The 82,062-nt window shown below is 70.4% G+C and carries 88 protein-coding genes, 1 pseudogene and 1 riboswitch; of the genes and pseudogenes, 44 read left to right on the forward strand and 45 right to left on the reverse strand.

Features of this window, described 5'->3' with window-relative positions:
* The coding region (locus AB0L40_RS00730) for a hypothetical protein (protein ID WP_364347707.1) at window positions 1-368 on the forward strand (368 nt) is incomplete at its 5' end.
* Window positions 365-733, forward strand: a complete 369-nt coding sequence (gene crcB / locus AB0L40_RS00735) for a fluoride efflux transporter CrcB (protein WP_026912033.1) — start codon at window positions 365-367, stop codon at window positions 731-733. The genes AB0L40_RS00730 and crcB, both read left to right, overlap by 4 nt.
* 455 nt (window positions 734-1,188) lie before the next feature.
* Here the strand turns inward: crcB and AB0L40_RS00740 are convergent, their stop codons facing one another.
* The 3 genes from AB0L40_RS00740 to AB0L40_RS00750 form a co-directional block, all read right to left on the reverse strand.
* Window positions 1,189-1,605, reverse strand: coding sequence for a hypothetical protein (locus tag AB0L40_RS00740; RefSeq protein ID WP_026912034.1), 417 nt, complete (start codon window positions 1,603-1,605; stop codon window positions 1,189-1,191).
* A 58-nt stretch (window positions 1,606-1,663) separates the two neighbouring features.
* Window positions 1,664-3,247, reverse strand: a complete 1,584-nt coding sequence (locus AB0L40_RS00745) for a GMC family oxidoreductase N-terminal domain-containing protein (protein WP_026912035.1) — start codon at window positions 3,245-3,247, stop codon at window positions 1,664-1,666.
* Window positions 3,248-3,357: 110 nt separating this feature from the next.
* Entirely contained in the window at window positions 3,358-4,587 is a 1,230-nt protein-coding gene (locus tag AB0L40_RS00750) for a cytochrome P450 (protein ID WP_026912036.1), read from the reverse strand.
* A gap of 98 nt (window positions 4,588-4,685) precedes the next feature.
* Here AB0L40_RS00750 and AB0L40_RS00755 point away from each other — a divergent pair, with 98 nt between their 5' ends.
* Window positions 4,686-5,285, forward strand: a complete 600-nt coding sequence (locus tag AB0L40_RS00755; protein ID WP_026912037.1) for a TetR/AcrR family transcriptional regulator — start codon at window positions 4,686-4,688, stop codon at window positions 5,283-5,285.
* Between the two features lie 239 nt (window positions 5,286-5,524).
* Here the strand turns inward: AB0L40_RS00755 and AB0L40_RS00760 are convergent, their stop codons facing one another.
* The 3 genes from AB0L40_RS00760 to AB0L40_RS00770 all read right to left on the reverse strand — a co-directional run bounded on the left by AB0L40_RS00760 (window position 5,525) and on the right by AB0L40_RS00770 (window position 8,706).
* A complete protein-coding gene (locus AB0L40_RS00760; RefSeq protein WP_026912038.1) occupies window positions 5,525-6,973 on the reverse strand; it encodes an MlaD family protein in 1,449 nt (482 codons plus the stop codon).
* Window positions 6,974-7,165: 192 nt separating this feature from the next.
* Window positions 7,166-7,660 carry a PaaI family thioesterase gene (locus AB0L40_RS00765; protein ID WP_245604207.1) on the reverse strand — a complete coding sequence of 165 codons (495 nt, stop codon included), beginning with the start codon at window positions 7,658-7,660 and terminating at the stop codon, window positions 7,166-7,168.
* Entirely contained in the window at window positions 7,657-8,706 is a 1,050-nt protein-coding gene (locus AB0L40_RS00770; RefSeq protein ID WP_281171329.1) for a BtrH N-terminal domain-containing protein, read from the reverse strand. Before AB0L40_RS00770 ends, AB0L40_RS00765 begins: the two co-directional genes overlap by 4 nt.
* A 298-nt stretch (window positions 8,707-9,004) precedes the next feature.
* Here AB0L40_RS00770 and AB0L40_RS00775 point away from each other — a divergent pair, with 298 nt between their 5' ends.
* Both AB0L40_RS00775 and AB0L40_RS00780 read left to right on the forward strand, forming a co-directional pair.
* Window positions 9,005-10,003: an LLM class flavin-dependent oxidoreductase gene (locus tag AB0L40_RS00775; protein WP_084270080.1), complete on the forward strand. Its 999-nt coding sequence runs from the start codon at window positions 9,005-9,007 to the stop codon at window positions 10,001-10,003.
* 62 nt (window positions 10,004-10,065) lie between these two features.
* Entirely contained in the window at window positions 10,066-10,662 is a 597-nt protein-coding gene (locus AB0L40_RS00780; RefSeq protein WP_026912040.1) for a TetR/AcrR family transcriptional regulator, read from the forward strand.
* A gap of 73 nt (window positions 10,663-10,735) precedes the next feature.
* Here the strand turns inward: AB0L40_RS00780 and AB0L40_RS00785 are convergent, their stop codons facing one another.
* From AB0L40_RS00785 to AB0L40_RS00795, 3 genes are all read right to left on the reverse strand, one after another.
* Window positions 10,736-11,347, reverse strand: a complete 612-nt coding sequence (locus AB0L40_RS00785; RefSeq protein WP_026912041.1) for a class I SAM-dependent methyltransferase — start codon at window positions 11,345-11,347, stop codon at window positions 10,736-10,738.
* 83 nt (window positions 11,348-11,430) lie between these two features.
* Window positions 11,431-11,820 carry a LysR family transcriptional regulator gene (locus tag AB0L40_RS00790; protein ID WP_084270082.1) on the reverse strand — a complete coding sequence of 130 codons (390 nt, stop codon included), beginning with the start codon at window positions 11,818-11,820 and terminating at the stop codon, window positions 11,431-11,433.
* The gene (locus AB0L40_RS00795; protein ID WP_084270083.1) at window positions 11,817-12,440 is read right to left on the reverse strand and encodes a TlpA disulfide reductase family protein; all 624 of its coding nucleotides are present in this window, start codon (window positions 12,438-12,440) and stop codon (window positions 11,817-11,819) included. The genes AB0L40_RS00790 and AB0L40_RS00795 overlap by 4 nt, the downstream gene beginning before the upstream one ends.
* A 75-nt stretch (window positions 12,441-12,515) precedes the next feature.
* On the opposite strand from AB0L40_RS00795, the gene AB0L40_RS00800 reads away from it, so the two are divergent.
* The 6 genes from AB0L40_RS00800 to AB0L40_RS00825 all read left to right on the forward strand — a co-directional run bounded on the left by AB0L40_RS00800 (window position 12,516) and on the right by AB0L40_RS00825 (window position 17,882).
* Complete coding sequence (locus AB0L40_RS00800) at window positions 12,516-12,866, forward strand: metalloregulator ArsR/SmtB family transcription factor (RefSeq protein ID WP_364347718.1); 351 nt, start codon at window positions 12,516-12,518, stop codon at window positions 12,864-12,866.
* Entirely contained in the window at window positions 12,863-13,126 is a 264-nt protein-coding gene (locus tag AB0L40_RS00805) for a hypothetical protein (protein WP_084270084.1), read from the forward strand. The genes AB0L40_RS00800 and AB0L40_RS00805 overlap by 4 nt, the downstream gene beginning before the upstream one ends.
* Window positions 13,123-15,228 carry an MMPL family transporter gene (locus AB0L40_RS00810; RefSeq protein ID WP_026912046.1) on the forward strand — a complete coding sequence of 702 codons (2,106 nt, stop codon included), beginning with the start codon at window positions 13,123-13,125 and terminating at the stop codon, window positions 15,226-15,228. The genes AB0L40_RS00805 and AB0L40_RS00810 overlap by 4 nt, the downstream gene beginning before the upstream one ends.
* A gap of 89 nt (window positions 15,229-15,317) precedes the next feature.
* Complete coding sequence (locus AB0L40_RS00815) at window positions 15,318-15,659, forward strand: rhodanese-like domain-containing protein (RefSeq protein ID WP_036726137.1); 342 nt, start codon at window positions 15,318-15,320, stop codon at window positions 15,657-15,659.
* Complete coding sequence (locus AB0L40_RS00820; protein ID WP_364347723.1) at window positions 15,656-17,059, forward strand: MBL fold metallo-hydrolase; 1,404 nt, start codon at window positions 15,656-15,658, stop codon at window positions 17,057-17,059. Before AB0L40_RS00815 ends, AB0L40_RS00820 begins: the two co-directional genes overlap by 4 nt.
* A gap of 46 nt (window positions 17,060-17,105) precedes the next feature.
* Entirely contained in the window at window positions 17,106-17,882 is a 777-nt protein-coding gene (locus AB0L40_RS00825) for a sulfite exporter TauE/SafE family protein (protein WP_364347726.1), read from the forward strand.
* Between the two features lie 91 nt (window positions 17,883-17,973).
* On the opposite strand, the gene AB0L40_RS00830 is transcribed toward AB0L40_RS00825, so the two are convergent.
* Genes AB0L40_RS00830 through AB0L40_RS00840 form a run of 3 tightly spaced genes read right to left on the reverse strand, consistent with a single transcriptional unit; the run spans window position 17,974 to window position 21,052 of the window.
* The gene (locus tag AB0L40_RS00830; RefSeq protein WP_026912049.1) at window positions 17,974-19,215 is read right to left on the reverse strand and encodes an FAD/NAD(P)-binding oxidoreductase; all 1,242 of its coding nucleotides are present in this window, start codon (window positions 19,213-19,215) and stop codon (window positions 17,974-17,976) included.
* Between the two features lie 32 nt (window positions 19,216-19,247).
* A complete protein-coding gene (locus tag AB0L40_RS00835) occupies window positions 19,248-20,690 on the reverse strand; it encodes a cytochrome P450 (RefSeq protein ID WP_364347729.1) in 1,443 nt (480 codons plus the stop codon).
* Window positions 20,691-20,731: 41 nt separating this feature from the next.
* Complete coding sequence (locus AB0L40_RS00840) at window positions 20,732-21,052, reverse strand: 2Fe-2S iron-sulfur cluster-binding protein (RefSeq protein ID WP_007578589.1); 321 nt, start codon at window positions 21,050-21,052, stop codon at window positions 20,732-20,734.
* A gap of 142 nt (window positions 21,053-21,194) precedes the next feature.
* On the opposite strand from AB0L40_RS00840, the gene AB0L40_RS00845 reads away from it, so the two are divergent.
* The gene (locus AB0L40_RS00845) at window positions 21,195-21,821 is read left to right on the forward strand and encodes a TetR/AcrR family transcriptional regulator (protein ID WP_026912051.1); all 627 of its coding nucleotides are present in this window, start codon (window positions 21,195-21,197) and stop codon (window positions 21,819-21,821) included.
* 456 nt (window positions 21,822-22,277) lie between these two features.
* On the opposite strand, the gene AB0L40_RS00850 is transcribed toward AB0L40_RS00845, so the two are convergent.
* The 7 genes from AB0L40_RS00850 to arsB all read right to left on the reverse strand — a co-directional run bounded on the left by AB0L40_RS00850 (window position 22,278) and on the right by arsB (window position 29,238).
* Window positions 22,278-24,239 (reverse strand): cation-translocating P-type ATPase, encoded by a 1,962-nt coding sequence (locus tag AB0L40_RS00850; RefSeq protein ID WP_364347910.1) that lies wholly within the window; start codon window positions 24,237-24,239, stop codon window positions 22,278-22,280.
* Window positions 24,240-24,379: 140 nt separating this feature from the next.
* Window positions 24,380-24,733 carry a metalloregulator ArsR/SmtB family transcription factor gene (locus tag AB0L40_RS00855; protein ID WP_364347734.1) on the reverse strand — a complete coding sequence of 118 codons (354 nt, stop codon included), beginning with the start codon at window positions 24,731-24,733 and terminating at the stop codon, window positions 24,380-24,382.
* 57 nt (window positions 24,734-24,790) lie between these two features.
* Window positions 24,791-25,183, reverse strand: a complete 393-nt coding sequence (locus tag AB0L40_RS00860) for an arsenate reductase ArsC (protein ID WP_364347737.1) — start codon at window positions 25,181-25,183, stop codon at window positions 24,791-24,793.
* Window positions 25,183-26,454 carry an organoarsenical effux MFS transporter ArsJ gene (arsJ, locus tag AB0L40_RS00865; RefSeq protein WP_364347740.1) on the reverse strand — a complete coding sequence of 424 codons (1,272 nt, stop codon included), beginning with the start codon at window positions 26,452-26,454 and terminating at the stop codon, window positions 25,183-25,185. Before arsJ (AB0L40_RS00865) ends, AB0L40_RS00860 begins: the two co-directional genes overlap by 1 nt.
* On the reverse strand, window positions 26,451-27,473 hold the full coding sequence (locus tag AB0L40_RS00870; protein ID WP_364347743.1) for an ArsJ-associated glyceraldehyde-3-phosphate dehydrogenase: 1,023 nt from the start codon (window positions 27,471-27,473) through the stop codon (window positions 26,451-26,453). Before AB0L40_RS00870 ends, arsJ (AB0L40_RS00865) begins: the two co-directional genes overlap by 4 nt.
* Complete coding sequence (locus AB0L40_RS00875; RefSeq protein ID WP_364347746.1) at window positions 27,470-28,072, reverse strand: arsenate reductase ArsC; 603 nt, start codon at window positions 28,070-28,072, stop codon at window positions 27,470-27,472. Before AB0L40_RS00875 ends, AB0L40_RS00870 begins: the two co-directional genes overlap by 4 nt.
* 23 nt (window positions 28,073-28,095) lie before the next feature.
* A complete protein-coding gene (gene arsB, locus AB0L40_RS00880) occupies window positions 28,096-29,238 on the reverse strand; it encodes an ACR3 family arsenite efflux transporter (RefSeq protein ID WP_364347749.1) in 1,143 nt (380 codons plus the stop codon).
* A gap of 74 nt (window positions 29,239-29,312) precedes the next feature.
* Between arsB and AB0L40_RS00885 the strand changes: the two genes are divergently transcribed.
* The 4 genes from AB0L40_RS00885 to AB0L40_RS00900 are packed head-to-tail and all read left to right on the forward strand — an operon-like array spanning window position 29,313 to window position 31,908.
* Window positions 29,313-29,666, forward strand: a complete 354-nt coding sequence (locus AB0L40_RS00885) for a metalloregulator ArsR/SmtB family transcription factor (RefSeq protein WP_364347752.1) — start codon at window positions 29,313-29,315, stop codon at window positions 29,664-29,666.
* 26 nt (window positions 29,667-29,692) lie between these two features.
* Window positions 29,693-30,457, forward strand: a complete 765-nt coding sequence (arsM, locus tag AB0L40_RS00890) for an arsenite methyltransferase (RefSeq protein WP_364347755.1) — start codon at window positions 29,693-29,695, stop codon at window positions 30,455-30,457.
* A 60-nt stretch (window positions 30,458-30,517) separates the two neighbouring features.
* Window positions 30,518-30,925 carry a MerR family transcriptional regulator gene (locus tag AB0L40_RS00895; protein ID WP_364347758.1) on the forward strand — a complete coding sequence of 136 codons (408 nt, stop codon included), beginning with the start codon at window positions 30,518-30,520 and terminating at the stop codon, window positions 30,923-30,925.
* Window positions 30,922-31,908, forward strand: coding sequence for a bile acid:sodium symporter (locus AB0L40_RS00900; RefSeq protein ID WP_364347761.1), 987 nt, complete (start codon window positions 30,922-30,924; stop codon window positions 31,906-31,908). The genes AB0L40_RS00895 and AB0L40_RS00900 overlap by 4 nt, the downstream gene beginning before the upstream one ends.
* Before the next feature lie 127 nt (window positions 31,909-32,035).
* Here AB0L40_RS00900 and AB0L40_RS00905 read toward each other — a convergent pair whose 3' ends face one another.
* Complete coding sequence (locus AB0L40_RS00905) at window positions 32,036-33,073, reverse strand: L,D-transpeptidase/peptidoglycan binding protein (protein WP_364347764.1); 1,038 nt, start codon at window positions 33,071-33,073, stop codon at window positions 32,036-32,038.
* A gap of 330 nt (window positions 33,074-33,403) precedes the next feature.
* Here AB0L40_RS00905 and AB0L40_RS00910 point away from each other — a divergent pair, with 330 nt between their 5' ends.
* Entirely contained in the window at window positions 33,404-34,444 is a 1,041-nt protein-coding gene (locus AB0L40_RS00910; protein ID WP_364347767.1) for a multicopper oxidase domain-containing protein, read from the forward strand.
* Complete coding sequence (locus tag AB0L40_RS00915; RefSeq protein WP_364347770.1) at window positions 34,444-35,646, forward strand: ZIP family metal transporter; 1,203 nt, start codon at window positions 34,444-34,446, stop codon at window positions 35,644-35,646. The genes AB0L40_RS00910 and AB0L40_RS00915 overlap by 1 nt, the downstream gene beginning before the upstream one ends.
* A gap of 286 nt (window positions 35,647-35,932) precedes the next feature.
* Here AB0L40_RS00915 and AB0L40_RS00920 read toward each other — a convergent pair whose 3' ends face one another.
* Together AB0L40_RS00920 and AB0L40_RS00925 are read right to left on the reverse strand one after the other, a co-directional pair.
* Window positions 35,933-38,128, reverse strand: coding sequence for a cytochrome c-type biogenesis CcmF C-terminal domain-containing protein (locus AB0L40_RS00920; protein WP_364347773.1), 2,196 nt, complete (start codon window positions 38,126-38,128; stop codon window positions 35,933-35,935).
* 3 nt (window positions 38,129-38,131) lie between these two features.
* Entirely contained in the window at window positions 38,132-38,953 is an 822-nt protein-coding gene (locus tag AB0L40_RS00925; RefSeq protein WP_364347776.1) for a cytochrome c oxidase assembly protein, read from the reverse strand.
* 58 nt (window positions 38,954-39,011) lie between these two features.
* On the opposite strand from AB0L40_RS00925, the gene AB0L40_RS00930 reads away from it, so the two are divergent.
* The 3 genes from AB0L40_RS00930 to AB0L40_RS00940 all read left to right on the forward strand — a co-directional run bounded on the left by AB0L40_RS00930 (window position 39,012) and on the right by AB0L40_RS00940 (window position 42,607).
* Window positions 39,012-40,832: a glycosyltransferase family 39 protein gene (locus AB0L40_RS00930; RefSeq protein WP_364347779.1), complete on the forward strand. Its 1,821-nt coding sequence runs from the start codon at window positions 39,012-39,014 to the stop codon at window positions 40,830-40,832.
* A 222-nt stretch (window positions 40,833-41,054) separates the two neighbouring features.
* Window positions 41,055-41,483 (forward strand): flagellar basal body-associated FliL family protein, encoded by a 429-nt coding sequence (locus tag AB0L40_RS00935; protein WP_364347782.1) that lies wholly within the window; start codon window positions 41,055-41,057, stop codon window positions 41,481-41,483.
* A 108-nt stretch (window positions 41,484-41,591) separates the two neighbouring features.
* A riboswitch (cyclic di-AMP (ydaO/yuaA leader) is annotated at window positions 41,592-41,736 on the forward strand.
* 199 nt (window positions 41,737-41,935) lie between these two features.
* Window positions 41,936-42,607 carry a peptidoglycan DD-metalloendopeptidase family protein gene (locus AB0L40_RS00940; protein WP_364347785.1) on the forward strand — a complete coding sequence of 224 codons (672 nt, stop codon included), beginning with the start codon at window positions 41,936-41,938 and terminating at the stop codon, window positions 42,605-42,607.
* Between the two features lie 374 nt (window positions 42,608-42,981).
* Here the strand turns inward: AB0L40_RS00940 and AB0L40_RS00945 are convergent, their stop codons facing one another.
* Window positions 42,982-43,353 (reverse strand): metalloregulator ArsR/SmtB family transcription factor, encoded by a 372-nt coding sequence (locus AB0L40_RS00945; RefSeq protein ID WP_364347788.1) that lies wholly within the window; start codon window positions 43,351-43,353, stop codon window positions 42,982-42,984.
* A gap of 126 nt (window positions 43,354-43,479) precedes the next feature.
* On the opposite strand from AB0L40_RS00945, the gene AB0L40_RS00950 reads away from it, so the two are divergent.
* Genes AB0L40_RS00950 through AB0L40_RS00960 form a run of 3 tightly spaced genes read left to right on the forward strand, consistent with a single transcriptional unit; the run spans window position 43,480 to window position 47,868 of the window.
* Window positions 43,480-44,382 carry a cation diffusion facilitator family transporter gene (locus tag AB0L40_RS00950; protein WP_364347790.1) on the forward strand — a complete coding sequence of 301 codons (903 nt, stop codon included), beginning with the start codon at window positions 43,480-43,482 and terminating at the stop codon, window positions 44,380-44,382.
* Between the two features lies 1 nt (window position 44,383).
* The gene (locus tag AB0L40_RS00955; protein WP_364347792.1) at window positions 44,384-46,999 is read left to right on the forward strand and encodes a cation-translocating P-type ATPase; all 2,616 of its coding nucleotides are present in this window, start codon (window positions 44,384-44,386) and stop codon (window positions 46,997-46,999) included.
* Window positions 46,996-47,868: a CPBP family intramembrane glutamic endopeptidase gene (locus AB0L40_RS00960; protein ID WP_364347795.1), complete on the forward strand. Its 873-nt coding sequence runs from the start codon at window positions 46,996-46,998 to the stop codon at window positions 47,866-47,868. The genes AB0L40_RS00955 and AB0L40_RS00960 overlap by 4 nt, the downstream gene beginning before the upstream one ends.
* Here AB0L40_RS00960 and AB0L40_RS00965 read toward each other — a convergent pair whose 3' ends face one another.
* The gene (locus AB0L40_RS00965; RefSeq protein WP_364347798.1) at window positions 47,869-48,174 is read right to left on the reverse strand and encodes a hypothetical protein; all 306 of its coding nucleotides are present in this window, start codon (window positions 48,172-48,174) and stop codon (window positions 47,869-47,871) included.
* A gap of 299 nt (window positions 48,175-48,473) precedes the next feature.
* On the opposite strand from AB0L40_RS00965, the gene AB0L40_RS00970 reads away from it, so the two are divergent.
* Together AB0L40_RS00970 and AB0L40_RS00975 are read left to right on the forward strand one after the other, a co-directional pair.
* A complete protein-coding gene (locus AB0L40_RS00970) occupies window positions 48,474-48,656 on the forward strand; it encodes a hypothetical protein (protein WP_364347801.1) in 183 nt (60 codons plus the stop codon).
* Between the two features lie 305 nt (window positions 48,657-48,961).
* Window positions 48,962-50,038, forward strand: coding sequence for a M23 family metallopeptidase (locus AB0L40_RS00975; protein ID WP_364347804.1), 1,077 nt, complete (start codon window positions 48,962-48,964; stop codon window positions 50,036-50,038).
* An 84-nt stretch (window positions 50,039-50,122) separates the two neighbouring features.
* On the opposite strand, the gene AB0L40_RS00980 is transcribed toward AB0L40_RS00975, so the two are convergent.
* The 8 genes from AB0L40_RS00980 to AB0L40_RS01015 form a co-directional block, all read right to left on the reverse strand.
* Window positions 50,123-50,797 (reverse strand): hypothetical protein, encoded by a 675-nt coding sequence (locus AB0L40_RS00980; protein ID WP_364347807.1) that lies wholly within the window; start codon window positions 50,795-50,797, stop codon window positions 50,123-50,125.
* Window positions 50,794-52,215 carry a fenitrothion hydrolase gene (locus tag AB0L40_RS00985; RefSeq protein ID WP_364347810.1) on the reverse strand — a complete coding sequence of 474 codons (1,422 nt, stop codon included), beginning with the start codon at window positions 52,213-52,215 and terminating at the stop codon, window positions 50,794-50,796. The genes AB0L40_RS00980 and AB0L40_RS00985 overlap by 4 nt, the downstream gene beginning before the upstream one ends.
* 14 nt (window positions 52,216-52,229) lie before the next feature.
* Window positions 52,230-52,862, reverse strand: a complete 633-nt coding sequence (locus AB0L40_RS00990) for a vitamin K epoxide reductase family protein (protein ID WP_364347813.1) — start codon at window positions 52,860-52,862, stop codon at window positions 52,230-52,232.
* The gene (locus tag AB0L40_RS00995; protein WP_364347816.1) at window positions 52,859-53,554 is read right to left on the reverse strand and encodes a thioredoxin domain-containing protein; all 696 of its coding nucleotides are present in this window, start codon (window positions 53,552-53,554) and stop codon (window positions 52,859-52,861) included. The genes AB0L40_RS00990 and AB0L40_RS00995 overlap by 4 nt, the downstream gene beginning before the upstream one ends.
* 121 nt (window positions 53,555-53,675) lie before the next feature.
* The gene (locus AB0L40_RS01000; RefSeq protein WP_364347819.1) at window positions 53,676-53,822 is read right to left on the reverse strand and encodes a hypothetical protein; all 147 of its coding nucleotides are present in this window, start codon (window positions 53,820-53,822) and stop codon (window positions 53,676-53,678) included.
* Between the two features lie 7 nt (window positions 53,823-53,829).
* On the reverse strand, window positions 53,830-54,474 hold the full coding sequence (locus AB0L40_RS01005; protein WP_364347822.1) for an SCO family protein: 645 nt from the start codon (window positions 54,472-54,474) through the stop codon (window positions 53,830-53,832).
* A gap of 3 nt (window positions 54,475-54,477) precedes the next feature.
* Entirely contained in the window at window positions 54,478-55,224 is a 747-nt protein-coding gene (locus tag AB0L40_RS01010; protein ID WP_364347825.1) for a cytochrome c biogenesis protein CcdA, read from the reverse strand.
* Window positions 55,221-55,799 (reverse strand): TlpA disulfide reductase family protein, encoded by a 579-nt coding sequence (locus AB0L40_RS01015; protein WP_364347828.1) that lies wholly within the window; start codon window positions 55,797-55,799, stop codon window positions 55,221-55,223. Before AB0L40_RS01015 ends, AB0L40_RS01010 begins: the two co-directional genes overlap by 4 nt.
* A 168-nt stretch (window positions 55,800-55,967) precedes the next feature.
* Between AB0L40_RS01015 and AB0L40_RS01020 the strand changes: the two genes are divergently transcribed.
* Genes AB0L40_RS01020 through AB0L40_RS01030 form a run of 3 tightly spaced genes read left to right on the forward strand, consistent with a single transcriptional unit; the run spans window position 55,968 to window position 58,165 of the window.
* A complete protein-coding gene (locus AB0L40_RS01020; protein ID WP_364347831.1) occupies window positions 55,968-56,351 on the forward strand; it encodes a BlaI/MecI/CopY family transcriptional regulator in 384 nt (127 codons plus the stop codon).
* 8 nt (window positions 56,352-56,359) lie between these two features.
* Window positions 56,360-57,319, forward strand: a complete 960-nt coding sequence (locus AB0L40_RS01025; RefSeq protein WP_364347834.1) for a M56 family metallopeptidase — start codon at window positions 56,360-56,362, stop codon at window positions 57,317-57,319.
* 42 nt (window positions 57,320-57,361) lie between these two features.
* Complete coding sequence (locus AB0L40_RS01030; protein ID WP_364347837.1) at window positions 57,362-58,165, forward strand: hypothetical protein; 804 nt, start codon at window positions 57,362-57,364, stop codon at window positions 58,163-58,165.
* Window positions 58,166-58,471: 306 nt separating this feature from the next.
* Here AB0L40_RS01030 and AB0L40_RS01035 read toward each other — a convergent pair whose 3' ends face one another.
* The 5 genes from AB0L40_RS01035 to AB0L40_RS01055 form a co-directional block, all read right to left on the reverse strand.
* A complete protein-coding gene (locus AB0L40_RS01035) occupies window positions 58,472-59,341 on the reverse strand; it encodes an undecaprenyl-diphosphate phosphatase (RefSeq protein WP_364347840.1) in 870 nt (289 codons plus the stop codon).
* Window positions 59,338-60,087 (reverse strand): cytochrome c biogenesis CcdA family protein, encoded by a 750-nt coding sequence (locus AB0L40_RS01040; RefSeq protein WP_364347843.1) that lies wholly within the window; start codon window positions 60,085-60,087, stop codon window positions 59,338-59,340. The genes AB0L40_RS01035 and AB0L40_RS01040 overlap by 4 nt, the downstream gene beginning before the upstream one ends.
* Window positions 60,084-60,626 (reverse strand): TlpA disulfide reductase family protein, encoded by a 543-nt coding sequence (locus tag AB0L40_RS01045; RefSeq protein ID WP_364347846.1) that lies wholly within the window; start codon window positions 60,624-60,626, stop codon window positions 60,084-60,086. The genes AB0L40_RS01040 and AB0L40_RS01045 overlap by 4 nt, the downstream gene beginning before the upstream one ends.
* A gap of 35 nt (window positions 60,627-60,661) precedes the next feature.
* A complete protein-coding gene (locus AB0L40_RS01050) occupies window positions 60,662-61,234 on the reverse strand; it encodes a class I SAM-dependent methyltransferase (protein ID WP_364347849.1) in 573 nt (190 codons plus the stop codon).
* 62 nt (window positions 61,235-61,296) lie between these two features.
* Window positions 61,297-61,938, reverse strand: coding sequence for a cation transporter (locus AB0L40_RS01055; RefSeq protein WP_364347913.1), 642 nt, complete (start codon window positions 61,936-61,938; stop codon window positions 61,297-61,299).
* A gap of 69 nt (window positions 61,939-62,007) precedes the next feature.
* Between AB0L40_RS01055 and AB0L40_RS01060 the strand changes: the two genes are divergently transcribed.
* A complete protein-coding gene (locus tag AB0L40_RS01060; protein WP_364347852.1) occupies window positions 62,008-62,553 on the forward strand; it encodes a signal peptidase II in 546 nt (181 codons plus the stop codon).
* On the opposite strand, the gene AB0L40_RS01065 is transcribed toward AB0L40_RS01060, so the two are convergent.
* Genes AB0L40_RS01065 through lspA form a run of 3 tightly spaced genes read right to left on the reverse strand, consistent with a single transcriptional unit; the run spans window position 62,447 to window position 65,515 of the window.
* On the reverse strand, window positions 62,447-64,573 hold the full coding sequence (locus tag AB0L40_RS01065; RefSeq protein WP_364347855.1) for a cation-translocating P-type ATPase: 2,127 nt from the start codon (window positions 64,571-64,573) through the stop codon (window positions 62,447-62,449). The two genes, AB0L40_RS01060 and AB0L40_RS01065, sit on opposite strands and share 107 nt — an antisense overlap.
* A complete protein-coding gene (locus tag AB0L40_RS01070; protein ID WP_364347858.1) occupies window positions 64,570-64,923 on the reverse strand; it encodes a metalloregulator ArsR/SmtB family transcription factor in 354 nt (117 codons plus the stop codon). Before AB0L40_RS01070 ends, AB0L40_RS01065 begins: the two co-directional genes overlap by 4 nt.
* A gap of 58 nt (window positions 64,924-64,981) precedes the next feature.
* Window positions 64,982-65,515 (reverse strand): signal peptidase II, encoded by a 534-nt coding sequence (gene lspA / locus AB0L40_RS01075; protein ID WP_364347861.1) that lies wholly within the window; start codon window positions 65,513-65,515, stop codon window positions 64,982-64,984.
* A 109-nt stretch (window positions 65,516-65,624) separates the two neighbouring features.
* On the opposite strand from lspA, the gene AB0L40_RS01080 reads away from it, so the two are divergent.
* The 14 genes from AB0L40_RS01080 (at window position 65,625) to AB0L40_RS01145 (ending at window position 78,231) form a co-directional block, all read left to right on the forward strand.
* Window positions 65,625-66,647, forward strand: coding sequence for an FTR1 family protein (locus AB0L40_RS01080; protein ID WP_364347864.1), 1,023 nt, complete (start codon window positions 65,625-65,627; stop codon window positions 66,645-66,647).
* Between the two features lie 142 nt (window positions 66,648-66,789).
* Window positions 66,790-67,353: a TlpA disulfide reductase family protein gene (locus AB0L40_RS01085; RefSeq protein WP_364347867.1), complete on the forward strand. Its 564-nt coding sequence runs from the start codon at window positions 66,790-66,792 to the stop codon at window positions 67,351-67,353.
* 112 nt (window positions 67,354-67,465) lie between these two features.
* Complete coding sequence (locus AB0L40_RS01090) at window positions 67,466-67,894, forward strand: cytochrome c maturation protein CcmE (RefSeq protein ID WP_364347870.1); 429 nt, start codon at window positions 67,466-67,468, stop codon at window positions 67,892-67,894.
* A 6-nt stretch (window positions 67,895-67,900) separates the two neighbouring features.
* Window positions 67,901-70,126, forward strand: coding sequence for a cytochrome c-type biogenesis CcmF C-terminal domain-containing protein (locus tag AB0L40_RS01095; RefSeq protein ID WP_364347873.1), 2,226 nt, complete (start codon window positions 67,901-67,903; stop codon window positions 70,124-70,126).
* A 14-nt stretch (window positions 70,127-70,140) separates the two neighbouring features.
* Complete coding sequence (locus AB0L40_RS01100; RefSeq protein WP_364347876.1) at window positions 70,141-70,479, forward strand: hypothetical protein; 339 nt, start codon at window positions 70,141-70,143, stop codon at window positions 70,477-70,479.
* 243 nt (window positions 70,480-70,722) lie between these two features.
* Window positions 70,723-71,991 (forward strand): YbhN family protein, encoded by a 1,269-nt coding sequence (locus tag AB0L40_RS01105; protein WP_364347879.1) that lies wholly within the window; start codon window positions 70,723-70,725, stop codon window positions 71,989-71,991.
* 256 nt (window positions 71,992-72,247) lie between these two features.
* A complete protein-coding gene (locus AB0L40_RS01110) occupies window positions 72,248-72,520 on the forward strand; it encodes a hypothetical protein (protein ID WP_364347881.1) in 273 nt (90 codons plus the stop codon).
* 23 nt (window positions 72,521-72,543) lie between these two features.
* Entirely contained in the window at window positions 72,544-73,881 is a 1,338-nt protein-coding gene (locus AB0L40_RS01115) for a ferredoxin reductase family protein (RefSeq protein ID WP_364347884.1), read from the forward strand.
* Window positions 73,882-73,978: 97 nt separating this feature from the next.
* Window positions 73,979-74,362 carry a BlaI/MecI/CopY family transcriptional regulator gene (locus AB0L40_RS01120; protein ID WP_364347887.1) on the forward strand — a complete coding sequence of 128 codons (384 nt, stop codon included), beginning with the start codon at window positions 73,979-73,981 and terminating at the stop codon, window positions 74,360-74,362.
* Window positions 74,362-75,327 carry a M56 family metallopeptidase gene (locus tag AB0L40_RS01125; RefSeq protein ID WP_364347889.1) on the forward strand — a complete coding sequence of 322 codons (966 nt, stop codon included), beginning with the start codon at window positions 74,362-74,364 and terminating at the stop codon, window positions 75,325-75,327. The genes AB0L40_RS01120 and AB0L40_RS01125 overlap by 1 nt, the downstream gene beginning before the upstream one ends.
* A gap of 81 nt (window positions 75,328-75,408) precedes the next feature.
* On the forward strand, window positions 75,409-76,065 hold the full coding sequence (locus AB0L40_RS01130; protein WP_364347892.1) for a hypothetical protein: 657 nt from the start codon (window positions 75,409-75,411) through the stop codon (window positions 76,063-76,065).
* Window positions 76,065-76,841, forward strand: coding sequence for a prolipoprotein diacylglyceryl transferase (locus AB0L40_RS01135; RefSeq protein ID WP_364347895.1), 777 nt, complete (start codon window positions 76,065-76,067; stop codon window positions 76,839-76,841). Before AB0L40_RS01130 ends, AB0L40_RS01135 begins: the two co-directional genes overlap by 1 nt.
* A 190-nt stretch (window positions 76,842-77,031) precedes the next feature.
* On the forward strand, window positions 77,032-77,433 hold the full coding sequence (locus AB0L40_RS01140; protein ID WP_364347916.1) for a TlpA disulfide reductase family protein: 402 nt from the start codon (window positions 77,032-77,034) through the stop codon (window positions 77,431-77,433).
* Between the two features lie 105 nt (window positions 77,434-77,538).
* On the forward strand, window positions 77,539-78,231 hold the full coding sequence (locus AB0L40_RS01145; RefSeq protein WP_364347898.1) for a DUF4396 domain-containing protein: 693 nt from the start codon (window positions 77,539-77,541) through the stop codon (window positions 78,229-78,231).
* A 73-nt stretch (window positions 78,232-78,304) separates the two neighbouring features.
* On the opposite strand, the gene AB0L40_RS01150 is transcribed toward AB0L40_RS01145, so the two are convergent.
* From AB0L40_RS01150 to AB0L40_RS01170, 5 genes and pseudogenes are all read right to left on the reverse strand, one after another.
* The gene (locus tag AB0L40_RS01150; RefSeq protein WP_364347918.1) at window positions 78,305-78,649 is read right to left on the reverse strand and encodes a heat-shock protein HtpX; all 345 of its coding nucleotides are present in this window, start codon (window positions 78,647-78,649) and stop codon (window positions 78,305-78,307) included.
* 48 nt (window positions 78,650-78,697) lie between these two features.
* Window positions 78,698-79,969 (reverse strand): organoarsenical effux MFS transporter ArsJ, encoded by a 1,272-nt coding sequence (gene arsJ, locus AB0L40_RS01155; RefSeq protein ID WP_364347901.1) that lies wholly within the window; start codon window positions 79,967-79,969, stop codon window positions 78,698-78,700.
* Window positions 79,966-80,988: an ArsJ-associated glyceraldehyde-3-phosphate dehydrogenase gene (locus AB0L40_RS01160; RefSeq protein ID WP_364347904.1), complete on the reverse strand. Its 1,023-nt coding sequence runs from the start codon at window positions 80,986-80,988 to the stop codon at window positions 79,966-79,968. Before AB0L40_RS01160 ends, arsJ (AB0L40_RS01155) begins: the two co-directional genes overlap by 4 nt.
* A complete protein-coding gene (locus AB0L40_RS01165; protein ID WP_364347907.1) occupies window positions 80,985-81,587 on the reverse strand; it encodes an arsenate reductase ArsC in 603 nt (200 codons plus the stop codon). The genes AB0L40_RS01160 and AB0L40_RS01165 overlap by 4 nt, the downstream gene beginning before the upstream one ends.
* Before the next feature lie 23 nt (window positions 81,588-81,610).
* Window positions 81,611-82,062, reverse strand: a pseudogene (locus tag AB0L40_RS01170) (arsenical-resistance protein); the annotation flags it as partial.

Here is an 82,062-nt window from a genome sequence, read left to right on the forward strand (position 1 = left end):
CCAGGTTCTTGCCGAAGATCGGGCCGTTCGCGCTCTACGGGCTGCTCTTCACGATCGTGATGCTCTTCGCGATCCAGGGCGACGCGATCACCTCCCCGGCCCGCTCGCCCTACGGGCTTCGCGGGCCGGGCACCACGCGACCCACGACCTCCGACCACGAACCACTCTCGATCACGAAACCGAGCTACACCACAAAACGCGACTTGACTCTGCAGATCGAGCTCGTGCTGATGCTCGACGCACACGCCTACGCACTGGCTACCGGCTACGCCGCCACCACGATCGTCCTGGGCCTGGTCGCCATCGTCGCCGGCCAACAGGCCGCCCACGCCCACCACCGCCGGCAACGCCGATCGGGTCGCCGATGAACGGCGCGACGCTCTGGGCGGCGGTCACCGTGGCCGGTGGATGCGGAGCCGTCATGCGGCTGCACGTCGACGAGACGATCCGAAACCGCACGCACGGCGACGCACCGGTGGGGATCTTCGTCGTCAACCTGACGGGCGCCCTGCTCCTCGGCATCCTCACCGGCGCCGCACTGCCCCACCACACGTCACTGATCACGGCCACCGCCTTCGTCGGCGCGTACACCACGTTCTCGACCTGGATGCTCGACACCATCGGCGCCGCGAGTCGACACCAGGCCACCGTTGCCGCCGGCAACCTCGTCGGGAGTGTCGCCTGCGGGCTTGCCGCCGCCGCGATCGGGCGACAGATCGGCGTACACCTCTGAGACCGAAGACCGCGAGATACCGACGATCCCACGAAGGGGCGTCCTACGGGGCACCGCCAGTGCCTATCTGGATGCCGACGACAGTGGCCGGTTCGGGGCGGTGTCCGAGGTCCGCGAAGTAGACGTCTCAGGCCTCGTCGCGCGTCTCCCCCACGCGGGTCTCGTTCCGGCGCCGTCACACGTCTCGATCTGGTGACGTTCGACAGGTCCTCTCTGGCTGTTGTCGAACGTCGCCTTGCTGAGCGCGTTCTGCCATCTAACTGAGCGAGAGCGCGACACCTAACTGAGCGCTAAAGCACGGCGAGTCGCCACGCGCGGTCCGCTGCGCCGTATTGAGCGCTCGCTCGGACCCTCTCGTTTCGGTGCCATCGGGGTTCTCGATTTGGCGACGTTCGACAGATCGAGAACGCGACACCTTCCCGAGCGGCACGGTTCGGGCGTCCACAGCGGCGTGACTACGTCGCCGTGTGCTGGTGGTTCGTGGCCGTTGAGTCGCCGACGAGGTCGGACGATTGGATGGTGAGGATGCAGCCGATCGCGCGCAGCACTCGGACGTAGCGTGCGTCGGTATCGGGGGCGATCGCGATCTGGGTGGCACGGTCCACGCCGAGCTGCCGTCGGAGGTCGTGCAGCACGGCGGCGTGGTCGGCGGGCACGCCGGGGTGAAACTGCGGCGGGCAGCCCGCCGCGAGGGCTGCCGCGACGGCGTCCCCCTCCCCGACGGCAGGGGGAATGCGCGGGTCGCGCTCTCCCGCCGCTTCGATCCGCTCGTAGAGGACCTCGAGGAGCGGCCCGGCGATCGCGATCGTCCCGGAGGGCCGGACGGCCGCGAGGCGGTCGGCGGCTGCCGTCACGGCGCTGGTGCCTGTCATGGGCATCGTTCTCTCAGACGTTGGAGGGGCGACGGCGGGTCGCGGCGTTCTGGGTCGGTCAGGCCGTCGCGGCGACGTCGGTCACGGCGGCGGTGGCGTCCTGGCGGATCATGTCGGCGGCCTTCTCGGCGATCATGATCACCGGCGCGTTGGTGTTGCCACGGACGATGCTCGGCATCACCGAGGCGTCGACGACGCGCAGACCGCGAACGCCATGGACGCGCAGCCGTGCGTCGACGACGGGCCCGATCGCGCAAGTCGAGGTGGGGTGGTAAATCGTCATCGTGTTGGCGGTGACGTAGTCCCAGAGGTCCTCGTCGGAGACGTCGGGTGTGGGGGCGAGGAACTCGCCGGTGATGAAGTCCTTCAGGGCGTCCTGCTGCGAGATCTCCAGCGCGACGCGGGCGCCAGCGAGCATCGTCGCGCGGTCCTCCTCGGTCGTGAGGTAGTTGTGGATGATCCGCGGCTTGGAGTGCGGGTTGGCGGTCCGCAGCGTCACGGAGCCGCGGCTGGTCGGCTTGACGACTCCGGGTCCGAAGGCCACGCCGTGCTCGACGGCCGGACCGAGCCCTTCCTGCCAGAACAGCGCCGGGGCGCAGTGGAACTGGCAGTCGGGTGCGTTGAGGCCCGGGCGGGTGCGGATGAAGCCGCCGGCCTCGGCGATGTTGGAGGTCAGCGGCCCGGTGCCCTCGGTCTGTAGCTGGGCGACGTTCTCGGGCGTCAACGCGGTCATGAGCGATTCGTAGTCCGCCGACCAGTTCATCAGCAGCATGCAGTGGTCCTGCAGGCCCTGACCGACGGGCAGCTCCTTGCGGACCTCGATCCCGAACGGCGCGAGACCCTCGGCGGGACCGATCCCAGAGAGCATCAGCAGCTGCGGGGACTGGTAGGCGCCCGCGCAGACGAGGACCTCGCGGGCGGCGTGGACCTCCTCGATCGTGCCGGCGTGATCGATCTCGACGCCCGACGCGCGGTCGCCGTCAAACAGCAGGCGCAGTGCCGTGGCCTCGGTGAGGACGGTCAGGTTCTCGCGGTCGGTCACGGGGTGCAGGTACCGCACGGCGGTGCTTGCGCGCATGCCGTTCTCCTGCGTGGTCTGGTACCGGCCGAAGCCTTCCTGGCGGGCGCCGTTGAAGTCGGGGTTCTTCTCGTGTCCGGCCTGGTTGGCGGCCTCGACGAACGCGTCGACGACAGGGTTCATCGAGCGGCTCTCGCGCACCGGCAGCGGGCCGCCGGTGCCGTGAAAGAGGTCCTCGCCGCGCTCCTGGTCCTCGGAGCGCTTGAAGTACGGCAGGACGTCGTCGTAGTTCCAGCCCTCAGCGCCGAGGGTCTCCCACTCGTCGTAGTCGACGCGGTTTCCGCGGATGTAGACCATCGCGTTCATTGACGAGCAGCCGCCGAGCACCTTCGCCCGTGGCAGGTAGGCGCGGCGGCCGTTGAGGCCGGGCTCCGGCTCGGTGTGGAAGTCCCAGTCCAGGCGGCCCTTGAAGAGCGCGCCGAACGCGGCGGGGATGTGGATCTCCTGGTCGGTGTCGGCACCGCCGGCCTCCAGGAGCGCCACGGTGACGGTGGGATCCTCGGTCAGGCGGGCGGCGAGGACGGCGCCGGCAGAGCCGGCCCCGACGATGACGTAGTCGTACACGTAAATCTCCTGTTCGGTGAAAGGGTCCGGGAGGGTCCCCGGGGTGCGGCGGCGGGCGCCGCCGGACGTCGGGTCCGGCGGCGCGGGGGCGGCGGTCTGCCGCACCGGGCTCAGGCGTTGGTGGTGACCGGGAAGGTCGTGAGCTGGTTGACGAAGATCGCCGTCGCGTAGCGCGGCTGCTCGGCGAACTCGAGGTTCGGGAAGCGCTTGAGCGTCTCCTCGAACATGACCCGCAGCTCCAGGCGCGCCAGGGCGGTCCCGAGGCAGAAGTGGCGGCCGCCGGCCCCGAACGCCTGGTGCTCGGGGTTGCGCAGGACGTCGAAGCGGTCGGGGTCCTCGTAGACGGACTCGTCGCGTCCGGTCGACGGGTACCACATCATGATCTTCTCGCCGCTCTTGATCGGCGTGCCGCCGAGTTCGGTGTCCTTCGTCGCAGTGCGCCGGAAGTGCGCGAACGCCGGGAACATCCGCAGGCATTCTTCGACCGCACTGGGGATCAGCGACGGGTCGTCGATCAGCTTCTGTCGCTCGCCGGGGTTCTCCAGGAGCGCCTTCATGCCGCTGGAGAAGGTGGACTTCGTGGAGTCGTTGCCGGCGGTGACCAGGAGGATGAAGCCCATCACGATCTCCCAGTCGCTGAGCATCTCGCCGTCGATCTCGGCGTGCACGAGGATGCTCATGAGGTCATCGGTCGGCGCGGCGCGGCGCGCGTCGATGAGGACCTGGCAGCGTCCCACGATCTCGGGAATGACCTTGTCGATCACCGACTGCGGGCCCTCCGGGTTCATCTCCGCGTCGTCGCCGCCGACCAGCTGGTTCATCAGCCGCGCCCAGATCGCGTCGTCGGCGGGGTCGATCCCCATGAACGAGCCGATCACGCGGGAGACGACCGGCGCGGCGAGCTCGGTGACGACGTCGAAGCTCTCGCGCCCCGTCAGGCCGTCGAGGACGCCGATGGTGATCTCGCGGATCGCCGGCTCGTGCTCGGCCGTTCGCTTCGGGGTGAACCCGCGCTGAAACAGCGACTTCAGCCGGTCGTGCTTGGGCGGGTCCATGCCGATGAACATGCCGTTTTGGACCTCGAGCTGGACCCATGGCATCCCGACCATGCCGCCGAGCTCGGACGAGAAGGTCTTCCAGTCGCGGCTGACCTCTCGCACGAGCTCCTGGTTGGTGACCGACCAGAACCCCGGCTCGTCGGGGAACGAGCTCATACCGTCGGACCAGTGGACCGGGCTGGAGGCCCGCAGCTCGCGGAAGAGCTCCAGCGGCGGGCCCTCACGCCAATGCTCGGGGTCGGCGACGCGGACGGCGTCGAGGTTCTGGTCGATGGTGCTCATGAGGGGGTCCGTGATAGTCGAGGGACGGTGTACGACCGAACCTCCCACAGTGCTTTACAAGCTGTCAACCGGGTGTGTCATGCGGTATCGTCGAAGGGGTGTCGTCTGTCCTGTCACGCCGGTCCACGAGCCCTGAGGATCAGCGCGGCCAGACCCGCGCGAAGATCCTCGACGCCACCGTGCAGCTGCTGGGCGAGGACCGCGCCTTTGCGGAGCTGAGCGTCGGCGAGATCTCCGGACGGGCCGGCGTCTCGAGGCCGACCTTCTACTCGTACTTCCAGGACAAGCGCGCGCTCATCCTGGCGCTGGGCGACGGCTTCGAGACGGATGCGCGGACCGCGGCCCAGCCGTGGTTGCGCAACGACACCGATGACCTCCGAGCGACCCTCACGGGCGTGCTGGGCGCGTTTGTCACGCACAAGGCGACGGTGGGAGCGGTCGTCGAGGCGGCGACGTACGACGCCGACGTCGCGGTCTTCTGGCGCGAGTTCCACGAGTGGTTCATCGTCAACACCGTCCAGCGCGCCACGACCTCCGACCCGGACCTCGCGCGCGAGGATGCGGAGGCGCTCGCCTACTCGCTGGTGTGGATGACGGAGCGGTCGTTCACCGAATACCTCGCCTCGCCTCGCGTCTCCGAGGCCGCCCTGCTCCGCGCCATCGAGCGTCTCTGGCGCACGGTCGTTCCCGTCGACTAGCTCCCGGTCCCACCGGCGGTCGCGAGGCATCTCTCAACGGCGTCGGGTCTCCGGGGACGGGCACAACCAGAGATGGCGGGCTGGAGGGCGTTTCCGGACCACCTGAGCTGGTTTGTGGCTCGACGCGACTATGGCACTTGGTGGTCTTCAATGCAGCTGTCTCCTAACGGCGGCTGGTGCTGACTCTCGGCTTCTAGTCGACCTTTCCATCCGGGGGGCTCACTCCCCCGCGCCGGCCGTCAGCGGAGTTGGTCGGCCGTCACCGGCGCCAGGCGCGGATAGACCTTGTCAGTCCCGGGGAAGTTCTTTTGCGGAACGCACGGCGGGCCGCCCATGCCCGGCAGGTCCAAGATCCCGGTGAGGATGCCCGAAGCGTTGCCCGTGTGGTCGCACGAGAACGACGGGTTTCGACCGGTGCCGGCCAGCTCGAGCTCGCCCGGACGCGGGTACGGGGCGAACCGGCTGTTTGGGTTGCGCGTTGTGGCGCCCTGCACCGTCTCACCGTTGATCGGCAGCTGGAGGCGCAGGTACGAACGCTGCACGCCGAGCGCGTCGGGGGCGGTAGCTTGCGTCGCCGCGCCGGTGTTAGCGAAGGTCACCGACAGCTCGCGCTTGTAGAGGTTCACGAAGCGCGCGATCGGCAGCAGGTCCTGCGTGAGGGGCTCCAGCCCGTCGGACACCGGACGCAGCGCGTTCAGCAGCCGACGGATCGGCGGCATCCCCGTACGCACGCGCTTGAGGACCGGGTCCAGCTCGACGAGCGTCTGCTCCAGCTGCGGAGCCAGGACGGCGAGCCGCTGGAGCGCGGGACGCACGAGCGGGGTGACGGGCCGCAGGTCCGCAATCGCGGGCTTCGCCGCACGGGACGTCGCCTCGACGGTGGTCATGAAGCGGCGGGTCTCGCGTCCGAACGACGGCAGCGTGCGCAGCGTGTCGCGCAGCGCCGGCGTGATCGCGGAGGTCGTCTCCAGCAGCTGCCGCCCGCCCTCGGCGATGCCCTGGATTGCACCGGAGCGCCGGCCGACCGCGGCGAACGTCGTCGCGAAGTCGCGGCTGCCCGACCGCACCTCGGCCGACTGCCGATTGAGGAGGTCGAACAGCCCGTCAGCACCCTCGGCCAGCGGAGCGACCTGGCCGACTGCCGCGTTGAGGTTCTTGCCCTGCCCCTCGGTGCCCTTCGCGATCGAGGTCAGCACGACCTTGAGGTCCTTGCGGGTCTTCTCGTCGAACGCGTCGAGGATCTGGTCCAGCTCGACCGTCGGCTGAATGTTCTGCGCCGGGATCGTGCCACCGTCGGGTATGAACGCCCGTCGGCCGATCTGGTCCTTGCGTGACCCGAACGAGAGGTTCACGAACGTCTCGCCGACCAGCGTCTTCGTCCGCAAGGTCGCCCGAGTGTCCTTGGGCAGCGGCGCGAACTTCGGCTCGATCTTCATCGTGACCTTGGCCTTGCCGCCCTCGCGCACGATCGTCGTGACCTTGCCCACGGTCACACCGCTGACGCGGACGTCGGCGTACCCGGCCAGCTGCGTGCCCTGCGCGAACGCCGTCTTCACCTGGTACGGCCGGCCCTTGAGCGGCACGGGGCCACCGAAGCTCGTCCAGAGGAACAGCAACAGACCGAAGCACGACAGCGCGAACGCCACCATGACCCCGATCTGCACGGGGTGCGGACGGTTCTTGTTCACGCTCGAGCGCCCCTCTTATCGCGGTGCAGAACAACGCGCGCGGTCCCGGAGTCATCGGGTGAGGGGGAACGTTCTTCGTGACCCGATCGAGAGCGTTGGTCGATCGAGCAAAGGCGCTTCGCATGTGCGGGGCCTGCTTCGGTCGGAACCTCCGCGGGCGTGTCGCTGCTAGGACCCGACAGGAGTGGGGGTTCAGGCATCGGGGCTCGGATCGGATGCGGGGCTCCAGTCCTCCCACCCGGGAAGGAGTGCGTGTCCGCCGCTTTCGAAGTGGGTGACGTCAACGATCAAAAAGAGGGCCTGGGCTTCAGCGATGACGGTCTCGTTGTCGAGGAGCCGTCCGTGGAGGTGGAGCTTGCGACCGTCGCGGCCGACCGCCCATGCTTCGATCTGCATCGGGCGCTCGAGGAGCGCGGGTGCGCGGAAGCTGACGTTCAGGTTCGCGGTAACCGCCGGTGTGCCGAGCACGATCAGGAGCGACCCGAGGGAGTCGTCCAGCACCGTTGCGACCGCCCCGCCGTGCACGATGCCGGGGGCTCCCTCGTGCCGGCGGTCAAACGTGATGGTCCCGCGCAGGAGGTCGCCGTCGACCCGGAGGCGGAGACCCATCCCGGCGGGGTTCTGCGAGCCACAGCCGAGGCAGTTGGGGTGGTGTTCGGGGATCGTGCCGTCCGCGGCGACCTTCATATGGTGCGCTCCAGCGCTTGGAGCGCCTCGGGCTCGAGGCGCCGGATCTGCTGGATGACGTCGCGTGCTTCGGCGACCTCGTGCGCTGCGGCTCGGGCGCCGAGTGCCTCCCAGGCGTCGCTGAGGGTGCGGTAGCGCTCGGCAGCGGATCGGACCGTGGCGTCGTCCAGGAGCTCGGCGGTCTCTTCGAGGTAGCCGGCCTGCAGCGAGCGGAACATCGCACCGCCGGTCCCGGCCTTGATGATCAGGACCGCGAGGGTGTCGAGCGCTTCGGGAAGTCGGTCACCGAAACGAGCCGGCCAGTCACCGAAGGTGCCGGCGAAGTACTCGACGCCGTCCAGTCCGGTGCGGCCCTCGAGACTTCCGACCGTCTGGGCGCTCTGGCGCATGTTCTTGGACGTCGCGGACGCCACATCGCGGACGACGTCGGCCAGCGCTGGTAGCTCGGTCGGCCACCGGTACGTGAACATCGCGTTGCGGGTCGGCGCGGGAAAGGACTGGGAGTTGCGCGCGCGGTGCAGGCTGTCCAAGGAACAGGCCTGAAGGTCCTCGCGGTCATTGTCGGCGACCCACGCGATCCCACGGCCTTCGTCGTGGTCGACGATCACGATGTCGTGACGGGTGTTGCGCATCCGGACGCGGAGGTACTCCAGCTCGCCGATGTCCGCCCACACCATCGGCGGGTCTCCGCGATCAATCGCGGCTTTCACCGACTCCCACCCTTGTGCGGCATCGTCGGTCTGCTCGAACGTCACGGGCGCCGCGAGGTGTTCGCCGATGTCCCGCTCCATCGACCCGGTGCGACCGACGAGGTAGAACGGGATCCCGGGCACCTGGTCGGAGAAGAAGAACCCCAGTCCACCGGCGAGCCCGAAAACCATCGGTTCGCTCAGCGGCCCGTGCCCGTAGTCCAGGCCATGGAACTCGAGCAGGTCGCGCAAGGCTCCGGACCCGCAATGGCCCGCTCGGCGGTGTGGGAACGCCTGTGCTCGTACCGACGGCGTCGGCGACAACGAGGTCGGCGTCCTAGGCGGCAGGGTGCTCACTGGTTCAGGGCGCCCGGGAGCATCGGTTGGCTGGTGAGCTGCCGGATCACGTAGGTCGACTCGTCGCTGATCGTCATGTTCGGGGAACGCTTCACAGTCTCTCGCCGAGGATCCCCAGCTGCAGGCGCCATCGCAAAACGAGGGCACAAGTGCTGGACGCCGCCGCGAGCGCCCTAAGCTCGGCGCGTTGACATAGTGTCGAACATAGTGACAAGCAGCGTGTATCGTCAACCGCGAGTGCCGAAGGTCACAGTCGGACCCTGCGGCGCTCGGACGTCCCTGACTCGAAAGGCATCTCGTGCGCGCACCGTCGATCGTTCTCTCTCCCGGCCCCTTGCGGGACCAGATTCAGGCCGCAAGGTGGGCGGAGGACGCCGGCTTCTCGTCGGTCTGGACCACGGAGTTCCACCACCGCTCCGCGACCGTGCCGCTCGGCGCGATTATCCAGGCGACCTCGACCATCGGTGTTGGCACTGCCATCGCCTACGCCTTCGGCCGCACCCCCGTCGTTCTCGCCGCCGAGATCCGGGACCTCGACGAGCTCTCCGAGGGACGCCTGCGATTCGGTCTCGGGACGGGTACGAAGCGGATGCAGCAGAACTGGCACGGTTTGGATGGCGAGCACCCCGCCCCGCGCATGGAGGAGCTCCTCCCGCTGGTCCGCAAGCTCTGGCGGCTGCATGAGGGACCGCAGGCCTTCGAGGGCCGGTTCTACCGCGTGAACGTCAAGCCGACCGTGCCCGTCGATCCACCGCTGCGCCCCGACGTGCCGCTGCTGATGGCCGGTGTGAACCCCCGGATGATCCAGGCCGCAGGCCGGGTCTCCGACGGCCTGGTCGGCCACCCGCTCTTCACCGCCTCCTACATCGAGCACGTCGTCCGGCCCGCCCTGGCCGAGGGGGCACGACGCGCAGGTCGTCCGGCTCCGCCGCTGGTCGGCTACCTGACCTGCTGCATCGATGAGGACGGTGACGTCGCCCGACAGCAGGCCGCGGCGGTCATCGCCTTCAACAGCACGGTGAAGACCTACCAGGGCATCCACGAGCACCACGGGTTCTTGAGCGAGGTCGCCGCGATCCGCGAAGCGTGGAAGCAGGGCGACTTCCCCAGCATGGTCGCTGCAGTCTCCCGCGAGATGATCGACACGATCGCCCTCGCCGGAACTCCGCAGGAGGTTCGGGACCGTTACGAGGAACGGGCCGCGGTCTACGACGACGTGCTCCTCTGGCCTCCGGCCTTTGTCGGTCAGGACGGCATCCGCAAGGTCATCGACACTCTCAGCGTTCGTGACACGTAAATGCTGCTGAACCCCCCTACCGTTATTGGGTGTTCGGGCGCCCTTGCCCGTACGATCAGCTGATGGCGGTCCTTTCGAAGCGCGACGACCCTGAAGCTCGAGGGCGCGCTGAGGCGGAACTGATCGAAGCGGTCGTCGCTCTGCTCACCGACGGGACTCCGTACGCGTCACTGTCGATCAGCAAGATCGCCGAACGAGCGGGACACACCCGCACCGGGTTCTACTTCTATTTCCGCGACAAGCGCGACCTCCTGATGAGCGCCACGAGCCGCCTCGTCGAGGAGCTCTTCCGGGGCACCACCACCTGGCTGGAGGGCCCCGGCGGCAGCGCCGAACTGCAACGCGCGCTTTCTCAGGTCCTGCACGCTTATCGTCGATCCAGCGCGCTGCTGCGTGCGCTCATCGAAGCCACGACCTACGACGCCGTGATCGCGACGTACTGGCACGACGAGATCGGCAGGTTCATCGCCGCCACCGCCCAGCGTCTCGAACGCGACGGTCTCCCCGCCACGCAGGCCCGCGGCACCGCGGACGCCCTGGTCTGGATGGTCGAACGGGTCTACTACCAGCGTGTCCTCAACGACGACCCCGAAGAGGACAAACTCGCGATCGACTCCCTCACCGCGATCTGGGCCCGCACCCTTAACCTCTCGACTTAGCCCTTCGCTCTTGACGGCCGGGGCGTGGAGTACGGCGTGGGAATACACAGAGAGGCGGCGCGGCGTGTTTGGTTCACGCCGCCTGAGCGGAACCCGCGATGAGCGGCCGGACGATCGCGGGCATCCGCCGCCACCGGGCGTCGCGAAGGGCGGTGGTGTCGAAGCCGGCGTTCCGGAGCGCTTCTATGGTGTCGCGGTTGCAGTTGCAGCCGTAGCCGATCGCCCGCCACGGACGGTGCAGCCGGTCCTGGATCCGGGCCAGGCGCGGCCTCGACGAGCGGACGTGCTCGATGAGCAGCAGCCTCCCGCCGGGACGAAGGACCCGGCGGACCTCCCGAAGTGCCTGGTCGGGGTCCTCGACGGTGCAGAGCACCAGCGTGCTCACGACCGTGTCAAACGCGTTCTCATCGAACGGGAGGTCCTCGGCGCCGGCCTGCACCACGCGAGGGTGGCCGCCGAGCCGTTGAAGACGTTTGACCATCGAGGCCTCGGGTTCGGTGAGCGTCAGGCTCGCCACCGTCGGCGGGTAGGCGTTGATGTTCAGGCCGGTACCGGCACCGAGCTCGAGGACCTCACCGGTCGCGCCGGAGAGCACGTCGCGGCGGAGGTCACGCATGCCGGTCCGCTCGCCCCAGGCGAGGAGAGGGTCGTAGATGGCGGTGAAGACGGGGGCGTAGAGCGACACGAGGCGATCGTCCCTGGATCGGAGGGCTGGCTGGATGTGCGCCGGACCCATCGGGTGGGTCCGGTGGGAGGCGGCGGGGTCGTTCAGCGGGGGCGGTAGCGCGCGTCGGCGGCGAGCTCGGCGTCGTGGTGCTCGGTGATGAACGCGTCGATCCTCCGCAGGTCGTCGACGGCCCGCTTGGCCATCGGCAACAGCTGGTGGCCCAGTTCGGTCGGTCGGACCTCGGACGGCAGCCCCTCGGCGAGGACGACCGCGGCGCGTTGCTCGAGCTTGCGGATCCGGCGAACCAACGACGTTGCGGTCACGTCCAGCTCGGCCGCGGCCGCGGCGGTGGTGCCGTGCTTGACGCCGACGACGAACGCTTCGAGGTCCACCAAGGTGATCGGGTAGGGCTGCGAGCGCCTCCCGGGCCGGCGGGAGAGCCGTGCGGCGCCGCGGGTCGAAGCGGGAAGGATCTCGTGCTCAGCGCTCATCGGTTCTGGGTGAGATGGGGTCGGAGGAACTGGTCGACCTGACGGTCGGTGGTGAACTCGCCGGCCTTGATCGCCGTCACGTCACCGGTGGCGTCGACGAGGATCGTCTGCGGGAACACGCCGCCGGCCTGAAACGCGCCGGCGATCTGCTCGTCGGGGTCCTGCACGTGCGGGTAGATCGTCGGGTTGGTCTTGAGGAACCGCCGCGCGTTCTGCGCCTTGTCGGCGGCGTTGAGGCCCAGGAACGCGACGCGATCGCCGTAGCGAGCGGCCGCGCGGCGCAGGAGCGTGAACTCCCGCCGGCACGGCGCACACCACGACGCCCACTTGTTGATCAGGACCACGTGGCCCTGAAGGGCCTTCATCTTCGCCACGAACGCGTCGCCGTTCAGATGCAACAGCTGGCCGTGCTGGCGGTACAGCCTCCGGATCGGGGCCGGTGCCCGGGCCGCCGCGCTCTGCACCGCCACCGCCGACGGGGGCGTCCCGCGCGGTGTCCTGGCAGCAGGATCGGACTGCGCCAAGCCGATCACCGCCACGACGGCTACCAGCAGGGCTGCTGCGAGCAGCCGCGCTCGGGTGCTCGTCGCCCGCAGGGCGGTGAGGACTCGTCGAACCATCGACAGCACCGTATCTACTTTCAGTGCTCTACGTACGAATTGCTTTCACAACGGTTCAGTAGTAAAGTGGTGGCTATGGAGATGCCCCGCCCGATCCCTGAACCTCTCGTCGAGCTGATCGCGCAGCGCTTCCGGGTCATCGGCGACCCGGTGCGCATCCGCCTGCTCGACCACCTCCGCGACACCCCGTCGACGGTCGGCGAGCTCAAGGACGCGCTGGGCGCGAGTCAGCAGAACGTGTCCAAGCACCTCGGCGTGTTGCACCAAGCCGGGATCGTCTCGCGGACCAAGGAGGGCACCGCGGTGCGCTACGCGATCCAGGACGAGTCGGTGTTCGCGATCTGCGAGCTCGTGTGCGGCGGCCTGCGTCAGCAGCTCAACGAGCTCGACGCGCTCCTCGGTGGCCAGACCGAGGCGACGTCGTGAGCGCCCCGACCATCGTTCCCGCCGCGCCGGCGACCCGTTCTTCGCGGTGGCCGCTGGAGCGGGCACTGTTTCTGATGGCCGGCACCGTGACGATCGTCTCCGTCCTCCTGGCCGTCTCGATCTCGCAGTGGTTTCTCCTGCTGACCGTCTTCGTCGGTCTGAATCAGTGGGTCTTCGTCGCCGTCGGGGCCTGCCCGGCGTCGCTGGTGATGAGTCGTGTCCTGGGCCTTCAGCCCGCATGTGATCGGAGGATTCGATGAGCACCGTTGGTCCGATCGGCCGTCTGGGCCGCTACACCGCCACCCACTTCAAGCAGGTCGCGATCGGCTGGGGCATCCTCGTCCTGGTCCTCGCCGTCTTCGCCCCCCGCGTCGAGTCCGCCCTCTCCGGTGCAGGCTGGGAGGCCTCCGGGTCGGAGTCCGTCCAGGCCCGCCAGCTGATCGACAAGAACGTCGGCGGGCTCTCCAGCTCCGCGTTGCAGGTCGTGGTCCACTCGGAGACGCAGACCGCCACCGACCCGGCCTTCCAGGCTGCGATCGCCAAGACCGAGGCGACGCTGAAGGACACCGAGTTCGTCGGCCGCGTCGTTCCTCCGCAGCCCGGGATGTCGATCTCGAAGGACGGGCACACCGCGATCGTGCAGGGTGCCGCCGCGGGCACGTCCAACGACATGGTCCGCGCCGCCGACGACGCCAAGAAGGGCCTCGAGAAGGCCGGCGCCGACGGGGTCGAGGTGCACCTCACCGGCGCGTCGGGCCTGTGGTCGGACTTCAACCACGCCAACCTCACCGCGATGCTCAAGAGCGAGGTGATCTCCTGGCCGGTGACGATGGCGATCCTCGTCGTCGCGTTCGGGTCGCTGGTCGCCGCCGGGCTGCCGCTGATGCTGACCATCACCGGCCTGGTCGCCGCCGCCGGGTCGCTGTTCCTCGGCGCGCAGGTGCTCGACATCTCGGTCTGGGCGTTCAACTTCGCGATGATGTTCGCCCTCGCGCTGGGCATCGACTACGCCCTCTTCATGGTCATGCGCTTCCGCAGTGCGAGAGCCGAGCACGGCGACCCCGTGCGGGCAGTGACCGAGACGATGGACACCGCCGGCAAGGCCGTCCTGTTCTCCGGCATCACCGTCCTGATCTCGCTGACCGCGGTCATGCTGGTCCCGAGCCCGGCGTTCCGGTCGATGGCGCTGGGGATCATGCTCGCCGTCATCTTCGTGCTCGCTGCGACCCTGACGCTGCTGCCGGCCGTGCTGGGCCGCCTGGACGGCAAGGTCGACAAGGGTGCGCTGCCGTGGCTGCGCTCCGGGGAGGCCCGCTCCCCGCGCTTCGAGGCCTGGGCGACCACCATATGGAAGCACCCCAAGAAGCTCGGCGGTCTCGCGCTGATCCTGCTTCTCGTGGTCATGATCCCCGTGCTCGGCATCAAGACCGGCATGCCGTCGATCAAGGTCGTGCCGTCCGAGGACGGCTCCGCGCAGGGCTACGCCCTGGTGAAGCAGGCCTTCGGTCCCGGTGCGCCCGGACAGCTGCAGCTCGTCACGACGTCGGGCGAGGCGGCCGCGGTGGCGAAGGCTGCCGGCTCCGACCGCGGGATCTCGCGGGTGATGGCGACGATGAACGGCACCGGCGGCGTGGCCGTGGTGCCGGTGCTCCCGAACGTCGACGCGTCGGACCCCGCGCTGGGGACGACGATCGACCGGCTGCGGGCCGAGCTGCCCGCCGGCACGAAGGTCGGCGGTCAGCCGGCCGAGAACCACGACCTCGAGGCCGCGCTCTCGTCGCGGACGCCGGTCGTCGTCGGCGTGGTCCTCGGCCTCGGGTTCCTGCTGCTGCTGCTCGCGCTGCAGGCGCCGATCATCGCCGCCGTCGGCGTCGTCACGAACCTGCTGGCCGTCGGTGCGGCGTTCGGGGTCGGCCGGCTGGTCTTCCAGGACGGCGTCGGCGCGAGCGTGCTGGGCTTCGACTCCCAGGGCTTCCTCGACGCCTGGGCGCCGGTCTTCTTCTTCGCGATGATCTTCGCGATCTCGATGGACTACACCGTCTTCCTGCTCTCGGCCGCCAAGGAGCGCTGGGACCTCACCCACAACCCGCGCGAGGCGATGATCGGCGGCCTCGCCGGGTCCGGTCGGGTGATCTTCGCGGCCGCGGCGGTGATGGTCGCGATCTTCTTCACCTTCTCGCTCTCGGGCCCGATCCCGCCGAAGGAGATGGGCGTGATCCTCGGCGTCGCCGTCCTGCTGGACGCGTTCCTGATCCGCCTGCTGCTCCTGCCCGCCGCGCTGCGGCTGCTCGGGAAGTGGGCGTGGTGGACGCCGAGGTCGCTGGCGAAGGTGCTGCCCGACATCCGCTTCGGGCACGCCTGAGCACCACGCCCGCTCCGGTCCCGCGCTCCGACAGCAGTCGGAGCGCGGCCCCGGGAACCGTCCGCACGACCGACAAGGGAGCACCCCGCATGTTCGGCAGGAAGAAGCACCAGATCATCGACCTCACCCCGAAGGAGGCCGAGCACGCCGCCAAGACCGGTGAGCTCGTCCTCGTCGACGTCCGCGAGGCCGACGAGCGCCGGCAGCTCGCTCCCAAGGTGAAGTCCATGCACATCCCCGTTGGTGGGATCGCCGACAGGACCGGCGAGCTGCCCACTGACCGGCCCGTCGCGTTCGTCTGCAAGGCCGGCGGCCGCAGCATGAAGGCCGCCAAGACCGCCGCCACCGCTGGTCTCGACGTCCGCAACGTGGTCGGCGGGATGACCGCCTGGGACGCTCAGGGCCTGCCCACGAAGAAGGGCTCCGCATGATCTTCCGCCAGATCACCCACGACGACCTCGGCTGCGCCAGCTACCTGATCGGTGACGAGAAGGCCGGCATCGCCGCCGTCGTCGACCCGCGGTTCGAGATCGACGAGTACCTCGACCTCGCGCGCTACATGGGCGTCTCGATCGACCACGTCTTCGAGACCCACAACCACGCCGACCACGTCTCCGGCCACGGCCGCCTCGCCGTCGCCACCGGCGCCACCATCCACGTCCACCGCCTCGCCGAACCCGACTACGCCCACCAGCCGTTCGACGACGGCGACGAGTTCCAGCTCGGCGGCCTCACCGTCCGGGCCATCCACACCCCCGGGCACCGCCCTGAGCACACCGCCTTCGCGCTGATCGACACCAAGCGCAGCGACCAGCCCTGGGCCGTCCTCACCGGCGACACCCTCTTCGTCAACGACGTCGCCCGACCGGACCTCGCGATCGAGAAGGCAGAGGGCGCCCGCGGCATCTTCCACTCGCTCAAGGACAAGCTGCTCGTGCTGTCGCCCGAGGTCGAGGTCTGGCCCGGGCACCTCGGCGGGTCGATGTGCGGCGGCCCCGGCATGGACATGAAGGTCTCCTCGACCATCGGCTACGAGCGCCGCGCCAACCCCACGCTCCAGATCGAGGACGAGCAGCAGTTCGTCGACGAGGCCTTGGCGAAGCTCGGGCCGCAGCCGCCGAACTTCCAGGCCATCGTGGAGCTCAATCGCGGACCGCTCGTCACCGAGGGCGTCCAGCTGCTGCCCCTGACGCCCCGCCAGGTCGAGCTCAAGCGCTCCGAGGGGGCACTGGTCGTCGATGTCCGCACCGATCTGCAGTTCGACGAGGCGCACATCCCCGGAGCGATCTGCGCGCCGATGCACCGCGCCGGGTTCGGGTCCAAGCTGGCCTGGCTGGCGGACCGCGAGCAGGAGATCGTTCTGATCGGCCGCGACGACCAGGACGGCCACGAGGCCGGCAAGCTCGCGCTCGCCGTCGGGATCCGCAAGCTCGGCGGGTACCTCCACGGCGGCATGACCTCCTGGCGTCAGGAGAAGCGACCCACCAACACCATCCCGCGCGTGGCCGTGGAGGACCTCGAGGACCACCGCACCGCGTTCCCGGACCTGCAGATCCTCGACGTCCGCGACCAGAGTGAGTACGACGCCGGACATATCCCCGGCTCGACGCTCACGATCTGGCACGACATCACCTCCTGGCCCACGGACCTCGACCCCGAGCTCCCCGTCGCCGTGATCTGCGGTTCCGGGCAGCGTGCCGCGACCGCCGCCAGCCTCGTCGTCCGCCACGGCGGCCGCGGCGTCGTCCACGTCGTCGATGGGGGCGTCCCGAAGTGGGGACGACTCGGCCACGAGCTCGAGACGTCCCCGTCGGCGCGGACCGCGACCTGAGCGCTCCGGTGCCCTCGGCGCCACCCGCCGGCGCGGGCCCGACACGATGACGCTGCTGGCGATCCCGTTCGGGATCCTCATCGGACTGATCGTCGGCACCGTCGGCGGCGGCGGCGCGATCCTCGCGCTTCCCGTCCTCGTCTACGTCCTGGGCGAGGACGTCAACCCGGCATCGACCGTATCGCTGATCGTCGTCGCGCTCGCCGCATCCGTCGGCGCCGGCGCACGGGTGCGCGGCGGCCACGTCTGCGCCCGCCTGGCGATCCTGTTCTCGATCCCGGCCGCCGCCGGCTCCCTGGCCGGCACCGTCCTGGGGCAGGAGGTCAGCCCGCGACTGCTGATCCTGACGTTCGTGCCCGTCATGGCACTCGCTGCGGCCCTGACCTGGCGCCGTGCCTGCACCGACCAGACCGGCGACGAAGAGGCCTGCCCCGACGTCCCGATCGGCAAGATCGTGCTCGCCGGAGCGCTCGTCGGGATCCTCACCGGCTTCTTCGGCGTCGGCGGCGGCTTCGTCATCGTCCCCGTCCTGACGCTCTGGTTCGGCATGAGCTTCCGCCGCGCCGTCGGCACCTCGCTGGTGATCATCACCCTCACCGGCCTCGCCGCCCTGGCCAGCCACCTCGCCACTGGCACCACCATCGACCTGCCCGTCACCGCCGCGCTCGCCGGCGCCACGATGCTCGGCGCCCTCATTGGCAGCCGTGTCAGCGACCGGCTCCCGCAGCGTCTACTCGGCCAGGGGTTCGCGCTGACTGTCGGGGCTGTCGCGATCTTCCTCCTCGTCGACACCCTCGCCCTCGGCGGACCGCCCGGCAGCTGAACCCGACGTACCCGGATGTGACATCAACAGTCGCCGCCGCTTGATGCATGGGTGACTGACACGCACGCCTGCACGAGGGCGGTCGCGTTGCTCATGGGGCGCTCCGGGCGGGGGTCTGCAGGAGCGAGATCAGCGGCGTGTCGGGGTCCGCCAACAGCGCGCGGTCGGGCGAGAGCTCTTGGGTGATGGCGCGCTTGCTGAACATGAACTCCTTCGGTCGGTTCACGCAGTCCGCGGCGATCAGCCGGCCGTCGGCGAGGTAGAAGCAGGCGAAGCTGCGGCCGTCAGCGGGGTTTCCCCGCAGCACGACCTCGTCATGGCCGGTGCTCAGGCCGGCGATCTGCAGCTTCAGGTCGTACTGGTCGGACCAGAACCACGGCAGGGCCGAGATCGGCTTCTGCTTGCCGCAGATCGCGCCGGCGATCGCCTTGGCGTGCTCCAGCGCGTTGGCGACGCACTCCAGGCGAATTCGCGTCCCGTACCGAGCGTCGTAGTGGTTGGCGCAGTCGCCGGCGGCGAAGATGCGCGGATCGTCCGTCCGGCCGTGCTCGTCGACGACGATGCCGTTCTCGACCGCCAGGCCGGCGTCGCGGGCGAGCTCGACGTTGGGCAGGACGCCGACCCCGACGACGACGAGGTCCGCGGGGATCTTGGTGCCGTCGGTGAGGCGGACCGCCCGGACGTGCCCGTCGCCCTCAAATCCTGCGACGCCGACGCCGGTGCGCAGGTCGACGCCCTCCTCGCGGTGCACGCGGTCGTAAAACGCCGAGACCTCGGGGGCGGTGACCCGCTGCAGGACGCGGTCGGCAACCTCGAGGACCGCGACCTCGATCCCCAGCTTCCGCAGCGACGCGGCGGCCTCCAGACCGATGTAGCCCGCGCCGACGATGACGGCCCGGCGGGCGGTCCGGAGGGTGCCCCGGATCGCCTCGATGTCGGCGGCGTCCCGCAGGGCGTGAATGCCCGGGAGGTCCGCGCCGGGGACGTCCAGCGGGCGCGGGCGCGCTCCGGTGCAGAGGACGAGCCGGTCGTAGGACAGCGCGTCGCCGTCGTCGAGGGCGACGGTGCCGGCCTCGCGGTCGATCCCGGTGACACGGGCGTGACGGAAGGTCACGTCCTCCTTCTCGTAGAACTCCGGCCCGCGGATCAGGAGGTCAGAAAGCGTCGTCGTGCCGTGCAGGAACGTCTTCGACAGCGGCGGCCGCTGATAGGGCAGCGACGGCTCGTCGCCGACCAGCACGATCTCCCCGTCCCAGCCGCCCTGGCGCAGGCTCACGCAGAGCTGCGCGCTCGCGTGGCCGGCGCCGACCACGATCACCCGGTCGCGTTTCATCCCGTCGTCCCTCTCCGCGTCGCCGTTGCGGCTCAGGCGCCCGAGGTCGCCTCGACGCGGACAGGTGTCTGCTCGCGGACCGGCTTCGGTGTGAGCTGCACCTGCATGTCGCTGTAGCCCTTGACGAAGTTCGACTGCACGTAGCTGGGCTCGCCGATCACCTCGATGCGGTCAAACCGCTCAAGCAGCTCCTCCCACAGGATCCGCAGCTGCATCTCCGCGAGCCGGTTGCCCATGCACCGGTGCACGCCGAACCCGAACGACATGTGGTTGCGCGCGTTCTTGCGGTCGATGATGAAGTCGTCGGCGTTCTCGAACTTCCGCTCGTCGCGGTTGCCCGATACGTACCACATGAGCACCACGTCACCCTTGCGGATGAACTGCCCGCCGAAGTGGACGTCCCTCTTGGCGACGCGGCGCATGTAGGCCAGCGGCGTCTGCCAGCGGATGATCTCCGAGACCATGTTCGGGATCAGCTTCGGGTCGGCCTTGAGCTTCTCGAACTCGTCGGGGAACCGGTTGAGCGCCAGGACGCCGCCGGTCATCGAGTTGCGGGTGGTGTCGTTGCCGCCGACGATCAGCAGCGTAAGGTTGCCGAGGAACTCAAACGGCTTCTTGATCAGGTCCCTGGTGTCCTCCGACGTCTGCATCAGGGTGATGAGGTCAAAGCCGTCCGGCTCGCCGGCGGCGCGACGGGCGGCCTTGTCGTGCCACAACGCCGTGAAGTTGCGCGCCAGGTCCACGGCGGCGGGGAAGAGCTCGTCCTGGTGCGTCGTACCGCCCGTGGCGTCCGCGGACCCGCTGATCGTGTCGGACCAGTAGGTGAGCTTGTGCCGCTCCTCGAACGGGAAGTCCAGCAGCGTGGCCAGCATGCGGCCGGTGATCTCCTTCGACACGCGCTCGACCCAGTCAAACGGCCGGTCGGTCGGCAGGTTGTCGAGCACGTCCTGCACGCGCTCGCGGATCAGCGACTCCATCTCCTTGAGGTTCTTCGGCGCCACGACGCCCTGCACGGCCCGGCGCTGCACGTCGTGCTTGGGCGGGTCCATCGCGATGAACATCTCGGCGTTGAACGGCGGAGGCCCCAGGACGATGTAGGGCTCGGCCGAGAACACCTCCGCGTTGGAGTCGACGGCCTGGATGTCGGCGTAGCGCGTGACCGACCAGAACGGCCCGAACGGGCTCTTGGGCTGGTAGTGGACGGGGGCCTCCTCACGCAGCCGCGCGAAGTAGGGGTACCACTGGCCCTGACGGTTCATGAACGGGTTGCTGACGTCGATCTCCTCCAGCGGCACGTCCGCCGGATCGGGGATCGGTCGTTCCTCAAACCGCAGCGCCTTCATCATCCCGGCCAGGCGCTTGGCCTTCAGCGTAAGGGCCACGCTTTGGATCACGCGGTCGACCGGCACGGTCGCCTGCACCGTGTCGGTCACGCGGACCTTGGTCCGCTGAAAGAGGGTGCTGTTGGTCGTCATGGTCTCTCGCTTGGTGGTCGTCTGCTCGAACACGGGGTGGGCTACATCTGAAACTCGGGGAGGTGCACCGTCAGCCCGTCGAGCGCGGGGCTGGCCCGCAGCTGGCACGCCAGACGCGAGTTCGGGCCGCACTCCGGCGACATCTCCACCATCTGGCTCTCGAGGTCGGTGCGCGTTCCGGTCGTGGTGATCCAGGCGTCGTCGACGATCACGTGGCAGGTGCCGCACGACGCCTCGCCGCCGCAGTCGCCATCGATCCCCGGAACGCCGTGGTTGGTCGCCAGCTCCATCAGCGACGAGCCGTCCTCCAGCTCGACCTGGTGCGGCGTGCCGTCGTGCTCGACGAACGTGATGGTCCCCATGACTGCCCTCACTCAATTGGTTTGACGAAGCCTGCTCAGCGTCCGGGGCGCTCGCTGGGCGACCCACTGACAGGAATGCGCCGACCGTACCATTTTTCTGCACCGTGCGGTACGTTCTGGGAGTGGATGCAGAATACGACCGATGAGCACCCCGACGCATCTGACTCGCAAGGGCGCCCGGCGTGCCGAGGAGATCCTCGAGGCCACCGTGCGCTGCCTCGCCCGCGACGGGTACGCCGCCACCTCGCTGCAGCGCGTCGCCGAGGAGGCCGGGGTTCCCAAGCGCGCGATCCCGTACTACTTCGCCTCGCGCGAGGGCCTGTTGACGAACGCGGCCGAGCACCTCATCGCCCGCCTCGTCGACCAGATCCTGCAGGCCGTCGCCGCGCTGAAGGACGCCGACAGCATCATCGACGTCGGCTTCGAAGCGTTCTGGGCCGGCCTGACCCGCGACCGGGCGTTCCTGGTCGCATGGCTGGGGCTGCAGACCGAAGCGATCACCAACCCGTCCCTCGCACCAGCAGCCGCAACGGCGACCGACCAGCTGCGCCGGATGATCGACGGCCTGATCGCCGGGCACCGCGCCCGCGGCGGCCATCTCGCGTACCCGGCGCAGACGATCCAGATCACCATCCTCGCATGGGTGCAGGGCCTCGCCCTGGATTGGGCCATCAACGGCAGCACGCCCGCCCTTGAGGACTCCATCGCCGTCTTTCGGACCTGGCTGAAGACCGCAGCACACCCAGACATGGTGCGGTCCGACACCTGAGGCACCGCCGCGCACCAAACCGAAGAGCACCCCGGCGGAGACCCTTCGATCGTGCTCCTCATGGCCGGTGCCGGCCTGTGCCGCGGAGAGGTCGCAGACCTCCACCACGGCCAGTTCGAATACCGACGCCGCTCCAGTTCCCCCGCTCTAGGCGGGCCGTCCGCGGTTCCACCACGATGGCACTCCCGATCCGCGACAGGGCGGAGTCGAGCGGACCGGACCGCCCACCGCCGCCACCGTCGACGCGATCGCCGCTCGAACAATGAGCCGGTTTGATTCCCGGGCAAGGGGCGTTATACGAGGCGCTGAGAGTGCGTTCTGGACGCCGACCGCCAGCGGTGGGTTCGCCGCGGCCGTTCCGAGGCCTGCGGGGTTGACGTTTCGAGTCTTATCGAGCGCAGTTCTGGGGTCGCGATCGGGGCGCGAGTGGCGTGCGGCGCGCCCTGCCGTCGTACCTCAGTGCACCTCGGTGACCGTGGCGACCGGTACCGGTCGCCGCACATGGGTCACGGGGCCCGCGGTGCGTTCGCGGAACGCGGTGCGGCGGGCGGCGCGGACGCCGTTGGCGATGACGAGCAGCTCGGCGATCTCGTGCGCCGCGACGACGGTCGCCAGGCCCAGGATCCCGAGCGCGGCGAGCGGCACGAGGGTCAGCAGGATGGCGGCGGAGAGCGCGAGGTTCTGACGCATGATCCGGTCCGCCCGGCGCGCGTGACCGATCGCGTCGGGGAGCGCGCGGAGGTCGGAGCCCATGAGGGCGACGTCGGCGGTCTCGATCGCCACGTCGGAACCGACGGCGCCCATCGCGATCCCGACGCGCGCGGAAGCGAGGGCCGGGGCGTCGTTGATGCCGTCGCCGACCATCGCGACCGGCTGGGTGGCGCTGAGGTTCTGGACGGCCGTGAGCTTGTCCTCAGGCAGGAGCTCGGCGCGGACGTCGTCTATGCCGGCCTGCGCCGCGAGGGCGCGGGCGGTGGCGGTGTTGTCGCCGGTCAGCATCACGACCTGCCGGACGCCGACGGTGCGCAGCAGCGCTACGGCCTCAGCGGCTTCGGGGCGCAGCTCGTCGCGGACCGCCACGGCACCGATAGCGGAGCCGTCCTGTTCGACCAGGACGACGGTGGCGCCCTGTTCCTGCAGGCGCGTGACGTCGTCGGCGAGCGGGCCGGCGTCGATGAACCCGGGTCGCCCGAGCCGGACCGGGATGCCGTCGATGGTGCCGGTGAGGCCGCTACCGGCGACGTTCTGCACATCGTCAGCAGCCGGGGTCTGGTCGGTGGCGGCGAGGATCGCTGCAGCGAGCGGGTGGTCGCTGCGGCCCTCCAACGCGGCCGCGACCGCGAGCACCTCGTCGGCGGTCGCGTCGCCGGTGGAGAGGGTGTCGATGACGGTCGGCTGGTTGCGGGTCAGGGTGCCGGTCTTGTCCAGTGCGACGGTCCGGACGGACGCGAGCGCCTCGAGTGCGGCGCCGCCCTTGATGAGGACGCCGGCGCGGGTCGCGGCACCAATGGCGGAGACGACGGTGATCGGGACAGCAATCGCGAACGCACACGGCGACGCGGCGACGAGCACCACCAGCGCCCGGTTGATCCATTCGCTGGTGTCGCCGGTCGCGAGCGAGCCGATGACGGCGACCAGCAGCGCGACGACGAGGACGCCGGGGACGAGCGGCCGTGCGACGCGGTCAGCGAGGCGCTGGCCCGCGCCCTTGCGGTCCTGGGCCTCCTCGACGATTCGCACGACGCGGGCGAGCGAGTTCTCGCCGGCTCGCGCGGTGACCTCGACCTCGAGGGCGCCGCTGCCGTTGATCGCTGCGGCGAAGACGTCGTCGCCGGGTCCGCGCTCGACGGGGACGGACTCGCCGGTGATCGCGGACTGGTCCAGGGCGGAGCGGCCGGTGCGGATCGTGCCGTCGGTCGCGACGCGCTCACCGGCCTTGACGACCAAGAGGTCGCCGATCAGGAGCTCTACGGGGTCGACGTCGAGCTCCCGGCCGTTGCGCCGGACGGTCGCGCGGTCGGGGACGAGGTCCATCAGCGCCCGGAGGCCCTGGCGGGTGCGGGTCAGCGCGTAGCTCTCGAGCGCTTCGGAGATGGCGAAGAGGAACGCGAGGGTGGCGGCCTCGGCGAGCTCGCCGAGGAGGATCGCGCCGATCGCGGCGATCATCATCAGCGTCCCGACCGACAGGCGGCCGCGCAGCAGCGCGCGGGCGGAGGCGGGAATGAACGTTAGGCCACCGGCAACGAACGCCAGCGCCTCGAGCACCGTCCCGACGGTGCCGCCACCGCCGGCGATCCCGGCGACCAGGAGGACGCCGGAGACGGCGGCGAGCTGGATCTCGCGCACCTTGTAGAGCTTCGGGATCGGGGCACCGTCGACGGGCACCTCGATCTCGCAGCCGCACGCGTCGGTGATCATCCGCGTCCTCGGGGCAGGCGCGGCCGAGGTGCTGCAGCCGCACGCGTCGGTCTCCGGCGGCGCGCTGCCGGCCATCGTCAGGAGCGGGCCGGTGGTGGTCGGGCGGTCCTTCTCGGGCCCTCCGCTGCAGCAGGCGTCGCTCATGCGGGCACCTCCCCCGGGACCAGCGCGGCGAGCAGACGGTCGCCGGTGTCGGTCAGTCCGTACATGACCATCCGCCCGTCGCGACGCGAACCGACCACTCCGGCGGTGCGCATCTTCCTCAAGTGGTGCGAGACCGCCTTCTCGGGCCGCTGCACGATCCACGAGAGGTCGCAGACGCAGAGCTCCCCTCCCCCGCGCAGCGCCATAGCCAGCGCGACGCGGGTGGGGTCGCCGAAGGCGGCGGCGTGGACGGCGACCTGCTCGGCCGCGGGGCCCTCAAGGCCGGCTTGACGCAACGCCTCCGCCTTGGGCAGATCGAGACAGAGGAGATCGCATGTGTCGTCGGCCATGCGCACACTCTAACGATCGTGCGGATATGCGCACGCAGTCCTCATCTCGGAGGTCGCTTAGGCGTCGAGCTCGGTGAGTAGCTGGTCTATGCGGCGGCTGATGTCGTCGCGGGTGGTGCGGACCTCGTCGACGGGGCGTCCGGAGGGGTCGGGGAGGTCCCAGTCGATGTAGCGCACGCCGGGGACGAAGGGGCACTTGTCGCCGCAGCCCATCGTGACGACGACGTCGGCCCATTCCGCCAGCTCACGCGTGAGGAGCTTGGGCTCCTGGTCGCGGAGATCGATGCCGAACTCGTCCATAACGGTGAGCACCTCGGGATGGACCCGGTCCGCCGGCGTGGTGCCGGCGGAACGCCCTTCGTGCCGGCCTTCGGCGGCACGCTCAAACAACGCGCGGCTGATCTGCGAGCGCCCCGCGTTGTGCAGGCAGACGAACAACACGTGCGCCATCAGACGACCCCCTCGACGGCCTGGTTCGGGGTCGTTCGGCGGGCGCGGGAGCGGGCCGGGTCGCCGGGCAGGAGCAGCGACAGGAGGCCGGCGGCGAGGACCATGATCGCCGAGCCCCAGAGGCAGGCCTGGAGGCCCTGCCACTGGTAGAGGGCGCCGGAGAGGACGGTGCCGGAGAGCCGGCCGAAGGCGTTGGCCATGTAGTAGAAGCCGACGTTCATCGCGACCTTCGACCCCTCGGCGTAGGCGAGGATCAGGTACGAGTGCACCGCGCTGTTCATCGCGAACACGACGCCGAAGACGATGAGCCCGGCGACGATGACGACGTCCGGGTCGATCGAGGTGCTCATGGCGATCGCGATCGCGGCGGGGAAGGCGGCGAGGACGAACGCGAGCTTCGCGGCGGTGCGGCCGTCGGGGTCCTTCACGAACCGCGGTGCCGTCGCTTGGACGATCCCGTAGCCGATGGTCCACACGGCCATGAAGATCCCGACCTGCCAGAACGACCAGCCCATCACGGTCCGGAGGTAGACCGGGAGGCCGACGACGAACCAGACGTCGCGCGAGGCGAAGAGGAAGATCCGCGCGCCGGCCAGCAGGTTCACCGATCGGTTGTTCGAGAACATCTGCCGGAACTTCGCCGACGCGTCGGGCGTGCCGAGGTCGCCGCGCATGAAGATCAGCGTCCCCGCGAGGCCGGCGGCGACGAGGCCGGCGATGCACCCCAGCGCGGCCTGGAAACCGATGACGGTGAGCAGCAGGCCGCCGATGAAGAACCCGACGCCCTTCAGTGCGTTCTTGGAGCCGGTGAGGATCGCGACCCACTTGTAGAGGGCCCCCGGGGTGTCCTGCGGGACGACGAGCTTCACCGCGCTCTTCGACGACATCTTCGTCAGGTCCTTCGCGATCCCCGAGAGCGCCTGGGCGACCATGACGTAGGCGACGACGAGCCACGACTCGGGCACCAGGGCGAGCATCGCGAGCGCCGCGAGCTGGAAGGTCAGCCCGCCCAGCAGTGTCGACTTCAGTCCCCATCGTGCGGCGATGTAGCCGCCGACGAGGTTCGTAAGGATCCCGAAGACCTCGTAGAAGAGGAAGAGCGAGGCGACCTGCAGCGGGCTGTAGCCGAGCTCGTAGAAGTAAAAGAGGACCAGGACGCGGATCGCGCCGTCGGCGATCGTGTCCGCCCAGTACGCGCCCGTGACGACGACGTAGTTGCGCAGGTCCCCGCCGCGCTGCTCGGCGGCCGCGGTCGCGTCCTGGCCGTTCACGCCCGTGGCTCCAGGGAGGCGGCGACCTGGCCGGCGAGCTCGACCCAGCGGTTGACGTAGCCCCACTCGTTGTCGTACCAGGCCAGGATCTTCACCTGGGTCCTGTCGGTGACCATCGTCGACGGCGCGTCGACGATCCCCGACCGCGGGTCGTCCTTGAAGTCCACCGACACCAACGGCCGCGTCTCGTAGCCAAGGATCCCCTTGAGCGGGCCCTCCGCGGCGGTGCGAAGCAGCTCGTTGACCTCCTCGACGGTGGTCTCGCGCGCGACCTCGAAGACCGCGTCGGTGAGCGACGCGTTCAGCAGCGGCACCCGGATCGCGACACCGTCCAGCCGGCCCTGCAGCTCCGGGAAGATCAGCCCGATCGCCGTCGCGGACCCTGTGGTCGTCGGGATGAGCGAGAGGCCGGCGGCGCGGGCGCGGCGGAGGTCCTTGTGCGGCGCGTCGACGAGGGTCTGCGTGTTCGTGAGGTCGTGCAGCGTGGTGATCGACCCGCGCAGGATCCCGAGGCCTTCGTGGATGACCTTCACGACGGGCGCGAGGCAGTTCGTGGTGCATGACGCGGCCGTGAGGACATCGTGGGTGGCCGGGTCGTAGAGGTGGTCGTTGACGCCGACGACGACGTTCAGCGCCCCGCCGTCCTTCACCGGCGCGGCGACGATGACCTTCCGCACCCCGCGATCGAAGTACGGGGCCAGCGTCGCCTGAGTCTTGAGCTTGCCGGTGCCCTCGAGGACCACGTCGACGCCGAGCTCGTCCCACGGCACGTCGCCCGGGGCTGCATGCGCGCTGTAGCTCAGCGTCGTGCCGTCGATGGTGACGGTGTCACCGTCGGCGGCGATGTCGCGGTGCCAGCGGCCGTGAACGGAGTCGAACTCCAGAAGGTGCGCGGCGGTCGCTGCGTCGCCTGCGATCTCGTTGATGTGCACGAACTCGAGGTCCGGCCGGTCCAGGCCGGCGCGGAGAGCTAGGCGCCCCATGCGCCCGAAGCCGTTGATGCCGACGCGAACCGTCATGCGCAGTTCCCGGCGGTGAGGCACTCGGTGACGTCGCGGTGGGCGATCGTCATGACGTGGCCGCGGACGGTCGCGTCGTCGTAGCCGGCGAGGACCTGGTCCGAGCACGCCCGGATCTGCTGCTCGGAGAACCGGTCACCGAGGTCCTCTCGGACCGCCGGGAGGAGTCGCTCGAGGCGCAGCTGGTGGGCGGTGCGGTCGAGGTAGATGTCCTGCAGGTGCTCGTCGAGGAGGTTCTTGACGTGCTGCTCGATCTGGTCGCGGATCTCGCGGACCCGCTCGATCGGCAGCGTCGAAGGGTCTTCGACGTCCCACTCCTGGACCATCGCGGGGACGAACGGGCAGGCGTCGCCGCAGCCCATCGTCACGGCCCAGTCGGCGTGCAGCTGCATCTCGGTGGTGAGCTTCGTCGGCTTCTGCTGGGAGAGATCGATCCCCACCTCGGCCATCGCCTCGACGACGACAGGCCAGACCGCCTTGGCGGGCTGGGTGCCGGCGGACTCCGCTCGCACATCGTCGGGGGCGAGGCGGTCGAAGAACGCCTGGGCGATCTGGGACCGACCGGCGTTGTGGTTGCAGACGAACAGCACGTGGCGCATGAAGGGGTCCTCGGTGGTGGGGATCAGACGGGGCGGGGGTCAGCTCGTGGTGCCGGTGGATCGCCGCGGCGAGCGGCGGCCTCCTCGGCCGGGTACCAGCGCCGGCGGATCCAGAGCGCGACGTAGACCAGGCCGACGAGGACGGGAACCTCGATCAGCGGCCCGACGACACCGGCCAAGGCCTGGCCGGAGGTGGCGCCGAAGACGCCGATGGCCACCGCGATCGCGAGCTCGAAGTTGTTGCCCGCCGCGGTGAAGGCGAGGGACGCGGTGCGGGCGTAGGTCGCGCCGATGAGGCGTCCGGCGGCGAGGCCGGCGGAGAACATCACGGCGAAGTAGACGAGCAGCGGCAGCGCGATCCGAACGACGTCGAGCGGCTCGGACGTGATCGCGTCGCCCTGGATCGCGAAGAGCATCACGATCGTGAAGAGCAATCCGTAGAGCGCGAACGGCCCGATCTTCGGCAGGAACCTGGTCTCGTACGCCTCCTCACCCATGCGGCGCACCCCGATGTAGCGGGTGAGCGCGCCGGCGACCAGGGGGATGCCGAGGAAGATCAAGACGGTCCGTGCGACCTCCCAGATGCCGATCGAGAACCCCTGGCTGTCGAGGCCGAGGAGGTCCGGCAGGGCGGTGAGGTAGAACCAGCCCAGGACGCTGTAGGCGACGATCTGGAAGACCGAGTTGATCGCCACCAGCAGCGCGGTGGACTCGCGGTCCGCGCACGAGAGATCGCTCCAGATCAGGACCATGGCGATGCAGCGGGCGAGGCCGACGATGATCAGGCCGGTCCGGAACTCGGGCTGGTCGGCGAGGAAGATCCAGGCCAGCGCGAACATCACCGCCGGCCCGACCACCCAGTTGAGGACCAGCGACGCGCCGAGCATCTTGGCGGTCTCCGGGGAGCGGTCGCGGGCGACGTCGCCGTAGCGGACCTTTGCCAGCACCGGGTACATCATCAAGAGCAGCCCGAGCGCGATCGGTAGCGACACCGTGCCGATGCGGAGCTTGTCGAGGCCGTCGTTGATCGACGGGATCGCCGCCCCCAGGCCCAGGCCGACGGCCATCGCCAGCAGGATCCAGACGGGCAGGAAGCGGTCCAGCGTCGATAGGCGCTGCAGGACCGGTCGGTCCGCCGACGCGGTCGGTTCGGTGACGGTGGCCATGCCCCGCACCGTATCTAGTGACAGATGTCGATGCAATCGACAAACGTGACTTCTTTGTGTAGCTTGCTGTTTCGATGAACGTCGATCTGCAGCTCGAGCCGAAGACCAAGCGTGCCGCCGGCGCCCCGTGCTGCGAGCCCGTCGTCTACCCCGACGTCGACCGCGAAAAGGCCACCCGTCTGGCCGACGTCGCCAAAGCCCTCGGGGACCCGATCCGGCTGCAACTCGTGGACGTGCTGCGCAAGCACGCCGGCAAGGTCTGCGTCTGCGAGCTCGTGCCGCTCTTCGACGTCTCCCAGTCCACGCTGAGCCACCACCTCAAGAAGCTGCGCGACGCCGGCATCGTCGATTCCGAGCGCCAAGGCCTCTGGGCCTACTACTACGTGCTGCCCGGCGCGATCGACGAGCTCGCCGGCTGGCTCGGCTGACCCCTCCCCCACATCGAGGTCCTTCCATGAGCACGACCGACCGCAGCACCCTGACCGACGAGCAGCTCCGCGAGGAGGTCCGCCTGAAGTACGCGCAGGCCGCGACGCAGGGCTCGAGCTGCTGCAGCCCCGCCGTCGCCACGACCGACGAGCACGGCACCGAGGTCTTCGGCGCCGCCCTCTACGACGCCGACACCGCCGGCGAGGGCGGCAAGGCGATCGAGGGGTCGCTCGGGTGCGGCATCCCGACCGCCGTCGCCGCCCTGAAGGACGGCGACGTGGTGCTCGACCTCGGGTCCGGCACCGGCGGCGACGTCCTGATCTCGGCCCGCCGCGTCGCGCCGACGGGTCGGGCGATCGGGATCGACATGACCGACGAGATGCTCGACCAGGCCCGCAGGAACGCCGCGGACGCCGGCCTCGAGAACGTGGAGTTCCGCAAGGGCTACCTCGAAGACCTCCCCCTTGAGGACGCGTCCGTCGACGTCGTGATCTCCAACTGCGTCATCAACCTCGCCGGCGACAAGAACAAGGTCCTCGCCGAGGCCGCCCGCGTCCTCAGGCCCGGCGGCCGCTTCGCGGTCTCCGACGTCGTCGCCGACCCCGACATGGACGACGCCACCAAACGCGACATGCAGCAGTTCACCGGCTGCATCGCCGGCGCCCTCACCCGCCGCGAGTTCGAGACCGCCCTCGCCGCCGCGGGCCTGGTCGACGTCGAGATCCAAGAGACTCACCGCGTCCACGCCAAGGCCGGCTCCGCGATCGTCCGCGCCACCAAGCCGCGGTAGCGGGCCCACCGCACGGGGCGACTTGACCCTCGACCGAGGTCGAAGGCTTACGCTCGCGGGGTGCGGATCTCCGAAGCGGCCGAGCAGGCCGGGACCTCGGCGTCGGCGCTGCGGTACTACGAGAAAGTCGGGCTGACTCGGGCGCCGCGGACCGATGCGGGCTACCGGGTCTACGACCAAGCGACCCAGGACCGCGTCGCGTTCGTGCTGACCGTCAAGCGCCTCGGATTGCCTCTGCCGCGGATCCGTGAGCTGCTGGCGGTCTGGGACGCCCAGCCCTGCCGAACGGTGCAGGCTCGCCTCCGCGATCTCATTGACGAACAGCTCGAGGACACTCGGCGCCGGATGACCGAGCTGCGGGCGCTCGAGCGACAACTGCTCGACGGCCGCGCACGTCTGGACGGGCTGCCGGCCCGGAACCGGGCGTGCGACCCGGCCTGCCCGTTCCAGCAGCACCCGGCGGCATGAGCGCGCAGAGCGCTGCAGCACGGCTGGAACACCACCAGATTCCGGTCTACCTCGGTGCCGTCGTGGTCGGTGGCCTGATCGGGCTGGTGGCACCGGGGACGGAGCATGCGTTCGAGGCGCTGATCTACCCGGTGCTCGGGGCGCTGCTGTACGTGACGTTCCTGCAGGTGCCGTTCACGGCGTTGCGCGCCGCGTTCTCGGATCGACGGTTCCTGCTGGCCGCGATGGGCCTGAACTTCCTGATCGTGCCGGTCGTGGCGTTCGCGCTCAGCCGCCTGGCGCCCGGGGACCGCGCGATCGAGCTCGGCGTGCTGATGGTGCTGCTGACGCCGTGCATCGACTACGTCATCGTCTTCACGCGCCTGGCCGGCGGCAGCGACCGCCGGCTCCTGGCCGCCGCACCGCTCTTGATGCTTGCGCAGATGGCGCTGCTGCCCGCGTTCCTCTGGCTCTTCATGGGATCCGAGCTGGCCGACATCATCGAACCCGGACCGTTCATCGAGGCGTTCCTGATCCTGATCGCGCTCCCGCTTGCCCTGGCCTGGGCCACCGAGGCGTGGTCCAAGCGCTCCCCGGCCGGAGCACGGGTGAAGGACACCGCGGACCTCACGCCGGTCGCGCTGATGGCCCTGACGCTGGTGGTCGTGGTCGCATCGCAGTTCCCGCGAGTGCGCGACGACATCGGCGACGTCGCCGGCGTGGTGCCGCTCTACGTCGCGTTCCTCATCGTGATGGCCATCATCGGCCGTGCACTCGCGCTGCGGCTGCGGTTCGACGTTCCGGCGAGCCGCGCCCTCGTCTTCACCGGTGCGACGCGCAACTCGCTGGTCGTGCTCCCCCTGGCCCTGTCGCTCGGCGACGTGTATGCGATCACGGGCGCGGTGATCGTGACGCAGACGCTGGTCGAGATCCTCGGGATGGTCGCCTACGTCCGCCTCGCCCCACGGCTGCTCCCCGACCCTCCTACCACCGCTCCGGCCTGATCCAAACGCGCGGCCGGTACGTCAAGCGGCCGGGACGCGCGTGACCATCAGCACCGCCTCCGAGGCCGCCGCGCCCCGCCGCGGCGGTCGCCGGGGCCGGTTGCGTCCGGCGGGTCCGGGCGACGCTCTAGAGGATGTAGATCGGTGTGCCGACCGGCACGCGGTCGTAGAGCTCGATGACGTCGGGGATGTGCATGCGCAGGCAGCCGTGCGACGCGTTCGTTCCAATGGAAGCGTCGTCCGAGGTGCCGTGGATGCCGACGCCGTCGTAGATGCCCATCCACCGGGCCTTCAGCGGATTGGACGGGCCCGGCGGAACGACGGTGCCGGCGAGCTTGCCCGCCCAGGCGGAGTTCGGCACGTTCCAGGTCGGGTTGACGGCCTTGTTCGCGATCGTGTACTGCCCCGCCGGTGTGTCGTTGCCGGCTTTGCCGACGGAGATGCCGTAGGTCTTGGCGACCTTCATGCCCTTGTAGAGCGTCAGCTTGAAGGTCGCGCGGTTGGCGACGAGGACCGTGGAGTACCTCTTCCGGACGGCCGCCGTCGTCTCCTTCGGCTTGATCTTCGTCGTGTACGCAGAGACCTGATGGTTCGCGGAGGGGTCCTGGAGCGCGGTGCGGATGAGCTGCGCGACCTTCTCGCGCTTGAGCCGCAACCCGACGCGGCCCTCCTTCATCGACAGCTCGCCGTTCGCGAACTGGACGGACGCCGACTGGGGCTCGCGGTGCAGGCCCTTCTCGACGCGGTCGAGCAGCCGGGTGATCGCGTAGCGGTTGTAGGTGCTGGTCGGCGAGAAGTCCTTGCGGACCTCCTTGCCGGAGACCTTGTCGTACACGCGGGAGAAGGCGTTGCCGTCCTGCCCGAGCCGCACGGCCCGGTCGACGGCCTCGTCCAGGTCGACCTTGATGCCGGCGCCCTTCGCCGTCAGGTTCCACTCCTTCTCGCTGTGCACCACCCGGATGGGCTTGGAGAGACGGCTCGTCAGCTCCGTCTCGGCCTTGCGGCGCGCGGCGTCGCGCGTCATCCCGCCGACGTCCACACCACCGATGGTGACGCCCTCCGGGATGCCCTTCGTCGTGCTCGCGTCGGCGACGAGGACGCCACCCGTGGCGACGCTCAGCGCGGCCAACACCGTGGCGATGATCAGGACGGAACGTTGGCGCATCGGCAGAGTCAGGAGGGGATTTGGCGCATCGGGAGTGGTCGAACGGTAGCGGTTGTTCACCTACACCAAGCCCGGATCCCCTACGCGCCGCGGAGAACGCACGGGTCACCCGCGTCGAGAACGGCGGAGCGGCCGAGCGATACCACGCCACCCAGACGCCCGTGGCGACCCGCATCGGCGCGTCTGGGGACGATGCGCCGTGTGATGTCACGGGTTGGGCGCACCACCGGTTCGTGCCTCGATGTCGCTGATTGGCGGGGTGGGACGCCGACGGGGCCCGAAGGCAGAGACGGAGCAAAAGAACAGTTGAGTCATGCCATACTTCCTCGTATGGGCCGCATCAATCGCCGATCACTCCTCGCCGGAGCCGTACCCGTGCTCGGGGGCGCAGCCCTCCTCACGCGGGACGCGACCGCGGCAGGCATGGACCACTCGATGCATGCAGGCGCGGGACAACCTGCCGTCCAGCGCCCAGCCGGGGCGCACGACGGGCACGCGAACTTCCGCGACGCCCGGACCGTCGATCACAGAGCGAACGGCTTCGATCCGCACGACATCGTCCGGGACTTCGACCGCGGGACGACCAAGCGTCTGCCGTCGGGGCGGGTGTTGCGAGAGTGGACGCTCGTCGCCGGCGACCGCGAGATCGAGATCGCGCCCGGGATCCGCTTCGCGTCGTGGTCCTACAACGGCCGGATCCCCGGCCCGACGCTGCGATGCACCGAGGGCGAGCGGCTGCGGATCACGTTCGTCAACGGGTCCGCGCACCCGCACACGATCCACTTCCACGGCCTGCATCCCGCGACGATGGACGGCATCGCCGGCCAGGGCGCCGGCGAGATCCAGCCCGGTGGCAAGACGGTCTACGAATTCGACGCCCTCCCCGCAGGACTCCACCTCTACCACTGCCACGTCCGGCCGCTGGCCGAGCACATCGCCAAAGGGCTCTACGGCACGTTCATCGTCGACCCGAAGGAGCCGCGGGAGGACGCCGACGAGCTCGTGATGGTGATGAACGGGTTCGACACGAACTTCGACCGCGCCAACGAGTTCTACGCCGCCAACACGATCCCGTTCGCGTACATGAACAAGCCGATCAAGATCGAGCGCGACCGGCTCGTGCGGCTCTACCTGGTCAACATCCTCGAATACGACCTGATCAACAGCTTCCACCTCCACGGCAACCTCTTCGAGTACTTCCCGACCGGGACGAGCAAGACGCCGTCGGAGCTGACCGACACCGTGATGCTCTGCCAGGGCCAGCGGGGGATCGCGGAGTGGCGGTTCCCGTATCCCGGGAAGTACATGTTCCACGCCCACCAGTCCGAGTTCACGGAGCTCGGCTGGCAGGGCTTCTTCGAGGTCGCCTGATGAGCGCCCCGAACGCCCCCGCCCCAGCGGCCCCCCGCAAGGTGCCCGCATGGGTCCTCGGCCTGGTCCCGCTCCTGCTGATCGCAGTCGCGCTCGGATCGTTCCTCGCCCTCGACGGGCCCGGCATCGGCGACCGCGTCGGCCCCCCGGTCGAGGAACTCGCTGTCGAGAAGACGAAGCTCGAGCCTGGCACGATCGACCTCACCGTTCGCAACGACGGTCCCGATGCCGTGACGATCGCGCAGGCGCAGGTCAACGACGCGTTCGTCCAGTTCAGTGGGGCGGACCGCCCGATCGACCGCCTGACCACCGCGACCGTCCGGCTGCAGCAGCCGTGGGTCGAGGGCGAGGCGTACTCCGTCGTGCTGCTCACGTCGACCGGCGCGACGATCCCGCACGAGATCCCCGTCGCCGTGGCCACCCCGCAGAACGACACCGGCTTCTTCGGACTCATGGCCCTCCTGGGGATCTACGTCGGCGTGATCCCCGTAGCGCTCGGCATGCTCTGGCTTCCGTGGTTGCGCCGCGTCCCCCCTGCCTGGATGCGGGGGCTGATGGCCCTGACCATCGGGTTGCTGGTGTTCCTCGCGATCGACGCGACGCTCGAGGGCTTCGAGCTCGCCGACACGGGATCGCAAGCCTTCGGCGGACGGGCGCTGGTCCTCATCGGCGCGGTCTCCTCGTTCCTGTTGTTGACCGGCGTATCGGAGTACGTGCGAGGGCGCAAAGCGCGGGCCGAGTCGGACGGGGCATCGGGCGGGACGCTTGCGCTCCTGGTGGCTATCGGAATCGGACTGCACAACCTCGGAGAGGGCGTGGCGATCGGCGCCGCCTACGCGACCGGTGCCCTGGCGCTGGGCGCGTTCCTCGTCGTCGGATTCGCGCTGCACAACACCACGGAGGGGCTCGCCGTCGTCGCCCCGGTCGCCCGCGAGACGCCTTCCCTGCGTCGTCTCGCGCTCCTGGGCCTGATAGCCGGATTCCCCGCCGTGATCGGTGCGTGGATCGGGGCTGCCGCGTTCAACTCCAGCGTCGCAGCGTTCCTCTTCGGCTTCGGCGCCGGTGCCATCGTCCAGGTCATCGCACAGCTGGCCCCGTCGCTGCGCGACGACGAGGGGCGCACGCTGCACCCCGTCGCCGTGGGCGGGATGCTCGCCGGTCTGGTCCTGATGTTCGGGACCGGGCTGCTCGTCAGCGTCTGACCAGGGGCGTCGGGGCCGCGGGCCGGACGGCCGCACCAGCGGGGACATCGAGCGAGCGGAGCCGGCGCCGCCGCGGGAGCGGGCTCCCGCGGCGGCGCGACGCAGCTCCGCTGCCCCTTGCCACCGCGTCGCATGGAGTGGGCACCGGCTCGCGCGCTCGACTACGCAGCGAGAACTCCCGATGTGGCCTTCGCCACCCGGTGTCCCTTCCTCGCCGCGCCCGGTCAGGGTAACAACGAGTACTACGGCCCGTAGGAGCATCGCGGGCGGTCCGCGGACGAGGGTGCTACTGGTCCTGGAGCTCGCGGGCGAGGCGCGCTCTGCCCAGCGCGCGTGCGCGGCGCACCTGGAGGTCCCCGGTAGGCCAGATCGCCAGCGAAGCACCGAGCGCCATAATCAGGCTGCCGATCCAGATCCACGTGACCAGCGGCGAGCTGATGACCTGGAACGTCACCGGCGACGGCCGTCGGCCATAGAAGGTGGCCAGGCTGATCGCCGCCTCCGCGCCGCGAGCGAACGGCGCGTCAGCGCCCGCGAGCTGCTTGTCGAGCGCCTGGTAGACGTCGACGAGCGCATCGCCGTCGGGCTGCATCGCGACCCACAGGTCGCGCGTCAGGCCGGCGTCGAGGGCCACCTCGGTGGCCGCCTCGCCGTTGAAGTACCGGCCGACCGGCCCGTCGGCGGGGTTCGACGACGGGAAGAACTCGCGGGTCGGTCGGATCGTGCTGATCCGCCGACCGTCGCGGTAGACGCCGACCTTCGCACCGACGATGAGCTTCTCGATCCGCTGGTCGCGGAGGCGGTAGTCGCCGATCGCCGCCTCGTACCGCAGCGTGTAGTCGCCGACCGACAGCTCCTGACCGACGGTCGCCCGGGTGCGCTCCGTCTCCTTCAGCGCCGAGGACGCCGCGACGGCGAGGACCAGGACCGCGAAGCCCACGTGCACCAGATAGCCGCCGTACCGGCGCCGGTTGCGGCCGACCAGGCGGGGCAGGGCGACGGGATAGGACTCGCCGGTCGCGACCCGCCGCGACCGGACACCGCGGACGAGCTCCTGGCCGATGGAGCCCAAGACGAACCCTCCGAGAGCAAGGGCCGCCGCAACGTCGACGCGCGCACTCCCTCCCAGGAGCGACCCCACGAGCAGGACCGTCCCGGCAACGGCCAGCGGCGCGCGGAGCTGCCGCCAGAGGTGCCGCCGCGTCGTCCGGCGCCACGCGAGCAGCGGGCCGAGCCCCATCAGTCCGACGAGCGTGAGCCCGAGGGGCCCGACCCACCAGCCCCAGGTCGAGGACGCCCACGGCCGCTGCTTGCCGGTCAGCACCTCGCTGATCAGCGGGAAGAACGTCCCCCAGAGGATCACCACGACGAGCAGGACCAGGACGACGTTCCCGAGCAGGAAGACGGCTTCTCGGGAGGTGAGCGAATCGATCCGGTGCTCCGAGCGCAAGGACTCCCGGCGCCAGGTGACCAGCGCGATCGACCCACCGGTCATGAGGACGAGGAGCCCGAGGAACTGCGCTCCGACGGTCGAGTTCCCGAAGGCGTGGATGGAGGAGAGCACGCCCGAGCGGACGATGAACGTGCCCAGGATGCAGAGGATCCCGGTGGCGAGGATCAGCGAGACGTTCCAGGTGCGGAGCATCCCCCGCTTCTCCTGGATCATCACGGAGTGGATGAAGGCGGTGCCGATGATCCACGGCATCAGCGACGCGTTCTCGACGGCGTCCCAGCCCCAGTAGCCGCCCCAGCCCAGCTCGGCGTAGGACCAGCGCGATCCCAGCACGATGCCGATGCCCAGGAGCAGCCAGGCGCCCAGCGCGTAGCGCCGGGTGTGGCGGATCCAGTCCGACCCGACGTGCCCCGCGGCCAGCGCGCCGACCGCGAACGCGAACGGCACCGCGAACAGCGTGTAGCCGCTGTAGAGCATCGGCGGGTGGATCATCATGCTCGGGTACTGCAGGAGCGGGTTCAGACCCTCCCCCTGCAGCGGCACCGGCGAGCTCAACCGGAACGGCGAGCTGTAGAAGACGAGCAGCAGCAGGAAGAACAGGCCCAGCCCGAGCAGGACGGCCTGCGCCCACGGCACCACATCGGCCATCCGGCGCCCGGCGAGCCGGACGACGAGCGAGCTCCACAGGCTCAGCAGCCAGACCCACAGCAGCAGCGAGCCCTCCTGCGAGCTCCAGGGCGCCGCCATCCGGTACCCCAGCGGCGTCGTCGACGACGAGTGGCTCGCGACGACGTCGAACGTCAGGTCGGTGCGGATGAACGCGATCTCGACGAGGACGAAGCACGCCGTCGTCAGCGCGGCGACCACGTAGATCGCGCGGCGCCCGGAGCGGACCCACGCGGCGCCGTGACCGTTCAGTCCCCCGTCGGCGACGGCCTGCAGCTTCCGCGCACCGACGAGGCTCGCCACCGCGCCGTAGGCCGCGACGAGCAGTGCGAGGACGAGAAAGCCACGTCCGAGGAGGTCCATACCTCAGTCCTGTCGGCCTTGAAGGTCCATCAGGCGTTCTTCACGGAGCGCTTGCTGCTCGGATTCGCGCAGACCGCGGATGAAGAGGACCCCGAACGCGACGCCCATGATCAGCACCTGCTCGGTGGCCATCAGTGCTCCGGCCATGCCCTGGTCGGCGATGGCGGAGAGGCCCCAGTAGGTCGGCTGGTCGGCGTAGAAGTCGTAGAGCGCCTTCGGGGCGAAGGTGAGCGCCATGCCCAGGAGGCCGACGGTCACCTTCGTGACGCCCATGTAGGCCATCGGGGCCATCGCCGTCATGCGGTCCCGGCCGGGGATCGGGCGGAGGAGATGCCACCAGTACAGAAGCCCGATCGCGGTGAAGGTCATGTGCTCCAGCAGGTGGACGGTGGGCGAGCGCGACGCGGCGTTGTAGAGGGCGGGGACGTGCCAGATCCACATCCCGAGGGTGTAGGCGGCGAGGCCGAACCAGGGCGAGGCGAGGAAGCCGATCCGTCGCTCGATCCAGAGGATGCGGCGCGTGATCGGTCGCATCAGCACGCGGTTGAGCCCGAACAGCAGCAGCAGCGGGAAGACGTCCAGCAGCAGCAGGTGCTGGACCATGTGCATGACGAGCAGGTAGTCGCCGAGCTCGTCGATCGGGTTGCCCTGCGCGACGATCAGCGTCAACCCGCCGGAGGCGAACGAGACCAGTCGCCACACCGGTGCGTGAGCGCGGTCGGGCGAGCGACGCACCGTCACCCACCGCCTCAGGTAGACGGCGATCAGGACGCTCGCCAGGAGCGACGGTGCGAGCTCGGGGCCCCAGACGATCGGTGGCGACACGATGCGACAGTCTGCCAGCTGCTCCTACATTTCGTAGGAGTGCCGCTAGTTTCGTCGGATGCGCGTTTCAGCGATCTGGGCAGAAGACCGACGGCGGTGGCACGTGGCGCTGGCGCTCGTCACGCTCGCGGGTCTCGGTCTTCGCCTCTGGGGCATCGGGTGGGGACTGCCGTTCGCCTACAACCTCGACGAGCGGGCGCACTTCGTCCCCAGGGCGGTCGGCTTCTTCCAGAACGGGTCGCTCGACCCCGACTACCAGCTCAACCCCGCGGGCCTGATGCAGTGGATCGCGGGGGCGCTCTGGCTGTTTCGCGGCGGGCGGGACGGGGTCGTCGACGGGTGGGCGACGGACCCGGGCTCGATCTGGATCACCGCGCGGGTGGCATCCGCGGTGCTCTCCACGTCGGCGATCGTGGTGCTGTACGCCGCCGGGGCGCGGATGTTCGACCGACGGACCGGCCTGGTGGCGGCGGCGCTGCTGGCGTTCTCGTTCCTTCCGGCGCACTACGGGAAGCTGGCGCTCAACGATGCACCGTCGTTGGCGCCGAGTGCTCTGGCGTTGTTCGCGATCGCTGGGATCGTCCGCTTCGGTCGCCGCCGCGACTACCTCCTGGCCGGCGCCGCCCTTGGACTGGCGGTGGGGTTCAAGTACAACGCCGCGTTCCTCGGCCTGCCGCTGCTGACCGCGGTGGGCATGCACGCCGCCGGCGGTCTGCGGGCGGACGGTGACCAACACCCGCCGCCCGGCGCTGGGCGGCTGCCGAACTGGCGTGCGGCCGCGGTCGGCCTGCTCATCGTGGCGGCCTCGGCCTTCGTGGCGTTCTTCGCCATGGACCCCTACGCGGTGCTGCGCCCGGGGTTCTTCCGCAGCGAGCTCGAGCATCTCTCGGACTACACCGCCGGGGGTCTGCTGCTCGGGGAGACGGAGCGGTCGGGGTATCGCTACTACGCGTGGGCGCTTCTCTGGGGCTTCGGCGTCGTCCCGGCGCTGCTCCTGGCGATCGGCGTCGCCCGGGGAGCATGCCGGCACCGGTGGCAGGCGTTGTTGCTCGTGCCCGCACCCGTGGTGTTCGTCGCGCTCATCGGATCGCAGGGCCGGTACTTCGCCCGGTACGAGCTGCCGATCTATCCGCTGCTCGCGCTCCTGGCGGCCTCGGGAGGGGTCTGGGTCCTGGAGTTCCTCCTCGCCCGCCTGCGGATCGCCGGCCGGGCGCGCCTCGCCGCCGGAGCCGTCCTGACCGCCGCGGCGTTCGCGCAGGGCATCGTCCTGATCGCGCACAGCAACGTCGTGCTGTCCCGGCCCGACACCCGCACCACCGCGCGGGAATGGATGGTGCGCAACATCCCGGCGGGGACGCCGATCGTGGTCGAGCCCATGGTGCCCCGCGAGTGGTACGCCGACGGCGCGTCCCTGCGGAGCGCATCCTCCCGAGCCGAGTACCGGTGGCCGCGCCTGACGCGGACCGGCGCCGACAAACGACGCCTCGCGCGGGCCCATCCTCGCCTAGCCAGCCGGATCGGACGCGCGGCGGACTTCGCCAACCACGGCTTCACGCTCTTCCCAGGGATGCTCGACTTCTACCGCGAGAACGGTGCGTGCTGGGTGATCTCCGGGTCGATGCAGAGCGGACGGGTCCAGAACAACCCTGCCCGGGTCCCCGATGCCGTGCGCTACTACCGCGCCCTCGAGCGCCAGGCCGTCCTGCGCTTCTCGATCTCGCCGTTCGACGGGCCCGAAGCGAAGGACTACTTCCAGTACGACAAGGCGTTCAACTTCGTGCAGCTGCGCTACCGGCTTCCCGGGCCATCCGTGCGGGTCTACCGCCTGAAGGACTGCTCTCCCGGCGTCGATACGCAGCGCATCCGAAGGGCTGGGTGACGAAGTACTCCCTCGTCTGGCGGCGCGCGTCGGCCGGACAGACCGGGGGCGTGGAGGTCGAGATGGTGCGTCGGCGGGACGCGCCCTGGCGGAACAGGTCCGTCGAGTCCGCCTCTGAACGTACGACCGTTGTCCAGGCGAGGGAGTCTGCGGCGATCGCGGCCGATGACCGGGCGGGGCCCGGCCGAGGGCTCCCTCGTCGCGAACCCGGAGGTCACCACGATGTCGAAGAAGCTCATGGCCATGCTCGCCGTCGTCGTTCTCGGCGCGGGATTCGTCTACAAGACGGTGCTCGCCGCCCCGACCGAGGCCGGTGCCGAACCGAAGCTCCAGGGCGTCGTCTACGTCCTGCCCAAGGAGTTCCTCGTCAACCTCTCCGACGGGCGCTACGCCAAGTTCTCCGTCGCCGTCGTTCTTCCCGAGACGCCAGAGGCCCACGGCGAGGAGACACCTCCCGAAGGCTACGGTCCGCTCGCCGAGGAAGCGGTCATCAGAACCGTCGTCGTCGATGTCGTCGGCGCCTCGACCGGCGACGCCCTGACGACGGCCAAGGGTCGGTCGGCCGTTCGACGTCGGATCCTCCGACGCATAGAGCGGGAGACCGACGCGGAAGCGAAGGACGTGCTCTTTCCCGACATCACCGTGCAGTGACGTCGTCGGACGCACGCTCGATGGACCGAGGTGCGATCTGTCGATCGTTGAGCGCGCCATCCTGACGAAGTCCGACGATGGGTAGGAGAATCGACCGGATTCCTGGTACCTTTCGGCACGCCGAGTCCCCGGGAGCCGTCCCCGGGGAGCGGGGGACCCAGGTGTTTTGGGGCTTGTCCACGACCTTTGTGGAGGCGCGACTCTTTCAGCGCCAGCCCGTCAGCTAACCCCGTAGGCCGACGAGAGAGCTGCTCCACATGTCATCACGCCCGGCGCGCCGCGCCGCCCTCATCAGCGCCCTGGCCTTGCTGGCCTGCGGGGGACCCATCACGCAGGCTGCCTCCGCAGCCGGCGTCCCGGGTGGGGGCGGAACCCCGGCCCCGACCGCGACGACCCCAGCGACTGCCGCCGCCCCCGCCCCTGCACCTCCGACGGTGTCGGAGACGCAGACGGTGAAACTGACGCGCTCGCAGGTGAAGAGCGTCCAGCGGCGGGCCCGCGTCCGGGCCGACGGGGCGATCGGCAGCAGGACGCGTGCTGCGCTCAAGAGGTACCAGGCGAAGAAGCGGCTGGTCCGCACCGGGCGACCGAACCTCCAGACGCTGAAGGCCATGAAGCTCGCGTTCGCGAAGAAGGTCGAGCAGCAGCTGGTCGCGCGCCAGCGCACTGCGGCACCGCTGGCCGGAGCCGTTCCCGGATTCGTCTTCCCGATCCAAGGCTCGTGGTCCTTCGGGGGTTCGGCCACGGCGTTCGGTGACCGGGGAGGCGCGCACGAAGGCGTCGACCTCCTCTCCGCCTGCGGGACGCCGGTCGTCGCCGCCTCCAGCGGGACGGTGAAGGCCAACGCGGATCAGTCCGCCGCCGGCAATTACCTCGTGCTCACCGACACGCCTTCGGGCGAGGACCAGGCGTACATGCACCTGCAGTCCGCCTCCCCGCTGCGGCCCGGCACTCGCGTCGAGGCGGGCTCGCCGATCGGCGCAGTCGGCGACACGGGCAACGCGACGGCCTGCCTCCTGCACTTCGAGCTCTGGGGCGCTCCGGGGTGGCAGGACGGCAAGCCGCGCGACCCGAGCGGCGACCTCGAGTCGTGGGGCGGGACCCCCACGCCCGCCGCCCGCTGACCCCCGACCGCCTCGCGTCGGCCAGGCGCTCTTCCTAAGCTAAGGCGTCCCGAACGTTCCGGCGGCTGCGCGCGACGAGATCCACATCCCGGAGCGGCGGAGCCACCCCACGGACGGACGACTCGGGGCTCCGCACCCTTCGCTCCAGATCGCCCCGCACGGGATCGGGGTCTCGTTCGCGTGCCCACGCACTCGGTCGATCGACGGAGTCGGTAGGCGCTCGACATCGGCACGTTCCGGCGCTTCGACATCATTCCTACACCATGTAGGACTTTCGCTACGATGCGGACCTGCAGATCGCGCCGATGCCCCGCCCAGACGCCCCAGCCCCAATGCACATCGGACTGCACCGGCCCCTCCGCCGGCGGCACCCGTCAGCTTCGGTGGCCGGCGCGTGCGTGCTCGACGTGGTCGCGAGCCAGACCCAGCAGGCCGCTGACGTGGTCGTCGTCGAGGCTGTAGAGCACGCTGCGCCCGACCTTCCGCCGCTTCACGACGTGCGCGGTGCGGAGGAGGCGCAGCGCGTGCGAGCACGCGGTCTCCGACAGGCCCGCGGCCTCCGCCAGACCGCCGACGTGCATCTCCGGCGTCTCCATCAAGGCCAGGATCACCCGCAGGCGACCCGGGTCCGCGAGCACGCGAAAGGTCTCCGCGAGCTCATCGACCTCACCGTCCCGCCACGGCACTCCGGCCTGCACCGGCGCACCGGACGATGCCGCCGCGACGCGACTGTCTGGTCCGCTCACGCCCTCAAGCGTATCCCGGCCCCCGTACCGACCCACACGCCGCGCTCGACGTGGCGCGGGCTCGACCGGTCTGTTACCTTCAGACTTGTTCAGATGTTCATGCTTTTAGGAGCAGGAATCAGTCTCATGGCCCACGATCACTCCCACGGCATCGTCACCGCCGGCGCCCGCCACAAGCGTGCGCTGACGATCGCACTGGCGCTCACTGCGACGTACCTCGTCGTCGAGCTCTCGGTCGGCCTCGCGATCGGCTCCCTCGCGCTGATCTCCGATGCCGGCCACATGCTCACCGACACCGCGGGGCTCGCCCTGGCGCTGACGGCGATCGTGATGGCGCAGAGCACGCCGGACGACGAACGGACGTACGGTCGCTACCGGCTCGAGGCGCTCGCGTCGCTGGCCAACGCTGTGCTGCTGTTCGCGGTCGCGATCTACGTCCTCATCGAGGCCGTCGGCCGGTTCCAGGACCCCACCGACGTCCCCGGACTCGGGCTGATGGTCGTCGCCTTCGTCGGCCTCGTGGTCAACGTCGCCTCGTTCCTGCTCCTGCGCGCCGGCGCGAAGGAGAGCCTGAACGTCCGCGGCGCGTTCCTCGAGGTCTGGGCCGACATGATCGGCTCGCTCGGCGTGCTCGCGGCCGGCGCGGTCATGCTCGCGACCGACTGGCCCTACGCCGACCCGATCGTCGGCGTCGCGATCGGCCTGTTCGTCCTCCCCCGCGCCTGGCGTCTGGGCGCCGACGCGGTCCACATCCTCATGGAGGGCGCGCCGAAGGACGTCGACGTCGCCGATGTGCGGAGCACGCTCGCGGCATTGCCCGGGGTGCAGGGCGTCCACGACCTGCACGTCTGGACCCTGACCTCCGGCACCGACGTGGCCAGCGCCCACCTGCAGATGGCCGAAGGCGCCGACGGCGGCGCCGTCCTGACCGCCGCCACGGCTCTCCTTCGCGAGCGATTCAACATCTCGCACGCGACGATCCAGACCGAGCCCAGCGGTTACGACACCGACGACGAACCGGGGATCTGACATGAGCACCGAGACCATCGACCTGCCGCTGGGCAGGGACGCCGACTGCGAGCCGTGTGCCGGCCGGATCCGCGAGACCCTCGTCCACCACGCCGGCGTCACCGGCGTCGCCGGTGTGCGTGACGACACCGCCCTGCGGGTCACCGTCGACGCCGAACGGTGCGACGCCGCGTGCCTTGCAGAGGCGCTCGAGGACGCGCGCCGAGCGCTGCACGGCCGCTACAGCCACCCCGAGATGACCGTCACCGGGATGGACTGCGCCGACTGCGCCACGCGCATCGAGCACACCGTCCGTCGGCTGCCCGGCGTCGACGGCGTGAGCGTCAGCGTCACCTCGGCGCGCATGCGGCTGGAGCTGGACACCGAGGTCGGCGACCTCGAGACCGTCCGCGGCCGCGTCTCCAAGCTCGGCTACGGCGTCGGCGAGACGATCGCCCCGCCCTCCGCCGCCGGATCGGCGGCCCCCGCAGAGCTGCCGCAGGCGGCCGCGTGCGACGACGCGTGCTGCGCCCCGGAGGACGCCACCCCGGACGCCGGCGACCACGGGGAGGCGCTGCATCGACATGCTGCACCGCCTTCCGCGGCGGTCGGAGTCACCGCTCCGGCGAGCACCGGGACAGGCGGGCTGCTTCGCGAATGGGCGCGCGGATCCGACCGGGTGACGCGCACGTCCGCCGTGCTGCTGCTGGTCGCGGTGCTCTTCGACCTGACCCGGTTCCCGGGGGTGTTCGCGATCGCCGCCTACGCCCTCAGCACCGCGACGGGTGGCGTCTCGATCGCACGGTCCGGGATCAGGGGCGCGATCGCGACGCGCCGGCCCGACATGAACCTCCTGATGGCGATCGCCGTGCTCGGCGCGGTGGCGATCGGGGCGTGGATGGAGGCCGCGCTTGTCGTCGTCCTCTTCTCGATCGGCGAGCTGCTCGAGGGACGCGCCGTCGGCCGCGCGCGCCGCGAGCTCGAGGCGCTGGTCTCGCTCGCCCCGCAGGTCGCCGTGGTCCGACGGACGCACTCCCACGGTGGCGCCCTGCACCACGAGGAGCTGACCGTGCCGGTGGACGCACTGATCGTCGGAGACGTCGTGATCGTCCGCCCAGGAGAGCAGATCCCCGCAGACGGGACGATCCTCGAGGGCGCCTCGGCGATCGATCAGGCCGCGATCACCGGCGAGTCGACGCCGGTGGATCGCGAAGCCGGCGAGCAGGTCTTCGCGGGCACGCTCAACGGCGAGGGACTGCTCGCCATCACGACCACGAGCGCCCCCGGCGACACGACGCTCGATCGCATCGCCCGGCTCGTCGCCGACGCGCAGGCACGGCGCTCGCCGTCGGAGCGCTGGGTGCAGGCCTTCGCGCGGATCTACACCCCGATCGTCATCGCCGCCGCGCTCCTGGTGGCGATCGTGCCGCCCGTGCTCGGCCTGATGGAGTTCTCCGACGCGTTCTACTCGGCGCTGGCGCTCCTGATCCTCGCCTGCCCGTGTGCCCTGGTCCTGTCGACCCCGGTCTCGATCGTCTCCGCGCTGGGACGCGCCTCCGCCGCCGGCGTCCTGGTCAAGGGCGGCGCGCATCTCGAACGCGCCGCGACGATCCAGACCGTCGCGTTCGACAAGACCGGCACGCTGACGGCCGGAGAGCCCGACGTCGTGCAGGTCGACGGCGTCGCGCCCGACGGCACGCTCTACCCCGTCGGCGCAACCCCGGAGATGCTCCGCACGTCGGTGCTGGCAGTGGCCGCTGCGCTCGAGCAGGGCTCCGCGCACCCGCTGGCCGTGGCGATCGTCACGGCGGCTCAGGACCGCGGGATCGGGCTCCCGCACGCGACCGACCTGCGGTCGCTGACCGGCCTGGGCGCATCGGGCATCATCGGCGCAGACCCGTGCCGCGTCGGCAGCCCGCGGCTGCTGGCCACGGACGAGCAGCCTCCGATGGTGCGTGAGCTCGCCGAGCGGCTGCAGGACGCCGGGCGGACCGTCGTCCTCGTCGAGCGCGCCGGCACGGTGATCGGCGCGATCGGGCTCGCCGACCGCCCGCGGCCCGAAGCCCGGGAGGCGATGGGCCGCCTGGGCGAGCTCGGCATCACCCGGACGGTGATGCTGACGGGCGACACCCCCGAGACCGCCGCGGCGATCGCCGGCGACCTCGGGATCGCGGGGGTCGCCGCCGATCTGCTGCCGGGCGACAAGGCCGACGCCGTGCGGCGGCTCGGCGACGGCGTCGCGATGGTCGGCGACGGCGTCAACGACACCCCGGCGCTGGCGGCGTCGGACCTCGGCATCGCGATGGGGACCGCCGGCAGCCCCGCGGCGATCGAGGTCGCCGACGTGGCGCTGATGGGCGACGACCCGCGGAAGATCGCGGAGCTGATCGGGCTGGCGCGGTGGACCCGCACGGTCGTGCGGCAGAACATCGCGTTCTCGCTGGGGACGAAGGCGATCGCCGCCGTGTTCCTGCTCTTCGGCGCGCTGCCCCTGTGGGCCGCGGTCGGGGTCGACGTCGGCGCGTCGCTCCTGGTCGTCGCCAACGGCCTGCGGCTCGTCTCGGGGCGCCCCGTCGGACAGCGCGAGCTGCCGATCCTCGAGCGCAGCGCCGTGGCCGGCCCGACGGTGTTCGTGTGAGCTCGCGCCCGTTGCCACGTCGCCCGCAGCCGTCTCCGGGACGCTGGGGCTTCGGTGCCGCGCTGTTGATCCTTGTCGCGACCCTGGGGAGCGCGTCCTTGGCCGTGATCCCCGACCTCCTCCTCGGAGACGACACGCTGACGCGCAGGATCGTCGGTCAGCTCGGCAGCATGATCACCCAGAACGCCGTCTTCGTGGCCCTGCCCGTGGTGATCATCGCGCTGCTGCTGCAAGCGCGTCCCGCCCCGAGCGCCTTCGGTCTGCGCACGCCCTCCCGGCCGTGGATGACCGCGGGGGCGGTGGTCGTGGCCTTCGTCGGCTACCTCCTCATCTCCAACCTCCTCGGGTCGCTCCTCGACGTCGGCGACCGCAAGGACTCGCAGCCCGCCACCCTCGGAGCGACCGAGAGCGTCGCCGCCGGGATCGCCATCGCCCTCGGCGTCACGATCCTCGCCCCGGTCGGCGAGGAGTTCCTGATGCGCGGAGTCGTGTACCCGGGCATGCGAGACGGCCTGAGCAGCCGCATCGGCCCCTGGGCCGCCATCGCCGCCGCCGCCGTGGTCAACGGGCTGATCTTCGGCGCACTGCACGGCGCCACGGACCTGATCTTCATCCCGATGCTGATGACGTTCGGGATCGTGCTGTGCCTGCTCTACCAGGTGACCGGATCGTTGTACGCACCGATCGCGCTCCACCTCACTAACAACACGGTCGCGATCGCCACGGCGCTGGGGTGGACCGTCCTGGAGGGCCTCGCGCTCTGGCTGAGCGCCGCGGCCGTCCTGAGCCTCGCGGCCCGCGTCGTCGGGACGGTCACGCGACGCAGCCGTGCCGGGATCTCCGAGGCGGGCGCCTCGCCGGCTGCGTGATCAGCGCGGTCGGCGGGCACGAGACCGTGCGATCTCCTCCCGCCAGTCCGTCCCCCAGATGCGCTCGCGGAGCACGACGACCATGACCGCGCCGACCGCCAACGCGAGGAGCAGCTGCACGGTGCCGGAGCTCGTCACCACGGACGCAGCGCTCCACACGAGCGCCTCGATCAGCACCAACGTGCAGATCCAGAAGAGTCGCCCGCGTTGCCGGGGCTCCGCGACGGGCCGGGGCAGTACCTTCGCCCCCTCGCCGGGCGGCGGCGGCCTGCGGGACTTCTGACGACGACTCTTCTTGGCAGCCACTGCGGTCCTCCGCACGGGATGGGTCCGGCCCCGTCCGCCCACGACCGGACGTTCATCGAGCGACGGATCACGCCACCGAAGTATCCTACATCGCGTCGGAGTGGCCACGCCGCTCGGCCGATGTGAATACGCCAGACTCGTCGCATGGAGTGTCCGGACCGACGTACGAACGAGACCCCGACAGGGAGGCAGCCCGCGGCCGCGGGTCGGCGCCGGCGACCGGCGCGCCTCGCGCATCACAGGTCCCGGGCGGCGCGGAACTCTCGATCGTGCGGTGGCCGCCGGATGAGGCGCGACACATGAGGCGTGTCTCTTCTCTCCAGGTGGTGACGGCCCTGTTCGTCGCGGTGCTGGTCGTCGTGCTGGTCACGTTCACGACGCTCGCTGTCACGTCGGCCTCCCGCTCATCCGCCGACGCCACGACGACCACCGGACCGGCCCCGCCCCCCACCCAGCCGACGCTCACCACCTTCGACCCCTGACGCGCCGCCGCGCCGGCGCAACGAGCCGTTCACGCGTTGCCGCGGGGACTGCCCTACTCCTACAGTGCGTAGTTCACCTGGGGGCGGGCACGTCGTTTCGACGTCTGCTGCGGCCCTCGCTGACCTCCGGAGTCCGGTTGCGCCCCCGCCTCGTATCCATCCCCCTTGCGGTTGTCGCGCTCGCGCTCGCACCGTCGGCGTCGGACCTGGTTCCCGGAGTCGACCCGGGCGGTGTCGCCCGCGCGGCGGCGTCGCCAGAGCGGCTCGAGCGTCTTCGCGAGCGGATCGTGGCGACGGAGGGCCGCGTGGCGCGCCGCAAGGGCCGCGAGCGCGTCCTGACGACCGACGTGCAGCGCTTCGGGGATCGGATCGACAGGATGGCCGAGCGCATCGCCCAGCTCCAGACACGCCAGGACGGGGCACAGCGTGATCTGGACGCGAGCACCGCCGAGCTCGAGCGAACCCAGTCGGAGCTGCGGACCCAACGTCGGCGGTTGGTGCGGCTGCGCGGCCGGCTCGCCGAGTCCCGCAGGATCCTGGCAGCGCGGCTGGTCGAGCTCTATCAGGCGGACAAGCCGGATCTCGTCGGGGTGGTCGTCGACAGCCAGGGGTTCTCCGATCTGCTCGAACGCGCGGAGTTCCTCCAGAAGATCGGACAACAGGACCGCCGGGTCGTCGGGGCGGTGCGCAGCGCGCGGACCGAGGCGGCGAGCTCCGAACGGCGCCTCGCGCAGCTCGAGGGCAGCCAGCGTGCCGCCGCACGCAGCATCGAGGGGCGCCGCAACGAGATCGCGACCGTCAGACGCCGCGTGGTGGCCACCCGTACGGCCGTTGCCGCCGACCGCGCCGATCGCGCCGCCCTCTTGCGGAGCGTCCGCGGAAGTCGGCAGACCGACGAGGGCAGCATCGCGTCGATGCGCCGCGCCGAGACCCGGATCCGGCGTCAGATCGCTGCTGCGTCGACCCCGGCCGTGAGTGGCGGCGGCGGTGGTGGTGATGGCCCGGTCAAGCGCGGGTCGGGGCGGCTGGTCTGGCCGGCCAACGGCCAGTTCACCTCCCCGTTCGGCCCCCGCTGGGGGCGTCTGCATGCCGGCATCGACATCGCGGTGCCGACCGGCACGCCGGTCCGGGCCGCCGATTCGGGAACGGTGACGATCGCCGGATGGACGGGCGGCTACGGCAACTACGTGTGCGTCGACGTCGGCGGCGGCCTGACCGTCTGCGGTGCGCACAACTCGAGCCTCAAGGTCCGCGTCGGTCAGCGCGTGGCTCGCGGCGACGTCGTGGCCCTCAGCGGCAACACGGGCAACAGCACCGGCCCGCACGTGCACTTCGAGACCCGCGTCGGCGGGGTCCCGCGGGACCCCATGACCTACCTCTGAGCGCTGCGGCCGACGGTGACCCGACCCGTCCCGCCCCGAAGCGCGGCCGGACCGGCGCGCTCGGGGGGCTGGTGGAAGCGCTGGTCAGCCGTCGTCGCGCGGGAGTCGGCGGTGGCGCAAGACCGCCGCGACGCCGCCGGCCAGGACGAGGAGCACGATGCTGGGAACGACCCAGCCGGGGGTCTCGTCGCCCTGCCCGGACACGTCCTCGACCGGAGTGGCGGCCGTCGGCTCCGGCGGCTCGGCGACGGGCGCCGCCGAGGTGGTGGTGCTCTCCGGCGCGGCCGCCTTCTGCTCGGGCGGCCCCGGGGGATTCGTGCGGTCGTTGGTGACCCGCAGCTCTCTGCCGGTGCTCAACGTGACGTAGGCCGCGACGTCCCAGTCCTGCCAGGATCCTCGTCCGGCGACCGGGATCTCGGCGTGATGGATGCCGCTCTCGTCGCGATCGGTGGCGACGCGGATGGACCGCTCCCGGCCGGAAAGACGGATCCAGTAGACGACCTTGGAGCCCCCGCCGGACCCGCGGCCGGTCAGCGTGGTGGCGAGGTCCACCTCGCCCGCCTCGGCCGCCGAGCCCTGGACGGCGATGCGCGCTCCTCCCCCGCCTCCGTCGGCGACGTCGATACCACCGTGCGCGTCCGCGGACACCGGCGCGACCAGCAGGACGACGGCGGAGACCATCAGGGCAACGGGCCGGCCGACGCGCCGCGGCCGCGCCGTCGTCGCGACCGGCGGATGGGTGCGGGAAAGGTGGTTCATGAGAGCAGCCAGAGTCCGAGGGAGGTGAAGGCCACCATCACCGCGAGCATCCAGTACTGGGAGCGCGCGGCCGATCGCGGGCCACGGAAGGTGCGCAGGGCGATGTCGTGGGCGGCGATGAGTCCCGCGACGTGACCGCCGACGAGGGCCACGACCTGCAGATACCAGGTCGCTTCGGGTGAGAGGACGTCGTAGTCGATGCCCCAGGCGGCGGTGCCGAAGAGGTCGGAGCCGTCGCCCCGGGGGTCCGACATGAGGAACCCGAGCGCCTGACCGTTGATCACGAGGAACGACAGGTAGTGCGCCACGGCATACCCGAGGGCGATCGGGACGAAGCTCGGGGCGAAGCGCCCGAGCACGTCGACGCCCCGCAGGCGGGCACGGTCGACGCTGCGCACCCCGGCGACGCCGAGGAGCACGAGCGCGGTGATCAGGGCGACGCAGAGCAGGAGGCCGACGGTGGCCGCGGCGGTCCCGGCGGTCGCGGTGTCCAGGCCGAGGTCGCCGAAGGCGTCCTGGAGGGTCGGGCCGAGTGATCCGTCGGTCGTCCACAGGTCTCCCCCGGAGACGCCGTCGAACGTCGTGGTGCCGATCAGCGTCAGGATCACGGCGGCGAGGCCCGGTGCGGATTCGATCCGCGCGAGCCCGCTGCCGGGGACGCGTAGGCGAAGCCGGCGGTCCTCCCACTGCAGCGGCGACAACGTCGAAGCGAGGTGGAAGTAGCGACCGAATCCGTCGGCGCGGTCGAGGAACGTCGACCCGAAGATCCCGACGCCGATGAGCATCGCGGCGCCGTAGAGGAGGGCGACGAGGCCAAGGACGAACGGGTCGTCACGGTCTCCGGCGGCGAGCTCGAGCCACGCGAACGCGAGCAGCACCACCGCGGCGGGCCAGAGCCCGAGCCGGGCGGGGTAGGTCACCGGTTGCGGCAGGCCTCCGGGACCGGCGGTCCTTCGGACGATCCATCCCGCGAGATCCACGATGGTCCTCCACGGGCTGAGCGCCCGCCAGACATCGCCGAAGAGGAGCGAGATCACCGGGACGCCGACCCAGAACGCGACGAAGACCATCCGGGGTGCGATGTTCGCCTGGGGATTGGCGGTGCCGGAGAGACCGGCCCAGACGGTCGTGCCGTAGAGGATCAGGCCGAGGGCACCCAGGGAGACGCGTCCGCCGACGCGGACGCCGGCCGGGACGGCGACGCTGCGCCCATCGGCCAGCTCACGCAGCCGCGGGCGCTGCCAGAGGATGCTCAGCCCGACGAACGAGACGACGAGGACGACACCCGCCGCCCACGCGAACAGCCATTCCGGCAACGGGAGGTCACGGCCGCCGCCGAGGCCGTGAGCCGCCGCCGGCGACGGCGTCGCCAGCAGCAGCACGACAGCCGAGAGGGCGACCGGGGCCGCGGGGCGCATGGATCGTGTCCGGCTCACGTGAAGATCGAGTCCCACGGCGCCCAGAACCGCTCGGCCACCAGCGCAGCGATGAGCATGAGCCAGACGGTGATCACGATCCCGTGGTTGCGACGCGCCGCCCCTGCGATAGCGCCTAGGCGTGTCGGACGCTCGGCCGCGTCACGCAGGTTGTGCAGCGTGACGTACCAGAAGGCCGGGATCGTGGCCGCCCACACGGCGATGCAGAACGGGCAGAGCGCGCCGACGCGGTAGAGCCCCTGCACGATGAGCCAGTGCACGAAGACCACGGCGAAGATCAGGCCGGCCTGCAGCACGAGCCAGAACGACCGCCCGGGCCGGCCGCCGGAGACGAGGAGCAGCCCGGCGGTGAGCAGCCCGCCGAAGCCGGCGAGGCCGAGGAACGGGTTGGGGAAGCCGAACGCGTCGGCCTGCGCGCTGTTCATCACCGCCCCGCAGTCGACGGCCCCGCCGAGCGAGCACGCGGGGACGTACAGCGGGTTCTCGAGCAGCCGGATCTTCTCGATCGCCAGCTCGCCCGAAGCGACCAGCCCGACGATCCCGGCGATCAGGAGCAGCAGGCCGAGCCGTCGACCGGCGGGGGACCCCGCCGTCCGCTCCTCGGCGAGCGCGGCTGCCGCGGTGCTCACGTGCCGCGGATGGCGGTGTCGATCGCCTCGCGCAGGTCGTCGATCGACTGCGCCTCGACGCGCTGCTCGCCGACGAAGAACGTCGGTGTGCTCTGGACGCCGAGTGCCGCGCCTGCCTCGAAGTCGCGCTCGACCCGCTGCAGGGTCTTGGGGTCCTCGACGGCGGCGTCGTAGCGCTTGAGATCGAGCCCGAGGTCGTCGGCGAACTCGCGGAACAGCCCGGCCTTGGAGTCGGACTGCTCGCCCCAGTCCTTCTGGGTCTCGTACATCCGCACGTACATCTCCTCCAGCTTGCCCTGCTTCGATGCGGCCTCGACCGCCACGGCGGCGTTGCGGGAGTTCTGGTGGCTGGGGATCGGGAAGTAGCGGATGTTGAAGGTCACCCGCCCGGCGTACTTCTTGCGCAGGTCCTCGATCGCCGGGAACGCGGCCCCGCAGGCCTCGCACTCGAAGTCGAGGAACTCGGTGAACGTCACGCCGGTGCTGCCGGCCTCCCCCAGCCGGCGCGGGTCGGGGGTGATGACGCGCGTCGGCGTGGATCCGCCGGCGGCGGCGGTCGTGGTCGGGGTCGTGGCAGCGGTCTGCTCGGCAGCCGACTCCTCGTCTCCCCCACCGCCGGCGATCGCGATCACCGCGATGACGACGACGAACAGGGCGACGAGCGCGGCGGAGATCCTCAGGTTGCGATTCATGGGGTCCTTCGTGGGGTTCGGGGGATGCTGCGATGTCTGGTCCGCCCTGCCGCGCCGACAGGACGGCCGGGGCGTGCCCCGGCGGCGGCGCTCGGTGTCGGCGGCTGCCGGCCGTGGCTTCTCATACGACTTCGTCGTCCTCGAGATCGAAGACGTCGTCGTCCTCGTCGGGGAGGTGGCGTCCTGCGATCCACAGTCCACCCATGACGATGAGCAGCGGGGACAGGTACAGCACGGCATGAACGCCGCCGACGTGCGCGAGTGCCATCACGGGATCACCGGGCCGTGGTCAGTCGCCGCACGACGGCGACGTCGTGGGCCAGGCCGTCCGAGGTCAGCTTGTCCGCGGGCCACGCCACGCGCTGGCGCCCGCGAGCGTCGAGGACGAGGACGTATGCGGAGTGGTCGAACGCCCGTCCCTGGGGCTGGATGCCGTAGGCCTTCCAGATCGGGACCAGCTGCGCCCGCGTTCCGAGGAGGAAGTCGGCTCGGCCGCGGAGGTCCATCTTGTTGAGGAACTGCTGGGCCGCTTCGGGGGTGTCCCCGTCGGGGTCGACGCTGACGACGAGCGTCGGGACGTCGGCGCCGAGCGTGTCCAAGGCGCTGGCGACCTGGCGGGCCATCGCCGGGCACGTGTCTTCGCAGGACGTGAAGAGGAACGTGACGATCACCGGCCGGCCGCGGAACTGCTGCAGCGTGCGCACGCGGCCGTCCTGGTCGCGCAGGCGGAAGTCCGGTGAGCGCGGCGGGATGCGACCCCCGTCCCTCGCGGCACCGCGGTACGGGGAGCCGGGCGACAGGATGCCGTCCGCCGTCCGTTCGCCGTCGACGGACGCGGCCTGCGCGAACGTCAGGACCACGAGAGCGCCGAGCGCGACGACCGCGGAGACGAGCAGGGCGATGAGCGCTCGGGGATTCATGGCTCAGCGCTCGAAGACCCGAAGCACGCCGTCGAGGCGCAGCGCCGAGAGCACGTCGCGGGTCTCGGACGCGAGCATCGTCATCTGGTGATGGGCGACGAGCCATCCGATCGCGAGCAGCAGGACGCCGCCTACGACGGAGATCGCCGTGTAGTGATCGCGGACGACGCGCGCCATGCGCGTGACGCGCTGGAGGGCGAAGGCGGCGGCGAGGAACGGCACCGACAGCCCGATGCCGTACGCCATCAGGAGAAACGCCCCGCCCCCGACGCCGGACTGCGTGGCCGCCGCCGTGAGGATCGCGCCGAGGATCGGACCGGCGCACGGGGTCCATGCCACCGCGAACGCCATCCCGGCGAGGACCGGTCCGCCGGTGCCGGCCCGCTCGATCAGGGTCGTCGGCCGGAACGTGCGCCCCAGGGTCGGGATCAGCGCGGTCACCAGATAGAGGGCGCCCATCGTCATCAACATGACGCCCGCGACGACGTCGAGCGTGTCCCGGCTGCCGCGCAGCGGAGCGCTGAGGCCGGTCGCCAGGAGACCCAGCAGGACGAAGACGAGCGTGAAGCTGAGGCAGAAGACCGCAGCCGGGCCGAGGATCGCTCCGACACGAGCCCGATCGGTGCGGACCGTCTGCCCACCGGTGAGGACCGACAGGTAGCCAGGGACGAGAGGAAGCACGCACGGGGAGGCGAACGAGAGCATCCCGGCGGCGAACGCCGCGAAGACCGTGGGGCTCGCTGCGGTCATCGGGCGATCGATCCCTCGAAGCCGACACGTCGCAGCGCGTTGCGGGTGAACTGCTCCGTGAGCTCGCCGCGGGCGATCGACCGGATCCGCCCTTCGCGATCGATGAAGATCGTCTCCGGCAGGGCCCGGACGCCGTACTCCTGCGCGAAATCGGTGCCGGGGTCCACGTGCAGGGGGTACGAGAGGCCGAAGCGCCGAGCGAACGCCCTGCTCGACGTCGGGGTGTCGTTGTAGGTGACCCCTAGGACGGTCCCGGCGTTCGCGCGGCGGAGCGCGACGTGCGTGCGCTCCAGCAGCGGCGCCTCGGACTCGCAGGGCCGACACCACGACGCCCAGAAGTTCAGGACGACGATCTGGCCACGCAGGTCACGAAGCCGCACGGGCTTCTCCGCCGACAACCCCCGAAGCACGCGCCCGTCATCGAGCGCGGGGACGATCTGGCCGTTCTCGATCTTCGCGTCCAGCGACTGCTGCCGGCCGTCCGGGCCCGACCGGAGCATCCCGACGACCAGCAGCGCGAGCAACGCCAGCGCCAGCGCCGCCAGGGCACCGGGTACGCCGAGCAAGCGCCTCACGCCGGCCGTCCCGTCGAAGGGCGGTGTACCGGACGCGCGGGCCTCGGAAGTGGCGTACCGGGCCGCAACACGACGCCGAATCCTACAACGTGTCGGACACGGAGGGTCGCACGCTGACGCGACCCACGCCCGTGGACTGGTCTGCATCGCGTGGGATACTCCCGGCCAATGAGCGGTGAGATCCAGGGCGAGCTGCAGGAACAGATCATGGCGGCGCTCTGGCGCACCGGCCCCGGGACCGTGGAGCACGTCCGCGAAGGGCTCCCGACACGCCACCGCAGCGCGTACACCACGGTGCAGACCGTGCTGAACCGCCTCACCGAGCGCGGATTGGTCGGTCGGGTGCGGCGCGGGCGAACGATGGTCTACACCGCCGAGCTCAGCGAGGCCCAGTACCTGTCGCAGTCGCTGGAACGAGCCCTCGCGGGCGCCTCGCTCGAGGCGCGACAGGTGGCGTTGACGCAGCTGATCGGCGGCCTCGATCCGGACGAGCTCGAGCGCTTCGGCGATCAGGCGCGTCAGGTGCGCGAGCGACGCGGGTCGGGCGGATGATCGTCGCGATGGCCGCTCTGGCGGTCGGGCTGACCGCGCTTCCCCACGTTGCGGGGCTGCAGCGTCGCTCGGCGGCGACGGCGCTCGTGTTGTGGTCGGTGGCGCTCGGGGTCCGCGCTGCGGGGTGTCTGCTGCTGGCCGTCTGCCTGATGGTCGTGGTCCCGTCGACCGCCGCGTTCGCGGCGCTGACGGACTGGTGCGTCGAGGACGTCGTCCCGGCGCTGGCCGGGCACGTGGGGATGCTCGGCCACCAGGTCGGCGACGCCCTTTCGCTGGTGCCGTTCGTCGCGCTGAACGTGTCCGCGTTGTGGGTCGCGGTACGGATCGCGCGCGGGGCCCGCACGGTGCGGCAGTTGCTGTCGTGGTCGACGGTCGGCCCCGGCCCCCGCGGCACCGTCGTCCTGGGCGGCCCGCAGGTGATGCTCGGCGCAGCCGGGTTCCTGCGCCCGCGCGTCGTCGTGTCCGCCGGTGCGCTGACGGCCCTCGACGACGAGGAGCTCGCGGCCGCGATCGCCCACGAGCAGGGGCATATCCGGCGCGGACATCGCTTCGTCGCGGCGTTCGCGGAGCTCTCCGGGGCGCTGGCGCGGCCGGTGCCGGGAACGCGGCGATTGATCGCGGAGGTCCATAGACAGATCGAGCGGGACGCCGACGCATGGGCGCTGGGTCGACGCCACGACCGGATGGCCCTGGCCGGCGCGATCTGCAAGAGCGCGCTCTCTCGCACTCCCACCCCGGCACTGGCGCTCTTGTCGGGGTCCGGGGCTGCAGACCGCGTGGAGGAGCTCCTCCGTGGCCCGCTGGCCGAGAAGCGCGTCGGCGACCGGGTCCTGAGCACCGGAGCACTCGCGGCGGCGATCGTCTTGTTCTGCCTGACCGTCGCCTGGGTGGCGGTCGCCTCTGGCGGGACGCTGCCGCAAGAGGCCGTGACGACCCTGCGGCACGTGTGCCCCGGCTGCACGCGCTGACCTGACGGGCCGAAGGTCCTACGCGGTGTAGGCTCGCCGCGCATGTCGATGTCACGCCGACGCCAACGCTTGGCCCTCGCCTGCACCCTGCTCGTCGGGGCCGGTGCCGCAGCCGGGTTCTCCGGAATCGGTGACGACTCGCCCGCGGAGCCGGCGAAGGGCGAGACGCGCCCGTCGTCGACCGCCAGCCGTCCGGACGACGCCGAGGCGGCGGACGCATCGCCGCTTCCCGCGGGCGCACCGCGAGGCCCCGCCGCTCCGTCTCCGACACGAGCTGGCGCGCGCGGCGAGGCGCAGCTCGAAGCCGTTGCCGAGGACGAACAGGGTGTCTCCATCTCGCCGGGCGCACCGTCCGACGCCGAGGTCCGCGCCGAGCTGAAGGCGATGCAGGGCGTTCAGCGCGAAGCCCGGCGCGGCACCCTCGCCGGGCCCGCGGGGATCGTGAAGCTCGGGGCCGACGGCACCGCCCGCGTGCCGGCCGACGCCCCGAAGAAGGTCGCGGCGATCATCGCCAGCGCGAACGCGATCGCGAGGTTCCCGTACGTCTACGGCGGCGGGCACGGCTCGTTCGTCGACACCGCGTACGACTGCTCCGGCTCCGTCAGCTACGCGCTCGCAGGCGCCAAGCTGATGACGGCGCCGCTGGCCTCGGGCGGGTTCGAAGAGTGGGGCGAGCCCGGCCCCGGCAAGTGGATCACGATCTACACCAACCCCGGGCACATGTTCATGACCGTCGGAGGTGTTCGCTACGACACCAGTGGACGCTCCGGCGTGCTCGGAAGCCGCTGGAACGCCACGCCGCGGAGCGTCGCGGGCTTCACCGTGCGGCACCCGAAGGGCTTGTAGGGCGCCGCCTGGTGCCCTGCGGCGGTCCGGAACTGGTCGGCCCACCGGCAGGGTTCGGGGCCTGCGTCTGTTCCTGCAGCGTGCCGCCCGTGGGTGGTGTCGGTGCTGAGCTCGAACTGCTGACCAGGAGCCCAGAAGCGACGACGGCGGTGACGAGCAGGCCGCGGGTGGCCTGGCGCAGACGGCTTGGGGTCAGCCAAGCCCAGGCGCGGGCGGTGAGCCACAGACGAATCCCGCTGGTGCCGGCGACGACGGTCGCCGCTCCGGCCATGCATTGAGCGCACATATCGACAGCTTTGGACTGGGCTAGAAGGTGGGTCCGGCGTGCGGATTCAGTGCGCCCGTGGCAACGAGCGCGATGACGACGATGCCGAGGGTGACGCGGTAGACGACGAAGGCACCAAAGGTCTTCGTGGCGATGTATCGCATGAGCCAGGTGATGACGGCGAGGCCGACGACGAAGGACACGAGGGTGGCCAGCGCCGTGGCGGCGATCGGTGGGGCCGCGCTGGTGCTGCCGATGTCCTTGAGCTCGAAGAGGCCGGAGGCCAGGACGGCCGGGACGGCGAGGAGGAACGCGTAGCGGGCGGCGACGTCGCGGCGGAAGCCGATGAGCAGACCGACGGTGATGGTTCCGCCTGAGCGCGAGACACCCGGGAGCAAGGCCAGAGCCTGCGCGAACCCGAGGGTGATGCCGCGACGTGTCGTGAGCTCGTCGAGGTTCTTGGTCTGCGCGGCGAATCGATCTGCGAGGCCGAGCAGGAGGCCGAAGAGGATGAGGTTCGCGGCGACGAGTCGAAGGTCACGGAACGTGCTTTCGATCTGGTGTTGGAGGAGCAGTCCGAGGATCGCGATCGGCAGCGTTCCGATGATCACGAGCCACCCGATCCGCGCATCGGCATCGGGGTGTGATCTGGGATGACGGATCCATCGGAGGACGGCGCCGACGATGCGGAGGATGTCGTGACGGAAGTAGACGAGGACCGCGAGTTCGGTGCCGATCTGCACGACGGCGGTGAACGCTGCTCCGGGATCGTCCCACCCGGCCAGGGCGGCGACGATCCGCAGATGGGCGCTGGAGGAGATTGGCAGGAACTCGGTGAGGCCCTGCACCACGCCCAACACGACGGCGTGCAACCAGGGAAGGTCGGTGGCCACGGCGAGGTCGGGGGTCATCGTTCGAAGATCCGCAGGACGCCGTCGAGGTTGAGGGCGTCGAAGAGCTCGCGGGTCTCGGACGCCAGCCACGTCATGTTGTGGTTGAGGACGAGCCAGCCGATGCCGATCAGTGCGATCCCGCCGATCGCGGAGATCAAGGTGTAGTGGTCGCGCAGGATCCGTGCGGCGGAGGTGACTCGCTCGAGCGCGAGCGCGGCGGCGAGGAACGGGATCGCGAGCCCGGCGCTGTAGGCCAGGAGCAGGAACGCGCCGCCGCCGACCCCGGATTGGGTGGCCGCGGCGGTGAGGATCGCGCCGAGGATCGGCCCGGCGCAGGGGGTCCATGCGACCGCGAACGCCATCCCCGCGACGATCGGGCTGCCGTTGCCGGCGCCGCGCAGCAGCGTGGTGGAGCGGACCGTCCTGCCGAGTTGTGGGATCAGTGGGGTGAGGATGTAGAAGGCACCCATCGTCATCAGCAGGACGCCGGAGACGACGTCAAGGGTGTCGCGGCTGTTTCGCAGCGGGGCGCTGAGTCCGCTGGCCAGCAGCCCGAGCAACACGAAGACGAGCGCAAAGCTCATGCAGAACAGCGCGGCGGGCCCGAGGATCTGGCCGATGCGCTGCTCGGCCTTCGGCCGGGTGCTCTCCCCGCCGGTGAGGACCGACAGGTAGCCGGGCACCAACGGCAACACACATGGGGAGACGAACGACAACGCCCCGGCGGCGAACGCCGCGAAGACCGTTGGGCTGACCGCGCTCACCGGGCGGTCTTCCCTGCGCGGTAGCCGGCGCGCCTGAGCGACCGGTTCAGGAAGTCGGCGGTCAGTTCGCCGCGGGCGATCGCGCGGATCCGGCCCTCACGGTCGATGAAGAACGTCTCCGGCAACGCACGGACCCCGTACTGCTTCGCAAAGTCGGTGCCGGGGTCCAGCAGCGACGGGTAGCTCAACCCGAACTTCGAGACGAACTCGCGGCTGCTGTCGGGCGTGTCGTTGTAGGTGACGCCCAAGACCGTCCCGGCACCCGTCCGTCGGAGTTGTCGGTGTGCGCGCTCCAGCAGCGGGGCTTCGGATTCGCACGGCCGGCACCACGACGCCCAGAAGTTCAGGACGACGATCTGGCCGCGGTAGTCCGCCAGCGACCGGGATGCACCGCCGGCGAGGGGCCGCATCGAGCGGTTCACGTCAGCGGCGGGCACGATCTGGCCCCGCTCGACCTTGGCGTCCAGCGACGCACCAGTGCTGCTGCCGTCGGGACGCAGCAGCGCGTATCCGAGAATCAGGAGCAGCCCGACGGCCATCACCGACAACAGGATCGGAACAGCCGAACGACGACTCACGAGGCCTCCAGAAGCTCGAGGGTGCCCAGCACGGTCCGCAGGCGCCCGGTGCTCCGGACGTCGGTGAAGCCGGCGTCTCGGATGATCTGCGGGATCCGGCCGGCGGCGTGATCTGCAGTGTTCTGTCGGCCGTCCAGCGCACGGATGGCGAGGAACGCCAGGTGCATTGCGGGGTCCTGTGGGCGTCCCCAGTCGGCGATGTGGAGGCGACCGCCGGGACGCAGCACGCGTCGCATCTCGCGCAGGGCGAGCAGGCGGGTCGGCGGCGAGAGATGGTGCAGCAGCAGCGAGGCAGTGATGCAATCCATTGCGTCGTCCTCCAGCGGCAGGTCCTGCGCGAGCGCCTGGGTCCAGGCGATCGGCCGGCCCGCCGAGCGTGCGCGTGCGCGTGCCAGCGCGTCGGGGTCACCGTCGACCGCGGTGATCTGTGCGTGCGGTGCGGCGTCGGCCAGGGCGACGCTCTGCGAGCCGGTGCCGCATCCGACGTCGAGGATGGTCAGAGGCCCGGCGGCTACGGCGTCGCGGACGAGCGCCGCGCGGAAGGTCCCTTCGCGCATCGTGGCGGCCATGACGGGGTCGTAGAACCGCGTCAAGGCACGGTGCCCGGCGGCCGGTACGTACCGCTCGCCATTCACGAGGGCATCCGATCGGTTCGGGCCTCGGAGGCGCTCTCCCAGGTCTCGCGGCCTTCGTTGAGCGCGACGGCGGCCAGCAGCAGCGCAACGATGGGGTCCGCCCACCACAGGCCGAACGCCTCGTTGAGCGCGAGGCCGACCAGCAGGCTGACGGACAGGTAGTTCGATAGCCACGTCTCCTTGGACTGCGCGATCAGCACGGGGTTGCCGAGTGCGCGTCCGACGCGGGCCTGTGCGAGCGCGACGGGAACCATGACCAGCAGCGCGACGATGTTCAGGACGATCCCGACGATCGATCCTTCCGCCTCGTCGCCGCCGACGAGGTCGCGGACGGACTCGACCGACACGTAGGCGGCGAGGACGAAGAACGTGAGCGCGATCAGCCGGAGCGCGGGCGCCTGACGGGCCCGCGCGCGTTCGCCGCCGTGCAGCTGCCAGATCACCACCGACGCGGCGAACACCTCGATCGTGGAATCCAGGCCGAACCCGATCAACGCGATCGACCCCGCCGCGATGCCGGCGGTGATCGCCACCACCCCTTCGATCACGTCCCAGACGACGATCAACCACGCCAGCCGCAGACCACGACGGCGGAGCGCCGTCTCCGGCGGTCGGTCTGGCCCCGCGGGCTGCCCCATTCCGGTCACGTAGTTATCCTAACGGCCGTGCGAACGTTTGGTGTACTGCGGGCTCGGCGCCTTGCGCTCATGGTGGCGCTGGTGGCGTTGATCGTCGACGTCGCGACGAAGGTCGTCGCCGAGAGCGGCGCGGTGCTGCCGATCGCGCTGCCGCTCGGAATCGATCTGGAGCTCTCCCACAACCCCGGGATCGCGTTTGGGTCGTTCACGGACCTACCACCTGGGGTGTTGTACGTCGGCATCTCGTTGCTGGTGGCGGTCTTGGCGGTGGCGGTGCTGCGCGGCTGGCCGAAGGAGTCCCCCACCGCCGGGGGACTCCTCCTCGGCGGGGCGGTCGGCAATCTGGGCAACCGGCTGCTCGAGGGCCACGTGACGGACTTCGTCGCGGTGCCGCACTTCTCCGTCTTCAACCTCGCGGACGTCGCGATCACCTTCGGCATCGTGCTGCTGGTCCTCAAGAGCCTCCGCGAGCAGCCCGAAGTGGTCGATGGCGAGGTCTCCGAGTCGGTCAGGCAGGCTGCGTTCGCGTCGCCTGCGCAACCGGATCGACGGCCGGCGTGGCGGCGCGGTGGTCGAAGGCGACGCGGCGAGCAGCACGCACGCCGTTTCCGATGACGAACAGCTCGGCGATCTCGTGGATCGCGACGACCGCCGCGAGGCCAAGGACCCCGGTGCCGGCCAGCGGCACCAGCGCGACGAGCAGTCCGCCGGAGAACAGCAGATTTTGGCGCATGATCCGCCCGGCCCTGCGGGCGTGCGTGACGGTGTCGGGCAGTGCGCGCAGGTCGTTGCCCATCAGCGCGACGTCGGCGGCCTCGATCGCGACGTCGGAGCCCATCGCGCCCATCGCGACCCCGACCCGCGCGGACGCCAGGGCGGGCGCGTCGTTGATGCCGTCGCCGACCATCGCCACCGGGTGCTCCAGCTGCATCCGCTCGACGACCGTGACCTTGTCCTCGGGCAAGAGCTCGGCGTGCACCTCATCGACGCCGGCCCGGGCGCCCAGCGCGGTGGCGGTGGCGGTGTTGTCGCCGGTGAGCATCGCGACTTGACGGACCCCGGTCTTGCGCAGCAGCGCGATCGCGTCGGCGGCCTCGGGGCGCAGCTCGTCGCGGACGGCGATCGCGCCGACCAGTCGACCGTCCTCTTCGACGAGGACGACGGTCGCGCCGTCCTGCTGCAGCCGGGTCACGTCGGCGGCGAGGGGGCCCGCGTCGATGTAGCCGGGCTTGCCCAGCCGCACCGTGGTGCCGGCCAGCGTGCCGGTCAGGCCGTGCCCGGCGATCGCCTGCACGTCCTCGGCGGGCGTCGGGTCCGCGGGCGCGGCGGTTAGGATCGCGGCGGCGAGCGGGTGGTCGCTTCGGACCTCCAGCGCGGCCGCGGCCGCCAGCACCTGCTCGGCCGTTACGCCGGGGGTGGTGAGGGTGTCGATGACGCGCGGCTGGTTGCGGGTCAAGGTGCCGGTCTTGTCCAGCGCGACCGCCCGGACCGCCCCGAGTGCCTCCAGCGCGGCACCGCCCTTGATCAAGACGCCGGAGCGCGTTGCCGCGCCGATCGCGGAGACGACAGTGACGGGGACGGCGATCGCAAAGGCGCACGGCGACGCGGCGACGAGGACGACGAGCGCGCGGTTGATCCACTCCGACGGGTCGCCGGAGACGAGCGATCCGATCACGGCGATCAGCAGGGCGACGACGAGGACGCCGGGGACCAGGGGGCGGGCGACGCGGTCGGCGAGGCGCTGCGAGCTGCCCTTGCGCTCCTGGGCCTCTTCGACGATCCGGACCACCCGTGCCAGCGAGTTCTCCCCCGCCCGCGCGGTGACCTCGAGCTCCAGAACGCCGGAGCCGTTGATCGCCGCGGCGAAGACCTCGTCGCCCGGGCCGCGTTCGGTCGGCAGCGACTCGCCGGTGATCGCGGAGAGGTCCAGCGCGGAGCGGCCGGTGCGGATGGTGCCGTCGGTGGCGATCCGCTCGCCGGCGCGGACGAGCAGTACGTCGCCGATCTGCAGCTCCGCGGGGTCGACGTCGCGCTCGACGCCGTCGCGCCGGACGGTCGCGCGGTCGGGGACGAGGTCCATCAGGGCACGCAGGCCCTGGCGGGTGCGCGTCATCGCGTAGCTCTCCATCGCCTCGGAGATCGAGAAGAGGAACGCGAGCGTCGCGGCCTCGGCGACCTCGCCGAGGAGGACCGCGCCGATCGCCGCGATCGTCATCAGCGTCCCGACCGACAGTCGCCCGCGGCCCAGCGCCCGGATCGACTGCGGGATGAACGTCAGCCCACCGACGATCAACGCCAGGACCTCGAGCACCCGCGGCACGGTGCTCACGTCCAGCAGCGACAGCAGCAGCCCGGCGGCGAGCAGGAGCCCCGAGACGGTCGCCAGCTGGATCTCGCGGACCTCGTAGAGCCGCTGGACCGGAGCGGACGGGTCGGGCACCTCGACCTCGCAACCGCACGCGTCGACGATCGTCTTCGTCCTCACCGGCGGCGCCTTGACCTCACAGCCACACGCGTCGACCTGCGGGGACGCCGGCGCACACCCGCACGCCTCGTCGGGCGGGGCGGCCATCTGCAGCTCGACGAGGTCGCCCGTGTCCTTCTTCGGCTCGCCGCCGCAGCACGAGTCACTCATGCGTGCACCTCCCCCGCGGGCAGCAGGACGTCCAGCAGCGCGCGGCCGGCAGGGGTGACCTCGTACATCACCATCTTCCCGTCACGACGGGACCGTGCAACCCCGGCGGTGCGCATCTTGCGCAGGTGGTGGGAGACGAGCTTCTCGGACCGCTCGACGATCCACGACAGGTCGCAGACGCAGAGCTCGCCACCGTCGGCGAGCGCTCGAGCCAACGCGATCCGGGTCGGATCGCCCAACGCGGCCGCCAGCGCGGCGACGGATTCCGCAGCGGGCTGCTCCAGGCGCGCGCGGCGCAGGTCTTCGGCTTTCTCCATGTCGATGCACAGCAGCTCGCACGAACCTGTCATGCGCACATCCTAACGATCATGCGACCGACCGTCCAGTGGGTCGCCGCCGGCCGGGTGTTCAGTCGGCCCAACGGTCCGCGCGCGGGGTGCGGGGCGCCCGCGGCGCGGGGTGCTCGGGCGTGGGGACGTCGCGCCGGGCGGCGGATGCCAGGACGAGGGCGCCGGCGACGATCGCGACATCGGCGAGGTTGAACGCCGGCCCACCGCTGACCCGCAGGAAGTCGATGACCGACCCGAGCGTCAGGCGGTCGACGGTGTTGCCGACCGCCCCGCCGACCAGCAGCCCCGCGCCGATCCACGCGCCGGGCAGGTCCGCGTGGCGTAGGAACCAGGCGAGGACCGCACCGACCGCACCGAGGACCAGCAGCCCGACGATCAGCGGACTGTCAGCGAAGCTGGAGAACGCGATCCCGCTATTGCGCCAGTGCACGAGATCCAGGCCGGGCACGAACCCGACGACGTCGCCGCGGTCGATCGCCTCGCGAAGGACCCGCTTGGTCAGCTGATCGACCAGCAGCGCCACCACGGTGACCGCGGCGGTGCGGCGGAGCGCCAGGTCGAAACGCCGGCGGGCGGCGGAGCGGGCGCTCACCCCGTTGGTCCGGCCTGGATCGTTGACGCGACGGCGTCTGGGCGGAGCCCTGAAGTCGTGCGGAGCACACCGTCATCCTAATGTTCATGCGTCTGTTAGGGTCGCCGACATGGCGCTTCCACAGCCGCAGGTCGACACGCGACCCACTCGCTGGCCACGAGGCCTGACCTGGGCGCTCCTCCTCACCGCCGTGGCAGGTCTGGTCTACCTCATGGCCACGGCCTCGACCGGCCCGGTCGACCCGACGGAGGCCGCTCGCGGGACACAGAGCCACGGGACCGTCGTGGTCAACGCCGCGATCATCGTCTTCCGCGAGGGCCTCGAAGCCGTCCTCATCTTCGCCGCGGTGATCGCCAGCTTCCAAGGCGCGAACCTCCGCCGGCGGCGTCCCGTCGTCGCCGGCGCCGCAGCCGCGTTCGGCGCGTCGATCATCACGTGGTTCGTCGCCCAGGCCGTGCTCGACGCCGCATCGTCCCTCGGCCCCAAGCTCGAGGCGATCACCGGCTTTTTGGCCATCGTGGTGCTGCTGATCGTCCTCAACTGGTTCGTGCACAAGGTCTACTGGTCGCAGTGGATCGGCAAGCACCACCGTCAGCGCCGCAAGCTCCTGGCCTCCAGCGGCATCGGCGCGACCGTCGGCCTCGTCGCCCTCGGCTTCACCAGCGTCTACCGCGAAGGGTTCGAGGTCGTCCTGTTCCTGCAGAACCTGCAGCTGCAGGACGGCACCGGCACCGTGCTGGAAGGCGTCGGGATCGGGCTGGCCGGCACTGCCCTGGTCGGCGTCGCGATCTTCAAGCTCCACCAGAAGCTGCCCTACCGCCGCATGCTGCTGCTCACCGGCGTCCTCGTCGGATTCGTCCTCATGGTGATGATCGGCGGCACCGCCCTGACGTTCCAGGACCTCGGCTGGATCCCCCGCCACGACACGCCCTTCACCGTCCCGGAATGGATGGGCGCCTGGTTTGAGATGTACTCCACCTGGGAGACCCTCGGAGCACAGGTCCTCGCCGGCCTCTTCGTCGCAGGCTCCTACTACCTCGCCGAGTGGATGAAGACCCGATCCAGGCACGCCCGCAGCGAAGGTGCGGCCACCCGCGCCACCGCGCCTCCGCTTGAGCTGGCCGAGCGGTGAACCCGGACGATGCACCTCGCGCCCGACGCAACCGGCCTGCCGCAATGACCGTCGCAGCGCTCCGCCGCGACGTGAAGACCATGAGCGTCAACGCAGCGCGGACGGGCTGAGGGCCGTGCGCGCCTCACGGCGATTGGTGGCGATGACCGCGGTCACGATTGTGGTGGTGTTCGCGGTCGGACTGGCGCAGAGCGACGGACCGTCGTCGTCGGGTCCTCGAGCACCGTCGGTGACGCAGGCCCGCGCCCAGATACAAGGTGCCCCCGAGCCACTCCGACAGCTCTACGCCCGAAGCAACGCGTTGTTGCCCGAAACGACGTTCGATCGGCTGCTGGCCAGCGTGCGCGGCTACCCCGTGGTGGTCAACGTCTGGGCCTCGTACTGCGGTCCGTGCCGTCAAGAGTTCGGGCTGCTTCGCCGCGCAGCCGCCCGCTACGGCAAGCAGGTCGCGTTTCTCGGCCTGGACGCCGACGCCACCCCGGGGCCTGCCGAGGCCTTCTTGCGCAAGAACCCCACGCTCTACCCCCACGTGCGAGACCCAAGGGGCCGCTTGGCGGACCGCTTGAGCGCCGGGGTCGTCCTCCCCTCCACCGTCATTCTCCGTCCCGATGGACAGATCGCGGCAGTCTTCGCCGGGGCGTACCCCAATCCGCAACGACTTGCCGAGGACCTCGCCCGCTACGCAAAAGTGACCAACGAGCAATGACACAAAACATCCTGGCAGCGCCTCAGATGAGGCTCGTGCACGCGCCCCACCGTCTGGAACGTGGAGCGGGCGCTCGGCGCACCTACCGGTTCTGCGTGGCATGACCCGAACGTTGCGTCTGACCTTCGCGATCGTTGCCGCAGTCACCCTCGCTGCGGCGCTGTTGTACACGAGCTTCGCCGGGTCCGCCGAGGCACGCCAGCCGAGCCAGATGGCAGGAGCCGAAGCCAACCGCGAGTATCGACTGACCGGCGTCGTAGTGCGCGGCTCCGTGAAGCGTGGGCGGGACGCCGTGACCTTCCGGGTCCGTGATCGAAAAGGCGGTGCCTCGGTCCCCGTGACCTACACCGGCCAGATCCCCGACGCGTTCCGCGAAGGCCGCGAGGTGCTCGTCACGGTCCGCAAGCAGGGCACCACGTACCAGGGTCAGAAGGACACGCTCATCACGAAGTGCCCATCGAAGTTCGACGACGGAAAGTCCGGCGGGGAGCCGAAGATGAGGTGGCTTGACGGGTCCGATCGCGTCGTGAAAGGCGAGTAGCGCCCGATGGATCTCCTAGGACGCGGGCTCCTTATTCTCGGCCTCCTCGTCGCGCTCTACGGCGCTGCGGTGAGCGTCGTCGGAGCGCGACGCCTGCAGACCGCCGTTGGCCCCGGCACCGCGACGGGCACGACCGGCCACGGCGCAGCGTGGGTGCGCTCCGGCCGTCGGGCGATCTACGTCCTGGCCGGACTAGCCGTCTCAGCGTTCGTTCTCGTCGAGATCGCGTTCATCCGCACCGACCTGTCGTTCGACATCGTCGTGAGTCACTCGTCGAAGTCCACGCCGCTGGGCTACCGAATGGCAGCACCGTGGAGCTCACAGGAGGGCTCCCTGCTGCTGTGGGTGCTCATGCTCTCGTTGTGGAGTTCGCTGGTGGTACGCCGCGCGGGTCGGCGGATGGCCGACGTCGTGCCATGGGCGCAGGCCGTGCTTCTGGCGCTCGCGGCGTTCTTCCTGTTCCTGCTGGTCTTCTACAGCTCACCGTTTCGACTGACGCCCATGCCGGTCCCAGCCGTCGGGGAGGGCCTCAGCCCGCTGCTGCAGTACCCGAGCATGATGATCCACCCGCCGATGCTCTACAGCGGCTACACGCTGTTCGCGATCCCCTTCGCGTTCGCCGTCGGCGCGCTGATCGCCGGGCACGTCGGCTCCGACTGGATCCGTCATACCCGCCGCTACACGCTCGGTGCCTGGCTGCTGCTGGGCATCGGCATCGTCCTCGGCTCGCGCTGGTCCTACGCCGAGCTCGGCTGGGGCGGCTACTGGGGCTGGGACCCCGTCGAGAACGCGTCGCTCATGCCGTGGATCATCGGCACCGCGTTCATCCACTCCGTGATGATCCAGGAGAAGCGCGGCATGCTCCGCACCTGGAACGTCTCGCTCATCCTGCTGACGGGCATCCTCTGCATCCTCGGCACGTTCATCGTCCGCTCGGGGATCATCTCTTCGATCCACGCGTTCGGCTCGTCCACCGTGGGCTGGCAGTTCCTGACCCTCCTAGGGGTCATGACCTTCGGCTCGATCGCCCTGGTCACCTGGCGCCGGCCGCTGCTGCGCTCGGAGCACCGGATCGACTCGCTGCTCTCGCGCGAGGCGATCTTCCTGGTCGGCAACGTCGTCCTCGTCCTGCTGACGCTCGTCGTCCTCTGGGGCACGTTCTTCCCGCTGCTCTCCGAGGTCCTGACCGGCAAGCAACGGCCGTGGGCGTCCTCGACCTGGGGCTGGTGGGTCGGGCCGCTCTCCCTCGCGCTCGTAGGCCTCATGGGCCTCGGGCCACTTGCGGCGTGGCGCAAGACGACCCGCGCGCACCTCTGGCGTCAGGCCCGCGCGCCGCTGGCCGTCGCGATCCTCACGCTCGCTGTGGGCAGCGTGGTCGGTGGCGGGTCGCGTCTGGTCGTCGTCGTCGCGCTGCTCCTCGGCGGATTCGTCGTCGGGGCGGTCGGGCAGGAGCTCGTGCGGGGCGCGCGCGCGCGGCAGATCTCGACAGGCGAGCGGCTCCCCGTCGCGGTACCGAGGCTCGTCGGCCGCAACCGCCGGCGCTATGGCGGCTACCTCGTGCACGTCGGCTTCGCGGTGCTCGCCCTGTCGATCGCCGCGTCGTCGGCGTTGAAGGACCAGGAGCGTGTGAACGCGACGGTCGGCGACCGTTTCACCATCGGCGGCTACGACCTGCGCTACACAGGGGCGATCGGCGACTACCAGCTCACGGATGGCCGAATCGACAAACTGATCCTCGGTTCCGTCGTCGAGGTCCGACGCGACGGGAAACTCCTCCAGACGATCCGCCCGACGCGTGAGTACTACCCGTCGATGAACCCCGCCGACGGCCCCGTCGGCCGGTTCTTCGCCGGCGAGGCATCGACGGAGATCGCGCTGGACGCCGGGCTGACCCGCGATCTCTGGGTCGCGATGCAGCCCGACGGAGAGGCTCTTGCAACCGTTCTCGAGGCCCTAGACGACCGCTTGCGCGATCAGCCAACACGCTTCGCGCAGGGTGGCCAGCTCGCGCTGAACTTCACCGAGCTCTACGCCGCGCGACCATCCGGGGTGACGTTTCAGGTCATCGTCTCGCCTCTCGTCACGTGGATCTGGATCGGGAGCGTGCTCATGGCACTCGGTGCCCTCCTGGCGATGTGGCCGGCACCGGACCTCCAGACACGGCGAGTGCGAGCCGGACAGAAAGCGCGCGTGGCCCGCGACGTGCGATACCCCACGGAGCAGCCGCTGTGACCGTCATGGGGCCATTGGTCGTGCTCGTTGCGTTCGCGGTCGTGCTCTTCATCCTCTCGCAACCGTTCTGGCCCGACCAGCACGAGCGCGCCGCTGAATCAGAAACGCTGCTGCGCGCCGACCTCGAAGCGGCGAAGGTCGCGAAGTACCGTGAGATCCGCGACGCCGCCTTGGACCGCGACACCGGCAAACTCTCCGACGCCGACTGGCGGACGATCGACGCCCAGCTGCGTTCCCAGGCGGTCGCGATACTCGACGAGCTCGACGGTCTCGACCACCTCCGGGGTAGGGCAGCCCAGCGCGACGAGCTGCACGGCGGCGACCTCATCCCGACGCAGTGGCCGACACCGTGACCGCTAAATGGAGCTCGTAGGAGGGTTGGTCATCCGCGTCTGGCCGGCCACGTCGTGGGCTTTGGAGGATCACCGTCGTCCCCCGAAGCGGCCACTACGCAGGAGCAGGACACGCGGAGGTCAGGGGCCCCAGCTTCGCCGCATGGTGACGCCGATGGGATGCCGTAGACGTCCGCGCAGCTCCGCGAACGAGTCGATGAGGTGCCATCGCGCCCGCATCAGCCGCGTGAGAGGATGACGCCCGTGCGGCGTCGGCGGCACATCTCGGCCGGCAAGGACGAGCTCCCGGCCGGGAGCGACGACGCGATTGGCTCGGTCCCCGCTCCTGACGGGACCCCGTCGAAGGGTATCTCCAAGCCCCAAACGGGTGCCGATGGGGTGCCGTCGACCGCCCGCCTGCACCTCCACCAGGGCGCGCCGCCCGCCGTCACCGACGGCGGGCGCCCCCCGACCGACGACGCAGCCCCGCTCGTGGGCGGGCTGTTCAAACGGGTCGTCGTCGGCATCGTCGTCTTCGCGCTCCTGCTCGTCGTGGCGCGGCTTCTCGTGCCGCACGTCGGCTTCCTCGACGACATGTGGCAGAACGTCCGCAGGGGCGACCCGGTCTGGCTTCTCGTCGCCGTCGTGCTCGAGGTCTTCGCGTTTGCCGGGTACGTGCTGGTCTTCGACGGGACCGCCCGCCGTGCCGGCCTGCGGCTCCCGCGCTTCACGACCTGGCGGATCGTCCTCGCCGGAGTGGCTGCCACTCGCCTTCTCGCGACGGCAGGCGCGGGCGGCGTCGCGTCGACGACGTTCGCGCTGCGCCGCCACGGGCTCGATGCGCGGCACGCCGCCGCGACGGTCGCGGCGCAGATTGCGATCGTCTACGTCTGGTTCGTCCTCCTGATCGCGCTCGTCGGCACCGTCTTGTTCCTCGCCGATCATGGGCGCAGCGCGATCACGATCATCCCCGCCGGGGTCGCCGCTGGGATCCTCTTGGTCGCCGGGCTCGGCCGGCCCCTGTTGCACCGCCTGGGTGGCTCGACGGCGAAGCGCAAAGGCCGTATCTCCCGCGTGCTCGCCGCGATCCCCGGCACGCTCGACGACGGCATCCACACCGTCTCGACCCTCGTCCGCGAGCGCGACATCGCGGTTCTCGGTGGCGCGCTTTGGTGGTTGGCGGACGCCGCGGTGCTCTGGTCGGCCTGCCACGCGTTCGGGGCGTCGCCGAACGTGCTCGACGTCACGATGGCGTACCTGATCGGCCAAGTCGCCAACCTGCTGCCGATCCCCGGCGGTCTCGGCGTCGAGGCGGGCCTGCTCGGCATGCTCATCGCCTTCGGGGTCCCGGCGGAGGTCGCCATCCCCGCGACCCTGACGCAGCGCCTCATCTCGACCTGGTTGCCTGCGCTCCCCGGTTCCGTCGCACTCGTCGCGATCGGCCGCCCATCGCCGGACTCCGAGGTTGTCGCGATCGATCACGCACCACCGCACGCGCGCACGCCGTCTGAGCCTGAAACACCGATGCGTTGAGAAACGAGATGGCGCACGCGATCGACTCGATCCGCGAAGGATGGCTCACCATCGGACGTGAGCTCGCGTTGAGATCGAGTTGCACGCCTCGTCGATGGGCCTAACGAGCGATCGCCGGAGCGACGCAAGCGGATCGACGTCAAGGTGCTCGAGCGTGAAGGCCATGGCAGACGCGCCAAGGTCCAGCAGTACTGCTCTCAGGAAATCTCAGGAACCGCTCAGGCAGGTCCCAGGAAGCAACGGGACCCTTCGACACATGCGCCGTTCCGCTCCCTTCCGTGGCCTGCTCACCGGGTTGCTCGCCCTCGTCGTCTTCGCCTCCGCCGCCGTAGCGATGGTCACCGACGGCTCGCCCCTCTCGCCCGCTCCTGCCACCGGACTCGAAGCCAGCGGGCTGCCGGCCGGAGACAGCACCGCCGTCCAAGCCGGCGTCGAGGGCGATGACGACGCGGACGGTGACGACGAGATCGGCAACGGATTTGACGGCCGGGGCGGACAAGACGACGACCAACGCGACGACGGGCGCTGAGCCGCCCCGGACAGGCTCCGACGATGCCTACGACGTCCGGCTCGCCGTTCGGGATGGCGGCCCGTCGAGCACTGTTGATCGCGCTCTACGGCACGGTGCTGCTCTTTCCGCTGGCGTTGACCATCGGTGCGATCAAGCCGGGTTCGCAGGGCCGACTCGTCGTCTTCTCCGACGCCCTGGCTTTCACCGCCCTGTCACTGATCGCGCTGCAGGTCGTCGCGTCCGGACGATGGGCGTCGACCACACGCATCTTCGGTCTGCGCCCGGTCCTTGGCCTGCACCGCCAAGCCGGAAAAGCCACGCTGGTTCTCGTGGTCGCACACGTCGCGATTCTCATGGTCGACGACCCCAGTCGGCTGCACCTGTTCGACCTTCCCGAGGCGCCGAACCGCGCGCGTGCGGGGACCGTCGCCGTCGTGGCGTTGGCCGGTCTCGCGGTCACATCGATCTGGCGCGCGAAGCTCGGGATGCGCTTCGAGCACTGGCGCGCCACGCACCTCGCGCTGACCGGGGTCGTCATCGCCGCATCGTTCGCTCACGTCATCTGGGTCAACGCCTACACCTCGTTGCCGGTGATCCGCGTCGCCGTTCTGGTCCTGGTGCTGGCCGCGGCCGCCAGCCTGTTCTGGGCGCGCGTCGCGCACCCCTACCGCACCGCCCTGAAGCCCTACCGCGTGGTGAGCGTTCATCCCGAGCGTGGCGGCGCGGTGACCCTCGAGCTCCAGGCCGACGGGCACGACGGCCTGCGCTTCGGCCCCGGCCAGTTCGCACGGCTACGTCCGGCGCACGCCCCCTACAGCCTCGACGACCACCCGTTCACCCTCAGCTCCAGTGCCGCGCACCCCGAGCACCCGTCGTTCACGGTCAAGGCGCTTGGCGACTTCACCACCGACGTCGCCGATCTGCAGCCCGGCGACGAGGTACTCGTCGACGGGCCGCACGGCGAAGCCGTCCACGACGGGGACCGCCGGCGCGGCAGGATCCTGCTGGCCGCCGGGATCGGGATCACCCCGGCGATGAGCGTGCTGCGAACCGCGGCGGAGCACGGAAGCACCCGGCGGTTCCTCCTGCTCTACGGGAGCCGTCAGTGGCAGGACGTCACCTTCCGGGAGGAGCTCGCCGTCCTGCAGCACCGGCTGCCGAACCTGCAGGTCGTGCACGCGCTCTCCCGTGCGGAGCCCGGCTGGCCGGGGGAGCGAGGCCGGGTCACCGAACAGCTCCTGCGCCGCTACGCGCCGCGAGACATCGCCCGGTGGGGCGCCCTCATCTGCGGCCCGGCGGCGATGGTCGCCGAGACCTCCGTAGCCCTGGCCCTGATGGGGATGCCGATGCACGCGATCCAGGCCGAAGGCTTCGAGTAGCGCGCCGACGCGGCCCAGCGTCTTTCGGGGGGACCCGCTGGTGAGACGCGCAATCGCGATCGGCTTGCGGTCGCCTGTGCGTTGCAATACTGCGCGGATGGTGGACGGCGCGATCCAGGGCGAATTGCAGGAGCAGATCATGCTCGTCCTCTGGCGACGGGAGCAGGGCACCGTCGAGGATGTTCGTGCCGATCTCCCTCCGCAGTATCAAGGTGCCTATACGACGGTCGCGACTGTGCTGAACCGGCTCGTCGATCGGGGGCTCTTGGGTCGCGAGCGCCTAGGTAGGACGATGACGTACACGCCGACGGTTACCGAGGCGCAGTATCTGTCTCGTTCGATCGCGCAGACGCTGGCCGGCGCATCCACGGAAGCCCGTGAAGTCGCGCTGGCCGAGCTGATCGGCACGATCGACGAGGACGAGCTGGCGGGGTTGCAGGAGCAGATCCGCCGCAGGACAGCATCTCGAGCGGATCGCTGATGATGCTCTTGGTCCTGATCGGGGCCGCCCTGGCGATGATCGCGGTCCCGCACGTCGTTTCCACGCGCGACTTGACACCTGCCACCGCTGCCGCGCTCTGGGGGGTCGCGCTGGGCCTTCGCGCGGTACTTTCGGTGTTCGTGGTCGCGTACGTCCTGGTCGTGTTGCCGGCGACTGCCATCTTTGCCTCGATCACCGATTGGTGCTGGCATACCGCGCTTCCGGTCGCGGCCACCAACGTTGGGGTCATGGGTGCGTGGGTCGGGCAGGGCGCGACGCTGTTGCCGGCCCTGGTCCTGGCGGTCTCCGCTGCCCTCGTCGCTGCGAGCGTTCTTCGCAGCGCCCGACGGGTGCGTCGTCTCGTCGTGCAGGAAGCGATCGGCAGGGGGCCTCGGGGCAGCGTGATCGTTGGGGGCGCGGACGTGTTCGTCGCGGTCGCCGGTTTCAGCCGGCCTCGTCTGGTGCTCTCGACCGGCGCGCTGACGCAGCTCGACGACGCCGAGCTTGCGGCCGGCATCGCTCACGAGGATGGACACATCCACCGCCGGCACCGCTTCGTCGTGCTCTACGCGGAGGCCTGTCGTGCGCTGGCTCGGTTCACGCCGGGTACCGACCGGGCGCTCGCGGCGCTGTTCTTCCAGCTCGAGCGCGATGCCGATGCCTGGGCGCTTCGGCGTGCCACCGACCCGGTCGCACTGGCCAGCGCGATCTGCAAGGCCGCGAGCTCCCGAACGCCGTCGCTCGCTCTGGCCACGCTCGCCGGCGCCCAGGGCATCAGCGCCCGCGTGAGCGGGCTGCTCGACCAACCAGCCCGCCCGCCCCTTCTTCGGCAGGCCTGCCTGGCCACCCTCGCCGGGCTTGGCCTTGCGCTCCTCATCGCGCTTACGGCGCAGCTGCCCGCCGTGATCTCCGACGGTCGCGCGCACGCGGCGCTGGCGGCGATGCGCACCGCCTGCGGCATGTAGTCCGCCCGGGGCGGCACTGCCGCGACCCCGACCCCCATCTACTACAGTCTGTAGAAAGAACGGGGAGGGCGGGAGCAACACATGAGCGGTCGAGCGAAGAAGCAGGAAGACCTCCGGCGAGAGCGCGAGGAGCAGGAGCGGCTCGCCGCGGCGAGCGAGCGGCGCTCCAAGCGGGTGCGGATCGCCGCCGGCGGCGGATTCGTCGTCGTCGCCGTCGGGGCCGCGCTGGCCCTCGGGCTGTCCTCGGAGGCGCCGGAGGGCGCGAATCTGCCCAGGGCCGCGGGGTTGGGCACCAACTACGACGGACTCGTGCAGCGCCGGATCGCTGCAGGCGTCGTGACGATGGGCACCGCGCAGTCCAGCGCGCACATCCATCCGCAGCTGAGCCTGTTCATCGACGGTAAGCCCGTGCAGGTCCCGGCGAACATCGGTGTTGACCCCAACGCCTCGGGCGACGACATGGCCGCGCTGCACACGCACACCCCCGACGGCCTGATCCATGACGAGGGTCAAGGCAACGGGACCCTCGGCCAGTTCTTCGCGATCTGGGGCGTCGCGCTGAGCGCTGATCGCCTCGGCAGCTACCGCACCGGCGGCGGAAAGCAGGTGCAGATGTGGGTGGACGGCAAGCCCACTCGCGCGTTCGGTGGCCTGCGGTTGCAGGACGAGCAAAAGATCGTGCTCTCCTACGGTCGCCCGACCGCCAACCCGCCCGGGACCTCCGCCCCGAGCAGCTGATGCTCCCGGTCCTCTTCCACGTCGGGCCGCTGGAGATCAAGAGCTACGGCGTCTTCATCGCCCTGGCGTTCCTTGCCGCGTGGGTCGTTCTCTCCCGGGAGCTTCGTCGACGTGCAGACCGTGCCGACGCGGCAGGCCCGCTGATCGCGGCCGCCGCGATCGGTGGGTTCATCGGTGCGCGGCTCTACTGGCTGGCCGAACACGCCAACTCGGCCAACGCGGGGGACCTCGTCTCCGGTGCGGGCTTCACCTGGTACGGCGGAGTTCTGGGCGGCACGGTCGCCGTCCTGCTGGTCGCGCGGCTCCAACGCATCCCGGTCAGCGCGATCGTCGGCAGTGCCGCGCCGACGCTCGCGCTGGGCTACGCGCTTGGGCGTATCGCGTGCCAGATGGCCGGCGACGGCACCTACGGCAAGCCGAGTGATCTGCCGTGGGCGATGGCCTACCCCGACGGCGAGATCCCGACGACCGTCCGGGTGCACCCGACTCCGGTCTACGAGACCCTCACCGGCCTGCTCATCTTCGCCGTGCTCTGGCGACTGCGCGAACGCCTATCGGGACCGCGCCTGTTCGGCGTCTATCTCGTGCTCGCCGGCACCGAACGGTTCCTCGTCGAGTTCCTGCGGATCAATGACCGTGTCCTCGTCGGTCTCACGCAACCGCAGATCTGGGCCGCCACGTTCGTCCTCGCCGGGATCGGCGTGATCGCCACGACCCACCGCCGTGACGTGAGAACCCCGCAGACCGGCGTGCCTCAGACAAGGTCCGTGCAGTGAGTTCTCGACGACGCCGCGTCGCGGTCTCCGCAGCGGCGATCGCCGTGGTCGCTGCTTTGACGGTGGGGCTTCTGCAGAGCGCTCCACCGCCGTCGCGGGATGCTTCTGCGCCGTCGCTAGCGCAGGCTCGGCAGAGATCCGCGGCGCACCCGGCCCACTCCGGGCGCTGTATGAGCACAGCAATGCCCTCCTGCCAGAGGCAGCGTTCGATCGTCTCGTCACCAGCCTCCGGGGGTACCCCGTCGTGATCAACGTCTGGGCGTCGTACTGCGGCCCGTGTCGTCGAGAATTCGCGCTCCTTCGCCGCTCCGCCGCCCGGTACGGCACGCGCGTCGCGTTCATCGGTGTGGACGGCGACGCCACCCCCGGGCCCGGTCGTGAGTTCCTGCGTCGGAACCCGACGCTGTACCCGCACGTCCGGGACCCCAGAGGTCGACTGGCCAACCGGCTGAGCGCCGGGGTGGTGTTGCCCTCCACGATCATCCTGGACTCCGACGGGCAGATCGCAACGGTCTTTGCCGGCGCCTACCCCGGCGCCCGGCGCCTCGCCGATGACCTCGCTCGCTACGCCGGCGTTGTCGATGGTCGATGAATTAGCGGCCGTCCGGCGTCGATAGACGCCGGCGAGACCGCCTGTAGGTGCCGCCAAGGCCGCACGGGCGACGCCGACACCTCGAACGAAACACGGAGAGATGAGATGCAAGGAATGGAAGAGATGGGGTCGGGTCTGCCGACGTGGCTGACGACGCTGTCGTGGCTGTGGATCGTCGCCGCGGTCATCAGCGCCGCGGTCGTCGCGTTCGATGTCTACGGCCGTGGGGACCGCCCGCAGCGGCCGATCGTCGCCGCGATCTGGCCGCTCTCGGCGCTCTACCTCGGACCGCTCGCAGTCGTGCTGCAGCGCCGCAACGCCCGCCGCCGCCAGGCGGCGTCCGCGGCCTCGCCCGAGACGCAGTCGGGCCTCGCGCTCGGTCTGCAGGGCGGGGTCGCGTCGGGGCTGGCGCACATCGTCGGGGTGCCGATCGTCGTCCTGACGGGCCTGACGATCGCCAACGTCGACATGTGGGCGATGGTCGCGATCATCACCGTCCTGGCGACGATCATGCTCGTGCTCTTCGAGCTCGCCGTCGTCGCCTCCCCCGCCGGCCGACAGGCAGCGGCCACGCGCCTGCGGACCGCCGCGGTCATCGCCCTCGTGACCGTCGTGGCGTTCGACGTCGGGATGCTCGGCTGGATGCTCGTCCTCTACTACTCCGACAGCATGCCGATGGCCACCGACGTGCGATTCACGTTCCTCATGCAGATCGGCCTCGTCCTGGGCACCCTCACCGCCGCCCCGATCGTTCGCCACCTCGGCCGTGGCCCCCAGGTGAGAAGCCAGCCGGCCTAACGGTCGCTTCCGCCGGGCCGACACGTCCCGGCGGAAGCGTCGTTCACGCACGACAGCCCTCGCCCCGGGGCCGTCAGGTGTCGAGCTCTGCGAGCAGTTGGTCGATGCGGCGGTTGATGTCGTCGCGGGTGGCGCGGACCTCGTCGACGGGGCGTCCGGAGGGGTCGGGGAGGTCCCAGTCGATGTAGCGGACGCCGGGGATGAAGGGGCACTTGTCGCCGCAGCCCATCGTGATGACGACGTCGGACCATTCCGCCATCTCGCGCGTGAGGAGCTTGGGCTCTTGGTCGCGGAGATCGATGCCGAGCTCGTCCATGACGGTGAGCACCTCGGGGTGGACCCGGTCCGCCGGGGTGGTGCCGGCGGAGCGCCCTTCGTGTCGGCTGTCGGCGGCGCGCTGAAAGAGCGCGCGGCTGATCTGCGAGCGCCCGGCGTTTGTGCAGGCAGACGAACAACACGTGGGCCATCAGACGACCCCCTCAACGGCCTGGTTCGGGGTCGTTCGGCGGGCCGGGGAGCGGGCCGGGTCGCCGGGCAGGAGCAGGGAGAGCAGCCCGGCCGCGAGGACCATGATCGCCGAGCCCCAGAGGCAGGCCTGAAGGCCCTGCCATTGGTAGAGCGCTCCGGAGAGGACGGTGCCGGAGAGCCGGCCGAACGCGTTGGCCATGTAGTAGAAGCCGACGTTCATCGCGACCTTCGACCCCTCCGCGTAGGCGAGGATCAGGTACGAGTGCACCGCGCTGTTCATCGCGAAGACGACGCCGAAGACGATGAGCCCGGCGACGATCACGACGTCCGGGTCAATCGAGGTGCTCATGGCGATCGCGATCGCGGCGGGGAAGGCGGCGAGGACGAACGCGAGCTTCGCGGCGGTGCGGCCGTCGGGGTCCTTGACGAACCTCGGGGCGAGGGCTTGGACGATGCCGTAGCCGATGGTCCACACGGCCATGAAGATCCCGACCTGCCAGAACGACCAGCCCATCACGGTCCGCAGGTAGACGGGGAGGCCGACGACGAACCAGACGTCACGGGAAGCGAAGAGGAAGATCCGCGCGCCGGCCAGCAGGTTCACCGACCGGTTGTTGGAGAACATCTGCCGGAACTTCGCCGACGCGTCCGGCGTCCCGAGGTCGCCGCGCATGAAGATCAACGTGCCCGCGAGGCCTGCGGCGACAAGGCCGGCGATGCACCCCAGCGCGGCCTGGAAGCCGATGACGGTGAGCAGCAGGCCGCCGAGGAAGAAGCCGACGCCCTTGAGCGCGTTCTTCGAACCGGTGAGGATCGCCACCCACTTGTAGAGCGCGCCCGGGGTGTCCTGCGGGACGACGAGCTTCACCGCCGATTTCGACGACATCTTCGTCAGGTCCTTCGCGATCCCGGAGAGCGCCTGGGCGACCATCACGTAGGCGACGACGAGCCACGACTCGGGCACCAGGGCGAGCATCGCCAGCGCCGCGAGCTGAAACGTCAGGCCGCCCAGCAGGGTCGATTTGAGTCCCCAGCGTGCGGCGATGTAGCCGCCGACGAGGTTGGTGATGATCCCGAAGACCTCGTAGAAGAGGAACAGCGAGGCGACCTGCAGCGGGCTGTAGCCGAGCTCGTAGAAGTAGAAGAGGACCAGGACGCGGATCGCGCCGTCGGCGATTGTGTCGGCCCAGTAGGCGCCGGTGACGACGACGTAGTTGCGCAGGTCCCCGCCGCGCTGCTCGGCGGCCGCGGTCGCGTCCTGGCCGTTCACGCCCGCGGCTCCAGGGAGGCGGCGACCTGGCCGGCGAGCTCGACCCAGCGGTTCACGTAGCCCCACTCGTTGTCGTACCAGGTGAGGATCTTCACCTGGGTCTTGTCGGTGACCATCGTCGATGGCGCGTCGACGATCCCGGATCGCGGGTCGTCCTTGAAGTCGACCGACACCAGCGGCCGCGTCTCGTACCCGAGGATGCCCCGCAGGGGCCCGTCGGCGGCGCTGCGGAGCAGCTCGTTGACCTCGTCGACGGTCGTCTCCCGGGCCACCTCGAACACGGCGTCGGTGAGCGACGCGTTCAGCAGCGGGACGCGAATCGCGACGCCGTCCAGGCGGCCCTGCAGCTCGGGGAAGATCAGCCCGATCGCCGTCGCCGACCCGGTGGTCGTCGGGATGAGCGATAGGCCGGCGGCACGGGCACGCCGGAGGTCCTTGTGCGGCGCGTCGACCAGGGTCTGGGTGTTGGTGAGGTCGTGCAGCGTGGTGATCGACCCGCGCAGGATTCCCAGTCCTTCGTGGATCACCTTGACGACCGGAGCGAGGCAGTTGGTGGTGCACGACGCCGCGGTCAGGACGTCGTGGGCCTCGGGGTCGTAGAGGTGGTCGTTGACGCCGACGACGACGTTCAGCGCGCCGCCGTCCTTGACGGGCGCGGCGACGATGACCTTCTGGACGCCGCGATCGAAGTAGGGGGCCAGCGTGGTCTGGGTCTTGAACTTGCCGGTGCCCTCGAGGACGAGGTCGACGTCGAGCTCGTCCCACGGGACGTCGCCCGGCATGGGGTGCGCGCTGTAGCTGAGCGTCTGACCGTCGATCGTGACCGTGTCGCCGTCGGAGGCGATGTCGCGCTGCCAGCGCCCGTGGACGGAGTCGAACTCGAGGAGGTGCGCGGCAGTCGCGGCGTCGCCGGCGATCTCGTTGATGTGCACGAACTCGAGGTCCTCGCGGTCCCACCCGGCGCGGAGCGCTAGGCGCCCCATGCGCCCGAAGCCGTTGATGCCGACGCGAACCGTCATGCGCAGTTCCCGGCGGTGAGGCACTCGGTGACGTCGCGGTGCGCGATGGTCATGACGTGGCCGCGGACGGTCGCGTCGTCGTAGCCGGCGAGGACCTGGTCCGAGCACGCACGGATCTGCTGCTCGGAGAACCGGTCACCGAGGTCCTCACGGACCGCCGGGAGGAGCCGCTCGAGGCGCAGCTGGTGGGCGGTGCGGTCGAGGTAGATGTCCTGCAGGTGCTCGGCCAGGAGGTCCTTGACGTGCTGCTCGATCTGGTCGCGGATCTCGCGGACCCGTTCGATCGGGAGCGTGGAGGGGTCCTGCACGTCCCACTCCTGCACCATCGCGGGGACGAACGGGCAAGCGTCGCCGCAGCCCATCGTCACGGCCCAGTCGGCGTGCAGCTGCATCTCGGCGGTCAGCTTCGTCGGCTTCTCAGCCGAGAGATCGATGCCGACCTCGGCCATCGCCTCGACGACGACGGGCCAGACGGCCTTGGCGGGCTGGGTGCCGGCGGACTCCGCCCGGACGTCGTCGGGGGCGAGGCGGTCGAAGAACGCCTGGGCGATCTGGGACCGGCCGGCGTTGTGGTTGCAGACGAACAGCACGTGGCGCATGAAGGGGTCCTCGGTGGTGGGGATCAGACGGGGCGGGGGTCGGCTCGCGGCGCCGGCGGGTCGCCGCGGCGCGCCGCGGCCTCCTCCGCCGGGTACCAGCGCCGACGGATCCAGAGCGCGACGTAGACCAGGCCGACGAGCACCGGCACCTCGATCAACGGACCGACGACCCCGGCCAAGGCCTGGCCGGACGTAGCGCCGAAGACGCCGATCGCCACGGCGATCGCGAGCTCGAAGTTGTTGCCCGCCGCGGTGAAGGCGAGAGATGCGGTGCGGGCGTAGGTCGCACCGATGAGCCGGCCTGCGGCGAGGCCGGCGGAGAACATCACGGCGAAGTAGACGAGCAGCGGCAGCGCGATCCGCACGACGTCCAAGGGCTCGGAGGTGATCGCGTCGCCCTGGATCGCGAAGAGCATCACGATCGTGAAGAGCAGCCCGTAGAGCGCGAACGGCCCGATCTTCGGCAAGAACCTGG

The sequence above is a fragment of the Patulibacter sp. NPDC049589 genome (genome assembly GCF_040675535.1).
Taxonomy (GTDB): domain Bacteria; phylum Actinomycetota; class Thermoleophilia; order Solirubrobacterales; family Solirubrobacteraceae; genus Patulibacter.

What these genes read in the sequence shown, in the direction of transcription:
- crcB (WP_026912033.1), top strand. Translation starts at nt 365, where the DNA reads ATGAACGGCGCGACGCTCTGGGCGGCGGTCACCGTGGCCGGTGGATGC.
- AB0L40_RS00740 (WP_026912034.1), bottom strand. Translation starts at nt 1,605, where the DNA reads ATGACAGGCACCAGCGCCGTGACGGCAGCCGCCGACCGCCTCGCGGCC.
- AB0L40_RS00750 (WP_026912036.1), bottom strand. Translation starts at nt 4,587, where the DNA reads ATGAGCACCATCGACCAGAACCTCGACGCCGTCCGCGTCGCCGACCCC.
- AB0L40_RS00765 (WP_245604207.1), bottom strand. Translation starts at nt 7,660, where the DNA reads ATGAAGGTCGCCGCGGACGGCACGATCCCCGAACACCACCCCAACTGC.
- AB0L40_RS00780 (WP_026912040.1), top strand. Translation starts at nt 10,066, where the DNA reads ATGGCGGTCCTTTCGAAGCGCGACGACCCTGAAGCTCGAGGGCGCGCT.
- AB0L40_RS00790 (WP_084270082.1), bottom strand. Translation starts at nt 11,820, where the DNA reads ATGAGCGCTGAGCACGAGATCCTTCCCGCTTCGACCCGCGGCGCCGCA.
- AB0L40_RS00795 (WP_084270083.1), bottom strand. Translation starts at nt 12,440, where the DNA reads ATGGTTCGACGAGTCCTCACCGCCCTGCGGGCGACGAGCACCCGAGCG.
- AB0L40_RS00800 (WP_364347718.1), top strand. Translation starts at nt 12,516, where the DNA reads ATGGAGATGCCCCGCCCGATCCCTGAACCTCTCGTCGAGCTGATCGCG.
- AB0L40_RS00810 (WP_026912046.1), top strand. Translation starts at nt 13,123, where the DNA reads ATGAGCACCGTTGGTCCGATCGGCCGTCTGGGCCGCTACACCGCCACC.
- AB0L40_RS00815 (WP_036726137.1), top strand. Translation starts at nt 15,318, where the DNA reads ATGTTCGGCAGGAAGAAGCACCAGATCATCGACCTCACCCCGAAGGAG.
- AB0L40_RS00820 (WP_364347723.1), top strand. Translation starts at nt 15,656, where the DNA reads ATGATCTTCCGCCAGATCACCCACGACGACCTCGGCTGCGCCAGCTAC.
- AB0L40_RS00825 (WP_364347726.1), top strand. Translation starts at nt 17,106, where the DNA reads ATGACGCTGCTGGCGATCCCGTTCGGGATCCTCATCGGACTGATCGTC.
- AB0L40_RS00830 (WP_026912049.1), bottom strand. Translation starts at nt 19,215, where the DNA reads ATGAAACGCGACCGGGTGATCGTGGTCGGCGCCGGCCACGCGAGCGCG.
- AB0L40_RS00835 (WP_364347729.1), bottom strand. Translation starts at nt 20,690, where the DNA reads ATGACGACCAACAGCACCCTCTTTCAGCGGACCAAGGTCCGCGTGACC.
- AB0L40_RS00840 (WP_007578589.1), bottom strand. Translation starts at nt 21,052, where the DNA reads ATGGGGACCATCACGTTCGTCGAGCACGACGGCACGCCGCACCAGGTC.
- AB0L40_RS00845 (WP_026912051.1), top strand. Translation starts at nt 21,195, where the DNA reads ATGAGCACCCCGACGCATCTGACTCGCAAGGGCGCCCGGCGTGCCGAG.
- AB0L40_RS00850 (WP_364347910.1), bottom strand. Translation starts at nt 24,239, where the DNA reads ATGATCACCGACGCGTGCGGCTGCGAGATCGAGGTGCCCGTCGACGGT.
- AB0L40_RS00855 (WP_364347734.1), bottom strand. Translation starts at nt 24,733, where the DNA reads ATGGCCGACGACACATGCGATCTCCTCTGTCTCGATCTGCCCAAGGCG.
- AB0L40_RS00860 (WP_364347737.1), bottom strand. Translation starts at nt 25,183, where the DNA reads ATGGCGCACGTGTTGTTCGTCTGCCTGCACAACGCGGGGCGCTCGCAG.
- AB0L40_RS00870 (WP_364347743.1), bottom strand. Translation starts at nt 27,473, where the DNA reads ATGACGGTTCGCGTCGGCATCAACGGCTTCGGGCGCATGGGGCGCCTA.
- AB0L40_RS00875 (WP_364347746.1), bottom strand. Translation starts at nt 28,072, where the DNA reads ATGCGCCACGTGCTGTTCGTCTGCAACCACAACGCCGGTCGGTCCCAG.
- arsB (WP_364347749.1), bottom strand. Translation starts at nt 29,238, where the DNA reads ATGGCCACCGTCACCGAACCGACCGCGTCGGCGGACCGACCGGTCCTG.
- AB0L40_RS00885 (WP_364347752.1), top strand. Translation starts at nt 29,313, where the DNA reads ATGAACGTCGATCTGCAGCTCGAGCCGAAGACCAAGCGTGCCGCCGGC.
- arsM (WP_364347755.1), top strand. Translation starts at nt 29,693, where the DNA reads ATGAGCACGACCGACCGCAGCACCCTGACCGACGAGCAGCTCCGCGAG.
- AB0L40_RS00900 (WP_364347761.1), top strand. Translation starts at nt 30,922, where the DNA reads ATGAGCGCGCAGAGCGCTGCAGCACGGCTGGAACACCACCAGATTCCG.
- AB0L40_RS00905 (WP_364347764.1), bottom strand. Translation starts at nt 33,073, where the DNA reads ATGCGCCAACGTTCCGTCCTGATCATCGCCACGGTGTTGGCCGCGCTG.
- AB0L40_RS00910 (WP_364347767.1), top strand. Translation starts at nt 33,404, where the DNA reads ATGGGCCGCATCAATCGCCGATCACTCCTCGCCGGAGCCGTACCCGTG.
- AB0L40_RS00915 (WP_364347770.1), top strand. Translation starts at nt 34,444, where the DNA reads ATGAGCGCCCCGAACGCCCCCGCCCCAGCGGCCCCCCGCAAGGTGCCC.
- AB0L40_RS00920 (WP_364347773.1), bottom strand. Translation starts at nt 38,128, where the DNA reads ATGGACCTCCTCGGACGTGGCTTTCTCGTCCTCGCACTGCTCGTCGCG.
- AB0L40_RS00930 (WP_364347779.1), top strand. Translation starts at nt 39,012, where the DNA reads ATGCGCGTTTCAGCGATCTGGGCAGAAGACCGACGGCGGTGGCACGTG.
- AB0L40_RS00935 (WP_364347782.1), top strand. Translation starts at nt 41,055, where the DNA reads ATGTCGAAGAAGCTCATGGCCATGCTCGCCGTCGTCGTTCTCGGCGCG.
- AB0L40_RS00950 (WP_364347790.1), top strand. Translation starts at nt 43,480, where the DNA reads ATGGCCCACGATCACTCCCACGGCATCGTCACCGCCGGCGCCCGCCAC.
- AB0L40_RS00955 (WP_364347792.1), top strand. Translation starts at nt 44,384, where the DNA reads ATGAGCACCGAGACCATCGACCTGCCGCTGGGCAGGGACGCCGACTGC.
- AB0L40_RS00970 (WP_364347801.1), top strand. Translation starts at nt 48,474, where the DNA reads ATGAGGCGTGTCTCTTCTCTCCAGGTGGTGACGGCCCTGTTCGTCGCG.
- AB0L40_RS00980 (WP_364347807.1), bottom strand. Translation starts at nt 50,797, where the DNA reads ATGAACCACCTTTCCCGCACCCATCCGCCGGTCGCGACGACGGCGCGG.
- AB0L40_RS00985 (WP_364347810.1), bottom strand. Translation starts at nt 52,215, where the DNA reads ATGCGCCCCGCGGCCCCGGTCGCCCTCTCGGCTGTCGTGCTGCTGCTG.
- AB0L40_RS00995 (WP_364347816.1), bottom strand. Translation starts at nt 53,554, where the DNA reads ATGAATCGCAACCTGAGGATCTCCGCCGCGCTCGTCGCCCTGTTCGTC.
- AB0L40_RS01000 (WP_364347819.1), bottom strand. Translation starts at nt 53,822, where the DNA reads ATGGCACTCGCGCACGTCGGCGGCGTTCATGCCGTGCTGTACCTGTCC.
- AB0L40_RS01005 (WP_364347822.1), bottom strand. Translation starts at nt 54,474, where the DNA reads ATGAATCCCCGAGCGCTCATCGCCCTGCTCGTCTCCGCGGTCGTCGCG.
- AB0L40_RS01010 (WP_364347825.1), bottom strand. Translation starts at nt 55,224, where the DNA reads ATGACCGCAGCGAGCCCCACGGTCTTCGCGGCGTTCGCCGCCGGGATG.
- AB0L40_RS01020 (WP_364347831.1), top strand. Translation starts at nt 55,968, where the DNA reads ATGAGCGGTGAGATCCAGGGCGAGCTGCAGGAACAGATCATGGCGGCG.
- AB0L40_RS01025 (WP_364347834.1), top strand. Translation starts at nt 56,360, where the DNA reads ATGGCCGCTCTGGCGGTCGGGCTGACCGCGCTTCCCCACGTTGCGGGG.
- AB0L40_RS01030 (WP_364347837.1), top strand. Translation starts at nt 57,362, where the DNA reads ATGTCGATGTCACGCCGACGCCAACGCTTGGCCCTCGCCTGCACCCTG.
- AB0L40_RS01035 (WP_364347840.1), bottom strand. Translation starts at nt 59,341, where the DNA reads ATGACCCCCGACCTCGCCGTGGCCACCGACCTTCCCTGGTTGCACGCC.
- AB0L40_RS01045 (WP_364347846.1), bottom strand. Translation starts at nt 60,626, where the DNA reads ATGGCCGTCGGGCTGCTCCTGATTCTCGGATACGCGCTGCTGCGTCCC.
- AB0L40_RS01050 (WP_364347849.1), bottom strand. Translation starts at nt 61,234, where the DNA reads ATGGCCGCCACGATGCGCGAAGGGACCTTCCGCGCGGCGCTCGTCCGC.
- AB0L40_RS01055 (WP_364347913.1), bottom strand. Translation starts at nt 61,938, where the DNA reads ATGGGGCAGCCCGCGGGGCCAGACCGACCGCCGGAGACGGCGCTCCGC.
- AB0L40_RS01060 (WP_364347852.1), top strand. Translation starts at nt 62,008, where the DNA reads ATGGTGGCGCTGGTGGCGTTGATCGTCGACGTCGCGACGAAGGTCGTC.
- AB0L40_RS01065 (WP_364347855.1), bottom strand. Translation starts at nt 64,573, where the DNA reads ATGAGTGACTCGTGCTGCGGCGGCGAGCCGAAGAAGGACACGGGCGAC.
- AB0L40_RS01070 (WP_364347858.1), bottom strand. Translation starts at nt 64,923, where the DNA reads ATGACAGGTTCGTGCGAGCTGCTGTGCATCGACATGGAGAAAGCCGAA.
- AB0L40_RS01080 (WP_364347864.1), top strand. Translation starts at nt 65,625, where the DNA reads ATGGCGCTTCCACAGCCGCAGGTCGACACGCGACCCACTCGCTGGCCA.
- AB0L40_RS01085 (WP_364347867.1), top strand. Translation starts at nt 66,790, where the DNA reads ATGACCGCGGTCACGATTGTGGTGGTGTTCGCGGTCGGACTGGCGCAG.
- AB0L40_RS01095 (WP_364347873.1), top strand. Translation starts at nt 67,901, where the DNA reads ATGGATCTCCTAGGACGCGGGCTCCTTATTCTCGGCCTCCTCGTCGCG.
- AB0L40_RS01110 (WP_364347881.1), top strand. Translation starts at nt 72,248, where the DNA reads ATGCGCCGTTCCGCTCCCTTCCGTGGCCTGCTCACCGGGTTGCTCGCC.
- AB0L40_RS01115 (WP_364347884.1), top strand. Translation starts at nt 72,544, where the DNA reads ATGCCTACGACGTCCGGCTCGCCGTTCGGGATGGCGGCCCGTCGAGCA.
- AB0L40_RS01120 (WP_364347887.1), top strand. Translation starts at nt 73,979, where the DNA reads ATGGTGGACGGCGCGATCCAGGGCGAATTGCAGGAGCAGATCATGCTC.
- AB0L40_RS01125 (WP_364347889.1), top strand. Translation starts at nt 74,362, where the DNA reads ATGATGCTCTTGGTCCTGATCGGGGCCGCCCTGGCGATGATCGCGGTC.
- AB0L40_RS01130 (WP_364347892.1), top strand. Translation starts at nt 75,409, where the DNA reads ATGAGCGGTCGAGCGAAGAAGCAGGAAGACCTCCGGCGAGAGCGCGAG.
- AB0L40_RS01135 (WP_364347895.1), top strand. Translation starts at nt 76,065, where the DNA reads ATGCTCCCGGTCCTCTTCCACGTCGGGCCGCTGGAGATCAAGAGCTAC.
- AB0L40_RS01145 (WP_364347898.1), top strand. Translation starts at nt 77,539, where the DNA reads ATGCAAGGAATGGAAGAGATGGGGTCGGGTCTGCCGACGTGGCTGACG.
- AB0L40_RS01160 (WP_364347904.1), bottom strand. Translation starts at nt 80,988, where the DNA reads ATGACGGTTCGCGTCGGCATCAACGGCTTCGGGCGCATGGGGCGCCTA.
- AB0L40_RS01165 (WP_364347907.1), bottom strand. Translation starts at nt 81,587, where the DNA reads ATGCGCCACGTGCTGTTCGTCTGCAACCACAACGCCGGCCGGTCCCAG.